This window comes from Phaeobacter sp. B1627 (assembly GCF_006265095.1).
Taxonomy (GTDB): domain Bacteria; phylum Pseudomonadota; class Alphaproteobacteria; order Rhodobacterales; family Rhodobacteraceae; genus Epibacterium.
Genome location: NZ_VCNK01000018.1, coordinates 1 through 115343 on the forward strand (window position 1 = coordinate 1; position 115343 = coordinate 115343).

Consider the following 115343-nt stretch of genomic DNA (forward strand, 5'->3'; position numbering starts at 1 on the left):
GTAAGAAAGTCTGTCACGCTACACACACGCTACAGTCAGCCACCCAACAGCTCGGCATTCATGAGACATATTCAAGGGTATGGGAAATCATGGTCCATGGATGGCGCTTCATGGAACGAATCACCTTGTCGCGTTCTGGCAGGGGTTTTTTGCAGATATGATGCCCATGTTTTGGAACAAAAGCAAAACAAAATGTGGCGAAGTTCGCGTCTGAGGCTGGCCGTCGGAATAAAATGGGAAAATATGGGCAAAAGATCAAAAGCTCACCTGTTCATACATTTGGGGCACTGATCAAAATATGACACAATATGCAGTAATTTTGAAATTGTTGTCTTGAGATTTTCCTCAATATCGGTCTCGTTCTGCCGATTCTTGCTTAATGTGGTGTGAAAGTGGGTTGCATGGACCATGCTTTCCCATGTATTCCTATGACATCGGATGAACACGAAGAGCATCGGGGCGCAAAACGACCCCAACCTTACAAAACGGCAGGTTTCATACAGGCCTTCGCTTTCATCAGGCAAGAGATCCGGCGCGCGGGCGAGCAGACATCCCCCCAGGTGGCGCGCGCAGTCGGACACCCCGCATGGCGGGTCAAGGTGGCGGGTTGATCGGTGGCAGCGGATCAGCTCGCCCCTTTTGGTTTTAAGGCCCCGGTGCGGGGTCAGGGCAATGGCGCAAGGGGCGCGGAAGGAACGGCGCAGTGGGCCGCAGGTTCAGAGGCGAAAGCCATCACAAGGTCGATAGCAAGGGGCGGGTGTCTATTCCGGCCTCTTTTCGCCGTGTGCTGGAAGCCTCTGATCCGAACTGGCAGCCCGGTGACAACCCGGAGCTGGTGATCGTCTACGGAGATCACCGCCGACAGTATCTTGAATGTTTCACGATGGAGGCCATCGAAGAAGTCGATGCCAAGATTGCCGCTTTGCCGCGGGGCTCGAAGGGGCGTAAAATTCTGGAACGCATGTTCAATGGCCAATCCTTGCCGACAACCGTGGATGAGACCGGACGTCTTGTGTTGCCTGCAAAGCTGCGGCAGAAGGTCGGCCTTCAGGGTGAGGCCTTTTTCATCGCATCTGGCGACACCTTTCAGATCTGGAAGCCTGAGACCTATGATGAGGTCGAGATGGCCGAAGCAGAGAAACTGATGGAAGAGCTGCCGGATGACTTCGATCCGATGGAATTCCTGGATGGCGCCGGAGGCGCGTAAGAGATGACGGACCGCACGCCCAGACACTCCGGTCCCCATGTTCCCGTGTTGCTGAAGCCGCTGCTTGCTGCGGTGGCGCCGGTGACGGGGCGGTGGCTTGACGGGACCTTCGGGGCGGGGGGCTACACCAAAGGCCTGCTGGCGGCGGGCGCGGATCAGGTGATCGGTGTCGACCGTGATCCTCTTGCGTTTGAAATGGCCAGGGCTTGGGCCGCGGAATACGGGGATCGGCTGGTTCTGCAGCAGGGTGTTTTCTCGCAGATGGATGAGTACGCCAGCGATCTGGATGGCGTGGTTCTGGATCTCGGCGTGTCCTCGATGCAGCTCGATCTGGCGGAGCGGGGATTTTCCTTCATGAAGGACGGCCCGCTTGATATGCGGATGAGCCAGGAGGGCCCGTCGGCTGCGGATCTGGTGGCCGAGCTCACGGATGTGCAGATCGCCGATATTCTGTACCACTTTGGCGAGGAGCGGGCCAGTCGCCGCATCGCCAAGGCAATCGTCGCCGCGCGGGCCGAGGCGCCGATCACCACGACCCTGCGTCTTGCCCAGATCGTAGAAAGCTGTCTGCCGCGGGCAAAGCCGGGGCAGTCCCATCCTGCGACCCGCAGCTTTCAGGCGCTGCGGATTGCGGTCAACGGCGAATATGAAGAGCTGATGGGCGGGCTTTTGGCCGCAGAGCGGGCGCTGAAGCCCGGTGGCCTGCTGGCGGTCGTGACCTTTCACTCGGTCGAGGACCGGATGGTCAAGCGGTTCTTCCAGCACCGCGCCAACAAGACCGGCAACGCCAATCGATATGCGCCTGAAATCGCCGAAACGCCGAGCCAGTTCGAATTGGTCACCCGCAAGGCGGTGGGGCCGGACGACGAAGAACTGGCGCAGAACCCTCGGTCGCGGTCAGCGCGGCTGCGCGTGGGCCGGCGCACGGAGGCCGCCCCGGTGGATATTTCCGCCAAAGACCTGAGCATGCCGCAGTTGAAAGAAACCCGTTGATGCGCACACTGGCCTATCTTCTGACAATCCTTGCGGTCTTTGGTCTGGCGTTCTGGGCCTATCGCGAGAATTACGCGACCCAGCAGGTGTTGAAGGAAACCCGGGCCCTGCGCAGCCAGATCGCCGCCTCTCAGGTCCGGCTGAGTGTGTTGCGTGCCGAATGGGCCTATCTCAACCGGCCGGACCGGCTGCGGGAGCTGGCAGAGATCAATTTTGACCGGCTTGGCCTGTTGCCCTTGCGCCCGGATCAGTTCGGTCGCGTGGATGAGGTCTCCTACCCATCCTCCGGTCTGGTGATCGAAGAGGGCGTCGAGGTTTCGGCCTATGGCCGGGAGGACGACCAATGATCCGTACACCGCTGCGCCCGCTGGCCCGCGTCCTGCCTGCACGGGCGCGGGGAGAAAATCCGGATCTGATCGAGCGTGAGAACCTTGCCCAACGCCACCGGGACATGGAAGCGCAGGCCCGCACCCGCGCCGAAGGGCGGCTTCTGGTGCTGGCGGCGTTTTTTGTCTGCGCCTATGTCGCGATCGGCGGCCGGATGGCGTTTATGGCGACATCGGAGCCGTCCGAGCCGGTCGCGGCCACCGGTGGCAGTGTCATCGCCAACCAGCGCGCAGATATTGTGGATCGGTCGGGGCGCATACTGGCAACCAATTTCGAGACCCATTCGCTCTATGCGCAGCCGCCGCAGATGGTCGATCCGGTCGCATCGGCTGACAAGCTGGCGGCGATCTTTCCTGATCTGGACCGCGACCGCCTGCTTCAGGATTTCACCGGAAAGCGCAAGTTCCTGTGGATAAAGAAGAAAATCAGCCCCGAGCAAATGCAGGCGGTGCATGACATCGGCGATCCCGGGCTCATGTTCGGCCCGCGCGAGATGCGGCTCTATCCGAATGGCCGACTGGCCTCGCATGTTCTTGGCGGCGCCTCCTTTGGCAAAGAGGGGGTGAACGCGGCCGAAGTGATCGGTGTGGCCGGGGTGGAGAAGCAGTTTGACGAAGTCCTGCGCGACCCTGCCAATGCGGGCAAGCCGTTGACGCTCAGCCTGGATCTGTCGGTTCAGGACGCCGCCGAAGAGGTGCTCTACGGTGGCATGAAGCTGATGAATGCCAAGGGTGCGACGTCGATCCTGATGGATGTGCACACCGGCGAGGTGGTTTCGGTCGTCTCCTTGCCGGATTTCGATCCAAATGAACGTCCACGCCCCCCGACCAGCGGGTTTGATCCCTCGCAAAGCCCGCTGTTCAACCGGTCTGTTCAGGGGGTCTATGAACTGGGCTCGACCTTCAAGATTTTTGCGGCCGCACAGGCGATGGAGCTGGGGCTGGTTTCGCCGGAGAGCGTCGTGGATATTCGCGGCCCCCTGCGCTGGGGCAAATTCTCCATTCGCGATTTCCACAACTACGGTAAAGAGTTGACGGTTTCCAAGATCATCGAGAAGTCCTCCAACATCGGCACCGCGCGGTTGGCGCAACAGATCGGCGCCGAGCGCCAGCGCAGTTTCCTCAAAGATCTCGGAATGCTGGAGCCGACCCCGTTCGAGATTGTCGAAGCCACCGGCGGACAGCCGCTGCTGCCCAAGAACTGGTCGGAGTTGTCGGCCATGACGATTTCCTACGGTCACGGGATCTCCACGACGCCGATGCACCTTGCGGCCGGCTATGCGGCGATTGCGAACGGCGGCAACTACGTGGCGCCGACGCTGCTGAAACAGAGCGGGCCGCAGTATGGTCCCCGTGTGATGCGGCGCGAGGTGGCAGAGGCCTCTCTTGCCATGCTGCGCCGCGTGGTGAGCGAAGGCACCGCATCCTTTGCCGAGGTCAAGGGCTATGAGGTGGGCGGCAAGACCGGAACCGCCGACAAACCCAAACCGATGGGCGGGTATTATGAGGACAAGGTGATCGCCACATTCGCGTCGGTGTTCCCGGTCAGCAACCCGAAATATGTCCTTGTCGTAACGCTCGATGAGCCGGAAGTGGTTGCCTATGGCGAAGAGCGCCGCACCGCCGGCTGGACCGCCGCACCGGTGGCCGCTGAAATGATCGCCCGGCTCGCGCCTTTGCTTGGCCTCAGACCACAGATTGAACCTGCACGTGTCTCTGGTGTAACTCTCACCTCAAACTAACCGGTGGGACCCTCATGACAGACAGACAACCGCTCAAGCTCAGCCAGTTGGGACTGACCGCCCGCGGGGGCGTCGATCCTGTTATATCGGGGTTGGCCGTGGACAGCCGCGAGGTGCGCAAGGGCTTTGTCTTTGCGGCGTTGCCGGGATCGCGGGTGCATGGTGCGGAATTCGTGGCACAGGTCCTCGGGCTGGGGGCCTGCGCCGTTTTGACCGACGCGCGGGGCGCGGAGATCGCGGGAGAGGCCATTGCGGCTGCCGGGGCAGCTCTGGTGATCGCGGAGGATCCGCGCCAGGCGCTGTCCGGTGCGGCGGCCCTGTGGTTCGGCGGACAGCCGCCGACGATGGCGGCGGTCACCGGCACCAATGGCAAGACCTCAGTGGCGACATTCCTGCGGATGATCTGGACGGAGCTGGGACACAGCGCCGTCAACCTCGGGACAACCGGAATTGAAGGCGCGTGGAGCCACCCCTTGGCCCATACCACGCCGGAGCCGATCACGCTGCACCGGGCTTTGGCTGCGGCGGCTGCGGCCGGCGTGACCCATGCCGCGATGGAGGCCTCCTCTCACGGGTTGGACCAGCGCCGGTTGGACGGCGTGCACCTGCAGGCTGCGGGGTTCACCAATTTCACCCAGGATCACCTGGATTATCACGAGACCTTCGAGGCCTATTTCGCCGCCAAGGCGGGCTTGTTTCGGCGGGTGCTCTCCGAGGATGGCGTGGCGGTCATCAACATGTCGGATCCGCGCGGTACGGAAATGCGGGCAATCGCTGCCGCGCGGGGGCAGGAGGTCATCACCGTCGGGCGCGGTCTCGGCGATCTGGCGCTGCAGGGGGTGCGGGTGGATGCCACCGGGCAGGATATCCGCTTTGCCTGGCACGACCGCCCCTTTGGCGTGCGGCTCAATCTCATTGGGGGGTTTCAGGCGGAAAACGTTCTGGTGGCTGCCGGTCTGGCGATTGCCAGTGGCGAGGTGCCCGAGCAGGTTTTTGAGACACTTCCCCATCTGACCACCGTGCGCGGCCGGATGCAGTTGGCCGCAACGCGCAACAATGGCGCGACCGTGTTTGTTGACTATGCCCATACGCCCGACGCTGTCGCCACCGCGATCAAGGCGCTGCGGCCCCATGTGTTGGGGAGGTTGGTGGCTATTGTCGGTGCCGGCGGGGATCGGGACGCGGGCAAGCGCCCGTTGATGGGCCAGGCGGCGCATGAGGCCGCCGACGCGGTGATCGTGACCGATGACAACCCGCGCAGCGAGGATCCGGACGCGATCCGGGCCGCCGTGATGGGGGGGGCGCCGGGGGCGATGAATGTGGGCGACCGCGCCGAGGCCATCCTGCGCGGTGTCGATATGCTGGCGCCGGGCGATGCGCTTTTGATTTGTGGCAAGGGCCATGAGACCGGTCAGATCGTCGGCACCGATGTGCTGCCCTTTGATGACGTGGAGCAGGCCAGCATGGCGGTCGCCGCGCTGGACGGGAGAATGGTATGAGCCTCTGGACCGCAAAAGACGCCGCAGCCGCAACCGGAGGACGGGCCGTCGGTGACTGGGCTGTCGACGGGATTTCCATCGACACGCGCAGTCTGGAGCCGGGCGATCTGTTTGTGGCGTTGACTGCGGCACGGGATGGCCATGATTTTGTGGCGCAGGCCCTGGAAAAGGGCGCAGGCGCTGCGCTGGTGTCGCGCGTGCCCGCAGGGCTGCCCGCGACGGCGCCGTTGCTGATCGTCGATGATGTACAGCGTGGCCTTGAGGCTCTGGGCCGTGCCGGGCGGGCGCGGACAGCGGCCCGGGTGGTCGCGGTCACCGGCTCGGTCGGAAAGACCTCGACCAAGGAAATGCTGTCCGCGATGCTGGCGCCGCAGGGGCGGACCCATGCGGCGGTGGCCAGCTACAACAACCATTGGGGCGTGCCGCTGACCTTGGCGCGGATGCCCGCAGACACTGAATTCGCGGTGATCGAGATCGGCATGAATCACCCGGGCGAGATTGCGCCGCTGGCGCGCCAGGCCCGTCCTCACGTGGCGATGGTGACGACTGTTGCGGCGGTTCATCTGGAAGCGTTTGACGATGTTGCGGGAATTGCCCGTGAAAAGGCCGCAATCCTCGACGGGCTGGAGCCGGGCGGCACAGCGGTGCTGAACGCAGATCTGGATGTCAGCGCGATTCTGGGCGACGCAGCCGCGACGACGGGCTGTGCGCTGCGCTGGTTCGGACGATCGGCCGAGACGTATAAATTGCGGTCGGTCGATCTGACGGAGACCGCCACCCGGGCGGGGTTTGAGTTTGAAGGGCAGAGCGTCACCGCCGAGATCCGCTCCCTTGGCGCGCATTTTGCGATGAACGCAATTGGGGCATTGGCCGCTGTCACCGCGCTCGGTGGGGATCTGGATCTGGCGTTGGCGGGATTGGCCGAGTGGGCGCCGGTTCAGGGGCGCGGCGCGCGGTTCACTGTCGATCTGCCAGGCGGGCCGGTGACGGTGCTGGACGATGCCTATAACGCCAACCCGACCTCGGTTGCGGCGGCGCTGGAGGTGCTGGCGGCGACGCCGAGCGACGGGCGCCGCATCGCGTTTCTGGGGGATATGGGGGAACTTGGTCCTGATACTGCGGATCTTCACCGGGCCCTGTCTGAGCTGCCTGCTCTGGAGAAGATCGACAGGGTTCATTGCATCGGCCCTCTAATGCAGAGCCTCCATGCCGCCTTGCCGGAAGACAAGCGCGGGCCGTCTGTGGAGACCAGTCAGCAGATTGCCGATGAAATCCACACTCACATCCGGGGCGGCGATGTCGTTCTCGCCAAGGGGTCGCTCTATATGCAGATGCGACGTGTGGTTGACGCGATCCGTGAAATCGGTCAAGGCAGGTCACCTTCATGACACTCATATTCAGTTCACTTAAAACAGGGGCCGCATCGGAATGCTCTACTGGTTGACCGCTCTGTCGGATGGGGGGGATTTCTTCAATCTCTTCCGCTACATCACCTTCCGCGCAGGCGGAGCGTTCCTGACGGCGCTGGTTTTCGGCTTTGTGTTTGGCAGGCCGTTGATCAACGTGTTGCGCAAACGGCAAGGTAAGGGTCAACCGATCCGCGACGACGGACCTGAGGGCCATCTGGCCAAAGCGGGGACGCCGACGATGGGGGGGCTTTTGATCGTTGGTGCTCTGGTATTCTCGACGCTGGTCTGGGCGCGCTGGGACAATCCGTTTGTCTGGCTGGTTCTGTTTGTCACCCTGTCCTTTGGTCTCATCGGGTTTGCCGATGACTATGCCAAAGTGTCCAAGCAGAACACCAAGGGCGTGCCGGGAAAGGTGCGTTTGGGACTGGGTTTCGCCATCGCGATCATCGCTGCGCTCTGGGCCAGTTGGAGCCATCCCGCGGGGCTGCAAAATCAGTTGGCCCTGCCGGTTTTCAAGGACACACTCGTGAATCTTGGCTTGTTGTATGTGCCGTTTTGCATCTGTGTCATTGTGGGCGCGGCCAATGCGGTCAACCTGACGGATGGGCTCGATGGTCTGGCGATCATGCCGGTGATGATTGCGGCAGGGGCGCTCGGGATTATCGCCTATGCGGTAGGACGGGTCGATTTCACCGAATACCTCGACGTGCATTATGTGCCGGGCACGGGAGAGATTCTGATCTTTTCCGCGGCCTTGTTCGGGGGCGGCTTGGGCTTTTTGTGGTACAATGCACCTCCGGCAGCGGTTTTCATGGGCGACACAGGGTCGCTTGCGCTCGGCGGCGCGTTGGGGGCAATTGCGGTCGCCACCAAACATGAGCTGGTGCTGGCGATTGTCGGCGGGTTGTTCGTGGTCGAGGCGCTCTCGGTCATCATTCAGGTGCTGTATTTCAAGCGGACCGGCAAGCGCGTGTTCCTGATGGCGCCGATCCATCATCACTATGAGAAAAAGGGCTGGGCAGAACCAACGATCGTGATCCGGTTCTGGATCATCTCCTTGATCCTGGCGATGATCGGCCTGGCCACTTTGAAAGTTCGCTGACCGCGAATGAAAGTCTGAAATACAGATGAAAACGTCCGGGACCCAGATGTCACCGGACGGTTTTGCCACCAAGGGGGGCGCGCTCCCGCCCCTTTGCGCCGCATCTGACGATACGGAGCAAAGCGTTGGGCCGGGCGCGCTGCGCGCGCCGGTGCAGGATGCGGGCGGTCCGCAGCACATCAGCGCGGTTTGGGACGGCGCAGGGATGCCGGGTGCACACCGGGCAAGCGATCCAGGCGGGAGGCGCTTGCAAATCGCGGACACTCAGGTGCAAGGTCCCCGGCATATCACAGACGACAGGCGAGGTAGAGCATGATCCCGGTAAGAGGTGTCACCGGTCACAAGGTGGCGGTGCTGGGGCTGGGACGCTCCGGGTTGGCAACGGCGCGGGCGCTGGCCGCAGGAGAGGCGGAGGCGATCTGCTGGGATGACAACCCGGCTGCAAGGGCGCGCGCCGAAGCCGAGGGTTTTGCCTGTCGCGACCTGATGAAAGCGGATGCGTTCGATGACATTTCTGCCCTGATTGTGTCGCCCGGCATTCCGCATCTCTATCCGAAACCAAATCCGGTGGTGAAGCGCGCCTTGGCGGCGGGCGTGCCGGTGGACAATGACATCGGCTTGTTCTTCCGCTCCGTCGCGACCTCGGAATGGGAGGAGTTCGATACCGCGCCCAAGGTGGTCGCGATCACCGGCTCCAATGGCAAATCCACCACGGTTGCGCTGTTGCATCATATCCTCGAACATGTTGGTCGCGACAGCCAGATGGCCGGGAATATCGGCCGCGGCGTGCTGGACATTGACCCGCCCCTTGACGGAGGCGTCGTGGTGCTGGAGCTGTCCTCCTACCAGACCGACCTGGCCCGGGCGCTGACCCCGGATGTCGCTGTCTTCACCAATCTGACCCCGGATCATCTGGACCGGCATGCGGGCATGGGCGGGTATTTCGCGGCCAAGCGCCGGTTGTTCGCCGAAGGTGGCCCGGACCGGGCGATCATTGGCGTCGACGAGGACGAGGGCCTGTTTCTCGCCGGTCAGCTGAGCGAGGGGCCGTCTGACGACCGGGTGATCCGGATTTCGTCCGGTCAGAAGCTCAGCGGTGATGCGGGCTGGACTGTATTCGCGCGCAAAGGCTTCCTGTCGGAATACCGCAAAGGCCGCCAGGCGGGGTCAATCGACCTGCGCGCGATCCCCGGCTTGCCCGGCGCGCATAACCACCAGAACGCCTGCGCGGCCTATGCTGCCGCCCGCACGCTCGGCCTCGCGCCGCGGGTGATCGAGGCGGCAATGAAAACCTATCCGGGCCTGCCGCATCGCAGCCAGCGCGTCGCTGAGGCGGCGGGTGTGGCCTATGTCAACGACAGCAAGGCGACCAATGTGGACAGCGCAGCCAAGGCGCTGAGTGCGTTCAAGAAAATCCGATGGATATGTGGCGGTCTGGAAAAAGAGGGTGGGCTGGAGGCGCTGAAGGGCGCGACGGGCGAAGTGATCCGTGCATATGTCATCGGGCGGGAGGCGGCGCAATTTGCCATGCAACTGAACGTGGAGGCCGAGGTCTGCACCACGATGGAGCAGGCCGTCGCCCGGGCGATGGAGGATGCAGGCGCGGGTGAAACGGTGTTGCTGGCACCGGCTGCGGCCAGTTTCGATCAATATGACAGCTTCGAGGGCCGGGGAGATGATTTCATTGCCCACGTGCAGGCCCGGCTGGCGCAATAGCGCGTGCCGTTTGGTCGGGCCATATCTGCTCAGATCGTCGCAGGGTCATCGTGAGATCATAGCGAGATCATCGCCGGATCATCACCGCAGCTTGAGATGGGGCGCCCGCTCATGGTGTCTGGCGGCAAGCCCCCGTCGTAGGTTTCCATCGCGGGCCCCGTCTTGGGGCTCAGCCACGGATTGCGGTGCCGGCGGCATGACCCGAGGCCCAGGCCCATTGAAAATTGTATCCCCCCAGCCAGCCTGTGACATCGACGGCCTCGCCAATGGCATAGAGGCCCGGTACCGATTGCGCTTCCATCGACCGCGATGACAAGGCATCGGTGTCGATCCCGCCCAAGGTGACCTCCGCAGTGCGGTAGCCCTCGGTGCCGGTGGGTTTCAGCGGCCAGTTGTGCAGTCGCTCGCAGAGCTGTTGCAACGCAGCGTCGGATTGGTCGGCAAGCCGGCCCTGCAGCGACCAGTCTTGCGCCAATGCGTCGACCAGCCGGGCCGGCAGGTGGCGCGCCAGTTCCGTGGTCAGATCCTTGCGGCCGCTGTCCTGACGCTGCGCGCGCAGGGCGGCAAACAGATCAAGCTCAGGCAGCAGATGAACGCGGATCTCCTCGCCCTCCTGCCAGTAACTGGAGAGCTGCAGAACCGAGGGGCCGGACAGGCCGCGATGGGTGAACAGCAAGGCTTCGTCGAAACTTGCCCGTGCATTCGAGAGCCGGGCAGGCACGGCAAGCCCGGCCAATGGTCTGAACCTGTCTTCGGCAAATGTGAAAGGGACAAGTCCGGGCCGGGTGTCCGTAACGGGCAGGCCAAATTGCCGTGCCAGATCATAGGCAAGGCCGGTGGCGCCCATCTTGGGGATCGATTTGCCACCCGTCGCAAGGACCAGATTTCGGGCGGATATGGTGACCGGCTTGCCCTCGCGCTCCAGCTTGACCACGAATCCCTCCGGCGAGCGGGTGACACCAGACACCGAGGTTTGCAACCAAAGGTCGGCGCCCGCCGCGCGCAGTTCGCTCACCAGCATCGCCACGATCTGTTTCGCCGAGGCATCACAAAACAGCTGGCCCAGGGTTTTCTCGTGCCAGTCGATGCCGTGCCGGTCCACCAGTGAAATGAAGTCCCATTGCGTGTAGCGCGCCAGCGCCGACTTGCAGAAATGGGGGTTTGCGGAAATGTAATTCTCGGCACTGGCATAGAGGTTGGTGAAATTGCAGCGGCCGCCCCCCGAAATGCGGATCTTCTCACCCGGGGTCCTGGCGTGATCGATCACGAGGCAATCGCCCCCTGCATGGGCCGCGCACATCATGCCAGCCGCGCCAGCGCCGAGAATCAAGGTTCGTATCTGCATGGGCTGCATCGAACACGAAAGCCCAAACGGCGCAACCCGCGCGTGCCGGGGGGGCGCTCTCGCATGAAACGCTGCGCTCTGCCTCATTGACAGGGATTTTACGCCCGGCACCGCAGGAAGAGACTGGCCTGTGCCGGCTAACCGGGTTAGGGTTTGGCTAATAAATCCCGAAAACGGGGTATACTCGAGGCAAAATTGGCACAACCCAAGGCAGTGAAACCATGACTGAGATGGTCTATGGCGCGCTTCCCGCGCAAGAGGGGGAGCCGATCCTCCCGAAATGGTGGCGGACGCTAGATAAGTGGACGATGACCTTTATCATCACGCTCTTCGTGGTGGGGTTGCTTTTGGGGCTTGCGGCGTCGGTGCCGCTCGCCGCGCGCAACGGGTTTGACAATTTCCATTACGTGCAGCGGCAGGCCGTGTTTGGGTCGACGGCTCTGGTGGCCATGGTGCTGACCTCGATGATGTCACCGACGCTGGTCCGTCGGCTTGCTGTGGTCGGTTTCGCCTGTGCCTTTGTGGCCCTGGCGCTGTTGCCGATCTTTGGCACCGACTTTGGCAAGGGCGCGGTGCGCTGGTACAGCCTCGGTTTTGCCTCCATGCAGCCGTCGGAGTTCCTGAAGCCGGGGTTCATCGTGCTGGCGGCCTGGATGATCGCGGCCAGCCAACAGATCTATGGCCCGCCGGGGACGTTGCTGTCCTTCGGGCTCTGCCTCTCGGTGGTCATGCTTTTGGTGATGCAGCCTGATTTCGGTCAGGCCTGTCTGATCCTGTTCGGGTGGGGCGTGATGTATTTTGTCGCCGGCGCGCCGATGCTGCTGCTGGTGGCCATGGCAGCGGTGGTGATCTTTGGCGGCACCATCGCCTATTCCAGTTCCGAACATTTCGCGCGCCGGATTGACGGGTTCCTCAATCCTGATCTCGATCCGACCACGCAGCTGGGCTATGCCACCAACGCCATCAGGGAAGGCGGTCTATTCGGTGTCGGCGTCGGCGAGGGGCAGGTGAAATGGTCGCTGCCGGATGCGCATACCGATTTCATCATTGCGGTTGCCGCCGAAGAATACGGTCTCGTGCTCGTGTCCATCATCATCCTGCTCTACGCCATGATCGTGGTGCGGTCGCTGTTCCGCCTGATGCGGGAGCGCGATACTTTCATTCGTCTCGCAGGCGCCGGTCTGGCCTGTACCTTCGGCGTTCAGGCGATGATCAACATGGGGGTTGCGGTGCGGCTGCTGCCGGCGAAAGGCATGACTTTGCCGTTCGTCAGCTACGGCGGGTCGTCCCTCATTGCAGGCGGCATCGCGATGGGTATGCTGCTGGCGTTCACCCGGTCACGGCCTCAGGGCGAAATCGCGGATGCGCTGCGGGGCCGTGGCCGCGGCTGAGCGGGTGAACAGGACACCGGCATAACGAGAAGAAGTGCGAAGGCAGGCAAGATATGACACAGAAACTGCTCCTGATGGCAGCGGGCGGCACCGGAGGCCATATGTTCCCGGCGCAGGCGCTGGCCGAGGAGATGCTGCGGCGCGGGTGGCGGGTGAAACTGTCCACCGACGCGCGCGGCGCCCGCTACACCGGCGGCTTTCCGCATATGACAGAGATCACGCAGGTCTCCTCGGGCACCTTCGCGCGGGGCGGTCTGCTTGCCAAAGCGCTGGTGGCGCCGAAAATAGCCGGCGGTGTTGCATCGATGGCGATGGCGATGCGGCGCGACAGACCGGATGTGGTGATCGGCTTTGGCGGCTACCCGTCAATTCCGGCGCTGGGGGCGGCGACGCTTTTGGGGCTGCCGCGCATGCTCCACGAACAAAATGGCGTGCTGGGGCGCGTGAACCAGCTTTTTGCCACGCGGGTGCATCATGTGGCCTGCGGTGTCTGGCCGACCGAGCTGCCGGAGGGGGCCAATGGCATACATGTGGGCAACCCGGTACGCGCAGCGGTGCGGGAGCGCGCGGCCGCAGCCTATATTCCCCCCGGTGACTATCCGATGTCGGTGCTTGTGATGGGCGGCAGCCAGGGTGCGCGGATCCTGTCGGATGTGGTGCCGGGCGCGATTGCCGCCTTGCCGCCGGAAATCCGCGGCCACCTGCGCGTCTCGCATCAGGCACGCGACGAAGACAGCGCGCGGGTCTCGGAATTCTATGCCGCACAGGGCATCACCGCCGATGTTCAGCCCTTTTTCCACGATGTGCCCGCCCGGATGAGCGAGGCGCAGCTGGTGATCTCGCGCGCAGGCGCCTCGTCGGTCGCGGATATATCGGTCATTGGCCGCCCGTCGATCCTGATCCCCCTGGCCGCTGCCATCCGGGATGAGCAAACCGCCAATGCACGTGGGCTGGTGGAGGCCGGCGCTGCGGTCCTGATCCCCGAAAGCGCCCTTGACACCGCATCGCTGTCAGAGCAAATCGCCTCGGTCCTGAGCCAGGCGCAGGGGGCCACGCAGATGGCGCATGCGGCGCTTGATGCGGGCGTGCCCAATGCCACCGATCGTCTCGTGGCGCTTGTCGAACATCTGGCAGAGGAAGAAACAGAATGACCCCAGCCACCAAATTGCCCGGCGATGTCGGTCCGATCCACTTTGTCGGCATTGGCGGCATTGGCATGTCCGGTATTGCCGAAGTCCTGTTGAACCTCGGCTATGTGGTGCAGGGGTCGGATCTGAAATCCTCAAAGATCACCCAGCGGCTCGAAGGGCTTGGGGCGAGGATCTTTGAAGGTCAGCGGGCGGACAATCTGGAAAACGCCGAGGTTGTGGTGATCTCCTCCGCTATCAAACCCGGAAATGCGGAACTGGACGAGGCCCGCCTGCGGGGGCTGCCGGTGGTGCGCCGTGCCGAGATGCTGGGGGAGCTGATGCGGCTCAAATCCAACATCGCGATCGCCGGGACGCATGGCAAGACCACGACCACCACGATGATGGCAGAGCTGATGGTCGCCGGTGGGTTTGACCCGACAGTGGTGAACGGCGGTATCATCCACGCCTATGGCTCCAACGCGCGCATGGGGCAGGGCGAATGGATGGTGGTGGAGGCCGACGAATCCGATGGCACTTTCAACCGTCTGCCCGCGACGATTGCCGTCGTCACCAATATCGACCCGGAACATATGGAGCATTGGGGCGATTTCGACCGGCTGCGGGACGGGTTCTACGAATTCGTATCGAACATACCGTTCTATGGGCTTGCGATCTGCTGCACCGATCACGCCGAGGTACAGGCCCTGGTGGGCCGGATTTCTGACCGGCGGGTGGTGACCTACGGGTTCAACGCGCAGGCCGATGTGCGCGCAACCAATCTGACCTACAAGGCGGGGATCGCCCATTTCGACATCCACCTGCAGGCCGAAGGGCAGGTGATCGAGGGCTGCAGCCTGCCCATGCCGGGCGATCACAATGTGTCCAACGCCCTGTCGGCGGTGGCGGCGGCGCGCCATCTCGGCATGAAAATGGACGAGATCCGGACTGCGTTGGCGGCCTTTGGCGGTGTCAACCGCCGCTTCACCAAGGTGGGCGAGGTCGCAGGTGTCACCATTATCGACGACTATGGCCATCACCCTGTCGAAATTGCCGCCGTGCTGAAGGCCGCGCGGCAGGCCACCGAAGGGCGCGTCATTGCAGTTCACCAGCCACATCGCTATTCACGGCTGTCCAATCTGTTCGAGGACTTCTGCGCCTGTTTCAACGAGGCCGATGTCGTCGCGATTTCCGAGGTCTTCGCCGCGGGAGAAGACCCGATCGCCGGCGCCGGGCGTGATGATCTGGTGGCGGGTCTGATCCGCCATGGCCATCGCCATGCCCGCGCAATCCTGAATGAGGATGATCTCGAACGGCTGGTGCGCGAACAGGCCCGCCCCGGAGACATGGTCGTCTGCCTTGGCGCGGGCACGATTTCCGCCTGGGCCAATGGCTTGCCTGACAGGTTGGGCGGATGAGGGCGACTGCGGTCGCGATCCTGCCGATCCTGGCGATCCTGGCGATCCTGCCAGTGCGACCGCAACAGGAACCCGGAGGGGCGGTGATGTCTGTGGCGTCGGTTCTGATCTGCTCCCTCTGCCGGGATCTCCGACTGACCGAGGCGAGGTCTGGCTTGCTTGCGCCGCTCTCGACTTTGCGCAGGGCGCTGTTCCCTGCGGACATCCGCCGCTGCCCGCGCCCCGATGGAAAGGTGCTGCAGTCATGACGCTCTCTCTCATTCTGGCCTGTCTCTGGGTGGTTGTGGCCAATGTGCTGGCGATGCTTCCCAGCCGGGACAATCACTGGACCCAGGCCTATGCGCTCATCGGCGTCGGAATTCCGTTGCTGGGCTATGTCACCTATCAAAATGGCCCCTGGTGGGGGCTGGCGCTCCTGGTTGCGGGGATGTCGATCCTGCGCTGGCCGCTTGTCCACCTGTTCCGCTGGTTGCGCGGCGTTGTCAGCAGCAGTTGACGCCCCTCGCCGCCGCTGGGCGGTGTCTCGGTCGCATCGACTTGGGGCCTGTGCTGCGGCGTCTGATAAAGCGGCGGGGTTCCCCCTTTTCTCTTCGTGCGGGTTCCATTAAACCCATCGCGCAACTCTGACGGAACACGCCACCATGACCGACCTTCCTGCCGTGCGCGGGCGTTTGACGCCGAACCGCCCTCTTTCGGATCTGACGTGGCTGCGTGTGGGCGGGCCTGCCGACCATCTGTTTCAGCCTGCGGACCTGAATGACCTGCAGGACTTCCTGCGGGATCTGCCGCCGGAGGTCGCGGTGTTTCCCATGGGCGTCGGGTCCAACCTGATCGTGCGGGACGGGGGGATGCGCGCGGTTGTTATCCGGCTCGGGCGCGGATTCAACGAGATCGCCGTTGACGGCGGCACAGTGGTCGCGGGCGCAGCCGCACTTGACGCCCATGTGGCCAAGCGCGCAGCCGAGGCGGGGACGGATCTGACCTTCCTGCGCACGATCCCCGGCAGCATCGGCGGCGCGGTGCGGATGAATGCAGGCTGCTATGGCAGCTATGTGGCGGATGTGTTGGTCTCTGCTCAGGTGGTGCTTCGGGACGGCACCCTGACCTCGCTGACGGCGGAGGACCTGCAATTTCAATACCGGCAGAGCCAATTGCCGGAGGGGGCGGTGCTGGTGTCGGCAACCTTCAAGGCTCCGACAGCCGATCCCGAAACCCTGCTGGAGCGCATGGACGCGCAGCTCAGGAAGCGGAACGACAGCCAGCCCACGAAAGAGCGTTCGGCAGGCTCGACGTTTCGCAATCCGTCGGGGTTTTCCTCCACGGGCAAGGCGGATGACGTGATGGATCTGAAGGCCTGGAAGGTGATCGACGATGCCGGCCTGCGGGGCGCGCGGCTTGGGGGCGCTCAGATGAGCGAGAAACATTCCAATTTCATGATCAATGCCGGTGGCGCAACAGCAGCAGACCTTGAGAACCTGGGCGAGAATGTGCGAAAAAAGGTTTACGCGGACTCTGGCATTTGGCTAGAATGGGAAATCATGCGCGTCGGTGATCCGGAATGATCATGACCCTGAAAAAGCTGGTAAATACAATAAACTAACCGTTTCAGGGGTGTTTCGTGAATTCCGAATAGCTGATATGTTCGGTGTGATCGAACGGTGACATCGTAACTTTGGTTAATGAAACCGTAAGGTTTTAGTCATTATCTGGGCGCGCGTGAATAAGATGCGGATGAGGATACGCCGAAAAGGGATGCAGATCTGATCGGCTGATTTCGGTTCGACTGACAGGTGATGCGAGGGCCGGACAACGGCTCCGCTCCATATAAAGGGCGCAAGCGCCCGCCAATAAGAGGGCGAAAACGCCCGGATATGATTGAGGCAGTGATCGTGGGTGGAGCGAGTAGAACACTCCCGAAGGTTGCGATGTTGATGGGTGGCCCCTCTGCTGAACGCGAGGTGTCGCTGTCCACGGGGCGTGAATGCGCCGTCGCACTGAGGGGCGAAGGCTACGAGGTGGTCGAGGTCGACGCGGGCCCGGATCTCGTGGAGCAATTGCAGGAAATTGAACCGGATGTGGTCTTCAACGCCCTGCACGGGCGCTGGGGCGAAGATGGCTGCGTGCAGGGTATCCTTGAGTGGCTGCGCCTGCCCTATACGCATTCGGGGGTGCTCGCCTCGGCGCTTGCAATGGACAAGGATCGCTCAAAGGCGGCTTATCGCGCCGCGGGCTTGCCGGTTGTGGACAGTGTGATTGCCGACAAGGCGGAGGTGATGGCGCGGCATGTGATCGCTCCACCCTATGTGGTGAAACCCAACAATGAGGGCTCCAGCGTCGGGATTTACATCGTCCGTGACGCCGCCAACACGCCTCCGCAGCTCTCGGATGCGATGCCCGCGCAGGTGATGGTCGAGACCTATGCACCGGGACGGGAGATGACCGTCACCGTCATGGGCGACCGCGCCCTCTGTGTGACCGATATCCTCACTGACGGGTGGTACGACTACGAAGCGAAATACGCCCAAGGGGGGTCACGTCATGTGCTCCCGGCGGATATTCCCGAGGACATCACCGCCCTCTGTCTGGACTATGCAGTCAGAGCGCATGCTGTGCTGGGCTGCCGGGGCGTGTCCCGGACGGATTTCCGCTGGGATGAGACACGCGGCGCGGAGGGGTTGGTGCTGCTGGAAACCAACACCCAGCCGGGCATGACGCCGACCTCGCTGACGCCGGAGCAGGCGGAATATTGCGGCATGACCTTTGGTCAGGTCTGCGCCTGGTTGGTGGAGGACGCCTCATGCGAGCGCTGACCTCCCGTCTGGGGGCCGGACGGGCGGAGACCAGGGCAGATCCGGCGCCGTCGCGACTGAAGTACCGGATCCAGCGTTGGATGCTGACGCCGGGGATACGCACCGGGCTCCGGTTTGGTCTGCCCGTCTGTGCCATGCTCGCAGCCGCAGGTGGCTATCTGGCGAGTGAGACGCGCAGGGATCATCTGACGGGGCTCTACACCGAAGCCCGGGCCGCCTTCGAGACGCGGCCGGAATTCATGGTCAACGTGATGGCCATCGACGGGGCCGGGCCCAGCGTTGCGGCAGACATCCGCGAGGTGACCGCGCTTGACCTGCCGCTCAGCTCCTTTGATCTCGACCTTGCGGGTATTCGCGACCGGATCGTCGATCTCGATCCGGTGAAAACCGCAGCTGTCCGGATCCGCCCCGGCGGGATTCTGCAGGTGGATGTGGTGGAGCGTGAGCCGGCCATCGTCTGGCGCAGCCGCGACGGGTTGGCGCTGCTGGATGAGACGGGCGCATTTGTTGCGGAACTGGGACAGCGCAGCCTGCATCCGGATTTGCCTTTGATCGCAGGGCGCGGGGCGGACAAGCGCGCCGCCGAGGCACTGCGCCTGTTTGCCACCGCGCGTCCGCTCGGGGATCGCCTGCGGGGCTTCATCCGCGTTGGTGAACGGCGTTGGGACGTGGTTCTGGACCGCGGCCAGCGCATTCAGCTGCCGGTGGACAGCCCGGTGGCCGCGCTGGAACGGGTGATCGCCGTGAGCGAGGTCAAGGACCTGCTGGAACGCGACGTGGCCGTTGTCGACCTGCGGTTGCCCAGCCGCCTGACTGTACGCATGAATGCCCCCGCCGTCGAAGACTGGTGGCGGATCCGCCAATTGAACGAGAGCGCCTATTGATATGACGGACCTGTATCAATCCCAACGAGCCATGCGCCAGATGCGCCGGGTTGCCATGCAACGCGGCGTCGTCGCCATTCTGGACATCGGGAGTTCCAAGATCTCCTGTTTGGTGCTGCGGTTCGATGGCAGCGGCCGGTTGAGCGAGGACAATTCCATCGGCTCGCTGGCAGGGCAATCCGGGTTTCGGGTGATCGGCGCCGCAACGACCCGCTCGCGCGGGGTGCAGTTCGGCGAGATTTCCGCCATGCAGGAAACCGAACGCGCCATCAGGACGGCGGTACAGGCGGCGCAGAAGATGGCGGAGGTCCGGGTTGACCACGTGATCGCCTGTTTTTCCGGGGCGATGCCGCGCTCCTACGGGTTGGAATCGACGGTAGAGCTGGAGGGGCAAGAGGTCACCGAGAATGAGATCGCCCGGGTTCTTGCCTCCTGCGAGGTGCCGGAATACGGGGCAGGGCGCGAGGTGTTGCACGCGCAACCGGTGAATTTCGCACTCGACAACCGCTCCGGCCTCGAGGATCCGCGTGGGCAGATGGGACAGGCGCTGTCGGTCGACATGCATATGCTGACGATTGATGCCACCGCGATCCAGAACCTGGTGCGCTGTGTCCAGCGCTGCGATCTTGAACTCGCAGGGATCGCATCCTCTGCCTATGTGTCCGGAATTTCGGCGCTGGTTGAGGATGAACAGGAATTGGGGGCCGCCTGTATCGATATGGGCGGCGGCACCACCTCTGTGTCGATCTTCATGAAGAAACACATGATCTACGCGGATGCTGTCCGCATGGGCGGCGATCACATCACCAGCGATATTTCCATGGGGCTGGGGGTGCCGACGGCCACGGCAGAGCGGATCAAGACGATGTCGGGCGGGGTCCACGCGACCGGTGCCGATGACCGTGACATGATCGATATTGGTGGTGAGACCGGCGATTGGGAGCGGGATCGCCGCACGGTCAGCCGGGCCGAGCTGATCGGCATCATGCGTCCCCGGGTCGAAGAGATCCTCGAAGAGGTCCGGGTCCGGTTGGATGCGGCCGGGTTTGAGCATTTGCCAAGTCAGCAGATTGTCCTCACCGGCGGGTCCAGCCAGATCCTCGGGTTGGATGGTCTGGCGAGCCGCATTCTCGGGCAGCAGGTGCGGCTAGGGCGACCGATGCGGGTCCACGGGCTGCCTCAGGCGGTCACCGGTCCTGGGTTTGCCTCGGCGGTCGGGCTGTGCCTGTTCGCGGCCCATCCTCAGGATGAGTGGTGGGATTTCGAAGCCCCGGTTGACCGGATGTCCGGCGGCTCCATGCGTCGGGTCGTGCGCTGGTTCAAAGACAACTGGTAGTGGCGGAACCGATCGGCAGGGTTTTGCCGATCAGGCGGAGGGCAGCAGAGGTTGCCCACAGTTTTTCCACAGGCGGGTCACATTGCCCGTGACAGTCGCTTTGGGCTGCGCTAAAATTGCTCTCAATACGCTGAAATCAGCGATGTGCGAGGCCGAGCAGGGGTTCGCCACCATAATAGAACGAGATCTGGCATGCTTGCAGTTGCGGGTGTGGTCTGGCCTCGTTTGTGTGTGAGGTCCCTGTTGCCCGCTACATTTCGCCAAAATGGCGATATCCGGCATAAATTCCCACTCAATTGGCCCATATTTTGTGGGTCCGGGCGATTTTGGGGATGACGCGTCTGGTCGGTCGCGATAGGATTGAGGCAGAATATTGACAACTGACGCCCTTGCGGGAGGGCTAGAACACAGGCGGAAAGAGCATGACCCTGAACCTTTCGATGCCCGGACAGGATGAACTGAGGCCAAAGATCACAGTCTTTGGGGTTGGTGGTGCTGGCGGCAATGCTGTCAACAACATGATCGCCAAGGAGCTGGAAGGCGTCGACTTCGTCGTGGCCAACACCGATGCGCAAGCGTTGCAGCAAAATGCGGCAAAGAACCGTGTTCAGCTCGGGGTGAAAGTCACCGAAGGTCTGGGTGCCGGCGCGCGCCCCTCTGTGGGCTCTGCAGCGGCGGAAGAAAGCATCGAGCAGATCGTGGACCATCTGGCAGGCGCGCATATGTGCTTTATCACCGCCGGTATGGGCGGCGGCACCGGGACCGGGGCTGCACCGATCATTGCTCAGGCGGCCCGCGAGCTTGGCGTTCTGACGGTTGGTGTCGTGACCAAGCCGTTTCAGTTCGAAGGCGGTAAGCGGATGCGTCAGGCCGAAGAAGGTGTCGAAAGCCTTCAGAAGGTCGTGGACACGCTGATCATCATTCCGAACCAGAACCTGTTCCGTCTCGCGAATGAAAAAACCACCTTTACCGAAGCCTTCTCCATGGCGGACGATGTTCTTTACCAGGGGGTAAAGGGTGTGACCGACCTGATGGTAAGGCCCGGCTTGATCAACCTCGACTTTGCCGATGTCCGCGCAGTCATGGACGAAATGGGCAAGGCGATGATGGGCACGGGCGAGGCCGAGGGCGAAGATCGCGCCATTCAAGCCGCCGAAAAGGCAATCGCCAACCCGCTGCTGGATGAAATCAGCCTGCGCGGTGCGAAGGGTGTTCTGATCAACATCACCGGCGCGCATGACCTGACCCTGTTTGAGCTGGACGAAGCGGCTAACCGGATCCGCGAAGAAGTCGACCCGGATGCAAATATCATCGTGGGCTCGACGCTTGACACGGCGATGGAAGGCAAGATCCGGGTATCTGTGGTGGCGACCGGTATCGATGCCTCCGAGATGGTGCATGACGTACCGGTTCCGCGCCGTCCGATGTCGGCGCCGTTGAAAAAGACCGTCAGCGTGGAAGAAAACCGCGCCGCGCCGCTCGAATTGAAAGAGCCGGTGGCCGCAACCGCGCTTGCTGCCGAAGCGGCCGAAGTGGCTCCGGGTCAGGAGCCGTCGTTGTTCTCCGAGTTCAACGGGGACCAGGCGGCGTCGCAACCAGGCGACGATGTCTTTGAAGAGGTCGTCGAAAGCAACAGCGACGATGGTTTGCCACGGCCCGCCTACCAGCCGCAGGTGCAGCCGCAGCCAGAGCCTGCGGCCCCTCAGGCCGAGAGCTTTGTCGCGCCGCGCGCTCCGGCTCCGGGCACGCCGTCCCAGGATGCAATCGTGCGTCTGCGTGAAGCGGCACAGCGCCATCAGGGTGTCCCGCAGCCTGCGCCGCAGCAACCGGTGGCCGTCCAGCAGGCACCACAGCAACGGCGTACGGCCGAAGCTCAGGAGCAGCGCCGCTTTGGTCTGAATTCTCTGATCAACCGGATGACAAGCCAGCCGCAGGACACATCGCAGAACCGCCCTCAAGCCGCGCAGCGGGTGCAGCCGAGCGTCCAGACCGCCCAGCCGAAACAGGCCGAACAGCCCTACGACGAGGATCAGGAACGGATCGAAATCCCTGCATTTCTGCGCCGTCAAGCGAACTGATCGCTCACTATCCAGCATAAAAAGGTCGCCAAATGGCGGCCTTTTTTCTTTTTGTTCCAACATCTTGCATCTACCTGAGCGAGGCTCTGCCGACCGGTTTCAGGGATGTTTCATTCGGTTACAAAGATTGAATTGTAGCTCGGCGGCGGACTCCTTAGGTGTAGCGGCGAGACGGATCTATATCCGAAAAGCAACCCATGAGGCACTACGTGCAAAATACGCTCAAAGCAGCTGTCACATTTGAAGGCATCGGCCTGCACTCCGGCACATCGGCCAAAATGGTCGTGCTTCCTGCCGCAGCGCAACATGGCATTTCCTTCAAGCGGACGGATATCGCACTGGGTGATACCGTGATCCCCGCCCGTTGGGACATGGTAGAGCGCACAGCGCTGTGCACCCGCCTCGTGAATGCGGCCGGCGTCTCCGTGTCGACGGTCGAGCACATCATGGCGGCCCTGGCGGGCTGTGGCGTTCACAACGCCCGGGTTGAGATCGACGGTCCCGAAGTGCCGATCATGGACGGCTCCTCCGCGCAGTTCGTGCGTGGCATCATGGCCACCGGCATTCAGCGTCTCGGCGCACCGGTTCGCGCCTGGGAAGTCCTGAAGCCGGTTCTGGTGGAAACCCGCGAAGCCCGCGCAATGCTGCTGCCCTGCGATCGCCTGAAGATGACGTTCAACATTGATTTCGCAGAACAGGGCATTGGCAATCAGAGCCGGGAACTGGATCTGCGCAATGGTGCCTTCGCGCGCGAACTCTGTGACAGCCGGACATTCTGTCGTCGCGTTGACGTCGAAGCGATGCAATCCAATGGCCTGGCCCTCGGCGGCGTACCTGGTGAAAACGCGGTGGTTTTTGATGGTCCCGTCGTGCATGCAGGCCCGGGTCTGCGCCATTCGGACGAGCCTGTGCGCCACAAGATGCTGGATGCGCTTGGGGATCTCGCCCTCGCAGGCCTGCCGCTATTTGGGCACTATATTGGTGACAAGGCGGGGCACTCTCTGACCAATACGCTGCTGCGCGCGCTCTTTGCAGAGCCGGGTGCGGTGCGCGAGGTGACCTGTGATCCGATCCGGACCGCGCGCCTGCCCGGTCAGGGGCTGGTCTGGTCAGAAATCCCCGAGCAGGTGCGCAAGGCCGCCTGATTTCAAGCGGCCTCGGCCCCAAGTAACGTGAATTATAGCAAACGGTCGGCACCCGCTGGCCGTTTTCCATTTCAGAAGCGTCCATCTGCAACCGGGCCGTCATTTTTCCCACGACTGGAGCCGGTCGGGAACTGGATGCAGACTTGACCCTCCGGGGCTTTCTCTGCCAATTGAACAGCAGCGGTATGAAAGGCGTTTTGCACATCATATGAATGTGCTAGACCGTGGCAACGCCGGGTGTCATGTGACCCATGACCCACCTGGGCTGCGCCACCGCGCAGACGAATGAGACGGTTGAAGTGAGGCAGGAATGATCGGCATCAGGGCAGCAGCCAAAGGGATCGGAGCGGTCGTTCTGATGGCGACCCTCGCCGCATGTGGCGGCGCGGATGGTGATGCGCGCAGGGCGGCACAGGACCTCGAGGTGTTCTCTCCTGCTCAGATCTATGAGCGCGGAGAGTTCGAACTGGCGCGAAATCGCGCGGATGATGCGGCTTTCTTTTTCTCTGAGGTGGAACGGCTATATCCCTACTCCGAGTGGGCGAAGCAGGCTCTGATCATGCAGGCCTTCACCTTTCATCAGAGCAAGGACTACGAAAACAGCCGATCCTCGGCGCAGCGCTATATCGACTTCTATCCGACGGATGAGGATGCGGCCTATGCGCAATATCTGCTGGCGCTCAGCTACTATGATCAGATTGACGAGGTCGGTCGAGATCAGGGGCTGACCTTTCAGGCCCTGCAGGCGCTGCGGACGGTGATCGAGGTCTATCCCGATAGCGAATATGCGACCTCGGCAATCCTGAAATTCGACCTGGCCTTCAACCACCTGGCGGGCAAGGAAATGGAAATCGGTCGGTACTACCTGAAAAAACAGCACTACACAGCGGCAATCAACCGGTTCCGCGTCGTGGTGGAGGATTTCCAGACCACGTCTCATACAGCCGAAGCCCTGCATCGTCTGGTCGAGGCCTATCTGTCGCTCGGTCTGACCGACGAAGCGCAATCCGCCGGCGCCATCCTGGGTCACAACTTCCAATCGACCGATTGGTACGAGGACAGCTACAGGCTCCTGACCTCTCAGGGGCTGAAGCTCAAGGACCGGGGCAACAACTGGCTGGCCACAATTTATCGTCAGTCGATCAAGGGCGCATGGCTCTGACGGCAACAACAGGGCATCTCGATGCTGCGCGCTCTTGATATTCGTGACCTTCTGATCATTGACCATCTGGAACTGACGTTCCAGCCGGGTCTGAATGTGCTGACCGGTGAAACCGGGGCAGGCAAATCCATTCTTCTGGACTCTTTGGGGTTTGTGCTCGGATGGCGCGGCCGGGCGGCGCTTGTGCGTCAAGGGGCAGCGCAAGGCGAGGTCATGGCGGAGTTTGAGCTGGCCGAGGGGCACGCCGCGCGCGCCGTTCTGGAAGAAGCGGGCCTGCCAGTCAGCGACACGCTCATTCTGCGGCGGGTCAATACTGCGGATGGCCGGAAAACGGCATGGGTGAACGATCGCCGCTGCTCGGGCGAGGTGCTGCGGGCGCTGTCGGAAACGCTGCTGGAGTTGCATGGCCAGCATGATGATCGCGGATTGCTGAACCCCCGGGGCCACCGGGCGATGCTGGATGAATTTTCCGCAGCGGGTGAGATGCTGGCGGAGGTGCGCGCAGCCTGGTCTGCCAGCGCCAAGGCCCGCAAGCAGGTTGAGGTCACCCGCAGCGCCCTTGAGGCCGTGCGCGCCGAAGAGGAATTCCTGCGCCATTCCGTCTCCGAGCTGGATCAGCTCGATCCGCAACCGGGCGAAGATGAAACACTCGATGCGCGCCGTCGGCAGATGCAGGCGGCCCAGCGTATTCGCGGGGATATTGCCCGTGCCTACAGCCTCTTGTCCGAAGGCGCCGAAGGGGCAATGGGCGAGGCGCAGCGCTGGCTCGAAGCGGTGGCGGGTGATGCAGGCGACGGGCTTGATGCGCCCCTGGCCGCGCTTGGCCGGTCGATGATCGAACTGGGCGAGGCGCAGGATGGTGTCGAGCGGTTTCTGGAGGGGCTGGAGTTCAACACCGGCGAGCTGGAGGATTGCGAGGAGCGGTTGTTTGCAATCCGGGCGCTGGCCCGTAAGCACAATGTGCAGCCCGATGAGCTGGCGCTCCATGCAGAGGCTCTGCGCGAGAAACTGCAGGCGCTGGACGCAGGGGACCAAAACCTTGCCGATCAGGAAAAGGCGCTGAAGGCCGCCGAGGCCGCCTACGCGGCCGCCGCAGAACGACTATCCGCCCGGCGTCGGAGCAGTGGCGCCACGCTGGATGCTGCCGTCATGGCGGAGCTGGCGCCGCTGAAAATGGAGCGTGCGGTTTTTGAAACCCGGGTGACTGCGGCAGAGGCCGGGCCGGACGGGATCGACGCCGTCGCCTTTACCGTCGCGACCAATCCGGGCGCTCCGGCGGGTCCGTTGAACAAGATCGCATCGGGGGGCGAGCTCAGCCGTTTCCTGCTGGCGCTGAAAGTCTGTCTGCGCGGCGAGGATGATGCCAAGACGTTGATTTTCGACGAAATTGACCGAGGGGTCGGAGGGGCGACCGCGGATGCCGTGGGCCGTCGGCTCAAGGCGCTGGCGGACGGCAGTCAGGTCCTGGTGGTGACCCACTCGCCGCAGGTGGCCGCCCAGGGTGCCTATCACTGGCGTGTGCAGAAATCTGTGAAGGGTGGCACAACCCTGTCTGAGGTGGTGCCGCTTGATCGCGAAGAGCGCATCGATGAAATCGCCAGGATGGTGTCCGGGGACCGCATTACGCCAGAGGCCCGCGCCGCAGCCCGTGCCCTGCTTCTGGACGAGTGACGGTTTACCCCCGCGAAAGATCTCTCCGATATGCCTCTTGGTCACAGTGATAAGCTGATTTATCAAGGGATTGATCGGAGACCATTGATGGCGCGTCTGAACCGTTCTTCTGTACTGGCTTCTGTGGTCGCCCGTTCCTGGGCGGCTCTCAAGGGCGCACGCCGCCTCTTGCTGGAGCAGGGGCCCAGTCAGTTTCAGTTCTGGCTGATTGCCATGGTGATCGGCGTCCTGGCGGGCTTTGCCGCGTTGCTGTTCCGCAAAGGCATCACACTCTTGCAAGGGGCGGTTTACGGTGCGGAGGATGTCGATTACCTCCATTCCTTCGCCGCTACCCTGCCGTGGTATGTGCTCCTGATCGTGCCGGTGCTGGGTGGGTTGATCGTCGGCGTGATCCTGAACCGCTTTACGCGCGACGCGCGGGTCCGATCCGTGGCCGATGTGATCGAGGGCGCTGCCCTGCGCGAGGGCCGGGTCGAGATCCGCGAGGGGCTGGCTTCTGCCGTCGCGTCCTTTCTGACCCTGTCCACCGGTGGCTCCTCTGGCCGGGAAGGGCCGGTCGTGCATCTGGCTGGCGTCATATCCAGTTGGGTCAGCGACCGGATAAAGGCCGACGGGGTGACGGGGCGGGATCTGTTGGGGTGCGCCGTGGCGGCCGCCGTCTCAGCGAGCTTCAACGCGCCCATCGCGGGCGCCTTGTTCGCCATGGAGGTGGTTCTGCGCCATTTCTCGGTCAATGCCTTTGCGCCGATTGTGATTGCCTCCGTGGCCGGGACCGTCATCAATCGGCTGGAATACGGCGATGTCACCGAATTTGTGCTCAACACCCCCGGCGCGCTTCAGTTTTACGTCGAACTCCCGGCCTTCCTGTTGCTGGGCCTGATCTCGGGCGTGGTCGCCGTTCTGCTGATGCATTCGATCTTTCTCGCGGATAAATTCGGATCCTGGGCCCAGATCGCGCTGAACATTCCGCGCTGGTTGCGACCGGCCGGCGCGGGGCTCCTGCTGGGCCTGATTGCGATCTGGTTCCCGCATATTATCGGCGTGGGCTATGAAACCACCGTTCTGGCGCTGTCCGGCCAGCTGTTGCTCAGTCAGGCGATCATCTTCGCCCTCGTCAAGGCCGCCGCTGTCTCTGTCACGATGGGCGGCCGCATGGGGGGAGGGGTGTTTTCACCTTCGCTGATGATCGGGGCCCTGACGGGGCTGGCATTCGGGCTGATTGCGACTGCGACCCTGCCGGATGTGTCGGGCACCCATACTTTATATGCTTTTGCCGGTATGGGGGCGGTCGCGGCCGCCGTGCTCGGGGCGCCTATTTCCACCACGCTGATCGTTTTTGAATTGACCGGCGACTGGCAGATTGGCCTGGCGGTCATGGTCTCGATCTCGATGTCGACCGCGCTGGCCTCCCGATTGGTGGACCGGTCGTTCTTTTTGACCCAGCTGGAAAAGCGAAACCTGCGCTGTGCTGCGGGCCCGCAATCCTATCTTCTGGGCACGCTGCTGGTCGACAAGGTGATGCGGCCTGCGTCCGACATCGATCCGGCGCGGGCGGCCGCGCAGGTGGCAGAGGGCATTTCGGTCATCTCCGGCGTGACCCTTGAAGCGGCCTTGCCGATCTTTGACCGCGCGGAGGTCGAGTGTATTCCTGTGGTCGCCCCCTCTGCCACGACCTCGGAGGCCGAGGCGGCAGAGCCCGAGATCCTGGGGATGCTGTATCATCTTGATGCGCTGAAAGCCTACAATCGCGCCTTGGTCGCCGTATCGGCAGAAGAGCATCGCTAGCTGCCCGAAGCTCCTGCGGGTAGGTCGAGCTGCGCACCGGGAGGGATGGGCTGTGCTCAATGTCTGCTCTGCTGTCCAATCTGCACGCGCCGGACCCATTTTTTGACGCATTTTTTGGCACTCAGTGTCGCGCGGCAGAGCCGAGCTTTTGCCCTGAATTGCGGGAAATCGATTCTATCTTCAGGCCCAGAACCATTTTAGACTTGATAACAATGGTTAATCCGGGCACTTCTATAAAAAAAGGTTAACGATACCAGGCACCGGGTGGACAATAAAAATGCGTGCTTTAGCAGCTGGCCTCGCTGAGGTCTCGTCCTTGAGGGCGAAAAATGAGCAGGAAAACGAGCGGGCCGCTTTGACGGCCCTCATAGACTATGTCGTTGAAACCACATGCAATTCTCAGAATGCTCTGGGCCGGGACGGGGCCGATAAAATTCGCCGCAGCCTCAGCGATGTGGTTTTGCCGAGCTAAGACTTGTCGCTCAGACCAGCCAGACCAGCTGTGCGGGGCGACGTCTCTTCATGCATGAATTCAGATTTTTTCGAAACCAATCGTACATTGGTGCGGCTTTGGGTTTCACGATTTTGAAATTTGGGAGCGGCCTCCCGACGTTCTCTCTCCGACTGTTGCAAAAAAGCCAATCCCGTCAAAACCAGGCCCACTGGACCCGGCTTTGATCGTGTTGCGCCATGTTGGGCGTGTGGCTGGTTTCGACCGGGGTGTCAGAAACCCCGAAGGTCCGTAGTCTGCACCAAGGCCTGGTCCGTAGTCTGGCCAGAGGCTCAGACCTGCTCCACCTTGACCGACTCCTGTACTTTGAACGCGAGATGGCCCTTGATCTCTTTTGCGCCTTCAAGCGGTGTCTCGTAGCTCCAGGCCGCGTTTTCGGCCACAGATGACTTGTTGGCGATTGAGTAGTAGCTGGCGTCGCCTTTCAGCGGGCACTGGCTGGTCTTTTCCGTCTTGTCGAGAAAGGCCATGGCGATGTCTTCGCGCGGGAAGTAAATCACTGGCGCCAGATCTCCTTCGCAGAGTTCCAGTGCTTTCGTGCTCTCGCCCAGAACGGCGCCCCCCGAGCGAACAACCCATGTGCCTTCGGCCTTGCGGATCGTGATCTTGGTCATCGGGTTCCCCCTCCTTCTGATTTTGGTAAGGCTTCTGCCCGGTTATTGTAACATTCGCATATCAGAGCGGCGCACAGGCGGTCTCCAGCCATTTGGCCGCCGTCGCACTGACGCGGGACGCGACGTTGCGTAATACGTCTGCATGATACGTGTTGAGCCAATCCCGTTCCCCGGCAGACAACAATCCAGGTACCACAAGACGGCGATCAATGGGCGCATAGGTCAATGTGCGCCACGACAGCATGTTGCGGTCCGCGTCGCCGGAGTCAAGAGCTGTAGCGTCCTCAACCACCAGCAGGTTCTCGATACGGATGCCAAAAGCGCCTTCGCGGTAGTAGCCGGGTTCGTTTGACAGGATCATTCCGGGCTCAAGCGGGACAGTGTTGAGGCGGGACAGGCCCTGTGGTCCTTCATGCACGCTGAGGTAGGCGCCGACGCCATGGCCCAGCCCGTGGTTGAAGTCCTGCCCGGCTTGCCACAATGGGACGCGGCCGATCGCTTCGAGGTCACGTCCGGCGCGCCCAGCAGGCCAGCGCAGCTGCGATACCGCGATCATCCCTTGCAGGACCCGAGTAAAGGCCTCTGATTCCTCCCGTCCCGGTGAACCGATTGAAATGGTCCGGGTGATGTCAGTGGTCCCGTCGAGGTACTGTCCACCACTGTCGAGGACAAGCAGGTGGCCGTCCTGCAGCACACTGTTGGTCTCGTGGGTCACCCGGTAGTGAATGATCGCGCCATTGGGGCCGGTGCCTGCGATGGTGTCGAAACTGATATCGCGCAGGGCAGGGTCAGCGGCGCGGAACTGTTCCAGCCGCGTCACGACGTCAATTTCGGTGACGGTGCCCGGGGCTTGGGCGTCCAGCCAGGCGAGGGTTTCCACCACGGCGGCTCCGTCCCGCAGATGGGCCGCTGCGCTGCCACTGATCTCGGCTCCGGATTTCCGGGCCTTGGGCAGGGCGCAGGGATCGCCGGCGGTGGCCATGCGGTCGCCAAGCGCCACGGCGACCGCATGTGGCACGCTGCCCTCGTCCACTGCGATCTGGCCTGTGAGCTCTGCAACGGCGGCGTGGAACATCTCGGGGTCGTGACAGCTCACGCCGGGACCGAGATCGAGCGTGCCGAGCTTTTCCGGAGCCATGAACAGATCCACGCCTGCGTCATCGTGCAGGATGGCAAAGCAATGTGCCACCGGGTTGCGCGGGATATCTGTGCCGCGAATGTTCAGGAGCCACATGATACTGTCGGGCAGGGTGATAACGGCCGCCGCATGTCCATCCCTGCGCAGGGTTTTGGCCAGACGCGAGGCCTTTGCAGCGGCGCTCTCACCGCTGTAGATCTCCGGGTGAGGTGTGACAGGGTTCATCGGCGGTTTCGGCTGATCCTCCCAGACCCGGTCGACTAGGTTGTCCGTGGCCGTCAGGGTGATGTTGGTGCCTTTCAGATGTGCGTGCAGTTCCCGAATTTCCCGGGCAGAGTGGAGCCAGGGATCATAGGCCAGCCTGCCGCCCGCGGGGAGGTGTTCCACCAGCCATGCCCCGAGCGTGACCTCAGGCCATGGAACGGGGGTGTAGACGGCTGCGACCTGCTGTTTCACCTGTGTTCGGTAGCGCCCGTCGACGAAGACGCCCGCGATGTTCTGCAATACGGCGCAGAACCCGGCTGAGCCGGTGAAGCCCGTGAGCCAGGACAGACGATCGTCCCGTGGGGCGACGTATTCGCCCTGATGGGCATCCGCGCGGGGGACCAGGAACCCGTCGAGGCCCTCCTTCGCAAGCTCTTCGCGCAGCGCAGCGAGCCTGTCCGGGCCTTGTTCCGGCCGTGCCGTGACATCAAAGGTTTGGAACATATTTCTCTCCTGGGTTCCGGATCCGAGCCTGATGGGACCGGACGGACGGGATCTGTCGTCGATGGGGGTATGAAACAGGTTTGTCACAGATCAAACCGGAACAGACAAGACCTTTGGCAGTTCGCAGACTGGCTTTGCGCAGGGCGCAGGGGAGGGCTCCCGCCCGTCGCCGCTGCCCGGTTCGGGCAGCGGTCGCCCGTTGGGCCGCGCAGGTCTCCCCCATGTGGGGGAGACCTGCGGTCGCGCTCTTTGCAAATCTCTGCGCAACAGATGATCCATGTCACCAAGGCCGCGCGCCGCAGGCGCGCGGCCGGGCCCAAGGCGTGTCGTTGCATCTGTGATGCTGCGATCAAGGCGCGGGAGGACCCCGCCCTCGGCGGGGCATATCACAGTGCGCATCCCAGCCGGATGTCAGCTGACCCGGCGGATCCCCATGACGCGAGCCCGCGCGCGTGGATCGCTGTCAAACAGTGCGGCCAGCTGTTCGGTCATGGCACCGGCCAGCTGTTCAACATCTGTGATGGTCACAGCGCGGTCGTAGTAGCGGGTCACATCGTGGCCGATCCCGATCGCGAGCAGCTCGACTTGCTTGCGGCGTTCCACCATCGCGATCACGTCACGCAGGTGTTTCTCCAGATAGTTTGCCGGATTCACGGAGAGTGTGGAATCATCGACCGGCGCCCCGTCGGAAATCACCATGAGAATTTTGCGGGCTTCCGGGCGGCCGACCATTCGGCGATGCGCCCACTCCAGTGCCTCGCCATCGATGTTTTCCTTCAGCAGGCCTTCTTTCATCATCAGACCGAGGTTCGGACGTACCCGACGCCACGGGGCATCGGCACTTTTATAGACGATATGGCGCAGGTCGTTCAGGCGGCCCGGCAACTGTGGGCGCCCCTCGTTCAGCCAGGCCTCTCGGGCCAGTCCGCCCTTCCAGGCGCGGGTGGTGAAGCCGAGGATTTCGACCTTCACGTTGCAGCGCTCCAGCGTCCGGGCCAGAACATCGGCACAGATCGCGGCGATGGAGATCGGGCGCCCCCGCATGGAGCCTGAGTTGTCGAGTAGCAGGGTCACGACGGTATCGCGGAACTCGGTATCTTTCTCGACCTTGAACGACAGCGGCGTCGTGGGGTTCGCCACCACCCGTGCCAGACGCCCGGCATCGAGCACGCCCTCTTCCTTGTCGAATTCCCAGGACCGGTTCTGCTGCGCCTGCAGACGGCGTTGCAACTTGTTCGCAAGCCGTGAGACGGCGCCTTTCAGGGGTTCGAGCTGCTGGTCAAGATAGGCCCGCAGGCGTTCCAGTTCCTGCGGCTCGGCAAGGTCCTCGGCGGCGATTTCTTCATCATTGGCGTCAAGAAAGATCCTGTAGTCCGGATCAGCATCAGAGACGGGCGGTGGTGCGGGGGGCTCCAGCGGTGCCTCGCCGTCGGGCATCTCCGTCTCGTCGGTGATTTCCTCGTCGGCCATTTCGTCCATGGAGACCTGAGCCTGACTTTCGTCCTGCTGTTGCTCCTGGGCCTGTTCGGGCGAGGCGTCGGCCTCTTCTTCTTCGCTGTCGTCCTGACCGGAGCTGTCTGGCTGCTCCTCCTGATCGGCGCTTTCCTCCGAGTCGTCGTTCATCTCGTCGTCAAGATCGTCGGGATCGTCCCCAAGCTGGTCGCCATAGCCGAGATCGGAAATCACCCGCCGGGCGAATTTGGCGAATGCGGCCTGGTCGGAGACTGTCTCGTCCAGGTTCTCAAGGGTTTCGCCGGCCTGCGCTTCAATGAAACCGCGCCAGAGTTCCATCACATTGGCGGCGGCGTTGGGCAGCGGGCGTCCGGTGGCAAGATGGCGGATCAGATAGCCGGCGGACACGGCAAGCGGTGCCTCTGATGCGGCGGTGATCTGATCGTATCCGCGCCGCAGCGCGTCGTGCTGGATCTTGACATCGATGTTGGATGCGGTGCCTGGCATGTCGCGTGCGCCCATGGCCTCACAGCGGGCGCTTTCCATCGCGTCATACAGCTCGCGGGCCATCTCGCCTTTGGGAACGTAGCGGCCGTGGACGCCTTCGTCATGGTATTTGTGACGCAGCGCCAGAGCGTCGGCGGTCCCCCGTGCCATCAGCACTTCTTCGCGGCTCATCCGGCGCGAGACCTGCGGTAGCCGCATGGTGTCGCCGCTCATGCCCGAGGGGTCGACAGAATAGTTGACCGTCAGGTCGGCGTCGTTGGCCATCACCTTGGTGGCTTCGGCCAGTGCCTTCTTGAACGGATCGGCAGGGTTGTCGTTTGGTCTGTTCATGAGCCGGTGCTCCTGTTGCGCAAGCATTGGAGGTTTGCGCGACTCTGTCCAGTCTTTTGAAAAAGACTGTCTCGGTCCCGCCGGGGGAAGGGGTGCCGCGCCCCCCGTCGAGGGGGGCGCGGCACCGGTCCGACGGCTTTGGCCGTCGGATTCCCGCTCTTATCCCAGGCTTACATTCGCGGCGCTTTCGGGCAGTTCCTCGTCAAAGCAGCGTTGGTAGAATTCTGCGACAGTCTGGCGTTCCAGTTCGTCACATTTGTTCAGGAAGGACAGGCGGAACGCATAGCCGATATCGCGGAAGATCTCAGCGTTCTGGGCCCAGTTGATCACCGTGCGCGGCGACATCACCGTCGACAGATCGCCGTTCATGAAGGCGGTCCGGGTGAGGTCGGCGACGGTCACCATCTGGGCGATATTCTTGCGGCCCTTCTCGGTGTTGTAATGCGGTGCCTTGGACAGGACGATCGCGGATTCGGCGTCGTGGCTGAGGTAGTTGAGCGTCGCCACCAGCGACCAGCGGTCCATCTGGGCCTGGTTGATCTGCTGAGTGCCGTGATAGAGGCCGGTGGTATCCCCCAGGCCAACGGTGTTTGCGGTGGCAAACAGGCGGAAGTAGGGGTTAGGGGTGATGATCTCATTCTGGTCCAGCAGCGTCAGCTTGCCGTCATGTTCAAGCACCCGCTGGATCACGAACATCACATCCGCACGACCCGCGTCATACTCATCAAACACGATCGCGACCGGATTGCGCAGTGCCCAGGGCAGGATACCTTCGTGGAATTCGGTCACCTGCTTGCCGTCCCGCAGTTTGATCGCGTCCTTGCCGATCAGGTCGATCCGGCTGATGTGACTGTCGAGGTTCACGCGCACGGAGGGCCAGTTGAGACGTGCGGCGACCTGTTCGATATGCGTGGATTTACCCGTGCCGTGGTAACCTTGGATCATGACGCGGCGATTGTGGCTGAAGCCTGCGAGGATCGCCAGCGTGGTGTCGCGGTCAAACTTGTAGGTGGAATCTATCGCCGGGACACGCTCGGTGCCCTCGGAAAACCCCTTCACGGTCATGTCGGAGTCGATGCCAAAGACGTCCCGAACCGAGATCGTCTCGGTGGGTTTTGCATTCATGTCCAGCAGGCCGTCGGTCATAGGTGTCAGTCCTTGTCTTATCTGTCTCGGAGTCGTGTCAGTCTGTGTGGCGGCGCGGGCGGTCATCAGTTGTAGCGGCGGCCCGTCAGTCAATCTCGGGTGCATCCTGTGCACAATCGCAGGATTGGTGCCTGAAGATGCCCTGAAGGGCAAGGGAAAGTCGTGTGTTGATACGCCGCAGGTCGTCTTGTCGGGAAAAATGCAGGCAAAAACACCCCCCCCCGAGCGATCTGCGCTGAGGGGGCGGGGGCCGGCACCGGTTGCGGGTCTTGGCGGCCGGCCCGATCCTGTCCAAAGATCGGCCCGTGGGGGGCCGGTCAGAGCGCCGCGCGCAACCGCAGCAGGCTGCGCTCGTCCACAAACCGGGGGGTGGAGCGCATGTAGTCGGCAAAGGCCTGGCCATATCCTTGCAACAGCCAACGCTCCTCGTTCAGCACAAAGAGGAAGTAGAGCGCAAACAGAACCAGCGCCAGCAGCACCGTAATCCAGGAGCCGGTGGAGATACCGAGCCCGACCGTGGCCAGCACCGAGGTCACGTATTGGGGATTGCGCGAATATTCATACATGCCGCCGGTGACCAATCCGCCGCTGTCGCAATAGGTATTGTCGAGCCCGAGGAACCGGTAGCCCCGGAGGGTGATCCCGAAGGCGATACTCATGAGCGGTAAACCGACCAGATACCGCAGCCAGTGCCCCCAACCGTTCACGCCGATCTCGGCGAGGGCAAACACCACAGTCGCTCCGCAAAATACCCTGAAGAGGCCAAACGCGAGATGATGCCGCCACCCTTCTGCCGCAGGCCAGAGGCCAAGGTCGGGACGCCAGAGGCTCAGTCCCAGATGGGCGGCAAGGGCGATGGCAAACAGAATGGCTGTGCCAAGTGCACTGTCATGGAGGGTCAGGATCAGGTCGTACATGGCGTCTTCAAATCCCTTTCTGGAGCTTTGGATGACGTGTTTGACAGGGCTGTGCGTCGCCCGGATACCCCGCCCGCCTAGCAAGCCAATGTAACAGGAACACGGCTTTGACCGCTGCGGTGGCGATGCGAATGCGCGCCCCGCAGGAACGCGCAACAAGACACCCCGCCGGGCGCAGATGGCCAGACGGGGTGCGGTGTGACGGGACGCTATGATGAGCTGCCATGACGGGCAAGGCATGGTCTGCGCCCCGGCTGAGGGCGCTACAGCTCGGCGGGGACGGGGCGCGCTATTTGAAGCTGCGGCTGTCCTTGACCTGATCCCAGGCCCACATGACTTCCTGCAGCTGTTCTTCCTGGCTGCGGTCTCCCCCGTTCATATCCGGATGCAGAACCTTGATGAGCTTTTTATAGGCCTTGCGGATATCGGCCTTGGACCAATCGTCCTTGGCTTCGAGGATTTCGAGCGCGCGCCGTTCGGTTGGCGGCAGGCGACGCCCGGCGGCCTGTCCGTTCTTGCCGGGGTTCTGAGTGGCATTGGCGCCCAGAACCTGATGCGGGTCCTCAATGCCGAGGCGCGCCCAGGCCCGGGCCTCGGGATCGCCCATCGGCTTGGTTTGCCGTTCCCAGACTTTGTCCTTGGAGGCCTGGGCGTTCAGCTCCGCCTCTGTGGTGCCTTCAAAGAAATTCCATTTCTGATTGTATTCGCGCACATGTTGCTGGCAGAACCAGAAAAAATCATCAAGCACGTCCGGCGCCTTGGGCGCGCGGAACTTTCCGGCTTCTTCACAGCCGTCGTGATCGCACAGGCGAACGGAGGTGTCGGAGGCGCCAGACATGCTGCGCCGCCCCCGCGGATTCTTCTTCTTCGCGGAGCGGATCGACATATCGAAACCAAAGGGATCTGATTTGGTCATGCGGGAGCACCTTCTAGACGCATCTGTTCGACTCGGAGGCAGCAGTTTAGTCTAACAGTCGCGAGATAAAAGGGGGGCGGGCACAGTTTTATGAACAACAGGCGGAGTGATGCAGCAATGAGCATGCGGACAGAAATCGAAACAACCCTTCAGAAGGCGTTTGATCCCAGTCATCTGGAGGTTCAGGACGACAGTGACAGCCACATCGGGCATGCCGGGCACGATGGCGGCGGAGAGAGCCATTTCAACGTGGTGATCCGCTCTGAGGCGTTCAAAGGCATGAACCGGGTGGCGCAGCACCGCGCCGTGCACAAGGCATTGGGCGATATCGTGCCCCGGATTCACGCGCTGGCATTGGACATCGGCGCCTGATGGCATGAGAGCACCTGTCGTTGCGAGGCCGGTATGTTCCGCAAACTCGCAACGGCAGGCGCAGAAAGCCACAGGACTGGGCAACCATAGGGCAAGGACACTTCAGGACAGGTCAACCACAGGACTGGGACACCACAGGACTGGGGCACCACAAGGCAGGGCATCCGCAGGCACGAGGCGCGGGCGCCCTAGTCTTCTGGTTTGCCACCGCGGCTGGCGCGGGCCTTCAGGGCGGCGGTCAGCCCGGACACCGGGCTGAGCTCCTCCACACCGTCGTCGGCCACCATTCGCCGGGCACCGGGGCCGGGAACGGCCACGGCCTCGGGCGGTGCTTCCGGGTCGCCTGCGGTCGCGGTCAGCGGAGCCGGTTCGGGGGCGTGTTGGGCGTCTGGCGCGGTCACGGAGGGCGATGTGGCGATCAGCTTTGCGGACGGGTCGCTTGCCACGGCCTCGGCTGGTGCGCCCGCTGCGACTGTCGCTCCCGCCGTGGCGGCCAGGGGCTGCGCTGTGTTGCGGGCGTCGGTGTCGTGCCCGGCGAGGGCGCGGCGGAACACCAGCAGATTGCGCCAGGTGGTTTTGGTGCCCGTGAGGCCCGAGCGTTCTTCGGACGGCAGCATTTCTGCGCGCTGAAAGTCCCAGCCTTCGGCCGCCATGTCGTTCAAAACGGTCTCGATCCCGTTCGCAAACCGCGCCTCGGGCGTCTTGACGCCCCGGACCTTCTTGCCCCGGTTGGGGGCGGGGACGACTTTATACTCGTAGTTCTGCATCTGTTGATCCTGTGCGGCCCATTCGGGCAATGTAGCAGCTTGGTGGGTTTGCGAAAGAGAGCTGTGAGACCGGGGAGGCTAGAGCGATGTGGTGGCCGCGTCGGGGCGATGGTCCGCAGCGCGTGCGGCCAACTTCAGGCACATCCGGGTTGCGAGCGCCATATCCTGCACCGAAATCCACTCCAGCGGGCCGTGAATGCATTGCATGCCGGTGAAGATATTGGGCGTCGGCGTCCCGAGTTCTGTCAGCCGCGAGCCATCGGTGCCACCGCGGATCGGGACCGAAATCGGCTCAATGCCGAGATCGCGACAGGCGTCACGGGCCAGATCAACCGGTGTCATGTCGGTCTCCAGCCAGTAGCGCATGTTGCGATATTGCGGCGTGATCTCGCAGCTGATTTCCGCCCTCGGCTCCCCCGCCTGCACCGCGTCGCAGACGCTGCGCAGCAATGCGCCCTTCGCGGCCAGCCCCTCCAGTTCGAAATCCCGCAGAATGAAGCGGATCTCCATCTCGGAGGAGCCGCCGCGCATATCGGTGGCGTGCAGGAACCCCTCGCGGTCGTCTGTGACCTCTGGCGTCAATGTCGCCTGCGGCAGGGTCTGGATGATTTTCGACGCGAGGTGAATGGCGTTGACCATTTTTCCCTTGGCGAGCCCCGGATGGATCGAAACACCGGTGATCCGGACCACGGCGCGGTCGGCAGAAAAGCTCTCATACTCGATTTCGCCAAGCTCACCGCCATCCAGCGTATAGGCGAAATCGGCCGCGAGATCCTCTTTGAGACGCGGGTCGACGCCGCGCCCGATCTCCTCATCTGGGGTGAAGGCCAACCGGATCGGACCGTGACGCAGGCCGGGCGTGCGCAGCAGATGTTCGGCCATGGTCATGAGGATCGCGACACCGGCCTTGTCATCGGCCCCCAGAAGGGTCGTGCCCGAGGCGGTGATCAGGTCATGCCCGACCTTGCGCGCCAGATAGGGGTGCTCTGCCGGTGACAGGACCAGCTGGGGGTCATCGGGGAAGGAAATGTCGCCGCCATTGTAGCCTTTGATCACGCGCGGTTTGACGCCGGATGCGTTGAATTGCGGTGCCGTGTCCACATGAGCGAGAAATCCGACTGTCGGGACGTTCACCGAGCCATCCGATGCGCCATCCGATGCGCCATCCGCCGAGCCATCCACCGAGCCATTCACTGTGCTGTCAACTGTGCCGGGCAATGTGGCCAGAACCACGCCATATTCGGTCAGCTCTACCTCTTCGGCCCCCAATTCGGTCAGCTCATCGCGCAAAAGGGTCAGCATATCGAGCTGCCTGGCGGTGCTGGGGGCAGAGGCGGAATTCTCGTCGCTCTGGCTGTCGATGGCGGCATAGCGCACCAGCCGGGTTTCGAGAGCCGTGTCGAATTCTTGCGACACGTCGGGGCTGAGATCGTTGGTCATGGGGGCTCCTGATGTTGGCGGCAAGATCGCGGAGGGCTGATGGGAGGTCAAGGTGGAGAGCGCATGTTTCCTGTCGCGCCGCTGGTTTGAGAGCGCCGCATCATGAAATTGCAGCGAAGGTATCGGTCGGTTTTCTCAATCCGCCGTCCACACAGGCATAGATGCAAAAAAGGCGACCTCTCCGGCCGCCCTTTCCATGTTTGGATCTGCCGGAGGTCAGCTCAGCTTCTTGGCGATGAGTTCATTGACCGCCTTCGGGTTTGCCTTGCCGCCGGTGGCTTTCATCACCTGACCGACGAACCATCCCGCCAGTTTCGGGTTCACCTTGGCCTTTTCCACCTGCGCCGGGTTGGCGGCGATGATCTCGTCCAGAGCGGCCTCGATGGCGCCGGTGTCTGTGACCTGCTTCATGCCGCGTGCTTCGACGATCTCGGCCGGGTCGCCGCCTTCGGTATAGACGATCTCGAACAGGTCCTTGGCGATCTTGCCGGAAATCGCATCCGAAGCGATGAGGTCGATCACGCCACCCAGCTGCGCGGGCGAGACCGGGCTTTGGGTGATGTCGCACTCGTCCTTCTTCAGGCGGCCGAACAATTCGTTGATGACCCAGTTCGCGGTCAGCTTGCCATTGCGGCCCTCGGCCACGGCGTCAAAGTAATTGGCGCTTTCGACATCGGCGGTCAGCACGGAGGCATCATAGTCCGTCAGGCCGAAGTCTTTGATGAAACGCGCCTTTTTGTCATCGGGGAGTTCCGGCAGGCTGGCCTTGATGTCGTCCACCCATTCCTGTTCGATCTCCAGCGGCAGCAGATCTGGGTCGGGGAAATAGCGGTAGTCATGCGCCTCTTCCTTGGACCTCTGAGTGCGGGTTTCGCCCTTGACCGGGTCGAAGCCGCGGGTTTCCTGATCCACTTCGCCGCCTGCTTCGAGAATGGCAATCTGGCGGCGCGCCTCCACCTCGATGGCCTGCTGGATAAAGCGGGTGGAGTTCATGTTTTTGATTTCGCAGCGCGTGCCCAGATGGCCAAAGTCGCCGGTCTCGCGGTAGCGCTCGTAGGCGCCGGGGCGGCAGACCGATACGTTGACGTCGGCGCGCAGGTTGCCGTTTTGCATGTCGCCGTTGCAGGTGCCGAGATAGCGCATGATCTGGCGCAGCTTCAGAATATAGGCGGCGGCTTCTTCGGGGCTGCGGATGTCGGGCCGCGAGACGATCTCCATCAGGCAGACGCCGGCGCGGTTGAGATCAACGAAGGACATTTCGGGATCCATGTCGTGAATGGACTTGCCCGCGTCCTGTTCCATATGGATGCGTTCGACGCGCACCGGCCGCGCGGTACCGTCGCCCAGTTCGACCAGCACTTCGCCTTCGCCGACGATGGGATGGTACAACTGACTGATCTGATAGCCCGCAGGCTGATCGGGGTAGAAATAGTTCTTGCGGTCAAAGGCGGACGTCAGGTTGATTTCGGCCTTGAGGCCCAGCCCGGTGCGCACCGCCTGTTCAATGCAATATTCGTTGATCACCGGCAGCATGCCGGGCATGGCCGCGTCCACGAAGGCCACGTTGGAATTCGGCTCTGCGCCGAATTTGGTCGAGGCGCCGGAGAACAGCTTGGCGTTGGAGCTGACCTGGGCATGCACCTCCATACCGATGACCAGTTCCCAGTCATGCTTGGCGCCCGCGATCACCTTGGGCTTGGGGAGTTCGTATGTCAGGTCGAGCATCTTGAGCCCTTTTTCCGTTGATCCATCAGTTCCGGTCGGTTCTAGGCGGGTCCTGTGCAGGGGGCAAGGGGGCAAAGGGCGCAAGCGGTCTCTGCGGACCCGGGAAACCCGCAAAAAAGCCGGCGCCTGACGGGGCGGTGCCCGGACACGGCAAACCGGCAGAGACCGGCAATTCCGGGTCGGTGCCGATATCTGGCGGGGAGTGCGTCCCCGGTGCCGTCGGCCTGCACCTCGTCCAGTGCCTTGGCGGGTTCAAGGGAAAGTTACTGACCTGAAGGCCAGTAGAATGCGCCAGGTGGCTCAAATCATCTGAACACCGGTCTCTTTTGGAAGGGGATGGCTCCGATCCCCCTTGGCCTGATCGCCGAAGGCCGGTAGAACAGGCCTCCCGCCCTTGCGGCGGAGGAAAGATCAAAAACTGAGGAGCAGCCTGACGTGGACCCGACCCTTCGTATTTCCCAGACCATTGCCGCGGAAATCAACGCCAGCGCGACGCAGGTGAATGCCGCTGTGGCGTTGTTGGATGAGGGCGCGACCGTGCCATTTGTCGCGCGCTATCGCAAAGAGGCGACCGGCGGGCTCGATGATACCCAGTTGCGCACCCTCGCGGAGCGGCTGGAGTATCTGCGCGAGTTGGAAAAGCGCCGGGCGGCCATTCGGGATTCCATCCTGTCCCAGGACAAGTTGACCGATGATCTGGCGCGCTCCATCGCCAAGGCCGAGACCAAAGCCCAGCTTGAGGATATCTATCTGCCCTACAAGCCCAAGCGCCGCACCAAGGCGATGATTGCGCGGGAAAACGGGCTGGAGCCCTTGCTGGACGCGATCCTCGCCGATCGTATGGAGGATCCGGAGCAGCTGGCAGGCGGGTATCTCGGCGAAGCGGTGCCGGGCACCAAGGAAGCGTTGAACGGTGCGCGCGACATCCTGACCGAACGGTTGACAGAAAACGCGGATTTGCTGGGCCGACTGCGCGACTACCTGCAGCGCGAGGCTGTGCTGACCGCCCGCGTCATAGAAGGCAAGGAGCAGGCGGGGGCGAAATTTTCGGACTATTTCGCGCATTCCGAAGCGTGGAAAACGGTGCCCTCGCACCGGGCGCTGGCCATGCTGCGGGGCTCGAACGAGGGCATCCTGACGCTCGATATCGCACCGCCGGGGGAGGATGGGGTCGCCCGCGCGGAAGACATGGTGGCCGCGACATTGGAGGTCCGGGGGCAGGGGCCGGGCGACAAATGGCTGCGCAAGGTTGCGGGCTGGACCTGGCGGGTCAAGCTGTCCCTGTCGATGATGCTTGAGTTGATGGCGGACCTGCGCGCTAGGGCCCAGGAGGAAGCGATCAACGTTTTTGCCCGCAATCTGAAGGATTTGCTCTTTGCAGCGCCAGCCGGTGCGCGACCGACTCTCGGGCTGGACCCGGGCATTCGCACCGGCGTCAAGGCGGCGGTGGTTGATGCAACCGGGAAATTGGTCGCGACAGAAACGCTCTATCCCTTCCAGCCGAAAAACGATCTGCGAGGCGCGCAGGTGGCCATCGCCCGGCTGATCGCCGACCACGGCATCGAGCTGATCGCAATCGGCAACGGCACCGCCAGCCGTGAAACCGAGCGGATGGTCGGGGAGGTTCTGAAAGCCCTGCCGACCAAGATCAAAACTCCGACCCGCGTAGTGGTGTCCGAGGCCGGGGCCTCGGTCTATTCAGCCTCTGAACTGGCGGCGCGGGAATTTCCCGATCTCGACGTCTCGTTGCGCGGCGCTGTCTCAATCGCGCGGCGGCTGCAGGATCCTCTGGCGGAACTGGTCAAGATCGAACCGAAATCCATCGGGGTCGGCCAGTATCAGCACGATGTGGATCAGCACAAACTGTCCAAATCGCTCGAAGCCGTCATTGAGGACGTGGTGAATGCGGTCGGCGTTGATCTCAATATGGCGTCGGCGCCGCTGCTGAGCCACGTGTCGGGCCTCGGCCCGGGCCTGGCGGAGGCGGTGGTTGCGCATCGCGATCTCAACGGGGCCTTTGCCTCGCGACGGGAGCTGCTGAAGGTGGCGCGATTGGGACCGAAAGCGTTTGAGCAATGCGCCGGCTTCCTGCGGATCCAGGGCGGAAAAGAGCCGCTGGATGCCTCCGCCGTGCACCCGGAATCCTATGAGGTGGCGCGGAAAATTGTTGCGGCCTGTGGGCGCGACATCCGTCAGATCATGGGCGACGATCGCGCCCTGACCCAGCTTCGGGCCGAAGATTTCGTGTCTGCAGAGGTCGGCCTGCCCACGGTTCGCGATATATTCGCGGAACTGGAAAAGCCCGGGCGCGATCCCCGTCCGAGCTTTGTCACCGCCTCGTTTACCGACGGGGTGGAGGACATCTCGGATCTGAAACCGGGCATGGTGCTGGAAGGGACAGTGACGAACGTGGCCGCATTCGGGGCCTTCGTGGATGTCGGTGTGCATCAGGACGGGTTGGTTCACGTCAGCCAGCTGGCCGATCGCTTCGTCAAAGATCCGCATGAGGTGGTGAAGACCGGTCAGGTGGTCAAGGTCACCGTTGTCGAGGTCGATGCCGCCCGCAAACGCATCGGGCTGACAATGAAGAAAGACGGCGGTGCCTCGGCCAGAGAGGACCGCAGCGCAGGCGGACCCTCGCGGGATGCCCCCCGCAGCACGGGCAACCGGGGCGGCAAGGGAGGCGGGGCGTCGCGGGGCCAGATGTCCGCAGCGCCGAAAGGGGGCGGCGGCGGCAAGGATACTGGCGCCTTGGGGGCTGCGTTGATGGACGCGTTCAAGAAAAAATGAGCTAGGGCCAGACTGAATGGCGCCAGACTGAACTGGGAAGGCTGAGTTCAGCTTGGCCACGCCGGGTCTGGCCTAGCCGGGTCCGGTGGCCCGGCCCTCCTCCTGTCTGGGAGAGCCGGTGGAGGCGTCAGTCAGACATCACCCGCGGGCCATCAGGGGTGAAGACCACCCTGTGGCCGGCTTCGATGTCCTCTCGGAACAGACCGGCAATGGCGCGCAAGGCCTCATTGCGGCCCCGTTCGGCAAACTTGCGCGCCGAGCTCACCTGCGCGTCATTGTCAAACCCTGCGTCAGCATGGGCCCAGATCAACGGGTTCAGTTCGCGCAGATGGTTGCGGATCAACCAGTTGGCGGCCTCTGCGATTTCGGACCGCACACGACGGGCGGCGGGATCGGCTTCGGGTTCGGGCTTCACTACAATGCTGCAGTAGGCCGACAGCAGGTTCACCCGGTCCTGATCCGGCGCCCGGGCCACGATATCGGCCACACCGTCGAGGAAAAACCCCACATCCACCGTTCTGCACGCCGCGTCGCTGCGCGCCAGAGCGTCGAAATAGACCCATGTGTAGCCGGCCGCGCCCCATTGGGGTTCAACCAGAGCCGCGACGCGGCGCGCCTCCAGTTCCAGCACCGACAGCCCCTCAGGACCCTGTTCCACGAGATGGGTGCCAAGGGCGCGCAGGTGGCGCGGGTTGCCGGGGGTCAGGCGGATCAGGTCGCTATAGTCATCGGCGATCTGGCGCGGCGCGGCGGCGCCACCACCGCTATAGAGGGCACAGCGTGCTGCCTGATGAAACGGATGCGCTTTGCAGCTGTCGGGGAGCGTTGACAGGATTTCACCAGCCCGCGTGTGATGGGCCATCGCCCGGGTTCCGGGGGCGCCCTTGCCATGCGACGCCCTGCGGGTGGTGTTGCGGCGGCAGGCCCAGGCAATGTCGAGATGGGCGAGGGCGACCACGGTCGACATCACCGGCGTGCGACCGGTTTCCAGTCGGACCCGCTCCAGCGACATGATCCCCTCCAGAGTGACCCGATCCGTCAGGGGCAGTCCTGCGCTCAGCGCATGATCCACGGCATTGATCACATCTGCGCGCGCGCCAAAGGCAATCAGATCGGCAATCGACGTGCCGCCGGGGGTCGCCGCGCCTGCGAGATCCACCTCGGCGATACGCGCCTCCAGCCGGTCCCAACGGTCTTGCCGGGCGAGGAACTGGCCCTCGGCAATTGCCCGATCTGTCGCGTCATTTTCGGCATTGGTCTCCGGCACGGGAATGCTCAGCACATCTTCGAGCTGCAGTAGGGGCGCAGGCGCGTGGTCCGGCCCGGTCCTGCGAGTCCACCCGGTCGCAGCCGACAGGGGCAGGACCGATGGCAGGACCGGGGGCATGGAAAGCCTGCCGGATGGTCCAAGTGAAGCTACGCGGCCTGAAATCAGGCGCAGCGCTTTTTTCAAGCCGTCTTTGGCCGGCAATGCGGAAATCGGCATCAGTTTTCCCCAAGTCTTGTGCAGCAGGTCTGTCACTCTGGGCAAGATTCGGGGCGCAATCATGGCAGGTCAGAGGAGTTTGCCGGTTCAATTGCGGCTGTGGTCGCAGCAAAGGCGGCGAGAGCGGGGCATTGTTCCGTCCGGCCCAGCAAATGCCCTGTGTGATGCGGAACTGATGCCGGTCAGAGAACAGTAAAATGCTGTGTTTTTACTGGAATATCGTGGGCCGCCAGCGCCGATTGCAGCGCAGGCGCTTTTGGGGTGACCTCAGGGGGGATGCGATGATGGGTCCCCAGCCGGGTGTGGATGGTCGCGCGGATCGAGAAATCCCAGCGCGTGACGAGGGCCATATGATCGATCTCGGCCAGAGCGATCTCTGCGTGGCTGCGGGCGCTGTGCCACCGACAGGCGTGATCGTCGATCTCCAGCCAGGCGGCGGGATTGCGCCACAGCTCCCACAGGGCAGGGCCGACGGGCAGCGCCAGCAGCAGCACGATCCAGCCGGCCGCGTCGAACAGGACCCAGAGGGCAAAAAGCACGCAGAGCCAGACCGCCGTCACCCGCAGGGTGCTGCCCGAGCGCGCGTCCCGGTGAAACCGGAACGCGTCTTGTGACGGGAGGTGCGCCCCCGGATCAGGCATCCAGAATCCGGCTCACCATTTCGTTGGTGTCGCGGCTGAGGCCGGGGGCGGCCTTGATCCGCTCCAGGTCGGCGCGGATTTTGTCTTGGCGCTCAGCGTCATAGCGCTTCCATGTCTGAAAGGCGGTACACATGCGGGCCGTCGTCTGCGGGTTCAGCGCATCCAGCGCGATCAGCTGATCCGCCAGCAGCCGATAGCCGGAGCCATCCGCCTGGTGAAAGCCTGCGTGATTCATCGACAAGGCGCCCATAACCGCGCGGAAGCGGTTCGGGTTCTTGATCGTGAACAGCGGATGGCGGGTCAGATCCCCGGCGACAGCGACGGCATGCGACGGCCGGGCGGTGATCACCTGCAGGGCAAACCACTTGTCCATCACCAGACGGTCTGCCTGCCATTGCTCGAAAAACGCCAGGTTCTGCTCTGCGCCTTTTTCCGCCTTCAGCAGGCAGGCCAGCGCGGTGTTCTGCACGGTCATATTGTCGGCCCCGGCGAACTGTCTGGCTGCGGCCTCACCACCGTCGAGACGGGTCAGCAGCCCCAGCAACCGCCCGTTCAAGGCCCTGAGGCCGGTGCCCGTGGCGTCGGGCTGGTAGGGGCCGTCGACCAAGGTTGCGGCAAACAGGCGCGGCAGGCTGTCCGCAAGGCTCTGGGCGAGCGTCTGGGCAAAGGTTTCGCTGGCATCGTGGATCGCATCCGGATCGGGTGTCACGCCCTGATCGCTCAGCGCCTGCGCGATCTCGGTCTCGCCGGGCGGTGACAGCACCAGGGCGCGGAACGCCGGATCAAGGCTGTCATCGCGGACCAGGACCTTCAGCGCCTCCAGGTAGCCCGCATCGGGGCTGGCTCCTTCGGTCACCATGGCAATGCGCGAGGCCTTTGCCAGCTCGCGTCCCGCGTCCCACCGGTTGAAGGGATCGCTGTCATGGGCCAGTAGAAAGGCGCGTTCCTCTGCGCTGGTGTCGCGTTCCAGAATGACCGGAGCAGAGAAATCCCGCAGGATCGAGGGAACCGGCCGGGCGCTCAGCCCCTCAAAGGCAAAGCTTTGTTCCGCCTCGGTCATTTCCAGCACCGTAGTCGGCACCACCTCATCGCCGTTCGGGTTGAGCAGGCCGACGGCAATCGGAATGACCTTCGGGTCTTTATGTGGCTGACCGGGGGTCGGCGGCGTGGATTGGCGGAAGGTCAGCGTATAGGTGCCGTCGTCATAGGCCTCGGTGACCTGCAGACGGGGCGTGCCGGCCTGGCTGTACCAATTGCTGAACTGCGCCAGATCGCGGCCGGTGGCGTCTTCAAACACCGTCAGCCAGTCCTCGATGGTGCAGGCCTGCCCGTCATGGCGGGCAAAGTAGAGATCCAGCGCCTTGTAGTAGTCCGCATCCCCAACCAGCCGTTTCAGCATGCCGATGACCTCGGCGCCTTTTTCATAGACCGTTGCGGTGTAGAAATTATTGATCTCCTGAAAGGCCTCGGGGCGAACCGGATGGGCGAGGGGGCCGCCATCCTCGGGGAATTGCCGCCCGCGCAGGTCGATCACATCCTCGATCCGCTTGACCGGTGCGGATCGCATGTCAGCGGTGAACTGCGCATCGCGAAACACCGTCAGACCCTCTTTGAGGCAGAGCTGAAACCAATCCCGGCAGGTGATCCGGTTGCCGGTCCAGTTGTGGAAATACTCATGGGCAATGATTGCCTCAATACGTTCGAAATTTGCATCTGTGGAGGTTTCAGGGCTCGCCAGGACGCAGGATGAGTTGAAAATGTTCAACCCCTTGTTTTCCATTGCGCCCATGTTGAAGTCATCGACCGCCACAATATTGAACACATCCAGGTCGTATTCGCGGCCATAGACCTGCTCATCCCAGGCCATGGATTTTTTCAGCGCCTCCATGCCGAATGCGCATTTGGTCTCGTCGCCGGGACGCACCCAGATGTTCAGTTGCACCTCCTTGCCGGAGCGCGTGGTGAACCGGTCCGGATGGGCCAGCAGATCGCCGGCGACCAAGGCAAACAGATAGGCCGGTTTGGGCCAGGGGTCGTGCCATTCGGCAAAGCCGTCGCCCGCCCGCACCGGGTTGCCATTCGACAAGAGTACCTGCTCCGTGCCTTCGATGCGCACGGTGAAGACGCTCATCACATCGGGACGGTCGGGATAGTAGGTGATCTTGCGAAATCCCTCGGCCTCGCATTGGGTGCAATACATGCCATTGGACATATAAAGCCCCTCCAGCGCAGTATTTGCGCCGGGATTGATCTCAACCTCGCTCTCCCAGATGAACGGGCGATCCGGGACATCACAGCTGAGGCCGGTCGGGGTGATCTCCGGCGTGACCTCAAGGCCGTCGATGCGGGCGGAGATCAGCGACAGTTGCTCGCCATGCAGGAAAAACCGCCGGTCCGTGGCCTGGGCCTTTGGCACGAAGCGGATCCGGGCGCGCACACGTGTCGCTGCCGGGGCCAGTCGAAACGTCAGCTCCACCGTTTCCACATCAAATCCGAAGGGCGTGTAGTCCTTCAGGTAGACTGTCTCGGGCTGCGTGGCGGGGCTTGCGTCTTTCATCGGAGCATCCTTCGAGAAATTTGGGAACCTGCGCGGGGGCGGGTGCGTATACCCTATAGACGTATGAAACCCAGGGCGGGCGGGCAAGCGCCCTTCGCGCTCACAATCCAAAAGGAGCGGCTCATGGCTGAATCTGAAACTCCGATGACCTCCCGCAAAGAGGTGCGCCAGCGCAATCGTGGCCTGTACTGGCTGGTGGCCCTGATTGCACTCGCCGTGATTGGCGTGGCGTTGCTTGGCTATACCGACGACCGGGTCGACGAAAACCGGTCGGTGCTGGATGAAGGCGCAGTTGCGCCGCTCATTGACGGCATTGAGGTCGGCGGCAGCGGTGGTGGCGGGAACTGATCTGGCAAGTCCTCAGAGACGCCCACGGAGGCCATCCGCACAGCCCAGCCCCACAGTCCAGCCCCAAAGCCCAACCCCAAAGCTCAGACCCAATAGCGCAGCCCGAGCGACTGTGCCGTCTCATGTACCGACCCGGTGAGGCTTGGCTCCGTGACATCAGGCACCGCGCCAATTCGCTTGGCATTCTTGAAGCACTTCTGTCTTGATTGGTAAAATGATTTGACCAGTCTTGTTGCCGATAGGAAACTTTTGTTGTATCCGGTGGCAAAGACCAAGCTGTTCAGGAGGTGCGCCATGCGCAAGATTGAGGGGATGCAGGTCGCATCCGAATTGGCCGACTTTATCGAGACCAAGGCTCTGCCGGGGACCGGCGTCAGCGCGGAGGCTTTCTGGACAGGGTTGTCTGGTCTGGTGAACGGCATGGGCGATGAAAACCGCGCCCTGCTGGCCAAGCGCGAGGCGATCCAGAGCAAGATCGACGCCTGGCACCTGGGCCGCCGTGGCCAGCCCCATGATGCGGCCGCCTACAAGAGCTTTCTGGAAGAGATCGGCTATCTGGTGCCCGAAGCTGGGGCATTCGAAATCGAGACTGCCGGCGTCGATCCCGAGATCGCCCATATTCCCGGACCTCAGTTGGTGGTTCCGATCACCAACGCCCGATTTGCCCTGAACGCTGCAAATGCGCGCTGGGGCAGCCTGTATGACGCGCTTTATGGCACCGATGCGATGGGCGATCTGCCAACCGGCAAGGGCTATGACGCGGAGCGCGGCGCGCGGGTGATCGCCTGGGGGCGCGCCTTCCTGAACGAGATCTTCCCGCTTGCCGAAGGCTCCTGGAGCGACGTCGATTCGCTCAGCGTCAGTGACGGCCGGCTGACCCCTGCGCTGGCCGATGGCGCCCAGTTCGCAGGCTATGTGGGCGACGCTTCTTCCCCCTCGCGGGTTCTTCTGAAAAACAACGGCTTGCACGTGGTTCTGGACGTCGACCGGACTGGTAAGATCGGGGCCGCCGACCGCGCTGGCCTGAATGACATCACGATGGAAAGCGCGCTGTCGACCATCATGGACTGCGAAGATTCCGTGGCCTGCGTCGATGCTGCGGACAAAGTCACGGCCTATGCCAACTGGTTGGGCCTGATGAAGCGTGATCTCGCCGAAGAGGTCACCAAAGGTGGCCGCAGTTTCACCCGGGTTCTGAACGACGATGTGTCCTACAACGCCCCGGATGGCGCAGCGGCGGTGCTCAAGGGGCGGTCCTTGCTGCTGATCCGCAACGTCGGTCACCTGATGACCAACCCGGCCGTTCTGGACAGTGCCGGTCGTGAGGCGGGCGAGGGCTTTCTTGACGCGATGATCACGGTGATGATTGCGATGCATGATCTGCAGGCGGATGGCGGCAACTCGCTGCAGGGATCTGTCTATGTTGTGAAGCCAAAGATGCACGGCCCGGAGGAGGTCGCCTTTGCGGTGAAGATTTTCGATCATGTCGAGGACGCGCTGGGCCTGCCGCGCAACACGGTGAAAATCGGTATCATGGATGAGGAACGCCGTACGTCGGTGAACCTCAAGGAATGCATCCGCGCCGCGAAATCCCGGGTTGCCTTCATCAATACCGGCTTCCTTGACCGCACCGGGGACGAGATCCACACTTCGATGGAAGCGGGGCCAATGCTGCGCAAGGGCGAGATGAAGGGCACTGCCTGGATTGCCTCCTACGAGGATCGCAACGTGGATATCGGTCTCGCCTGTGGCCTGAAGGGGCGCGCGCAGATCGGCAAGGGGATGTGGGCGATGCCGGACCGCATGGGCGAGATGCTGGAGGCCAAGATCGGCCACCCGAACGCGGGCGCGACCTGCGCCTGGGTGCCGTCCCCGACCGCAGCAACCCTGCATGCGACCCATTATCACAAGGTGGACGTGCTGGCGCGCCAGGATGCGCTCAAGGCTGCGGGGGCGCGGGGGACGCTGGATGATCTTCTGACCATTCCGGTGATGGTCGGGCAGAACCTGTCGGACGCGGAAATCGCCAACGAGATCGAGAACAACGCGCAGGGTATCCTCGGTTACGTGGTGCGCTGGGTCGATCAGGGGGTCGGCTGCTCCAAGGTGCCCGACATCAACGATGTCGGCCTGATGGAGGATCGCGCGACCTGCCGGATCTCCTCGCAGGCTCTGGCCAACTGGCTGCACCACGGCGTGGTGACGGAAGAGCAGGTGATGACGGCGATGCGGAAAATGGCCGCAGTGGTTGACGCACAAAACGCCGCTGATCCGATGTATCGTGCGATGGCACCGGGATTTGACGGTGTCGCCTTCCAGGCGGCCTGTGACCTTGTGTTCAAGGGGCGGGTGCAGCCCTCGGGCTATACCGAGCCGGTTCTGCATGCCCGTCGCCTCGAAGCGAAGGCGCGGGGCTGAAACCTATATGGGGCCGGGGGAAAACCCGGCCTCCTGCAATCCGAAACAGGGACTTTCCAGCATGACCATCACCCTTGATCAAGCCCGCACCATCATCAAAACCGCCCGCGCCAAAGGGCGGGACATGTCGCTGAAGCCGCTCTCGGTGGTGGTGCTGGATGTCGGCGGCCATGTGCTGGCATTCGAACGGGAAGACGGCGCCTCTCCCGGCCGTTTCGGGATCGCGCAGGGCAAGGCCTATGGTGCGGTGATGCTGGGAATGGCGGGCACCGCACAGATGGCCCGCGCAGAGCAGCAGGCGTTTTTCATGGCGGCGGTGAACGGGGTATACGGCGGTCAGGTTGTGCCGGTGCCCGGGGGCGTGCTGGTGCGGGATGCCGCAGGTCAGGTGATCGGCGCCGTTGGCGTGACAGGCGACAGTTCGGACAATGATGCAGAAGCCGCAAAGGCGGGCATCGAGGCCTGTGGCCTGAACGCGGAGATCTGAGCGCCGCCGCTTCGCCCGCAGGGCAAAACCCGCAAGCACACCCGCCGCAAAATCGCGATCTGTCAGAGTTCTGCCAGGACTCTGACAGGGCTCTGACAGGACAGGAGGGGTGCGCGCCGGGTGCACTCCGGCTGCGCTCGGGAAACACCTCAGGACGTGCTCCGTGCCAAGGGCGCAGGATCGAGGACCCGGGCCGCGCGCCGATCACTACACAGCGGCCAACCTGCTCAGGAAAACGGCAGGCGCGGAGGAATGGGCGCTGTGCGCATGTGAACAGGTGCTTGCGCCGCAGCTATGAATTGCGCGCATGTGGAGGATCCCCATAATGGGTCTCACCACCCATGCCCTGTAGATCCAGTATGACCGGAGACCTGAAACGTGCGCCCCAAAGTCGGCATTATCGGCAATTCTCACCTGATGAACGATCAATATCCAACCCATGCGGGCGGGACGATGAACTCCGAGGCGGTGTCTGTGGTATCCGGCTGCCTGCCGCTGCTGATCCCCACCGATCCACGATTTGTCACGGTCGAGGAGTTGCTTGAGAGCTTTGATGGGTTTCTGCTGACCGGGGGGCGTCCGAATGTGCACCCGGAGGAATATGGCGAGGACCCCACCGATGCGCATGGGGATTTTGACCGCGCCCGGGATGCAATCACCCTGCCGCTGGTACGGGCCTGCGTTGAGCGAGGGCAGCCCTTTCTCGGTATTTGTCGCGGCTTTCAGGAGGTAAATGTCGCTATGGGCGGCACGCTCTACCCGGAGATCCGCGATCTTCCGGGCCGCATGAACCACCGCATGCCACCGGATGGCTCGATCGAGGAGAAATTTGCCCTGCGCCACCCGGTCAGCCTCACCAAGGGCGGGGTCTTTCATCAGCTCTTTGGGGCCACCGAGGTGATGACCAACACGCTGCATGGGCAGGGGATCAAGACCCCCGGTGCACGTATCGAAATCGAGGGTCACGCGCCGGACGGCACGCCCGAAGCGATTTACGTGCGGGACGCGCCCGGCTTTACGCTGGCGGTGCAATGGCATCCGGAATACTGCGCCGCCGAAGACCCGGTGTCGCGGCCTCTGTTCGAGGGCTTCGGCGCTGCTGCGCGCAGTTGGTGCAAAGGAACGCGCCCGGCGTCGCTGCAGCTCTCCGCCTGACGACTATTCCCGCGTCCCGCGCCCTATACCGATCCCGGCTGGCGCGGGCTGAGGCGGCGGCCCCTGTCAGATCACACCTGTCCGCCTGCGATCTCGATGGTCTGGCCGTTGATGGAGTGTGATCCCGGCCCGCACAGCCAGAGCGCGGCAGCCGCGATTTCCTCTGGTTCAAGCAGTCGTTTGTGCCGGTTCGACCTCACCATGGTCTGCAGCGCGGGCTGTGCGTCAATACCCGCGCGCTCCGAGATCGAGACCGTGTTGCGCTCCACAATCGGCGTGTCGACATAGCCGGGGCAGATCGCGTTGAAGGTGAAGGCGCTGCCGAGATAGTCCTCGCTGAGGGAGCGTGTCAGCCCGATCAGGCCGTGCTTGCTGGCGGTATAGCAGGGTGCCCCTTTCAGACCGCGCACCCCCGCGACCGAGGATACGGTCAGCACCCGCCCCCAATCCGTGTCGTGCATGGATTTCATGCATTCGCGGATGGTCAGAAAGGCACCGTCGAGATTGGTCGCCATCATATTGCGCCAGAACTCCAGGCTCATCTTGTGCAGCGACTTGCCCTCGGCGATGCCTGCATTGGCGACACAGATCTGCACCGGCCCGCGCGCCTCGACCGCGGCTGCAATCGTGGCACATACATCCGCCTCGTCGCGCACATCCATCGCCGCCGGATAAAGCCCCTCTGTTGCGACCTCCTCCAGAACCGCCTGACGCCGCCCGGTGATGGTGACCTTGGCCCCTTCTGCGGCCAGAGCCCGGGCAATCGCCAGCCCGATCCCGGTGCCTCCGCCGGTGACAATGGCGTGTTTTTCTGAAATGCTCATGGTGAAATCCTCCCTCCCGGCAAAGCCTACCGAGGCGGCAATCAGGCGCAAGCACGCCGTCCCGTCATTTCACGCTCCGCAGTTTTTCCACTGGGTTTTACGTCGAAATTCTGCGCAGGTGGCGGGAACAGAGGTTGAAATGCCGCATTTGGCAGAAAATCCTGTGATCCGTGCTTTTCTTTACTCAAAACTTCTGTTGCTTTGAGGCGCGCGACGCAGGCGGCAGAGTGGCGTTCGGTCTGCCCGGAGGCATCCGGACACTCCTACGGGCTGCCGCGACGCAGCGAAACTTATTGCGCAATATTCTTGCGCGCCCTATTCAGGGTATTTGCAAAACGTGCGCGCCTTTCCATTTTGGCAGGTGCAGACAGGGGGAAGACTGGTGAAGATAGGGACACCGAAAGAGATAGCCGACGGCGAAGCCCGCGTTGCGATGACGCCGGCCTCGGCCCGGGATCTTCAGAAGCTGGGGTTCGAGTGCTGTGTCGAGAGTGGCGCAGGCGAGAAGGCCGGGTTCTCTGATGCGGCCTACGAAGAGGCAGGCGTCGAGATCCTCAAGACGGCAGCAGCACTGTGGAAAGCGGCAGACGTGATCGCCAAGGTCCGTCAACCCACGGACACCGAGCTGAAGCGGCTGACAAAATCCAAAACGCTGATCTCCTTTTTCAATCCGGGCGGTAACGAGGATGGGCTGGAACTGGCCAAATCCAAAGGCGCAACCGTCATCGCCATGGAAATGGTGCCGCGGATCAGCCGCGCCCAGAAAATGGATGCGCTATCGTCGATGGCCAATATCGCGGGCTACCGCGCGGTCATTGAGGCGGGCAACAACTTTGGCCGTTTCTTCACCGGCCAGATTACCGCTGCGGGTAAAGTGCCCCCGGCCAAGGTTCTGGTGGTCGGCGCGGGCGTTGCCGGTCTGGCAGCCATCGGCACCTCGACCTCTCTGGGTGCGGTGACCTATGCCTTCGACGTGCGGCCAGAGGTGGCCGAACAGGTCGAATCGATGGGCGCCGAATTCGTCTATCTCGATTTTGAGGAAGAACAGCAGGACGGGGCGGCAACCGGTGGTTATGCGGCCGTCTCCAGCCCGGAATTCCGCGAGGCCCAATTGGCCAAGTTCCGGGAACTGGCGCCCGAGGTGGATATCGTCATCACCACGGCGCTGATCCCCAACCGCGAGGCGCCAAAGCTGTGGCTGGCCGATATGGTCGCTGCGATGAAACCCGGCTCTGTGATCATCGATCTCGCGGCTGAACGCGGCGGCAACGTTGAAGGCACGGTGATGGACGAGAAAGTGGTGACCGACAACGGCGTCACCATCATCGGCTACACAGATTTCCCCAGCCGGATGGCGGCGCAGTCCTCCACGCTCTATGCGACCAATATCCGCCACATGATGACCGATCTGACGCCTGAGAAGGACGGTCAGATCGTGCATGACATGGAAGACGACGTGATCCGTGGCTCCACCGTCACCCATGCAGGCGAAATCACCTTCCCGCCTCCGCCCCCGAAAATCCAGGCGATTGCGGCGCAAAAGAAACCCGACGCGCCCAAAGAGCTGACCGCCGAGGAAAAGCGGGCACAGGAAGTCGCAGCCTTCAAGCAGCAGACCAAGAATCAAGTGACATTGCTGGCCGTCGGCGGTGCGCTGCTGCTCGCGGTGGGCCTTGTCGCTCCTGCCAGCTTCATGCAGCATTTCATCGTTTTTGTGCTGGCGGTTTTTGTCGGCTTCCAGGTGATCTGGGGCGTTTCGCATTCGCTGCACACGCCGTTGATGGCGGTGACCAATGCGATCTCGTCGATCATCATCCTGGGCGCGCTGATGCAGATCGGATCCGGATCCTTCCTGGTCATTCTGCTGTCGGCATTGTCCGTGTTCATGGCCGGGATCAACATCTTCGGTGGCTTCCTCGTGACACGGCGCATGCTCGCCATGTTCCAGAAATCGTAGGGCGGGAGAGAGATTATGGATTTCGGTTTCACAACGGCGGCCTATGTGGTCGCGGCTGTTCTCTTCATCCTCAGCCTTGGCGGTCTGTCGGGTCAGGAAAGCGCCAAACGCGCGGTCTGGTACGGTATTGCCGCGATGGGGCTGGCGGTGTTTGCCACGCTGATCGGACCGGGGGCAGGCCTATGGCTGCTGTCGCTGGTGCTGATCGCTGCCGGCGGGGCGATCGGCTATATGCTGGCGACAAAGGTCGAAATGACCCAGATGCCGGAGCTGGTTGCCGGCATGCATGCCCTGGTGGGTCTGGCGGCGGTTCTGGTGGGGTTCAACGCTCATATCGAACTGGGCCGCGTCCTGATGATGGACGAGGCCACACGGGCAGGGCTGACCGGTTTTGCCGAGCTGCTGGCGCATAAAACACAGGTGGAGATCAATATCCTCCGGGTCGAGGTCTTCCTCGGTGTCTTCATCGGTGCCGTGACCTTCACCGGCTCGGTTGTGGCCTATGGTAAACTCTCGGGTCGCGTGACCTCCTCGGCGACCGAGCTGCCGGGTGGCCATATGCTGAACCTTGCGGCGGCGGTGTTCTCACTGTTGTGCCTGTTCTGGTATCTCGGATCGGGGGGCGCTGTTCCATTGTTCCTCATGACGCTGGCGGCGCTGTTCATCGGCTATCACCTGATCATGGGCATCGGCGGGGCCGATATGCCGGTGGTCGTGTCGATGCTGAACAGCTATTCCGGCTGGGCTGCGGCGGCGATCGGCTTCTCGCTGGGCAATGACCTTCTGATCGTCATCGGCGCATTGGTCGGCTCGTCCGGTGCGATCCTCAGCTACATCATGTGCAAGGCCATGAACCGGTCTTTCGTGTCCGTGATCCTCGGCGGCTTTGGCGGCGCGACAGGCCCCGCCATGGCGGTCGAAGGCGAACAGATCGCCATCGACGCCGACGGAGTGGCCGCGGCGCTGGACGATGCAGACAGTGTGATCATCATCCCCGGCTACGGCATGGCGGTGGCGCAGGCGCAGGCCAATGTGGCGGAACTCACCCGTCGGCTGCGCGCCAAAGGCAAGACCGTGCGCTTCGCCATCCACCCGGTGGCCGGTCGTCTTCCGGGCCACATGAACGTGCTCCTCGCAGAGGCCAAGGTGCCCTATGACATCGTGATGGAGATGGACGAGATCAACGATGACTTCCCGGACACGGATGTGGCCATTGTGATCGGGTCCAATGACATCGTGAACCCCGCCGCGCAGGAGGATCCGAATTCGCCAATCGCGGGCATGCCGGTCCTTGAATGCTGGAAAGCGAAACAGGTCTTCGTCTCTAAACGGGGGCAGGGCACAGGCTACTCGGGGATCGAAAACCCCCTGTTTTTCAAGGATAACACGCGGATGTTCTACGGTGACGCCAAACAATCCCTGGCCACCCTCCTGAACCTGATTGACTGAATCTGATTGCTTGGGCCGACCAGAACAGGGCTCACAAGGGGGCGCTCCGTAAACGGGCGCCCTCTGCCATTTCATCTTTTCGAAAATACCTCGGGGGAGGACCCGCAGGGGCCGGGGGCAGCGCCCCTTGATGTGGCCTGCGCCGCGCAACACCCCCAAAAGTTGGTTCTACACCTCCGACCTATTGCTGCGACCTGGACTGCTCAACTCAAACCCAATGGCGCTCTGCCGCCCAAGGCAAAATCGGGTCCGCTGCCAAGGCGTCTCGCGGTATACGATGGCATCCATCTAACGCGTTGATTAAGATGTAAAACTTTACAAACGACAGGCCTTCTGACTACCCTTGGGGGACCCAGTCGGAAGGTGACCATGGCCGCGATCGAAGACCACCCATTGCGATATCAGCTCACCAATGAGCTGCACGCCCGCCCGTTTCCCACCATTCAGTTGCCCGCGACCGTGGCCTATCTGGCCGTGAAGCAACCAAAGGAAGCGGTGCATCGCGACCGAAGCGCCGATCTGCAGCATCTGATCGACCTGCTGGACCGGCATGGCGCGCCGCATCCACAGCCCGGCGCGACCCATCACACGGCGCAGCTTGGCCGCCATACGCTGAAGTGGGAACAACATACGGAGTTCGTCTCCTATACGCTGCACGGCGAAGGGATCAGCGACCGGGCCTATGATCCTCGCGATTTCGATTTCTTTCCGGCGGATTGGCTCGCAGAGGCTCCGGGGCAGCGGGTGACCTCAGCCCTGATCCGCATTCTGCCGCGTCCCGCCGCGGATCGTCTCAAGGCGGAGGTACAGGACTGGTTCGTACCCGAAAGCCTGGCGATGGCCTCGGTCCTTGATGACAACGCAGTGGTGGCAGGGGATTTCCGCATCGACCCGGCCGGGCATGTGCGATTTGCGCTTTTCGCCAATGCACAAACCGGGCCGCAGCGGGTCGGCCGCGTGGTGCAGCGGCTCTGCGAGATCGAGACCTATCGCGCCATGTCCATGTTGGGCTTTGCCCGGGCGCGTGAACTGTCACCCACCATCGGGGCCATGGATGCCTCCCTGTCGCAGATGATGGGAGAAATGACCCGCGGCAGCGCCCCATCGGACCAGACCCTCGGTCAGCTTCTGGCGATTTCGGCCGAACTGGAGGCGCTGGCGGCGCAGTCCGCCTTTCGCTTTGGCGCGACCGGCGCATATGAGGCCCTGGTGAGCCAGCGGATTTCGCTCCTGCGGGAGGACCGCTTTGAAGGCTTCCAGACAATGGCGGAATTCATGCTGCGCCGGTTTGAACCTGCGATGCGCACAGTCCAGTCCACGGAAAAAAGACTGGCCGTCCTGGCCGATCGCGCCCGCCGTGCAGGCGAGCTGCTGCGCACGCGGGTCGACGTCGAACGCTCGGCGCAGAATCAGGCGCTCTTGGAAAGCATGGACCGGCGCGCGGACCTGCAGCTTCGGTTGCAACACACGGTCGAGGGCCTGTCTGTTGTGGCAATCAGCTATTACGCGGTCTCGCTGGTGGCCTATGCACTCTATCCGCTGGGGGATGCACTGGACCTGAGCAAGAGCATGCTGACGGCGATCTTGACCCCTGTGGTGATCGCTGGCGTTTTCTTCATGGTGCGGCGGATTCGCAAGAAACTGCACTGACGCCCCCGGCGGCCGCGCGTTTTCTGTCCCGAACGCGGCCGGGGTGCGAAATATGAAACGGCCACCCCAGGAGGTGGCCGTCGTGGTCTCAGCGGTTTCACGGGCGCCTCAGGCGAGGCATCAGCGCCCCCGGATGCGCGGATCAAGCGCATCGCGCAACCCGTCCCCGAGGTAGTTCACCGACAGCACGGTCAGCGAAATCAGGATGCCGGGCCAGACCACACGTTCCGGGAACAGGGTCATCCGGTCCACGGCGTCGTTCAGCAACCGTCCCCAGGTCGGAAAGTCGGGCGGGAAGCCAAAGCCGAGGAACGACAGGGCCGATTCGGTGATGATGGCGGTGGCGATGCCCAAAGTGGCCGACACCATGATCGGCGACATCACATTCGGCAGGATGTGCCGGGTGATGATATTGCCGGGCTTGGTGCCGATAGAGCGGGCCGCCAGTACGAACTCGCGTTCCTTGATCGCCAGGACGTCGCCACGCACGATCCGCGCGGTCGGCATCCATGAGGTGATGCCAATGAGGCAGACGATCAGCACAAAGACCCCGCCTTCGGGGCCGATGGCCTTGGAGAGCGCCTCGCGGAACAGGACGGCGGCCACCAGAATCATCGGCAGCAGCGGCAGCGCCAGAAACAGGTCGGTCATCCGCATCAAAAGCCCGTCGAGCTTCCTGAAATAGCCGGCCAGGACGCCGATCAGGCTGCCGAGGAGCAGCGCCAGAATCATCGCCGCCAGACCGACCGCCAGCGACACCCGGCCGCCGAACATCAGCCGCGCCAGCGTGTCGCGTCCGAGGTTGTCGGTGCCGAGCGGATAGGCCCAGTTCATCTTTGCTGAACCATCCCAGAGGGCATGGTAGATCGGGCGCATGTCCCGCAGCTTGATGAAATCGCGGCCCGTGGGCACGAAGGTGGCGTCGTTCCAATAGACAAACGGGCCAACCACCACACCCAGCACGATGATGAAGAACAGGCAGCTGCCAAACAGCGCGCCGCGGTGGGATTTGAACTGGTCCCAGATGTCCCGCCACTGGCTGCGTGGGGGCGCGGCGAGTTCGGTTTGCGCGCTGGAATGCTGCAGCTTGGTGTCTTTTGCAGCGTCAGTCATAGCGGATCCTCGGGTCGAGAATGCCGTAGAGCACATCGGCGATCAGGTTGAACAGCACGATGAGCACGGCAAAGATAAAGGTCAGGGTCTGCACCATCGGCAGGTCATTGGCCTGAATGGCGCCGATCAGCAGCTGGCCGATGCCGTTCACCTTGAAGACCTGCTCGGTGATGATGGCACCGCCGAAGATGGAGGGAATTCCGAGCGCAATGACGGTTACCACCGGGATCATCGAGTTGCGCAACACATGCACCATGACCACGGTATATTCACCGATGCCCTTGGCGCGGGCGGTGCGCACATAATCCTGGTTGAGGTTGTCGAGCATGGAGGCCCGCATGAACCGGCTCAGCTGCGCGGTGATCTGGAGGGCCAGGACCATCACCGGCATCACCATCTGTTGCAGCTGTTTGACGAAGCTGTCCCAGTCGGTGACCTTCAGCGTGGTGTCATAGATCGACGGGAACCAGCCGAGCTGCACCGAGAAGATCACGATCACCAGCACGCCGGAAAAGAATGGCGGCACGGAGAAGCCCACCATCGACACGAATGTGCCGAGCTGGTCGAACCAGCTGTACTGACGGTAGGCGGAGTAGATGCCGATCGGCAGGGCAATCAGAATCGCCACGATATAGGCGGTGCCCACGACCGAGAGCGTCTGCGGCAGGCGCTGGACGACGATGTCCATCACCGGCGAGCGGGTCTGCCAGGAGATCACGCGCAGGTCGCCTTCGGAAAAAGAGGTGCCAAAGACGTGATCGACCAGAACCTGGGGCTCGATCCAGAAGAACTGCACCAGCCACTTCCAGAACCGGATCGGGGCGGGCTCGCCCAGGCCAAGAGCCAGGCGCATCTTTTCTTTGACTTCGGGGGGAACGGTGAGGGGGACCTGCGCCATGGGATCGCCGGGGGCGAGCTCCAGCAGCAGGAAGATCACGAGACTGATGAACAGCAGCGTTGGCACTGCGAGGATCAGCCGTCGGACGGTAAAAGTCAGCATCAGCCGGGCGCCTTTGCAAATGAGGTGTCGTGAGGTCGCTGGAGCCTGCGTTCCTCCGGAGGAGGGGCAGGGGCCGCGTCGTCCGGGTCTCTTAGGATATGTCGGGCGTTACGACAACGCCGGATTTCCGAAGACGCGGGACCATGAAAACCAGCAGGCCCCGGAACGTGTCCGGGGCCCCTGTTGAATGTGGTCTGGCGCTTACTCGGCGCGGTACCAGTCGGCTGCGTTCCACAGCTCGCTGTCCCACACGTTCAGCTCGACACCACCCAGGGTGTTGGCATGTGCGGACAGACGGCCACGGTGCACCAGCGGGATCATGCCGCCTTTTTCGAACACGATGGTGTTCAGCTTCTGACCGATTTCGATGCGCTTGGCCATGTCGGCAGTCTGCGACAGCTCGGCATGCAGGGCGTCGAATTCTTCGTCACAGAAACGGGAGATGTTCTCACCCTGCCACTGGGACGCAGGTGTCGGAGCCTTGTCGCACAGACCGTTGCCGAAGTAGGACTGCGGGTCGGTGCCGTTGAAGGTGTTGGCGTACATTTCCACGTCTGCGTAGAACTTCTGGAAGGTATCCGGGGAGCCGGGGTCGCCACCGAAGAACACAGAAGAGTTGATGTTGCGCAGTTCGGATTCGATGCCGATTTCGCTCCACCACTGTTTGATCAGCGCCTGAAAGTCCTGACGCACGGCGTTGGTCGAGGTCTGGTAAAGGATTTTCAGCGGGGTGCCGTCTTTTTCGCGCACGCCGTCCCCATCGGTGTCAACGATGCCAGCTGCGTCGAGCATGGCGTTCGCACCGGCGATATCCTGTACGTCACAGCCTTCGGGGTTGATCGCGAAGGCTTCGGGCGCGGGCACCCAGGAGCAGGACACGCGGCCCGCTTTGCCATAGCCGATTTCAACCAGCAGCTCGCGGTCGATGGCCATGGACATGGCTTTGTAGACGGCCGGATCGGACAGGAACGGGTGCGGACGGATCACCGAGCGCTCTTCCGGGCCGAGATCGGCAGAGGGGTTGGTGTTGTTCAGCATGATGCGCTCGAGCAGCGGACCAAAGCCTGCAACGGCCTTGCCCTTGCCGCCGGCTTCCATCTGCGCGATGACGTCGGGTGCCAGCTGCAGGTTCCAGGCGTAGTCGAATTCGCCTGTCTCCATGACGGCACGACCGGCTGCGGTTGCGTCGCCGCCCCCTTTGAACAGGACCTTCGCAAAGGCGGGCTTGGCCGGATCACGGTAGTTCGGGTTCGCCGACAGGGTGATCACGTCATTGGGTTTGAATTCGTCGACCACAAACGGGCCGGTGCCGATGGGGGCAAAGTTCGCTTCGGTGCACTCAGGTGCCTTGGCGCCCATGCAGTCTGCGAATTGTGTGGCCTGCAGGATCGGGCTCTCGCCGCCGACAAAGGGGCCGTAGGGGAAGGGCGTGGCGGAGGCAAACGTCACCACTACGGTGGTCGCATCCGGGGTCTCGACCGAGGTCACGCCTTCGAATTTGGTCACCTGGGCACAGCCGCCTTCGGGGTCGCTGCAGTAGTCATAGGTGAATTTCACATCCGCAGAGGTGAAGTCGGAGCCATCGGACCATTTCAGGCCGGGTGTGATTTTCCAGGTGATCTGGGTCAGGTCTTCGGACACGCCGCCGTTTTCGACGGTGGGGATTTCCTCAACCAGCCAAGGCACCATTTCGCCGGACGCATTGTAGCGTGCCAGAGGCTCGATCACCAGCGAGGCGGCCTCGATATCCTTGGTGCCGCCGGACAGGAACGGGTTCATGATGGATGGGGCCTGCCAATAGATGACGTTGACCTGGCCATCTGCGCCACGCTCGGCGAAGGCCACCGGGGCAAATGCTGTTGCAGCAACAGCCCCCAGCAAAAGCGTTTTCAGTTTCATTGCACTCTCCTTGTCGGAACCGACGTAGTGTTTTTGTTTTTCAGGCCGCACCCGTTGACGTGGCGCAACCCAGGGCCGCAGCTGCGGCGATGGATAACGATGACCGCACAGGCGGCGACTTGCAAGGGTGACCGCGGGTGCGCCATCATTTGGCGAACCGCAGATACGGATCCCTGATGCGTCCACCCTGGACTTCCGGATGTCAGAAAGGTCCGATGCGAATCGCACCGGATGCATGGGTCCGGTTTGCCGGACCTGTTTTCATAACCCCCTGTCGCCTTTGGCGTTCACTGCCTTTATCGAAGCAGAGTTTTCAAAAAATGCAAGAGCCGTCGCACAGGAGTCGCACAGGAAAAGAGCGCGGGGGTTTGACGGGTCCGGCTGCTTCGGCTTAGATCGCGCATCAAAGGGCGCCCGGAGTGCCGCCAGAAAACAGACAGGATAGACGGATGCTGGACCAGCCCATTGCACAGATCAAAGGCCTTCGGGTTGAATTTCAGACCAAGGACGGTCCGGTCGTCGGTGTAGAGAATGTTTCGTTTGAGATACAGGCTGGTGAAACATTGTGCATCGTAGGGGAGTCGGGATCGGGCAAATCGGTCTCTTCGCTCTCTTTGATGCGTCTGGTCGAATACGGTGGCGGCACCATTGCGGCAGGCGAATTGCTGTTTGATGCCGGGGACGGCGCGCCGGTGGATCTGGCCAAGGCCGAGTCGGATCTGATGCGGCAGATTCGCGGAAACCAGATCGGGATGATCTTTCAGGAGCCGATGACGGCGCTCAATCCGGTCTTCACGGTCGGCCGGCAGCTGACAGAAGGCCTGCGTATTCACAAAGGACTGACTAAAAAAGAGGCAACCGAGCGCGCGATCGAGATTCTGCGCGAGGTCCGCATCCCCGAGGCAGAGCGCCGGATGACGCAATATCCGCATGAACTGTCCGGTGGCATGCGGCAGCGAGTCGTGATCGCAATGGCGATGGCCTGCGAACCGCGTCTGCTGATCGCCGACGAGCCGACGACGGCGCTCGATGTGACCATCCAGGCCGAGATTTTGGCCCTGATGGACCGTCTGAAGCGCGAGACCGGAACGGCGGTCATGTTCATCACTCATGACATGGCCGTGGTGGCGCAGATGGCTGACCGTGTCGTCGTGATGTATCGCGGCAACAAGGTCGAAGAGGGCAGCGTCCACGAGATCTTTGAGGCGCCGCAACATGACTACACAAAGGCGCTGCTGGCGGCGGTGCCGAAACTGGGCGAAATGCGGGGCAAGGCCTACCCGGAGCCGATGAAGCTGCTGGGGGTCGAGCAGGGCGAGATCAAGCCGATCATCGGCTCTGACGAGGTGTTGCTGAACGTCGAGAACCTGGTGACCCGCTTTCCCGTCAAGGGCGGGTTGCTGCGCCGCACGGTGGCGCAGGTGCACGCGGTCGAGGATGTGTCCTTCAAGGTCTACAAGGGGCAGACGCTCAGCCTTGTTGGGGAATCGGGCTGCGGCAAATCCACCTGCGGGCGGTCGCTGCTGCGACTGGTGGAGCCGAACGAGGGCAGGATCGAATTCGAAGGTCGCGATATCCGCGCCCTGAATCAGCGCGACCTGCACAAGGCGCGGCTGGATATGCAGATGATCTTTCAGGATCCCTTTGCCTCGTTGAACCCGCAGATGCAGCTGCAGGATCAGGTGGCCGAGCCGATGAAGAACTACGGCATCGCATCGGGGTCTGAATTGCAGGATAGGGTCGCCGCTCTGTTTGACCGGGTGCATCTGCCGCGCAGCTTCATGCGCCGCTTCCCGCATGAGATGTCCGGCGGTCAGCGGCAACGGATCGCGATTGCCCGGGCGCTGGCCCTGAACCCGAAGCTGATCGTCGCAGATGAGGCGGTCTCGGCGCTGGATGTGTCGGTGCAGGCGCAGGTCCTGAACCTGATGATGGAGCTGCAGGCGGATCTGGGCCTGTCCTTCCTGTTCATCAGCCACGACATGGCGGTGGTCGAGCGGGTCAGCCATCAGGTCGGGGTGATGTATCTGGGCCGCCTGGTCGAGATCGGACCGCGTGCGCGGGTGTTCGAGAACCCGGCCCATGCCTATACGCAGTCCCTGATGAAGGCGGTGCCCATTGCCGACCCCAAGCAGCGCAAAAGCGAAAAGGATCTGAACTTCAAACCGATCCCGTCGCCGATCCACGATCTGTCCTACAAGCCCGAGCCCTCGCAATATATCGAGGTCGAACCCGGCCATTTCGTGCTGACCACCGATTCGGGCTATTGAGCATGGCCGCCGAACGCCTGACGCCGCTGGAGATCATGACCCGTCTGGTCTCCTTTCCGACCGTGAGCCGCGACACCAATCTGCCGCTGATCGAATGGGTGGCCGACTATCTCACCGGTCACGGCATCACGCCCCATATCTGGATCGATCCGGACCAGCCTGAAAAGGCAGGACTTTATGCCCATGTGGGCCCCGAGATCGAGGGCGGCGTTCTGTTGTCGGGCCATACGGATGTGGTGCCGGTCGACGGTCAGGACTGGACCAGCGATCCGTTTGTGGTCGAGGAGCGCGACGGCAGATACTACGGTCGTGGCTGCGCTGACATGAAGGGCTTTGATGCGCTGGCGCTTTGGGCGCTGGTCGAGGGGCACTATGGCGCTCTCTCGCGGCCCTTGCAGCTGGCCTATACATTTGACGAGGAAATCGGCTGTACCGGCGCGCCGCCTCTGATTGTGGAAATGCAAAAGCACCTGCCCCGGGCCGAATCCGTGATTGTGGGCGAACCCTCGATGCTGCGGGCCGTGACCGGCCACAAGGGCGGCACAGGTTTTGCCACCCGGGTGATCGGCCATGAGGTCCACAGCTCGCTGATGCACCAGGGGGTCAGCGCCATCATGGAAGGCGCGCGGCTGATCGAATGGGCGAACCGGCGCAATGCGGACAACCGGGCGAAGCCGCCGACCGAGCTTGCGGCGATGTTCACACCGCCATGGACCACATGCCATGTCGGGATGATTTCTGGCGGCACGGCGCATAATATCACTGCCGGAGAATGCCGCTTCTGGATGGATTTTCGGGTTGTCCCGGGCGAGACACCGGCGCAATGGGAAGCCGCCTACCGGGCCGAGGCCGACCGGGTGCAGGCCGAGATGCAGGCGGTGGCTCCGGACACCCGCATCGAGGTGGAGCCGGTCTTCCGTGTGCCGGGGCTGGTCCCAGAACCGGACGGCGCGGCAGAATCGCTGGTGCGCAGCCTGACCGGTGACAACGGCACCCATGTGGTCAGCTACGGAACCGAAGCAGGCCAGTATCAGGAGGCGGGGTATTCCGCCGTGATCTGTGGCCCCGGCGATATCGCGCAGGCCCATCAGGCAGATGAATTCATCACCGTTGCGCAATTCGAGGCGGGGCATCAGCTGATGCGTGATCTGCTGGCGCGACTGGCCGCCTGAAGTGGCCTGAGCTGGGCTGAATCGGCTTGAGCGAGAACGGGCGGGACATGCGGCGCAACAGGGTGTACAGCCGCCAGCCGTGCTTGATGAAAGGGCGGGCAGTGGGGGTGTCGCTCTGTGGTTCACTTGTGCAGTTGCACTTGCGTTCGACCCGGCCTTGAGGCACAGATTTCGGTAACACGTTAAGGAAGGTGCCCTATGCCTGTCAGGAATCGCTTTGCCGAGCTGTTGCCCGAAATCACCGAGTGGCGACATGATTTCCACCAACACCCCGAGTTGATGTATGATGTTCACCGCACCGCCGGTCTGGTCGAAGAGCGGTTGAAATCCTTCGGATGTGACGAGGTGGTGCCGGGGATTGGCAAGACCGGCGTTGTGGGCATCATCAGGGGCCGGAGCACCGACTCGGGCCGGGTGATCGGGCTGCGGGCGGATATGGATGCGCTGCCTATTCACGAAGAGACCGGGCTGGACTATGCCTCGCGCACACCGGGCAAGATGCATGCCTGCGGACATGACGGCCATACGGCGATATTGCTCGGCGCGGCGAAATACCTCGCTGAGACGCGCAATTTCAACGGCACCGTGGTGCTGCTGTTTCAGCCCGCCGAAGAAGGCGGAGCGGGCGGCAAGGCGATGGTCGACGATGGGGTAATGGAGCGCTGGGGCGTGCAGGAGGTCTATGGGCTGCATAATACGCCGGGGCTTCCGGTGGGCCATTTTGCCACCCGCGTCGGGGGGCTTCTGGCGTCCTCGGATGAATTCGAAATCGAGGTCACCGGCAAAGGGGGCCATGCTGCTGCCCCTCATGAGACGATCGACACCACATTGGTGGCGGCGCAGATCGTGGTGTCGCTGCACAGTATCGTGTCACGCAATGTCGATCCCATTCACCGGGTCGTATTGACCGTGGGCACATTCGAGACCGACAGCACCGCATCCAACGTGATCGCTCATCGGGCGAAACTGAAGGGCACGGTCCGCACGCTGGATGCCGAGAACCGCAAACTCGCCGAGGAGCGTGTCCGTCGGGTGGCCGAGGATACCGCCTCGGCTTTTGGTGCCACTGCGACGGTGACATGGGATCCGGGCTATCCGGTGACCGAGAATACCGCGGAGGAGGTCGCCCACGCGGTGGAAGCCGCCCGCGCGGTCAGCGACAACGTCGACAGCGACACCGCGCCGATCATGCCGTCCGAGGATTTTGCCTACATGCTCGAATCGCGCCCTGGCGCCTATATCTTTCTGGGCAACGGCGACACCGCCATGTGTCACCACCCGGCCTATCAATTCGACGACAGCGCGATGCCGTTCGGCTGCAGCTGGTTTGTCGAACTCTGCGAACGCCGGATGCCTGGCGCCTGACCCCGGATTGTCCCGCGTCCGGGGTGCCCCGTGCATCCGGTCGCGGATTTTGATTGAACCAAGGAGAAGACCAATGCCCGTCAAGAACCGTTTTGCCGAACTGCAGGCAGAAATCACCGAATGGCGACGAGACATTCACGAGAACCCGGAAATCCTGTTTGACACCCACCGCACCAGTGCGTTGGTGGCGGAAAAGCTGACCGGTTTCGGCTGCGACGAGGTGGTCACGGGCATTGGCCGCACGGGCGTTGTGGCGGTGATCAAGGGCAAATCCGACACCTCCGGCAAGGTCATTGGCCTGCGCGCCGATATGGACGCGCTGCCGATCCATGAGGAAACCGGTCTGGACTATGCCTCCAAGACCGCCAATGCGATGCATGCCTGTGGCCACGACGGCCATACGGCGATGTTGCTGGGGGCGGCGAAATACCTGTCCGAGACGCGCAATTTCAACGGCACCGTGGTGCTGATCTTCCAACCCGCCGAGGAGGGCGGCGGCGGCGGCAAGGAAATGTGCGATGACGGCATGATGGATCGCTGGAACATCCAGGAAGTCTACGGCATGCACAATTGGCCGGGCCGCCCCGTCGGCAGCTTTTCCATTCGCCCGGGCGCATTCTTTGCGGCGACGGATCAGTTCGATATCACCTTTGCCGGCCGGGGTGGCCATGCGGCGAAACCGCATGAAACCATCGACACCACCGTGATGGCCGCGCAGGCTGTGATGGCGTTGCAGAGCATCGCCTCGCGCAATGCGGATCCGGTGCATCAGATCGTGGTGTCGGTCACCTCCTTCGAGACCTCCTCCAAGGCCTTCAACGTGATCCCCGCACGGGTCCAGATCAAAGGCACCGTCCGCACCATGGCGGCCGAAATCCGTGATCTCGCCGAAAAGCGGATCAAGGAGATCTGTGCCGGTGTTGCAGCGACCTTTGGCGGTGAGGCCGATGTGACCTATCACCGGGGTTATCCGGTGATGGTGAACCACGAAGAGCAGACCGATTTTGCGGCCAAAGTGGCGCGCGACGTCTCCGGCAGTTGCGACGAGGCACCGCTGGTCATGGGCGGCGAGGATTTCGCCTTCATGCTGGAGGAACGTCCCGGCGCCTATATTCTGGTGGGCAATGGCGATACCGCCGCAGTGCATCACCCGAAATACAATTTCACCGATGAGGCGATCCCGGCGGGTTGCAGCTGGTGGGCGGAAATCGTCGAGCAGCGGATGCCTGCGGCCTGATATCAGCGCCACGCCCGGCAGGCTGAAGATATGCCGGATATGAGAAAGCCGGTTATGAGAAAACCGGATATGAGAAAACAGGGGGCCATGGCGGCCCCCTGTTCAATTTGATATTTTTTGCTGTCACGCGGACCTGTGGGTCAGGGACACATTATTTTTTGGTGAAGGTCTGGCCAACCAGGGCGCAGCGTTCAAAACCATCGGGCAGGTTTGCCTCGCACTGGCTCATCGCGGCAATATCAGCGGCTTTCTGGTCATCAAAGCCCCAGGACTGGCCCACGGGCAGGACGGCAGCCGGTTCGGCGCAATCCAGGGTCACGCTGGCGGGATAGACCGGAACCGCATAGGCACCGTGGCCGTCGATGGTGCCAGCCCAGGACGCCATGTCCTGTTTGGCGCTGTCACAGATGCTGGCATCAACGCGCAGTACGCGGATGTCCTTGTCGACCATCGGATTGCTGTTCTGTGCGAAGGCGGGGGCGGTGAGGGCAACAGTGGAACCCAGGGTCACAGCGGCGAGTGTCAGTGTCTTAAACATTGGAACCTCCTTGTCATGGGTGTCCATGACTTCAGTACGTTGAAATCGGCGTCGACTGGCGCCGTCTGAGTGAACAACGTGGAGATGTGGCAAAAGGTTCCGAAAATTTTATGTGATCAGGAAGGTGATTTTTTAGAGTTTGTGTTTGTTGTTTTGAATCAGCATCTTGCCTTTCCCGTCATCGGGAAAGGAGCCCGCGATAGATGGCGATGATTGCCTGTGCTTCCCCTTCCAGACGGAAATTTGCGGTGACATGGTCGCGCGCCGCTTGTGCCATTTCATGAAGCTTTGCCTCATCTGACAGGCAGCTGATGATATCGGCCGTGATCTGGCTGAGATCGCCGATCTCGCAGAGGGTTCCGGTTTGCCCGGGACGAACAAGCTCCTCAAATGCGCCGACGCGGGTGGCCACGGCCGGAGCCCCGCAGGCCATCGCCTCCAGCGGGGTGAGGCCAAAGCCCTCCCAGCGTTGCGGTGCCACATAAAGGTCCAGCGCCTGAAAGTGACGCGGCACCTCTGCCACCGGGACCTCATCCCGAAAGAGAATGCGGTCCGCGAGCCCTGCAGCGGTGACCTCATCCCGGAGCCCCTGGAGGAATTCGGCGTTGTCTGCGGTGGCACGCCCCATCATCAGCGCATGCACCTTTGGATTGGCGCGACAGGCGGCGATCATGGCTTTGACAAAGAGGTCATTGCCCTTTTGGGGACGGATGCGCCCGAAGCAGCCAACCAGCAGCCCGTCCGGCGGCAGGTCAAGCTCGGCCCGCAGGGCAGCGCGGTCCGCGACGGGGCAGAACAGCTCGCAATCGATGCCATGGCGGATCACGGTGGCCTCGCGTTCCAGGTAGCTGGCGGATTTGGCCGAGGTGGCGATCAGCGCATCCATGCGCCGGATCAGCCAGCGTGTGAACCCGGTGTGGCGCCGCTGGGCGGCCGAGGTGAACAGCAGCTTGAGTTTCTTGCCGAGGATGTATTTCAGCGCCAGCCCCGCGACCATTTCGTTGTTGCGGCGCGCGTGCCAGACGCGGGCGCCGGATGGGCCGCTGCGGGACATGGTCCAAAGCGCGCTCGGTTTGACCTGTGGCACTTCGGGGGGCAGATCGGGGGCGGCGGCGCATATCGCGATATGGCGGGCCTGCAGCGGCACCAGCCGGATCACGGTCGAGGTGACCCCGGAGTAGCGTTTCTTGAAATTCGGGGCGATCACTTCGATCTGCCGGAGGTCAGTGGTGTGCATGGTGCGCATCTCTATCGGGTGTGCGGCAGGTGCGAGAGCAGGGCCGCAATGGTTTTGTCCATCTGGTCGGACTGCCGGGCCAGGAACGCGCGTCCCTGGGCCCGCGCTGCCGCCAGCGTGTCGGGCTGCCGGAGCCACCTGTCGATGGCCGCCGGCAGCGTGTCGGCGCCGGTGATCTCGATGGCGGCGCCAAGGGCCGTCAGCTCGGCAAAGGATTCGGCAAAGTTGTAGGCCCCGGGGCCAGTCAGCACCGCGCCCCCGGCCTGCATCACCTCGAACGGATTGTGACCGCCGATTTCGCGCAGAGAGCCGCCGAGGAACACCAGCGGACAGAGCGCATACCAAGTGCCGACCTCGCCCAATGTGTCGGCCAGATAGACCTGTGTCGAGGCCTCGGGCAGGGGGGTGCCGGAGGCGGGCTGGAGACTGCGGCGGGCAGCGGTGAGACCGGCCTCCGCCACCAGAGCCGCGACCGCATCGCCGCGGTTGGGGTGACGCGGGGCCAGCAGCAACAGGAGGTCAGGGTGGTCGGCCAGCAGAGCCTTGTGGGCATCGAGAACGATGGCTTCCTCCCCCTCATGGGTCGAGGACGCGATCCAGACCGGGCGCCCCTGCAGCACCTCCTGCATCAGGCGGAGCGTGCCCTGATCGACCGGCAACGGGTCAGAGACGGCCTTGAGATTGCTGCCTTCCTGCACCCGTTCGGGCGCTGCGCCGATGCTGCGAAGGTTGGCGGCGGTCTGGGCGTTCTGGGTCAGCATCAGCGCGAACTGGTCCAAAAGGAACCGCGCGGTCTTGGGGCGTTTTTGCCAGCGGGCGACGGATTTTGGCGACAGGCGGGCATTCAGCAGGATCAGCGGGACAGCCGCCGCCCGGGCCCGCACCAGCATATGCGGCCAGAGTTCGCTCTCGACGAAAATGCCCAGATCCGGCTGCCAATGAGCCAGGAACCGGTCCACTGCGGCGACGGAATCGAGGGGCGGGAACTGATGTCGGGTGCGGGGAGGCAGGCGTCTGGCGATCAGCTCTGCCGAGGTCGGGGTCCCGGAGGTCACCAGAAATTCGAGATCCGGCGCGGCCTCGCCCAAACGGTGGATCAGGGTCAGAACAGACAGGCTCTCGCCGACGCTGGCGGCATGGAACCAGACCAGCCGTCCCGCCGGGCGCGACAGCGATGCATGGCCGAGACGTTCGCGCACGCGTTCCTCGGGCAGGCCATAGTCCCGCAGTTTGCCCGCGACCCTCGACCAGGCCAGAGGGGCGATCAGCGCGGTCGCGCCGCGATAGAGATGATAGAGCAGGGTGGGGCGGACCTGCTGCGGTGATCGGGACATCACGACTTTGCGCCTCAGCCGCCGGTGTGGCTCATGTGGCGGGTCATCTGACCGTCCACCGACTGGCGGGAATAGTCAAAGTCGTGCCCCTTGGGTTTGAGCGAAATCGCGGCGCGGATCGCGTCCTGGAGCGGCGCTTCGGTATCCGGGTGATCGCGCAGGGGGGCGCGCAGATCGGCCATATCTTCCTGTCCGAGACACATATAGAGCTCGCCCGTGCAGGTCAGGCGCACGCGGTTGCAGCTTTCGCAAAAGTTGTGGCTGAGCGGCGTGATGAATCCGATCTGCTGGCCGGTGTCTTCCAGCCGCACATAGCGGGCCGGGCCGCCTGTCCGTTCCGCCAGATCGGTGACCTGATAGCCGCCTTCATAGGCCTTGCGCACATCCTTCAGCGACCAATATTGACCGAGCCGGTTCTCATTGCCAATATCGCCCATGGGCATGACCTCGATCCAGGTCAGGTCAATCCCGCGCGCGGCGCACCATTGTGTCATGGAGAACAGCTCGTCCTCGTTGAAGTCCTTCAGGGCGACGGCGTTGATCTTGACCCGCAAGCCCGCAGCCTGTGCCGCGTCGATGCCACGCAGCACCTGCGGCAGCCGGCCCCATCGTGTGACCTCGGCGAATTTGGCCTCATCCAGCGTATCAAGGGAAACATTGACCCGCCGCACCCCCGCATCAAATAGAGCCTGCGCGTGTTTCTCCAACTGGCTGCCATTGGTGGTGAGGGTGAGCTCCTTCAGCGCCCCGCTGTCGAGATGGCGGGTCATGCCGCGAAAGAACGTCATGATGTCCCGGCGCACCAAGGGTTCGCCCCCGGTGATGCGCAGCTTTTGAACGCCGAGGCCGATGAAGGTGGAGCACATGCGGTCCAGCTCCTCCAGCGTCAGCAGCTCCTTCTTTGGCAGGAAGGTCATATTTTCGGACATGCAGTAAACGCAGCGAAAATCGCAGCGGTCGGTGACCGAGACCCGAAGGTATGTGATAGCGCGCGCGAAGGGATCGATAAGAGGTGCTGTCATGGAACCATAGGTAAGGGGGTAATGCCATTAGGACAATAGAGTTGCGCCCTTCAAATGGTGCCATTGTGTCAGAGGGCAGCGCAGAGACGGGGGCGGCTCAGTGCGCTGCATTGTGTCTGGCGTCCCCGGCATCTGGCCGCTAGGGTCGCCGCATGACACGATATCTGACTCGACGCGCCTTCAAATACCTGTCTTTCGCGGCTTTGGTGGCGGGCGGCGTATCCGCCTGCAACGGGCTGGGGGGGGTGCATCTGAATTCCCAGGTTCTGCAGGGGCTTGGCACCGGGCTGCAGCTGGAGCCGATGACGCCGGTTTCCCCGGAGGCGCCGCCTGCAGTCGAGTCGGAACCGCTGGACGCCACTGCGGCAAAGCCGTGGTCCTCGCCGCCGTCGACGCTGGGTGCGACTGCGGCGAGTGGGGCAAGTGGGGCTTCGGCACCCTTGGGGTCGACTGGTGCGGCTGGGTCGGCGGGGGCGTCGCAAGCAAATGTCGCGCGCACGTCGGAGATCGCCACACCGCGGGCGGGTGCGGAGGCGGCGTCGGCCTCCCCTGCTGCTCCGCAAACGTCTGGGGCTGGCGCTTCTGCTCCGGTTGTGGCCTCGGCCCCGTCTTTTGTCGGGCAAAAGACGACGGTGGTGGGATTGGGCGACCCAGGACGTGACGGGTTATGGATGGAAACACCGCTGGTTTCGGCCCGGCGCAACGCACGGCTGCTGGCCCCAAATGGCAAGAGCGTGGTGGTCACGCTGGAGCCGATCGCAGGCGACGCGGGGCAGGGCAGTCGCCTCTCCATCGGAGGCATGCGGGCGCTGGGCCTGCCGCTGACGGAACTGGTCGAAATCCGCGTCGGGCCAGTCTGATCCAGGCTGATACGGCCTGTCCCGGCATGACCCGGCCCCATGTGACCTGATGCGACCCGAGGGCCGCGTTTCCCGCCTGATCGGATCAGCTGCCCAGATGCTTGGCGGCTTCCTTGCGGGCGAAGACTTTCATCTGATCGCCATAGGTCGCGAGAAAGGCGCGGGTGCCGTCGGGGTCGTGTTTTGACAGATCGCGCAGCCACCAGCCGATGGATTTCTGAATGAACCACGCGCGATCGGGCACATAGGTCGCAGCCCAGCCCAAAATCCGCGTCCGCGCGTCCCGTTCGGTCGGTTTCGGGTTGGCCAGCTTGGCCCATGGCAGGGTCGCCACGAGCGCCGCGCGCCGGGTCCACATATGCTCGGAAGTGGTCCAGACCTCGACCGAATCCAGCCGGGCGGGGTCCGCCTGCAGGCGTTTCGAGATTGCCGATGCAGCCTGGTCCGCGATGGCCCAACTGTCGAAATCGGGCACCCAGCTTTGCAACAGCTCCCAGATCGCGTCATCCGGTTTGATCCGCGCCTGCGTCAGCAGCTTGGCGGCGAGAATGCGCGCCTCGAAGACGTCACTGGCCCAGAGCTCTGACGCGAGGTCGACGCGCGCCTCAAGATCCAGCGCCTGCCTCAGGTCGCGCGACAGGGTGTTGAGACTGTCGTTGCCGATGCCCAGAACCGGACGGGTTTGTTTGTGATAGGCGGCCATCTGCGCGGCGCGATCGGGATCTGCGGCACTGCGCAGAGTGGCGAGTACCTCGTCGGGTGTGTGCGGCATCATTCGACGGTCACGGATTTGGCGAGGTTGCGCGGCTGGTCCACATCGGTCCCTTTGGCAATGGCGGTGAAATAGGCGATCTGCTGTGCCGGGACCGCATAGAGGATCGGTGCCAGCGCGTCCGGAACCTGTGGCATGATGATGACCTCGGCGGTGCCTTCCGATGCGGTGCGCGCGCCGTCGGCATCCGTCACCAGCACCACCCGGCCGCCCCGCGCCATCACCTCCTGCATGTTGGAGATGGTCTTTTCAAACAGCGCGTCGCGCGGCGCCATGACGATCACCGGCACGCTCTCGTCGATCAGGGCGATGGGTCCGTGTTTCAGCTCGCCCGAGGCATAGCCCTCTGCGTGGATGTAGCTGAGTTCCTTGAGCTTCAGCGCCCCCTCGAGTGCCAGCGGATAGAGCTGGCCGCGCCCGAGGAAGATAATGTCGCGGGCCGTGGCCAGATCACGGGCAGCACGGGCGATCTGGGCCTCGGAGGCCAGCGATTGATGGATCAGGCCGGGCAGGGCGCGCAGGTCTTCGGGCATGCCCTCCGGCAGCGGCAGGCCGCGTACCTGTGCCGCCTTCAGGGCGAGCATCAGCAAGACGGTCAGCTGACAGGTGAAGGCCTTGGTCGAGGCGACGGAGATTTCGGGGCCTGCGTGGATCGGCAGTACCACGTCGCTTTCGCGCGCGATGGTGCTTTCGGGGACATTGACCAGCGCCGCGATCACATCGGCCTTGTCCTGCATGTACTTGAGCGCCGCGAGCGTGTCGGCGGTTTCGCCGGATTGGGAGACGAACATGGCCAGTGTGCCGGGGGCGACGGGGGGCTCCCGGTAGCGGAATTCCGAGGCCACATCGACCTCGACCGGCAGGCGTGCAATGGTCTCGAACCAATATTTCGCCACCATACACGCATAGTAGGCAGTGCCGCAGGCGACCAGTGTCAGCCGTTCAACGCCGCTGAAGTCGAGACCGTCGGGCAGGGTGATGGTGCCGGTGTCATCCAGATAGGCCCTGAGCGCCTTGTCCACGGCGACGGGCTGTTCGGCGATCTCCTTGGCCATGAAATGCTTGTGGCCGTCTTTGTTGATGCGGGTGTTCTCCAGCGTGATCTGACGCATCTCGCGGTTGGCAAGATTGCCCCTGGCGTCCCAGATCGTGAGGCTCTGACGGGTGAGGACGGCAAAATCGCCCTCGTCCAGATAGGTGATCCGGTCGGTCATCGGCGCCAGCGCAATGGCATCGGAGCCGACAAACATCTCTCCATCGCCGTGCCCGATGGCCAGCGGTGACCCCTTGCGGGCGGCGACAATCAGATCTTCCTCGCCGTCAAACAGGAAGGCCAGCGCGAAGGCGCCGTCGAGCTGCGCCACGGTCTTGCGCGCGGCCTCTGCGGCGCTGGTGCCATCGCGCATGTGATACTCGCACAGCAATGCCACCGTTTCGGTATCCGTCTGGGTCACAAAGGTGATCCCATGGGCGGCCAGCTCGGTGCGCAGCTCCTTGAAATTTTCGATGATGCCGTTGTGGACCACGGCGACGCGGCCCGCCTGATGGGGATGCGCGTTGCTGACGGTCGGAGCGCCATGGGTGGCCCAGCGGGTATGGCCGATGCCGGATTTGCCCGGCAGCGGATTGTGCACCAGCTCGTCCGACAGGTTGATCAGCTTGCCCACGGCGCGACGGCGGTCGAGATGGCCGTCGTTGACGGTGGCAATGCCCGCGCTGTCATAGCCGCGGTATTCGAGCCGTTTCAGCGCCTCCACCAGAATGGGGGACACCTCGTGGCTGCCCAGAACTCCAACGATACCACACATGGTCAGCTTCCCTTGTTCTGGCGGGCTTTGCGGGCGCGCAGCATATCCATCAGCTTTTCCGCACGGCCCGTTTTGTTGATCTGCGGCGTCCGCGCGATGGCAAGGTCGCCGTCGCCGACGTCTTTCGTGATCACCGCCCCCGAGGCGGTCATCGCCTCATGGCCGACCCGGACCGGGGCCACCAGCATGGTGTTGGAGCCGATGAAGGCCCGGGCTCCGATCTCGGTGCGGTGCTTCATGACGCCATCATAGTTGCAGGTGATGGTGCCCGCGCCGATATTGGTCGCCTTGCCGACCGAAGCATCGCCGATATAGCTCAGATGGTTGACCTTGGCGCCTTCGCCGATTTCGGCGTTCTTGATCTCGACGAAATTGCCGATGTGGGTGTCCTCTGCCAGTTCGGCGCCGGGGCGCAGGCGGGCATAGGGGCCGACTTTGGCGCCGCGCGAGACATGGCAGCCCTCGAGATGCGAAAACGCCCGGATCAGCACACCGCTTTCCACGGTGACGCCGGGGCCGAAAACCACGTTCGGTTCTACCACCGTGTCGCGGCCGATATAGGTATCAAAGGCGAGGTAGACCGTCTCGGGCGCCATCAGGGTGACGCCGATATCCAGCAGCTCGGCGCGGGCGCGGGTCTGAAATACCGCATCCGCCGCCGCCAGATCCGCGCGGGAATTGATGCCGAGGGTTTCCTCTTCTGGACAGGCCACCGCAGTCACCGCGAGACCTTCGGCGCGGGCCAGCTCTGCCAGATCGGTGAGGTAGTATTCACCAGCCGCATTGTCGTTGCCGACCTTCTCCAGCAGACGGAACATCACCGCCGCATCCGCCGCCATCAGGCCGGAATTGCAGAAGCTGATGGCGCGTTCCTCCTCGGTTGCGTCCTTGTATTCGACAATGCGTTCGAGGGTCTCGCCCTGCATCACCAGACGGCCGTAGCGGGCGGGATCGGCGGCCTCGAAGCCGAGGATCACCAGATCGGCGCGACTGCGGGCCTCGATCATGCGCTCCAGCGTCTGTTGGGACACGAAGGGGGTATCACCATAGAGCACGACCACATCGCCCTCAAACCCCCGGAGCGCGTCGCGGGCCTGCAGAACCGCATGGCCGGTGCCGAGCTGTTCGCTCTGCAGCACGACCTGCGCCTCCTCGTCGATCTCGGCGACGGCGGCGCGGACCCTCTCGGCCTCGTGGCCGGCCACCACGACGGTGCGCGCCGGATCGAGCCCGCGGCCTGCCGCCATGGCGTGTTCCAGCATGGGCGCCTGGGCGATCGGATGCAGAACCTTCGGCAGATCGGAGTTCATCCTGCTGCCTTTGCCTGCGGCGAGGATGACGAGGGCGATGCTCATGGGGTGTTTTCTCTTTGAGTTTTTGCTGCCCCCGTTTTATCCGCTATCGGGGGGCGCGCAAGGTGTGAGCCCGTAAACTTCGGTTGCGACTTGCAATATGTGACGGCGAATTCACGCCGAACGGGAGAATTTACATGCGCACGGTGATCTTTGACCTCGACGGCACGCTGGCCGATACCTCGCGCGATCTGCTGGCGGCGGCGAACCATTGCTTCCGGGCGATGGGGCTGGGGGATATGCTGACCCACGCCAGTGACGCAAAGGTCGCCCTGCGCGGCGGCAAAAGGATGCTGACCGAGGGGCTGACGCGGGCCGGGCAATACAGGGACGCCACGGTGGAGGAATACTATCCGGTGCTGCTGGAGGCCTATCGCGGAGCAATCGCGACCCATACGGTGATCTACCCCGGCGCAATGGAGGCCATCGAGGCCCTGAAGGCGGCGGGATACGGCGTCGGTATCTGCACCAACAAACCCGAGGCCCTGGCGGAGCAGTTGATGCAGCAGCTTGGCGTGCGCGATGTCTTTGCCTCGCTGGTGGGGGCCGATACGCTGCCGGTGCGAAAACCCGACCCTGCGCCTTTGTTCGAGGCGGCGCGCCGGGCAGGGGGGGCGCCGGACATGTGCGTGTTGATCGGTGACAGCGACACCGACCGCCGGACTTCTGCCAATGCGGGGGTGCCGTCGGTTCTGGTGACATTCGGGCCCGCCGGAGAGGATATGGCTGCGTTGAAGCCGGAGGCGTTGTTGCATGACTATGCCGATCTGCCCGACGTCGTCGCCGCGCTGATCGGTCGCAATCCACTGGCCTGATCGTCCTTGGCGGCGGGCCGCTACAGGGGCTCTGCGGGCGCCTCTGCAGGGACTGTGCAGGGTTTGTGCAGGGGCAGACGGTGCGCAGGGGGCTGTCGCCCCTGACATGGGCGCCCCTTCGGGTCTGATTTCGCGCCGGACGTGCGACGCCTGCTCTTGACGTCTGTGTAGGGGCGGATCATGACTTTGCCTATGGCAGAGCATTCGACAGAGCATTTCACCGGCAGTTTCACCCAGCAGGAACCGATCCCGGAGGACGCCATCGAGGCGGCCGTCGCAGTCCTGCGGCATGGGCGTCTTCACCGCTACAACCTCGTGGAGGAGGAGGCGGGCGAAGTGGCGCTTCTGGAGCAGGAGTTTGCTGCCATGACGGGGGCGAAATACTGCCTCGCCGTGGCGTCGGGCGGCTATGCCATGGCAACCGCGTTGCGGGCGCTTGGGGTCGGGCAGGGCGAGGCCGTGCTGACCAACGCCTTCACGCTGGCACCGGTGCCGGGGGCGATCGCGTCGGTGGGTGCGGTGCCGGTCTTCGTCGGGGTGACCGAGGATCTGACCATCGATCTGGAGGATCTCGCGGCAAAGGCGGGGCAGGCCAGTGTTCTGATGCTCAGTCACATGCGGGGCCATCTGTGCGACATGGACCGGTTGATGGCGATCTGCGCCGAGGCCGGTATCCGGGTGATCGAAGACTGTGCCCATACAATGGGGGCAAGTTGGAACGGTGTCGCGTCGGGGCGTCATGGACTGGTGGGCTGTTATTCCTGTCAGACATACAAACATGTGAATTCGGGTGAGGGGGGGCTGCTGATCACCGATGACGCTGAGGTCGCGGCGCGGGCGATCCTGTTGTCGGGGTCCTATATGCTCTATCCCCGTCACCTCGCGGCGCCGGGTGCCGAGGTGTTTGAACGGGTGAAATATGACACCCCCAATATATCGGGCCGGATGGACAATCTGCGGGCAGCGATTCTGAGACCGCAACTGCGTGATCTGGACCGGCAGGTCCGGCGTTGGAATGAGCGCTATCACGTGCTGGAGGACGGCCTGCGGCGGACGCCGGGGCTGACGGTGGTGGAGCGTCCCGAGGCCGAGGTCTTTGTGGGGTCTTCGATCCAGTTCCTTTTGCTGGATTGGTCGGCGGCGGCGGTCGGGGCCGTGTTGTCCCGCTGTGCTGCGCGCGGGGTGGAACTGAAATGGTTCGGCGTGGCGGAACCTGTCGCCTTTACCTCGAGGTATGACAGCTGGCGCTATGCGCCGACGCAACCCCTGCCCAAAAGCGACCGTATCCTTGCGGGCATTATCGATATGCGTGTCCCGCTGACGTTCTCTCTGGATGATTGTGCGCTGATCGCGCGGATCATCCGCGCGGAGGTCAGCGCCGTGTGGCAAGGCGGCGTCTGAGCTGCGTCGGAATAGTCTGTCGATCATTGGTTTTGCCAAGCGGTGTCGCACCCCGATGGGGCGCGACGCTGTATCTGGTGATTTGCAGCTGCAAATCCCCGGGGTGAGGGATTGCGCTTTGCTCTGCAAATCGCGGTGGCAGGCTGCGCCTCCGGCGCGGCCTGCCCGGCCCAAGGGCCACGTAGGCATTTCAATGCAGGCGGGGTGCGCGGGAGAGCCCGGCCCTTGGCGGCGCTGTGACCTGCCGGGAGGGGGCTTTGGGAGCTGCAGCACCGGCTGGGGGCTTGACGGATCGCCTTTGATCGGCTCATAAATGAACAAGTGTTCAATAACGGGTGAGACTCGACCGCTGGGGTTGGAAACGGCCACCTGAACATGGGCTCTCGGGAGGAGATACGCAGATGTTCAACGCAAGCATGACATTCGATCTGGGTGAAGACGTGAACGCGCTGCGCGATATGGTGCACCGCTGGGCGCAGGATCGCGTCAAGCCGATGGCGCAGGAGATTGACCAGACCAACGAATTCCCAGCCGAGCTCTGGCAGGAAATGGGCGAGTTGGGGCTCCTGGGCATAACCGTGGATGAGGAATTCGGCGGTGCGGGCATGAGTTACCTTGCCCATACTGTCGCGGTGGAGGAAATCGCGCGGGCCTCGGCCTCGGTGGCGCTGTCCTACGGGGCCCACTCCAACCTCTGCGTCAATCAGATCAAGCTCAATGGCACTGCGGAGCAGAAGGCGAAATATCTGCCGCGACTTATCTCCGGCGAGCATGTGGGCGCCTTGGCGATGTCAGAGGCCGGGGCGGGATCTGACGTTGTTTCTATGGCGTTGCGGGCTGAAAAGCGAAATGATCGCTATGTGTTGAACGGTACCAAATACTGGATCACCAATGGTCCGGATGCGGACACGCTGGTGGTCTATGCCAAGACCGACCCGGAGGCCGGTTCCAAGGGTATGACGGCGTTTCTGATCGAGAAGGCTTTCAAGGGATTTTCCACCTCGGCCCATTTCGACAAGCTGGGGATGCGGGGATCGAACACGGCTGAACTGGTGTTCGAGGATGTCGAGGTCCCATTTGAGAACGTGCTGGGCGAGGAAGGCAAGGGCGTGCGGGTGCTGATGTCGGGTCTCGACTACGAGCGGGTGGTGCTGGCGGGGATCGGCACTGGTATCATGGCCTCCTGCATGGATGAGATGATGCCCTATATGGCTGAGCGTCGGCAATTCGGCCAGCCGATCGGGAATTTTCAGCTGATGCAGGGCAAGATCGCGGATATGTATACGGCGATGAACTCTGCCCGGGCCTATGTTTATGAGGTCGCGAAGGCCTGTGACACGGGAACGGTGACCCGTCAGGATGCCGCGGCCTGCTGTCTCTACGCGTCGGAAGTGGCGATGACGCAGGCGCATCAGGCCGTGCAGGCCTTCGGTGGGGCTGGCTATCTGAGCGACAATCCGGTTGGCCGCATCTTCCGCGATGCCAAGTTGATGGAGATCGGAGCGGGCACGTCGGAAATCCGGCGCATGTTGATCGGGCGCGAACTGATGACGCATATGGGCTGATCTGGCCGGGCCCGCAGGCGCCGCGCCGGGGGCACCATTCCCCTACGCCGCGCCGGGAGGGCCTGCGGAGCGAGGGGACCGATCTGATCTGAAGGAATGGCGTCCGGCGGTGCACGGCTGGTGCAAATGGAGCCTGGAGCGTGGAGGGGCGGAGATATGACCGAGAGACAGGCGAGCCCTGGGCTGACGGAGGCGGGCGCGTGGATCCTGCCGGAGCGTTTGAACATGTCGGCGCAAGTGCTGGACCACCCACGCCACGATCTGGCGGTGATTGACCTCACCGGCAGCGTGCGACGGGATGTCAGCTTTGGCGAACTGAGCGATATGGTCGATGGCCTTGCCCGGATGCTGCAGACCAAAGTCCTGCCCGGAGATCGTGTCGGGGTGTTGCTCAGCCAGTCGCCATGGTGCGCGGCGGCGCATCTTGCCATATGGAAGATAGGCGCGGTGTCGGTGCCCTTGTTCAAATTGTTCAAGCACGATGCCCTGGCCAGCCGGATCGGGGATGCCGGTGCGGAATATGTGCTGACCGACCGGGAGGGCGCGGTGCAGCTCGGTGATCTGGCGCGGCCGCTGCTTGCGGCTGAGGTCGGGATCGCGGGAGAGGCCGCGCCCTTTGCGCAGACCGGTCCCGACGATCCGGCCGTACTGATCTACACCTCCGGCACGACCGGCACACCCAAGGGGGCCCTGCATGGCCATCGGGTGCTGACCGGGCATCTGCCGGGTGTTTCGATGAGCCATGATCATCTCGGCCAGCCAGGAGACTGTCTGTGGACGCCTGCGGATTGGGCCTGGATCGGGGGGCTGTTCGACGTCGCCATGCCGGGGCTTGCGCTGGGCGTGCCGGTGGTGGCGGCGCGGCTCGACAAGTTCACGGCGGACACCTGCGCCGACGTGATTGCAGCGGCGGGCGTCCGCAACGTGTTTTTTCCGCCCACAGCCCTGCGCATGCTGAAAGCGGCGGGGCAGGGGCTTCACGGTCTACGTTCTGTTGCCTCCGGCGGAGAGCCCCTGGGCGCGGAGATGCTCGCTTGGGGCCGGCAGGCGCTGGGCGTGACCATCAACGAATTCTATGGCCAGACCGAATGCAATATGACCGTCTCTTCCTGCGCGGCGGCGTTTCCGGTGCGGCCTGGCTGTATTGGCCAGCCGGTGCCGGGACATGTGGTGGAGGTGATCGACGATGCGGGACACCCGACCCGGGCCGAGGGCGACGTGGCCGTGCTGCGCGGCTCTGCCGCGATGATGCTGGCCTATTGGAACCGGCCCGAAGCCACCGCCGAAAAGTTTCGTGGCGACTGGATGGTGACCGGCGACCGTGGGATCTGGGAGGATGGCTATCTGCGCTTTGTCGGGCGCGAGGATGACGTGATCACCTCGGCCGGATATCGCATCGGCCCCTCTGAAATCGAGGACTGCCTGATGACCCACCCCGCCGTCGCGACGGTTGGTGTGGTGGGCAAACCCGACCCTCTCCGGACGGAGATCGTCAAGGCCTATGTGGTGCTGAAACCCGGTGCCGAGGCCAGCAGCCAGGCGCTGCAGGACTATGTGAAAACCCGTCTTGCCACCTATTCCTACCCGCGTGAGATCGCATTTCTCGATGCATTGCCGATGACCGTCACGGGCAAGGTGATCCGCAGGGAGCTGAAGCTGCGGGCTACGGCAGAGGTGCCGACATGACCGGATTGCCCGCCCTGCGACCCTGCGCCCAAACACCGCTGACACTGCCTGCCAACTCCAAAAGGATGCCGCACTCATGATACTTCACTCCAAGGCGATGCCGTCCTCCGAGGGCTTCAAACAGAACGTCACTTCCCATCTCGAAGCGCTGGCGGAGGTTTCGGCCGTCGCAGAGGCGGCGCGGATGGGCGGCGGCGAAGCCTCGCGCGCGCGTCACGAAAGCCGGGGCAAGATGCTGCCGAGACGGCGCGTGGCCAACCTGTTGGATGCGGGCTCGCCCTTCCTTGAAATCGGCGCGACTGCGGCATTCGGGATGTATGATGACGCCGCTCCGGCGGCCGGGGTGATCGCGGGCATCGGCCGGGTGGAAGGGCAGGAGGTCATGGTGGTCTGCAACGATGCCACTGTGAAGGGCGGCACTTATTTCCCGATGACGGTGAAGAAACACCTCCGGGCGCAGGAAATCGCGGCGGAGAACAATCTCCCCTGCGTCTATCTCGTGGATTCAGGCGGCGCGAACCTGCCGCAACAGGATGAGGTCTTTCCGGACCGGGATCACTTTGGCCGCATCTTCTATAATCAGGCGCGGATGTCGGCCCGGGGCATCCCGCAGATCGCCGTGGTCATGGGCTCCTGCACGGCAGGCGGCGCATATGTGCCCGCGATGTCGGATGTCACCATCATCGTCAAGGACCAGGGCACGATCTTCCTCGCGGGCCCGCCGCTGGTCAAGGCGGCCACCGGCGAGGTGGTCTCGGCCGAGGATCTGGGCGGCGGCGATGTGCACACGCGGCTCTCGGGGGTGGCGGATTATCTGGCCGAGGACGACGCCCATGCGCTGGCCCTGGCACGCCGCGCGGTCAGCCATCTCAATCGCCGCAAACCCGACGGCGTCAACTGGCAAAGCCCGGAAGACCCGGCCTACGACCCCGAAGAGATCCTCGGCGTGGTGCCGGGTGACCTGCGCACCCCCTATGACATCCGCGAAGTCATCGCGCGGCTGGTGGACGGGTCCCGCTTCGACGAGTTCAAACCGAGGTTCGGCGAAACGCTGGTCACCGGCTTTGCCCATGTCAAAGGCTGCCCCGTCGGGATCGTCGCCAACAATGGCGTGTTGTTTTCCGAGGCCGCCCAGAAAGGCGCGCATTTCGTCGAACTGTGTTCCCAGCGCAAAATCCCGCTGGTGTTCCTGCAGAATATCACGGGCTTCATGGTCGGCCGCAAATACGAAAACGAAGGCATCGCCCGCCATGGAGCGAAAATGGTGACGGCGGTGGCCTCCACCAATGTGCCCAAAATCACGATGCTGGTGGGCGGCTCCTTCGGAGCGGGAAACTACGGCATGGCCGGGCGCGCCTACAGCCCCCGGTTCCTCTGGACCTGGCCCAATTCCCGGATTTCGGTCATGGGGGGCGAGCAGGCGGCCGGGGTGCTCGCGACGGTCAAACGCGACGCCATCGAACGCCAGGGCGGCGAGTGGAGCGCCGAGGCGGAGGCGAAATTCAAACAACCCACCATCGATATGTTCGCCGAACAGAGCCACCCGCTCTATGCCTCCGCCCGGCTCTGGGACGATGGCATCATCGACCCGCGCAAATCCCGGGACGTGCTGTCGCTGTCGCTCTCGGCGGCTCTCAATGCACCGATCGAGGATACCCGCTTTGGCGTTTTCCGGATGTGACCTCGCGGGTTTCATCTTTTTGAAAATATCTCGGGGGTCCGGGGGCAGAGCCCCCGGTCCGACGTTCCAGACAAAGGACCAGCCCCATGTTCCACAAGATCCTGATTGCAAATCGCGGCGAAATCGCGTGCCGTGTCATTGAAACCGCGCGACGTCTCGGCGTGCGCACGGTGGCGGTATATTCCGATGCCGACCGAAATGCGAAACACGTCGCCATGGCGGACGAAGCAGTGCAGATCGGCCATGGCCCGGCGCCGGCCGACAGCTACCTGCTGGCGGATGAAATTCTGGCGGCGGCAAAACTGACCGGGGCCGAAGGGATCCACCCCGGCTACGGGTTTCTCTCTGAAAACCCCGATTTCGTCGACAAGGTCGAGGCCGCTGGTCTGGCCTTCATCGGCCCTTCCGCCGCGGCGATCCGGGCCATGGGGCTCAAGGATGCCGCCAAGGCCCTGATGGAGGAGGCGGGCGTGCCGGTGGTGCCGGGCTATCATGGTCGCAGGCAGGATGCAGACTTCCTCGCCGAAGAGGCCGGGCGCATCGGCTACCCCGTTCTGATCAAGGCGGTGGCGGGCGGAGGCGGTAAGGGCATGCGCCTCGTCGAAGACGCGGCGCAATTCGCCGATGCGCTGGCCAGCGCGCAGGGCGAGGCGACAACCGCCTTCGGAAATCCGGCGGTTCTGATCGAGAAATACATTCAGAAACCCCGCCATATCGAGGTGCAGGTCTTTGGCGACGGCACTTCGGCGGTTCATCTTTTCGAACGGGATTGTTCCCTGCAGCGCCGCCATCAGAAGGTGATCGAGGAAGCCCCGGCCCCGGGCATGACCCGCGAGATGCGCTCTGCCATGGGGGACGCGGCGGTGCGCGCGGCCGAGGCCATCGGATATGCCGGCGCAGGCACCGTGGAATTCATCGTCGACGGAGCAGACGGCCTGCGCACCGATGGCTTCTGGTTCATGGAAATGAACACCCGGCTGCAGGTCGAACATCCGGTGACCGAAGCAATCACCGGTGTCGATCTGGTGGAATGGCAGCTTCGGGTGGCCGCGGGCGAGGGGCTGCCCTCGCGGCAGGAGGATCTGCATATCACGGGGCACGCCTTCGAGGCCCGTCTCTATGCCGAGGACGTGCCAAAAGGGTTCCTGCCTGCAACCGGAACCCTGTCGCACCTGACCTTTCCCGACGGGGTGCGCGCCGACAGTGGCGTCCGCGCCGGAGATACCATCAGCCCCTGGTACGATCCGATGATCGCAAAGGTGATCGTGCATGGCCCCACGCGCGGGGCGGCGCTGCGACAGCTCGATGATGCGCTGGCGCGCACCCAGGTGGCGGGCACGGTGACAAATCTGGCCTTCCTGGGCGCGCTGGCCCGGCACCGGGGCTTTGCGGCGGGAAACGTGGATACCGGCCTGATTGCGCGCGACCTCGACAGTCTTGCCGCCGCGCCTGAACCTGCGGTCGCGCATAAAGTGGCCGCCGCCATGGTGGCGCTTGATCTGGTCACGCCGCATCCGGAAACGGGCTTCACCCTCTGGGCGGATCTGCAGCGGTCGGTCACCCTTGCCTGGCAGGGCACGCCCTTTGAGGCCATGGTGGCGGTCAACGGGCCGCACGCGCAGACCTGGACCATCGGCGAGGATCGCGTCCGCGCGGTTCGGCTCGCCCATGGCTGGCAGATCGGCGACCTCGGCATGCCTGCTGTGGCGCGGGCGGGCGATCAGATCACGGTCTTTGACCGCTACGGCCTGACATTCACCGTTGCCGATCCGCTGGACCGCGATGCCGGTGCCTTGGGCGATGGCAACCTGATCGAGGCGCCGATGCCCGGTCTGGTCAAGGCGATCTTTGCCACTGTCGGGCAGGAGGTGAAGGAGGGCGACCGTCTGGCCATATTGGAAGCCATGAAGATGGAGCACTCTCTTTTGGCTGCGCGTGATGGCACCGTTGCGGAAATCCTTGCGCAAACGGGCGATCAGGTGGAGGCTGGGGCAGCGCTGGTGCGGCTTGAGGAGGCCGGGACCGGCGCCTAACGGGAGGAGTGTGAACATGAAAGACTGCGTCGAGATTTATGAAGTGGGCCCGCGCGACGGGCTGCAGAATGAAAAGCGCGACATTTCAGTGGCGCAGAAGGTGGCGCTGGTGGATTGCCTGAGCCGCGCCGGGTTCTCGCGCATCGAAGTGGCGAGCTTTGTCTCTCCCAAATGGGTGCCGCAGATGGCAGGCAGCCGCGACGTGCTGCAGGGTATCACCAAGGCCAAGGGCGTGCGCTACGCGGCGCTGACGCCGAACATGCGCGGATATGAGGATGCGCGCGCTGCGGGTGCTGATGAGATCGCCATCTTTGCCTCCGCGTCGGAAGGATTTTCCCAAGCCAACATAAATGCCTCCATCGAGGAGAGCATCGACCGGTTTGCGCCGATTCTGGAAGCCGCCCGTCATATCGATCTGCCGGTGCGCGGCTATGTGTCCTGCGTGACCGACTGTCCCTATGACGGCGCAACCGCACCAGAGCGCGTGGCCAGCGTCGCGGACCGGCTGTTTTCCATGGGCTGCTATGAAATCTCATTGGGCGACACCCTGGGCAAGGCTACGCCCGACAGCACCGCGCGGATGCTGATGGCGGTCAAGGAAGCGGTGCCGGTGACCCGGCTTGCGGGACATTTTCATGATACCAACGGGCGCGCGCTGGACAATATCGATGCTGCGCTTGCGCTTGGGGTGCGGGTGTTCGATGCGGCGGTTGGCGGCCTTGGTGGCTGCCCGTTCGCACCCGGAGCCGCCGGAAACGTCGCCACCGAGGCTGTGCATGCACATCTGACCCGGCTTGGCTATGAAACGGGGCTTGATGCGGCGGTACTGCAGGAGGCTGCCGCGATGGCGCAGGCCCTGAGGCCGGTCTCTGCGGACGCCTGAACCCGATCTGTCACGAAGGACATTCCCCATGTACGACACCCTCGATCTGACCTGCGATGACCGCGGTGTCGCGACCCTGACGCTCAACCGTCCCGACAAGCACAACGCGATGTCGGGGCAGATGCTGCAGGAGCTGCAGGCGGCCGCCCGTGCGCTGGCGGCGGACAGATCCGTGCGGGTGGTGGTTCTGACCGGCGCGGGCAAGAGCTTCTGCGCCGGGGGGGACCTGACCTGGATGCAGGCACAGATGCAGGCCGACGCCGAGACACGTGCGCGCGAGGCGCGGGTACTGGCCGAGATGCTGAACCTTCTCAATCTGTTGCCACAGCCGCTCATCGGGCGGTTGCAGGGCAATGCGTTCGGCGGCGGTGTCGGCATGGCCTCGGTCTGTGATGTGGCGATCGGCGCGGATCATCTGAAGATGGGGCTGACAGAGACCCGGCTGGGGCTGATCCCGGCCACCATCGGCCCCTATGTGATCGCCCGCATGGGCGAGGCCCGGGCGCGGCGGGTTTTCATGTCGGCGCGGCTTTTCGGGGCGGGCGAAGCGGTGGATCTGGGGCTGCTGGCGCGGGCGGTTCCCGCCGACTCACTTGATGCCGAAGTCGAAGCAGAGGTGCGTCCGTACCTTGATTGCGCGCCCGGCGCGGTCGCAGAAGCCAAGGCTCTGGCCCGCGCGCTGGGGCCAAAGATCGATAAATCCGTAATCGATTTAACCATTTCTGCTTTGGTTACCAGATGGGAAAGCCCCGAGGCGGAAGAGGGCATCGGCGCCTTCTTTGAAAAACGGCGCCCGTTCTGGCAAGGTAAATAAGGGCTTTTCAGCCCCCTGGGCACAGCACGTTTACGCTCGTTTTTTGCGCATATAAATCCGACAAAAATCATAGGTTTTAAAGGTGTTGTTGCGTATCTGCGAGACAGTTGAACAAAGCGTTTCCCATTAACTCTGCCTTGGTTGACGGTGGTGGGGGACGGGAGTAGTAACGGCCCAAGTCAACACGCCAATTGACGGCGCGCGTGCAGGACATGCCGTGTGCGCGGAAAGGAGCCACTCGTGGAAGAGATGTTGCGGGAGTACCTCCCGATCCTGGTGTTTTTGGCCGTCGCAATCGGTCTTGGGCTAGTTCTTGTTCTGGCCGCAGTGATTGTAGCGGTGCGCAACCCCGACCCCGAAAAAGTCAGCGCCTATGAATGTGGCTTCAACGCATTTGACGATGCGCGAATGAAGTTCGACGTGCGCTTTTATCTGGTGTCTATCCTGTTCATCATTTTCGATCTGGAGATCGCCTTCCTGTTTCCCTGGGCCGTCGGCTTCAAGGATATCAGCGATGCGGGGTTCTGGTCGATGATGGTGTTCCTCGGAGTGCTGACCATCGGCTTTGCCTATGAGTGGAAGAAGGGGGCGCTGGAATGGGAATGATGACCGGGAGCAATACGGCGGGTGTCGACAAAGAGGTCGTCACCCAGGCGCTGAATGCGGAGCTGCAGGACAAAGGCTTCCTGCTGACCTCTGCCGAGGACATCATCAACTGGGCCCGGACCGGGTCGCTGCACTGGATGACATTCGGTCTGGCCTGCTGCGCCGTCGAGATGATGCATACCTCGATGCCGCGCTATGATGCGGAACGTTTTGGCATCGCGCCGCGCGCGTCGCCGCGCCAGTCTGACGTCATGATTGTTGCGGGGACGCTGACTAACAAGATGGCGCCGGCCCTGCGCAAGGTCTATGATCAGATGCCGGAGCCGCGCTATGTGATCTCGATGGGATCCTGCGCCAATGGGGGCGGCTATTACCACTACAGCTATTCGGTTGTGCGCGGCTGCGACCGGATCGTGCCGGTCGACATCTACGTTCCCGGCTGCCCACCGACGGCCGAGGCGTTGCTGTATGGTCTGATGCAGTTGCAGCGCAAGATCCGCCGCACCGGCACTCTGGTACGCTAAGGGGCAGGAGAGACAGATGAGCGAAGCATTGCAAGAGCTGGGACACCAGATCGAAGCCAAGCGCCCGGAATGCGTCCTGTCCTGGGAAATTGCCCAGGGCGAGCTGAATGTTGACGTCAAGGCCAGCAATATTGCCGGGCTGATGGAATTTCTGCGCACCGACCGCGCGTGCAAATTCTCCACTCTGGTGGACATCACGGCGGTGGATTACCCGGAACGGGCGAAACGGTTCGACGTGGTCTATCATCTGCTGTCGATGTATCAGAACCAGCGCATCCGCCTGCGGGTTGCGATACGCGAAGAGGACATGGTGCCCTCGATCGTGGATGTGCACCCCTGCGCCAACTGGTTCGAACGCGAAGTCTTTGACATGTTTGGCATCCTCTTCACCGGCCACCCGGATCTGCGCCGTCTGCTGACGGATTATGGCTTTCGTGGCCACCCGCTGCGCAAGGATTTCCCGACCACCGGCTATACCGAGGTCCGCTATGACGAGGCGCAGAAACGCGTCGTCTATGAGCCGGTCTCGCTGGTGCAGGAATACCGCCAGTTTGACTTCATGAGCCCGTGGGAGGGTGCCGACTACATCCTGCCCGGCGACGAGAAGGAGGGGGCGCAGTGATGGACGGCTCCAAAGGTTTCGACGACGCTCAGACGGGCGAACAGAAGATCCGCAATTTCAACATCAACTTCGGCCCGCAACACCCGGCGGCGCACGGGGTGCTGCGTCTGGTGCTGGAGCTGGACGGCGAGATCGTGGAGCGCTGCGATCCCCATATCGGCCTGCTCCATCGCGGCACCGAAAAGCTGATGGAAAGCCGCACCTACCTGCAGAACCTGCCGTATTTCGACCGCCTCGACTATGTGGCGCCGATGAACCAGGAACATGCCTGGTGCCTGGCGATCGAAAAGCTCTGTGGCGTCGAAGTGCCGCGCCGGGCCTCTCTGATCCGGGTGCTCTATTCCGAGATTGGCCGCATTCTGAACCACCTGCTGAACGTGACGACGCAGGCCATGGACGTAGGCGCGCTGACGCCGCCGCTCTGGGGCTTTGAGGAACGCGAAAAGCTGATGATCTTCTACGAACGGGCCTGTGGCGCCCGTCTGCACGCGGCCTATTTCCGCCCCGGCGGTGTGCATCAGGATCTGCCGGATGAGTTGCTCGATGATATCGAGGAATGGGCGATTGAATTCCCGAATGTCATGGCCGACATCGACGGCCTGCTGACTGAAAACCGCATCTTCAAACAGCGCAACGCTGATATTGGCGTGGTGACCGAAGACGACATCCAGAAATATGGCTTTTCCGGTGTGATGGTGCGCGGCTCCGGTCTGGCCTGGGATCTGCGCCGGGCGCAGCCCTATGAATGCTATGACGAGTTCGACTTCCAGATCCCTGTCGGCAAGAACGGCGATTGCTATGATCGCTATCTGGTCCGCATGGAGGAAATGCGTCAGTCCCTGTCGATCATCCGGCAGGCCATCCACAAGCTGCGCGAGGCCACCGGCGATGTCATGGCGCGCGGCAAGCTGACGCCGCCGAAACGCGGTGACATGAAAACCTCGATGGAGAGCCTGATCCACCACTTCAAGCTCTATACCGAGGGCTTCCACGTGCCCGCTGGTGAGGTTTATGCCGCAGTCGAGGCGCCGAAGGGTGAATTTGGCGTCTATCTCGTCGCGGACGGAACCAACAAACCCTATCGCGCCAAGCTGCGCGCCCCCGGGTTCCCGCATTTGCAGGCCATGGACTATGTCGCCAAGGGCCATCAGCTCGCGGATGTCGCCGCCATCATCGGCACCATGGATATCGTTTTTGGAGAGATTGACCGCTAATGCTCCGTCGTCTGCATTCAGAACAACCCGCAAGCTTTGCGTTCACGCCCGCCAATCAGGCCTGGGCCGAAGCGCAAATGACCAAATACCCCGAAGGTCGTCAGGCCTCGGCCGTGATCCCGTTGTTGTGGCGGGCGCAGGAGCAGGAGGGCTGGGTCACCAAGCCGGCGATTGAATATATCGCCGACATGCTGAGCATGGCCTACATTCGCGTCCTCGAAGTCGCCTCCTTCTATTTCATGTTCCAGCTGCAGCCGACCGGATCTGTCGCGCATATTCAGGTCTGCGGCACCACGTCCTGCATGATCTGCGGCGCAGAGGATCTGATCGCGGTCTGCAAGGAAAAGATCGCCCCCAAGCCGCATGTGGTCTCGGCCGATGGCAAGTTCTCCTGGGAAGAGGTCGAATGTCTCGGCTCCTGCACCAATGCGCCGATGGCGCAGATCGGCAAGGACTACTACGAGGATCTGACCACCGAGAGCTTTACCAAGCTGCTGGATGATCTCGGCGCCGGTGTTGCGGTGGTGCCCGGACCGAAGAATGGCCGCTATGCGGCAGAGCCGAAATCGGGCCTGACCTCGCTGAAGGACTATGAAGCCGGCAAGCCGCAGTATAATGCCTCTGCCGAGCTGGCGACTGAGATCGGGGATGGTGTGAAGCGCATTCAGGGCGACGAAGTGCCGCTGCTGACGCCGTGGATCGGCAAAGATGGTCTGGTTGCCGGTCGCACGGCCGCAGATCCGACGCCACCCGCACCGGAGCGCCCGATGCCCGCAGTGAAGCAGGCCGCCGAGAAGAAGGCGCCCGCAAAGAAATCCTCCGCCGCGACCCCGGCCCAGCCCGAAGCCGCCGCTGCTGCTGTGACCGTGGACGAAGCGCCGGAAACGCTCACGGCCGCGCGCGATGGCACGCCGGACAACCTGAAGTTGCTGAAGGGCGTCGGCCCCAAGCTGGAAGCGACCCTCAACGAGTTGGGCTTTTTCCACTTTGACCAGATCGCCAAATGGACCGATGCCGAAGTGGCCTGGGTCGATGCGCGCCTGAAATTCAAAGGCCGGATCGAACGCGACGGCTGGATCGAACAGGCCAAGCTGCTGGCCTCGGGCGAGGAAACAGAATTTGCGAAGTCGGCCAAAAAGGACGGCCGCTACAGCGATAAGTAACCGGCGTATGCTCTGGTCCGCCGGGGCGGGCATGGGCTGTGGCGGAGAGGATGGACAGGAACCTGATGAGCAGGGACGCAGGAGACAGGACCGCGCAGGACAGGGCCATCGCGGCCAAGGGGCGGCACGTGGCCCTCGTCATTGCCGGAACCATGGTCACATGGTTGATCCTGTCGCTGTTTGTCGGCCCGGCGATCGGGCTGCCCGGGCGCTACGCGCTGTTGTTTGATTTTGCCGCGCTTGCGGGCATGGTCTATGCAGCGATCAATATTTTTCAACTCTGGCGCCTGCGTCAGGCCACTGAACAAGAGAACCAAAGGTAGGCAGACATGCTGAAAGACCAGGATCGGATCTTTACCAACCTTTACGGGATGCATGAGCGCACGCTGGCGGGCGCCCAAAAGCGCGGCCATTGGGACGGGACGTCGGATCTCATCGGCAAGGGACGCGACTGGATCATCCAGACGATGAAGGATTCCGGCCTGCGGGGGCGCGGTGGCGCGGGCTTTCCCACCGGTCTGAAGTGGTCCTTCATGCCAAAGGAAAGCGACGGGCGTCCGTCCTATCTGGTGATCAATGCCGATGAATCGGAGCCCGGCACCTGCAAAGACCGCGAAATCATGCGTCACGATCCGCATACGCTGATCGAGGGGGCGCTGATTGCCAGCTTCGCGATGCAGGCGCATACCTGCTATATCTATCTGCGCGGTGAGTATATCCGCGAGCGCGAGGCGCTGCAGGCGGCCATCGACGAGGCCTATGACAAGCGGCTCCTGGGCCGCAATGCCGCCGGATCGGGCTGGGATTTCGATGTCTTCCTGCACCATGGCGCCGGGGCCTATATCTGCGGCGAGGAAACAGCCCTGATCGAGAGCCTCGAAGGCAAGAAGGGCATGCCGCGGATGAAGCCGCCGTTCCCGGCGGGCGCGGGGCTGTATGGCTGCCCGACCACCGTGAACAATGTCGAATCCATCGCGGTGGTGCCGACCATCCTGCGCCGTGGCGCCGAATGGTTCGCAGGCTTTGGGCGTCCCAACAACGCGGGAACAAAGCTGTTCGCGATCTCGGGCCACGTCAACAACCCCTGTGTGGTTGAAGAATCCATGTCGATCCCCTTTGACGAGCTGATCGAGACCCACTGTGGCGGTATTCGCGGCGGCTGGGACAACCTTCTGGCGGTGATCCCGGGGGGCTCCTCGGTGCCCTGCGTGCGCGGCGAGAAGATGAAAGACGCGATCATGGATTTTGACTATCTGCGCGGCGAGCTGGGCTCGGGCCTTGGCACTGCGGCGGTGATCGTGATGGACAAACAGACCGACATCGTCAAAGCGATCTGGCGCCTGTCGAAGTTCTACAAACACGAAAGCTGCGGCCAGTGCACCCCATGTCGCGAAGGCACCGGCTGGATGATGCGGGTGATGGACCGTCTGGTCCGTGGCGAGGCGGAAATCGAGGAAATCGATATGCTGTGGGATGTGACCAAGCAGGTCGAAGGCCACACCATCTGTGCCCTCGGCGACGCGGCGGCCTGGCCAATCCAGGGTCTCATCCGCAACTTCCGCGAGGAAATCGAAGATCGTATCAAAGCGCAGAAATCGGGCCGTATGGGCGCGATGGCGGCGGAATGACCGGAAGATGAAGATGCACGCTGGTTTCACCCTGTCCCTGATTGTCGCGGCTGGCCTTGGCCTGACCGCCTGTGGTTCGCTGAAAGAAGACCGACGCCCGAAATTCAACGGCGTCCCCTTCAAGGCGACCGTCAAGGCGATCGACAAGCGCGCCACCCTTGCGGATTTCCGTGTTGAGGTCGGGGATGCCACCCGCTCTCAGCTGGGGGCGTTGCAGGCCGCGGATCACGAGGCGAAACGCTACTGCATCGAGAATTTCGGCACCTCGCGCTTTGACTGGACAAATATCACCGTCGATGCCGAGGGGGCATACAGCCTGCAACTGGATCGCGGCGACGGGATCTTCACGGGGACCTGCAAACCGTGATCGCAGCGGCGACATACCCACGCCCGACTGGCGCATCTGCAGCACTGCTATTGCAGGACAGAGCAGTCTCTTCTGGCCGGGGTTCCCAAGGAACCGCGCAGCAGAGAGCCGTGATGCGATTTGTGAACGAGCGATCCGCCCTGATGCTGACGGCGCTGTGGGTGGTGACCGTACTGCTGGTCATGAGCGCGAGTATTGCGGGTGCGACCGCCGGGGAGGCGCGGCCCTCGTTGCGGGACGTGCCGGAAATCGAAATCCCGCTCTTTGCGGTGGCGGTGGCCAGCGAGGTTGCCGAGACCTGTGACCAGCTGGCGCCCCGGACGTTGAAAGGGCTGAACCAGCTCTATCAGATCCGCGCGCGGGCCAATGCGCTTGGCTACAGCGATGACGAGATCAAGGCCTATGTCAAATCGGACCAGGAAAAGGCCCGCATGCGGGCCAAGGGCGCGCGCCTGCTGACGCAGGAAGGGGTCAAACTGGACCAACCGGAAACCTTCTGCGCCTACGGGTTGGCAGAGATTGAGAAAAACAGCGCGATCGGCGTGTTACTGAGGGCGAAATAGACCATGTCTGACCTCCGCAAGATCAACATTGACGGAAACGAGATCGAAGTGGACGGGGCCATGACCCTGATCCAGGCCTGCGAGCAGGCGGGTATCGAAATCCCGCGCTTTTGCTATCACGAGCGTCTGTCGATTGCCGGCAACTGCCGTATGTGCCTGGTCGAAGTAGTCGGCGGCCCGCCGAAACCTGCGGCCTCCTGCGCGATGCAGGTGCGCGATCTGCGTCCCGGCCCCGAAGGCCAGGCCCCTCAGGTCAAGACCAACTCGCCCATGGTGAAAAAGGCGCGCGAAGGGGTGATGGAATTCCTGCTGATCAACCACCCGCTGGATTGCCCGATCTGCGACCAGGGCGGAGAATGCGACCTGCAGGATCAGGCAATGGCCTATGGTGTTGATTTCTCGCGCTTCCGCGAGGCCAAACGGGCAGTTGACGATCTGAACCTCGGCCCGCTTGTGGGCACCGCAATGACCCGCTGCATTTCCTGCACCCGCTGCGTGCGCTTCACCTCAGAGGTCGCAGGCATCACCCAGATGGGACAGACCGGCCGGGGCGAGGACGCGGAGATCACCTCCTATCTGAACGAGACATTGGATTCGAACCTGCAGGGCAACATCATCGACCTGTGCCCGGTGGGGGCGCTGACCTCGAAGCCCTATGCGTTTTCCGCCCGCCCCTGGGAGCTGACCAAGACCGAAACCATCGACGTGATGGATGCGCTCGGGTCGAATATCCGCGTCGACACAAAGGGCCGCGAAGTGATGCGGATCCTGCCGCGCAACCATGACGGCGTGAACGAGGAATGGATTTCAGACAAGTCCCGCTTCGTCTGGGACGGGCTGCGACGCCAGCGTCTGGACCGGCCCTATGTGCGTGTCGATGGCAAGCTGAAGCCCGCCACTTGGCCCGAGGCGCTGGACGCCGTCGCGGCTGCGATGAACGGCAAAAAGGTGGCTGGTCTGATCGGGGATCTGGTTCCTGTCGAGGCGGCCTATGCGCTGAAACAACTGATCGAAAGCCTCGGCGGCAAGGTCGAAGCGCGCACCGACAATGCCCGCCTGCCGATTGGCAACCGCGCTGGATATGTCGGAACCGCCGCCATCGAGGATATCGACACCGCGAAGGAGATCATCCTGATCGGGACCAACCCGCGCGATGAGGCTCCGGTGCTGAATGCCCGCATCCGCAAGGCCTGGCTCAATGGCGCGACGGTAAAGCTCGTGGGGCCCTCGGTTGATCTGACCTATGACTACGACCACATCGGCACTGACCGCGCGGCACTGGCTGAGCTGACCGCCGGAGAGGGGGCTCTTGTCATCGTGGGGCAGGGGGCCCTGCGTGAGGCGGATGGTCTGGCGGTTCTGGCGAAGGCACAGAGCCTTGGCGCATTGCTGGTTCTGCACAGTGCCGCCGCGCGCGTCGGGGCGATGGATATCGGCGCCGTGACCGAAGGCGGAATGGCCGCTGCCATCGACGGGGCCGAGGTGATCTACAACCTTGGCGCCGATGAGGTCGACATCGATGCCGGTGCTTTCGTGATCTATCAGGGCTCGCACGGCGATCGCGGCGCACATCGCGCCGATGTGATCCTGCCGGGCGCTGCTTATACCGAAGAAAACGGTCTGTTCGTGAACACCGAAGGCCGCCCTCAGCTTGCCATGCGGGCCAGTTTTGCTCCGGGTGAGGCCAAGGAAAACTGGGCCGTGCTGCGGGCGTTGTCGGCGGAACTGGGTGCAAAACTGCCCTATGACAGCCTGGCGCAGCTGCGGAGCGCCCTGATCCGGGAGGTGCCGCATCTGGCCCAGGTCGACAGGGTCGTCGAAAACGATGGCGAGCCGCTTCCTGCGGAGCCCTTGGGCAAGGCCGACTTCCTGCCTGCGGTGCAGGATTTCTACCTGACCAACCCGATCGCCCGCGCCTCCCAGTTGATGGCGGAGCTTTCGGCCCAGGCGTTGGCGCGCCGTGACACGAAGATCGCGGCCGAGTGATCCGCGCTCTGCTCATATTCTGTCTCGGCTTCGGCCTTGGCGCCTGTGGCGATGCCACCGGCAACAAGGTCAGCCGTGCCGCGCCGGAATATCTGGGTGTGGGGACCAGTCTGCTGGAGGGGGATCTGGTTCAGTTCCACCTGTCCATGGATCGGCTGCGCAGCCCGGATGAGCTGAACGACTACGCGGATTGCGCGGCGGCACAATATGCGCTGATCCGCGGCTACGGATTTGCGCGTCACCTGCGCACAAAAACGAAACAAGAGGCTGGCATTTGGGAGGCAGATGCTGTCTACACCATCTCGCCAGCTCTCCCGCGCGGTTTGCGCACCATCGACGCCGAAGTCGTGGTCGCCAACTGCGAGGCAAACGGAATACCTACGGTGTGAGGACCAATGGCTGATTTCTTTAACACCCCCGGCGGCATTGCTGTCATTATTCTGGCACAGACCCTTGCGGTTGTTGCCTTTGTGATGATTTCACTGCTTTTCCTGGTCTATGGCGACCGCAAGATCTGGGCCGCGGTCCAGATGCGGCGCGGTCCCAACGTTGTCGGTCTCTTTGGCCTGCTGCAAACCGTTGCGGACGCATTGAAATATGTCGTCAAGGAGGTTGTCATCCCGGCCGGTTCCGACCGGACGGTGTTCATCATGGCGCCGATCACCTCCTTTGTTCTGGCGATGATCGCCTGGGCGGTGATCCCGTTCAATGACACCTGGGTGCTGAGCGATATCAACGTCGCGATCCTCTATGTTTTTGCGGTCTCCTCGCTTGAGGTCTACGGCGTGATCATGGGGGGCTGGGCGTCCAACTCAAAGTACCCCTTCCTCGGCAGTCTCCGCTCTGCCGCCCAGATGATCTCCTACGAGGTCTCGATCGGATTGATCATCATCGGTGTCATCCTGTCGACCGGCTCGATGAACTTCGGCGACATCGTTCGCGCACAGGATGGCAGCGCGGGCCTCTTCAACTGGTATTGGCTGCCGCATTTCCCGATGGTTTTCCTTTTCTTCATCTCGGCGCTGGCAGAGACCAACAGACCACCGTTCGACCTGCCGGAAGCGGAGTCGGAACTGGTGGCGGGCTATCAGGTGGAATATTCCTCGACACCGTTCCTGTTGTTCATGGCGGGCGAATACATCGCCATCTTCCTGATGTGCGCGCTGACCTCGCTGTTGTTCTTTGGCGGTTGGCTGTCGCCGATCCCGTTCCTGCCGGACAGCCCGTTGTGGATGGTCGCCAAAATGGCCTTCTTCTTCTTCCTCTTCGCCATGGTCAAGGCGATCACCCCGCGGTACCGCTACGACCAGCTGATGCGTCTTGGCTGGAAAGTCTTCCTGCCGTTCTCGCTGGTTTGGGTGGTGTTCGTGGCCTTTGCCGCACGTTTCGATTGGTTCTGGGGGGCATTCGCCCGCTGGAGCACAGGAGGCTGATATGACGCAGATCGACTATACCCGCGCCGCCAAATACTTCCTGCTGCAGGACTTCTGGGTCGGCATGAAACTGGGGCTCAAGTATTTCTTCGCGCCGAAGGCGACGCTGAACTACCCGCATGAAAAAGGCCCCCTCTCGCCGCGGTTCCGGGGCGAGCACGCGCTGCGCCGCTATCCCAACGGCGAGGAACGCTGCATTGCCTGCAAGCTCTGCGAGGCAATCTGCCCGGCGCAGGCCATCACCATCGATGCCGAACCGCGCGAGGATGGCAGCCGCCGGACCACGCGCTACGACATCGACATGACCAAATGCATCTACTGTGGTTTCTGTCAGGAAGCCTGCCCGGTGGATGCCATTGTCGAGGGCCCGAACTTCGAATTCGCCACCGAAACCCGCGAGGAGCTGTTCTATAACAAGGACAAGCTGCTGGCGAATGGCGAACGTTGGGAGGCCGAGATTGCCCGCAACCTCGAACTGGACGCACCGTACCGATGACAGAAGCGCCGAAAAACCCCTTTGAGACGATGATGGCCCAGGCGCAGGAGATGGCAAAGGCTCTGAACCCGGCGCTGGAGAGCTTCTCGCCCAAAGGGTTCGAGGCGCTTTGGCCGACCATGCCCAAAGAGGTCATGGAAATGATGTTCGGCAATGCCGTCAACAAGGACGGTCTCGATGCCAAGACCCGGCTGCTGCTGACATTGGCCGGGCTGACCATGCAGGGCGCGCAGGCCGACAGTGCCGTGCGCCAGACCGTGCGCCACGCACTTGAGGCGGGCGCGAAGAAACAAGAGATCGTTGAGACGATCGGACAGATGTCGGTCTTTGCCGGCATCCCGGCCATGACCAAGGCGCTGGAACTGGCGCAGGACGTCATGGACGCCAAAGGGGACGATGAGACATGAGCGTTTTTGCCTTTTACCTCTTTGCCATCAGCGCCATCACCGGCGGGCTGTTCACCGTGGTGAGCCGCCAGCCGGTGCATTCGGTGCTGTGGCTGATCCTGGCCTTCATATCCTCGGCCGGGTTGTTTGTGCTCTTGGGGGCGGAATTCGTCGCCATGCTGCTGGTCATCGTCTACGTGGGCGCGGTCGCGGTGCTGTTCCTCTTTGTGGTGATGATGCTCGACGTGGACTTTGCCGAGCTGAAGGCGGAAATGGCGCGCTACATGCCGCTGGCCTTGCTCATCGGGCTGGTGATCCTGATGCAGTTCGTGATCGCCTTCGGCTCCTGGGAAAGTGCTGCGACGGTGGCCCAGAACCTGAGCCAACCGGTGCCCGAGGGGCGCCACAACACCGAGGCGCTTGGCCTCATAATCTATGACCAATATTTCCTTTTGTTCCAGCTTGCGGGTCTGATCCTTCTGGTGGCCATGATCGGCGCCATCGTTCTGACCCTGCGCCATCGCCAGGACGTGAAACGCCAGAACATTCTGGCGCAGATCTATCGCGATCCGGCCACGGCGATGGAGCTGAAGGACATCAAACCGGGGCAGGGGCTTTGATACGGCAATGATCGGAATTGAACATTATCTGACCGTCGCGGCGACGCTGTTCGTCATCGGCATCTTCGGGCTCTTTCTGAACCGCAAGAACGTGATCATCCTGCTGATGAGCATCGAATTGATGTTGCTGGCGGTGAACATCAATCTGGTGGCCTTTTCATCCTTTCTGGGTGATCTGGTCGGGCAGGTCTTCACCCTCTTCGTGCTGACCGTCGCCGCCGCCGAGGCCGCCATCGGTCTTGCGATCCTCGTCTGCTTCTTCCGCAACCGTGGCACCATCGCTGTCGAAGACATCAACGTGATGAAGGGCTGAAGAACCATGGAAACCATCCTCCTCTTTGCCCCGCTCGTGGGGGCGGTGATCTGCGGTTTCGGCCACAAGATCATTGGCGAAAAAGCGGCCATGTGGACCGCCACCGGCCTCTTGTTCCTGACGGCGCTTCTGTCCTGGATCACCTTCCTGACCTTTGGCGGCAAGACCGAAGTCATCGAGATCTTCCGCTGGATCGAAAGCGGCAGCCTGTCGACCTCCTGGGCGATCCGGCTCGACCGCCTGACCGCGATCATGCTGATCGTGATCTCGACGGTCTCCGCGCTGGTTCACCTCTATTCCTTTGGCTACATGGATCATGATCCGCAGTGGAAAGAGGGCGAGAGCTACAAGCCGCGTTTCTTTGCCTATCTGTCGTTCTTCACCTTTGCGATGCTGATGCTGGTGACCTCGGACAATCTGGTCCAGATGTTCTTCGGCTGGGAGGGCGTCGGCGTTGCCTCCTATCTTCTGATCGGGTTCTACTACCGCAAGCCCTCGGCAGGCGCGGCCGCAATGAAGGCGTTTATCGTCAACCGCGTCGGCGACTTTGGATTTGCGCTCGGCATCTTCGGCCTGTTCCTGCTGACCGACAGCATCAACCTGTCGGACATCTTCGCAGCCACGCCGCAATTGGCGGAAACGACGATTTCCTTCCTCTGGACCGACTGGAATGCTGCGAATCTCCTGGCGTTCCTGCTGTTTGTGGGCGCGATGGGGAAATCTGCGCAGCTTTTCCTGCACACCTGGCTTCCGGATGCCATGGAAGGCCCGACCCCGGTGTCGGCGCTGATCCACGCGGCGACCATGGTGACCGCTGGTGTGTTCCTCGTGTGCCGCATGTCACCGCTGATGGAAGTCGCCCCCGAGGCAACCGCCTTTATCACCATCATCGGCGCCACCACTGCCTTCTTTGCCGCAACCGTGGGTTTGGTGCAGACCGACATCAAACGCGTCATCGCCTACTCCACCTGTTCGCAGCTGGGCTATATGTTCGTGGCAGCAGGCGTCGGCATGTATTCGGCAGCGATGTTTCACCTGTTCACCCATGCCTTCTTCAAGGCGATGCTGTTTCTCGGCGCTGGTTCGGTCATCCATGCCATGCATCACGAGCAGGACATGATGAATTATGGCGGGTTGCGCAAAAAGATCCCCTATACATTCGCGGCGATGATGATCGGCACATTGGCGATCACCGGTGTTGGCATTCCCCTGACCCAGATCGGTTTCGCAGGCTTCCTGTCCAAGGACGCGATCATCGAGAGCGCCTATGCGGGCGGGTCGATGTATGGCTTCTGGATGCTGGTGATCGCGGCGGCGATGACCTCCTTCTATAGCTGGCGGCTGATCTTCCTGACCTTCTACGGCAAGCCGCGGGGTGACAAACACACCCATGATCACGCGCATGAAAGCCCGATGGTCATGTTGATCCCGCTTGGCGTGCTTGCGCTCGGGGCGGTGTTCTCGGGCATGCTCTGGTACGGCAGTTTCTTCGGTCACGCGGATAAAGTCGGCAAATTCTACGGCATTCCGGTTGCCGAAGCCTCGGCTGGAGATCACGCCTCAGATCACGGTGGAGATCACGGTGCGACCGATGCTGACGGGCACGGCGATGGCGGCCATACGGGCGACGCAGTGGTTGCCGACACAGGCCACGGCGACGATACCGGCCACGCCACTGACCACGCCGAGGCAGGGGATCACCACTATGTGTTTGCAGGCGCTCCCGGCGAAGGTGCACTCTATATGGCGCCGGACAATCACGTGCTGGATGATGCCCATGCCACCCATTGGCTGGTGAAAACGGCTCCGTTCTTTGCGATGTTGTTTGGTCTGGTGCTGGCGGTTCTGTTCTATATCGTCAATCCGGAGCTGCCGAAACGCCTCGCCCAACAGCAGCGGCCGCTCTATCTGTTCCTGAAGAACAAGTGGTACTTTGACGAACTGTACAACGCGGTTTTTGTCAAACCGGCGCTGGCGATCGGTAAATTCCTGTGGAAGAAGGGCGACGGCAATGCCATCGACGGCTTCCTGAACTGGCTTGCCCTTGGTGTGGTGCCCTTCTTCACACGTCTCGCTGGCCGGGCCCAGTCTGGCTACATCTTTACATACGCGTTCTACATGGTGCTGGGCATTGCGGCCCTGGTCACCTGGATGTCGATCGGCGGAGGATCGCACTGATGGACAATATCCTTTCCATCGTCACCTTTATCCCTGCGCTGGCGGCGGCTGTCATGGCCCTGCTGATGCGTGGCGAGGATGAGGCGGCCCAACGCAACGCCAAATACGTGGCGTTGCTGGCGACAACGATCACCTTTCTGGTGAGCCTGTTCATCTACTTCGGCTTTGACGCCGCCAACACCGGTTTTCAGTTCGTCGAAGAGGCCGAGTGGATCTTTGGTCTGAAATACAAGATGGGCGTCGACGGTATTTCCGTCCTGTTCGTCATGCTCACCACCTTTGTGATGCCGTTGACGATCCTGGCGAGCTGGACCGTGTCGAGCCGCGTCAAGGAGTACATGATTGCCTTCCTGGTGCTGGAGACGCTTATGCTTGGCGTCTTCATGGCCCTTGATCTGGTGCTGTTTTACATGTTCTTCGAAGCAGGCCTGATCCCGATGTTCCTGATTATCGGCATCTGGGGCGGCAAGGACCGCATCTACGCATCGTTCAAGTTCTTCCTCTACACCTTTTTCGGCTCGGTGCTGATGCTGGTGGCGATGGTGGCGATGTACTTCGATGCGGGCTCCACCGATATCGTGAAGCTTCTGGCGCATGAATTCTCCTACACCAGTTTCGACGTGCTTGGGGTCCATGTGCTGGGCGGTATGCAGACGCTGCTGTTTTTGGCCTTCTTTGCGTCGTTTGCAGTCAAGATGCCGATGTGGCCTGTGCATACCTGGCTGCCGGATGCGCACGTGCAGGCGCCGACGGCCGGCTCTGTTGTGCTGGCGGCAATCCTGTTGAAGATGGGCGGCTACGGCTTCCTGCGCTTCAGCCTGCCGATGTTCCCCGTCGGCTCCGAGGTCATGTCCGATCTGATCCTTTGGATGTCCGCCATCGCCATCGTCTATACCTCGCTGGTGGCGATGGTGCAGGAAGACATGAAAAAGCTGATCGCCTATTCTTCGGTCGCGCATATGGGGTTTGTCACCATGGGGATCTTTGCTGCGAACCAGCAGGGGATCGACGGCGCGATCTTCCAGATGCTGAGCCACGGTTTCATCTCGGCGGCGCTGTTCCTCTGTGTGGGCGTGATCTACGACCGTATGCACACCCGTGACATCGAGGCCTACGGCGGTCTGGTGATCCGGATGCCTGCCTATGCGCTGGTCTTCATGTTCTTCACCATGGGCAATGTGGGCTTGCCGGGGACTTCCGGGTTCATCGGCGAATTCCTGACCCTGATGGGCACCTTCCAGAAAAACACCTGGGTGGCCTTTGTCGCCACCTCCGGGGTGATTTTCTCGGCCGCCTATGCGCTGTGGCTCTATCGCCGCGTGGTGTTCGGGGATCTGATCAAGGAAAGCCTGAAGGCGATCAAGGACATGAATGCCCGCGAGAAATGGATCTTCGCACCGCTGGTTGTGATGACCCTGCTGCTCGGGATCTATCCTTCCGTTGTCACCGATGTGATCGGCCCCTCGACCGAAGCACTGGTGTCCTCCGTCAATACGGCCGTTGCCAACGCCGACTTCCTCGTGGAAGCGGCCGAGGTTGACGTCGCCACCACAAATTCCCACTAAGGAGCCGCTCAGATGCAAGCTGATCTCTCCGTGATCCTGCCCGAGATCGTCCTCGCCATCTATGTGATGGTGGCGCTGATCGGAGCGGTTTACACTTCCAAGGACAAGCTCGCGCCGCTGCTCGTGTGGGTCACCGCCGCGCTGATGGCGGTGCTGGGGATCTGGATCGGAACCTCCGGCTCCGGCTCCACAGAGGCCTTCGGCGGTATGATCGTCGACGATGCGTTCTCGCGCTTTGCCAAGGTCGCGATCCTGTTGTCCGCCGCCGCCGTCATGGTGATGGGGCAGGACTATATGTCCAAACGTGGCATGCTGCGGTTCGAATACCCGCTGCTGGTGGCGCTTTCGACCATCGGGATGATGGTCATGGTCTCCGCCGGGGATTTGATGGCGCTCTATATGGGGCTCGAACTGCAGTCTCTGGCGCTCTATGTTGTGGCCTCTCTGCGCCGCGACAGCGCCAAATCGACCGAGGCGGGCCTGAAGTACTTTGTGCTCGGGGCGCTGTCGTCCGGACTGCTGCTCTATGGTGCCTCGCTGGTCTATGGCTTCGCCGGCACCACGCTGTTCTCCGGTATCATCGAGGTGGCCCAGCATGGTCACGTGACCATCGGTCTGCTGTTCGGCATCGTCTTCCTGATCTCCGGCCTTGCGTTCAAGGTTTCGGCGGTGCCCTTCCACATGTGGACACCGGACGTCTACGAGGGCGCGCCGACGCCGGTGACGGCCTTCTTTGCCTCCGCGCCCAAAGTGGCGGCGATGGGCCTGTTTGCCCGTGTCATGCATGACGCCTTTGGCCATGCGGTTCAGGACTGGAGCCAGATTGTCGCGCTGCTGGCGCTGCTGTCGATGTTCCTCGGTGCGGTCGCTGCGATCGGCCAGACGGATATCAAACGTCTGATGGCCTATTCCTCCATCGCCCACATGGGCTATGCGCTGATCGGTCTGGCGGCGGGAACCGAGCTCGGTATTCAGGCTCTGCTGATCTACATGTCGATCTACGTTGCCATGAATATCGGCACCTTTGCCTTTATCATGATGCTGCATCGCGACGGCAAGCCGGTGACGGATATCCGCGCCCTGAACCAATATGCCAAGCGGGAGCCGGGTCGCGCTCTGGGCATGCTGGTCCTGTTGTTCTCGCTGGCGGGCGTGCCGCCGATGCTGGGCTTCTTCGGCAAGTTCTTCGTGCTGCGTGCGGCGGTTGAGGCTGACATGGCCTGGCTGGCAATCGCCGGGGTGATCGCATCTGTGATCGGGGCCTACTATTATCTGCGGATCGTGTTCTTCATGTACTTCGGTTCCGAGGGTGTCGAGGTGGAGACCTCGCGCTCGCCAGTGCTTCTGGCCTTCTTCTCGGCCGGAGCGGCGCTGATGTTGATCGGAGTGATCTCGACTTTCGGTCTGGAAGGCGCGGCCTCAGCGGCGGCGGCGATGTTGGTCCACTGAAACGGTTCGTCAATAAATTTGCAAAAGGCCTGGTCCGATGCGACCAGGCCTTTTGCCTTTTGCAGGAACGGGTGATACAGGGGCGCCTATGACAGATTGGCCAACCGGATATGGACGTCGGGTGCTGGACGAAGTGGACAGCACGCTGGACGAAGCAGCCCGTATTGCACCGACCCTCACCGGGCCGGAGTGGATACTTGCGCGCCGCCAGACCAAAGGCCGCGGTCGTCGGGGCCGGGCCTGGACCGATCCCAGCGGCAATTTCGCCGGCACATTGGTCTACCGTCCCGAAGGGCGCCCCGACCAGATCGCCCTGCGCAGCTTTATCGCGGCGCTGGCCCTGTATGACGCGGTGGAAACCGTGACCGGGCGGAGCCGGGGGCTGGCGCTCAAATGGCCCAATGACGTGCTGCTGAACGGGGGCAAACTCGCCGGGATCCTGTTGGAGAGCGCGAGCAGCAAGGACGGTGTGGCCTATCTTTCCATCGGCATCGGTGTGAACCTGTGCGAAACGCCGATGAAGGAGTGGTTGGAGCCGGGGGCTGTCTGGCCGGTCTCATTGCTGTCTGAAATGGGCATGAAGGTGGAGCCGGAGACGTTTCTGGAGGCCTTGGCCACCGCCTTTGCAACCTATGAGGATCAGTTCACCACCTACGGGTTCGACCCCATCCGCACCGCCTGGCTGTCCCGCGCGGCAAAGCTGGGCGAGGTGATAACCGCCCGCACCGCCCGGGAAGAGATATCCGGCACGTTCGAGACCATAGACGGATCGGGCAATCTGGTTCTGACGACCGCCCAAGGGGCCGTGACGATCCCGGCCGCGGATATATTCTTTTGACGGAGGCTCGGATCCCATGCTTCTGGCAGTAGACTGCGGCAACACCAATACGGTGTTTGCGATCTGGGACGGTGATAAAATCATCGGACACTGGCGCACCTCGACCGAATGGCAGCGCACGGCGGACCAATATTATGTCTGGCTCTCGACGCTGATGAACCTGCAAGGAATCAAGGCGAAGATCACTGATGTGATCATCTCCTCGACGGTGCCGCGGGTGGTATTCAACCTGCGGGTTCTGTCGGACCGCTATTTCAACACCCGCCCTCTGGTGGTGGGCAAACCGGAATGCGCGCTGCCGGTTGCGGTGCGCGTCGATGCAGGCACCACGGTGGGGCCTGACCGGTTGGTCAATACGGTTGCCGGATTTCACAAATACGGCGGCGATCTGATCGTCGTGGATTTCGGCACCGCGACGACCTTTGACGTGGTTGCCGCAGATGGGGCCTATGTCGGCGGTGTCATCGCTCCGGGTGTCAATCTCAGCCTCGAGGCGCTGCACCACGCGGCGGCGGCGCTGCCGCATGTGGACATCTCGAAACCACAGAAAGTCATCGGCACCAATACGGTGGCCTGCATGCAATCCGGCGTGTTCTGGGGCTATGTCGGCCTGGTTCGCGAAATCTGCGATCGCATCAGGGCCGAGGCCGACGTGCCGATGAAAGTAATCTCGACTGGCGGGCTGGCGCCGCTCTTCCAGCAAACAGCAGACCTATTCGACGCATTTGAGGATGACCTGACCATGCAAGGTCTCAGGCTCATTCACGAACATAACAAGGAAATCGGTACGTAATCATGAGCAGTGAACGTTTGATCTATCTGCCCCTCGGCGGGGCAGGTGAAATTGGTATGAACGCCTATGTCTATGGCTATGGGAAACCGGGCAAGGAACGCCTGATTCTCGTGGATCTGGGCGTGGCCTTCCCCGACATGGACACGACGCCCGGCGTCGACCTCATCATGCCGGACATCACCTGGCTGGCCGATCGTGCGGACCAGCTTGAGGGCATCTTCATCACCCATGCCCACGAAGACCACATCGGCGCCGTCGCGCATCTCTATTCGCGTTTGAACGTGCCGGTCTATGCCCGTGCCTTCACCGCCAATATCGCGCGCCGCAAGATGGACGAGCATGGTCTGGATCCGGAGGTGGTGAACACCATCTCTGCCTGGCCTGCGGTCACAAAGCTTGGCCCCTTCACCGTCGGTGCGGTGCCGATTTCGCATTCCATTCCGGAAAGCGGTGGTCTGGTGATCGATTCTCCTGCGGGGCGGGTCGTGCACACTGGCGATTTCAAACTGGATGAAAATCCGATCGTGGGCGAGGCTTTCGATCCCGAGCTTTGGGCAGATATCTCAAAGGACGGGGTGCAGGCGCTGGTTTGCGATTCGACCAATGTGTTCTCGCTCAATCCGGGCCGCTCGGAGAGCGATCTTGGCGACAATATCACCAAGCTGATCTCCGAGGCGTCGGGGATGGTGGCGGCGACGACCTTTGCCTCCAACGTGGCGCGGGTGAAAACGCTGGCCGAAGCGGGCGAGCGGGCAGGGCGGTCCATCGTCCTTCTCGGGCGCGCGATGAACCGGATGATCGAAGCTTCGGTCGAGACGGGGGTGCTGAAGAATTTTCCCGCCGTGATCCGCCCGGAAGAGGCAGGGGATATCCCGCGCGAAAATCTGATGTTGATCACCACCGGCAGTCAGGGCGAACGTCGCGCTGCCTCGGCACAGTTGGCGCGGGGCAAGTTTCGCGGTCTGGAGTTGAAGGAGGGCGATTTGTTCCTGTTCTCCTCCAAGACGATTCCCGGCAACGAAAAGGGTGTCATCTGGATCATCAACCAGTTCTCGGAGCGCGGTGTGGATGTGGTGGACGACAGCTCCGGCCTGTATCACGTGTCAGGCCACGCCAATCGCCCCGATCTGCAACGGATGCATGAAATCGTGAAGCCGAAGATGCTGATTCCAATGCATGGCGAGCATCGCCACCTGCGCCAGCATGCCCGTCTGGGCGAGGAAAAAGGCATCGCCTCCACCATTGCCGTCAATGGCATGATGGTCGATCTGACCGGGGACCGCCCGACCGTGGCTGAGTATATCGACACCGGACGGACCTATCTCGACGGGTCGGTCAAGGTCGGCGCCATGGACGGCATCGTGCGCGACCGGATCCGGATGGCGCTGAATGGCCATGTGGTTGTCACCGCGATTCTGGACGAACAGGACGAGCCGCTGGGCGAGCCTTGGGTTGATCTCAAGGGGCTGGCTGAAACCGGGAAGTCGAATGCCGCGCTGGTCGAGATCATGGAAGAGGATTTGAACCAATTCCTGATGCGGGCTGGAAAGAAGACGCTGAAGGATGACGACAAGCTGGAGCAGGAGCTGAAACGGATTGCGCGCCAGTCGGCCCAGTCCGAGATCGGCAAAAAGCCAGAGGTCACGGTGGTCGTCAGCCGCATGCGCTGATCCGCTTTGCGGGCGCGTGGCACCGATGGTGTTGTGACGCCTGCAGCAGTTGAACGAAAAGCGCCCGGATCTCAAAGGTCCGGGCGCTTTTCATTCTGCGGGTCATTTTGCGCGATCACTTCAGATCCGATTCTGCGCAGCCCTGGTTTGCGCAGCCTTGGCTTGTTTGCGCAAACCAGGGCGGTTTTCAGGCCACGCGTGGGCGGGAAAGCACCAGCGCGGAGCGTTTCGCCAAACGCAAAAGCGTTGAGCCGGCGCCAGAAAGAAGCGCGGCAATGGCCTGTGCACGCATCTGCCGGGCGCGCAGTTCGATCTCTTTCATTTCATCGCTGAGCAGCGCGACAGGGGGGGGGCTTCATAACATCACCTAATGGGTACCAACATTTCGATCTCTGTCATCTAGGCCATGGGCTGTGGTGTGACATCGTATAGCTTGGCATTGCCGCTATGCCGCCGCCGCAAGACATGATGAGGCGCGGACAAAGAAAAACCGCCCGTGCCGGATGGCGGGCGGTTTCTAATTTTTATGCGATGGTTTCAACGGATGGTTTCAAACGATGGGAGAGGGGCTCTCTTTGCAGAGGCGCCCCCCAGTGCTGTCAGCCCATCAGCGGCATCAGCCCGCGCGCCGCTCCGCAAAGCTCAGGGCGATGAAGCTGGGCATATGGTCGCCCATTCCAACGACGGTCCTGTCGTCCCGGCGGTCGTCCTTGCGGCCGCGCGAGCGGGATTTGGTGGACTTGCTGCCGCTCTCTTGCCGTTCTCCGGATTTTGGTGCGCCCGCTTTTTCGTCCGCTGTCCTTTGACCCTCTGGGTTTTGAACTTCTGACTTTTGACCTGCGTGGCTTTGAACCGCTGCAGCAGGTGCCTCTGCGGGAGCAGTCGCGGGTGTCGCCGCCGTGTCCGCCGCAGGAGCCGTCGCGGAGGCGGTGCGGCTGCGTATGCGGCGGGTCGGGCGGGCCGACTTGGTCTCGGGTTTGGTCTCTGGCGTGTCGCCTGCGGCCTCTGTTTTGCGGGCAGTGGCCGGCTTGACCGGGTTCTCCAGACGGGTGATTTCCTTCTGGACCAGCCCTTCGACCGCGCTCAGGTTCTTTTCATCGCGCAGACTGCAGATCGTGATCGCCTTGCCGGAGCGGCCAGCCCGGCCGGTGCGGCCAATCCGGTGCACATAGTCCTCGGCGTGGCCCGGCACATCGAAATTGAACACATGGCTCACCGAGGGCACATCGAGGCCACGGGCGGCCACATCGGAGGCCACCAGGATCTTGAGGTTGCCATCGCGGAACCCATCGAGCGTCTTGGTCCGCTGGCTCTGATCCAGATCACCGTGAATGGGCGCCGCATCATAGCCGTATTTCTTCAGCGATTTGGCCACGGCATCCACATCGGTCTTGCGGTTGCAGAAGATGATCGCATTGGACATGGCATCGCCTTCCTGATCGATCAATTCGCGCAGAACCCGGCGCTTTTCGGTCGATTCGCGATCCTTGCGCGAGGCCTTGAACATCACAACGGCCTGTTCGATCGTCTCGGATGTGGTGGCCTGCCGCGCGATCTCGACCCGCTCGGGCGCGGAGAGGAACGTGTTGGTGATCCGCTCGATTTCGGAAGCCATTGTGGCCGAGAAGAACAGCGTCTGGCGCGTGAAGGGCGTCAGGGAGAAGATGCGCTCGATATCGGGAATGAAGCCCATGTCGAGCATCCGGTCCGCCTCGTCAACAACCATGATCTCGATGCCGGTCAACAGCAGCTTGCCGCGCTCGAAATGGTCCAGCAACCGGCCGGGGGTCGCGATCAGAACGTCAACACCACGATCGATCAGCGCGTCCTGTTCCTTGAACGAAACACCGCCAATCAGCAGTGCTTTGGTCAGTTTTACGTGTTTTGCGTAGGTATCAAAGTTCTCGGCCACCTGTGCCGCAAGCTCGCGAGTCGGGCAGAGCACCAGAGAACGCGGCATCCGGGCACGGGCGCGTCCGCGTGCCAGACGGGTGATCATGGGCAGTGTGAAGGAGGCGGTTTTGCCGGTGCCCGTCTGAGCGATCCCGAGGACATCCCGCCCTTCGAGTGCGGCAGGAATAGCGCCCGCCTGAATCGGTGTAGGGGTTTCGTATCCTGCTTCCTCAATTGCTTTGAGGACCTTGGGATTCAAGTTCAGATCGGAAAATTTTGTCATATGCGTCCGTTTTTGCGGACACTGACCTGGCCCGCGCGTGTGTGTTTATGCCGGTATCAGTCGAACATCTGCGTCTGCAGATCGTCCCCGGATGCCGCGGCACATAGCAAAAATGCGTGATATGGTCAAATGATCGCGAATTTTCCCCGGAGTTCCGGCTTGTTTGCAGTTTTTGGGAAACAGTTTATCCGAATTTCGGGAATTGCCGTTGCCGAGCCTGGAGTTTCGCAAGAGTACGGCGTCGAAACAACCCCTCCTTGGTCAGCCGGTTCCGCAAATCCGGGCTGTCGGCGCAGATCTCGTCGAAAAACGACCGCAGACCGGATTCGCCCGACTCGGCCTCAAGGCTTGAGAGCAATTGATGAAGCGTCACGCCGCCGGCCTCGCGGCTCTGCGCCGGTTTCAGCTCTGCACGGTAGGACCCTTTTGCAAGCCGGTATCGGTAGTGCGCCAACCACGTGGTCCATGTCGCGGCATGCAGATGACACAGGTCAACCTGCGGCAATTCCTGCTGGCCGGGATTTTCCACCCCGCCGACAAACGCGTTGTGGATGCGAAAGTCCACGTCATTCTGTCCGGTCCGCACGAACAGTTTGCCCTGGACGTGGCTGACAAACCCGCCTCTCAGGTAGCTGGCGAACCGGGGATAGAGGTGGGCGGCAATGCGGTCCTGCTCGGGGCCGGGTGGGATCGGCGCCTTGAACCCGTCAGAGCCATCCGCCAGCGCTTCGAGAGGGCGCGCGCGTGCACAGAGAACCTGCTCTGGCAAGGTCGCGAGCGTTGCCGCCAGATCGTCCTCTGACCAGAGGAATTCGTCAACGTCCAGATGGATCAGCCAGTCCAGATCTGCGGACTGACGGCGATAGGCACGGGTGGCGTTCAACGACTGGCGGACCTGATGTTTCTGCGGCATGCCGCCCCGGCGCTTTTGCCAATGGGCGCGGTCGGTCTCAATCACCCGGATCCTGGGATGCGCTTTCAGATGGGGCAGCGCGTCGGGGCAGGGGGCATCGAGATAGAGAAGCAGCCGGTGCGCGCCGCGCTCCAGATGCCAGGCCGCAAAGTCGAGAATATCCGGCGCATCGGCCTTGATGGTCGAGACAAGTCCCCAGGTTGATGGTCTGACGGCCCCCTGCATCGCTACTCGCTTCCTCCGTGGTGGTCTGCGCATGTAGAACGGGCGCCCGTTCAACCGGGCGCCCGCTTTGCTATACCATCATTTCCTTGGTCGCGGAGAGATGCAGATCCGGATAGTCCCGCTCGACCCGGTCGATATCCCATTGCAGCCGCGTCAGATAAACCACATCGCCGTCGTTGTCGTAGGCGATGTGCTGCTTGTTGGCGTTGACGAATTTGTCGAGCGCGCCCCGTTCCCCATGCACCCAGCGGGCCGAGGTGAACTGCGACGCTTCGAACCGAACCGGCAGGCCGTATTCCATTTCGATTCGCGAGGCGAGCACTTCGAATTGCAACTGGCCGACCACGCCGACGATGAAACCGGAGCCGATGGAGGGTTTGAAGACCTTGGCCGCGCCCTCTTCGGCGAATTGCATCAGGGCCTTTTCCAGGTGCTTGGCTTTCATCGGATCGCCCGCGCGCACCCCTTGCAGCAGTTCCGGAGCAAAGGAAGGAATGCCGGTCACCCGCAAGGCCTCGCCTTCGGTCAGCGTGTCCCCGATCCGCAGCTGGCCGTGGTTGGGGATGCCGATGATGTCACCGCCCCAGGCCTCTTCCGCCAGTTCCCGGTCAGACGCGAGGAAAAGCACCGGGCTGGAGATCGCCATCGGTTTTTTCGTGCGCACATGGGTGAGTTTCATGCCGCGTTTGAAATGGCCGGACGCCAGGCGCACAAAGGCCACGCGATCGCGGTGTTTGGGGTCCATATTGGCCTGCACCTTGAAAACAAAGCCTGCGACTTTGGTCTCTTCGGGCGCGATATTGCGAGGTTCTGCCGATTGGATCTGCGGTTTCGGGCCATAGGTGCCGATGCCGTCCATCAGCTCTTTTACGCCGAAAGAGTTGATCGCGGAGCCGAACCAGATCGGCGTCATATGTCCCTCAAGCACCGATTGCGGATCGAGCCGGGGCAGCAGCTCGCGCGCCATTTCGACCTCTTCGAGGAATTTTTCAAGCAGATGCGCCGGGACGTGTTCGGCCAGTTTCGGATCATCCAGACCTTCGATTGCGATGCTCTCGGCAATCTTGTTGCGGTCGGCCCGGTCCATCAGTTCCAACCGATCGCGCAGCAGGTCGTAGCAGCCGATAAAGTCGCGCCCGACCCCGATGGGCCAGCTGGCAGGCGTCACGTCGATCGCCAGCATCTCCTGGATCTCGTCGATGATCTCAAAGGTATCGCGGCTTTCGCGGTCCATCTTGTTGCAGAACGTCAGGATCGGCAGATCGCGCAGGCGACAGACTTCGAATAGTTTTTGTGTCTGGCTCTCTACGCCCTTGGCACCGTCAATCACCATGATTGCCGCATCCACGGCCGTCAGGGTCCGGTAGGTGTCTTCGGAAAAATCAGAGTGACCCGGCGTGTCGACAAGGTTGAACCGCAGGTTCTGGTAGTCGAACGACATCGCGGATGCGGAGACGGAAATGCCGCGATCCTTTTCCATCTGCATGAAATCGGATCGGGTGCGGCGGGCCTCACCCTTTGCGCGCACCTGACCGGCCATCTGGATGGCACCACCGTAGAGCAGGAATTTTTCCGTCAATGTGGTCTTGCCGGCATCCGGGTGCGAAATGATCGCAAAGGTGCGGCGCCGCGCGATTTCCGGCGGCAATTCTGGGCGGGTCTGAGTGGTGTCCAACATGACGCTGGCCTTAGCCAGAAACGACGGGGGAGGCAAGGAAAAGCCGGTGCGGCGGCGCTGCGGCTCATACCCCCGGTAGATCCGTTCGGTTGATGTGTCCGGCTCGCCTGCCCAGTCGGTTTGCTCTAACAGTTGGCCCCGTCAAGTTGTCCCGTGGTGCTCCCGCCCACCCGATCCCGCGCCCTATCGGGTCGCGGGGCGGTCGGTTGGGCCGGGCGCCGGGCCTTTCAGGCCCGGCGCCGCCCTCTGCCCCCATTGGGGGCAGAGGGCCATGCCCAACTCCGGGTGTGCCTTGTCGCCAGACAAGGTCACACGCGGAGGCGGGAGAGAAGCCTGGCCCTGAAGTTGTGGTGCCTGCTGGGATGGCAGGAACGCGGGACCGAAGAATGCGGGCGCGGAACATACGATTTCGTCGAGATTTCGCGGAACAAATTCCGATTGGGCACGTTGTACATGTGAACTTGAACAGAACCCAAAGGAGCTGTCCCATGCCCAAAGACCAAACTGCCCCCACCGCCGAAGATATTGCAACTCAGATGGAAATTCTGCGCGCCGACATGTCGGCCCTGACCAACGCTGTATCCGATCTGGCCAAGGACCGCGCGAGTGTTGCGAAGGATCGCGCCATTCAGGTGGGCGAGGCCGCGCGTGAGTCCGCACGCCAGCAAACGCAGGCGCTTGCCGATGGGGCGGCGCAGATGACGCGTCAGGCCGAAGACGCGGTGCGGGCCCAACCTCTGGCGGCGACCGCTGTGGCCGCCGGTCTCGGCTTCGCGCTGGGTTACCTCAGCAATCGTCGTTGATCCGATGTTGCGGAGCCTCAAAACAAAAGCCCGGCGCGGCGCGCGCCGGGTCCTGTTCACCGGTCTGTGTGCCGCGAGTGCCGCTGTCGGCGCGGGCTTTGCCTCCGCCGCCCTCTATGCCGCGCTGCAGGAGACAGGGCAGACGCCCGCGATGGCAGGCCTGATCCTCGCAGCTCTCTGGTTCGGACTTTCGGGGCTGTTCCTGCTGCTTAAATCGGTGACAGATGCCGGAGCTGATACCGCGCCCAATGATGAGGGGTACGCGTCGCACTCTGCCGCTGAACATGCATCGCGCGTCAATGGACGCTCATCGAACGCACCCTCCATGGCCGAAGCTTTTGCGGCTGGGGTGAGTGAAGGCGCGGGATTCGCCCGCAGTCAACAGCGGTGAACGGCTGCTGCGTGCGCCCCTGCGCGTCTCCCGGCCGGGCCGTCGGACCATAGCCACAGCGCCACAGGTTGGGAAACGACGGCGCCGGTCAGCATCGCAGCGAGGCGCGTTTCAACACGCCGACGACATCGGAGCGATCGAGGATTGCCGGTGAGATATCAAGGCCGTGTTCCGCCCTTGCGCGATGGCGCGGACGGGCTTGGAACTGGTCAACCAAAGCCTCTGGCAGGCTGGTCTGTGTCACAGCGTCCAGCAGCAGCGATTCTGCCGCTATGCCCTCTGCGTAGATGATGTAATGCCGGTCAAAGAGGATCTGGAAATAGTCGACAAATCCGCCGTCCTGAACCACTACGCTGTGGCCATTCACCAGATCGC

General features: G+C 62.6%; 97 protein-coding genes (1 of these 97 running past the window's edge). 68 read left to right on the forward strand and 29 right to left on the reverse strand.

The features are described from left to right. Positions 1 to 703 precede the first annotated feature (703 nt). The 8 genes from mraZ to murD all read left to right on the forward strand — a co-directional run bounded on the left by mraZ (position 704) and on the right by murD (position 10054). Positions 704 to 1207: a division/cell wall cluster transcriptional repressor MraZ gene (gene mraZ, locus FGE21_RS10090; RefSeq protein ID WP_139663168.1), complete on the forward strand. Its 504-nt coding sequence runs from the start codon at positions 704 to 706 to the stop codon at positions 1205 to 1207. Positions 1208 to 1210: 3 nt separating this feature from the next. Then, entirely contained in the window at positions 1211 to 2200 is a 990-nt protein-coding gene (gene rsmH, locus FGE21_RS10095; RefSeq protein WP_139663169.1) for a 16S rRNA (cytosine(1402)-N(4))-methyltransferase RsmH, read from the forward strand. Further along, positions 2200 to 2547, forward strand: coding sequence for a cell division protein FtsL (locus tag FGE21_RS10100; protein WP_139663170.1), 348 nt, complete (start codon positions 2200 to 2202; stop codon positions 2545 to 2547). The genes rsmH and FGE21_RS10100 overlap by 1 nt, the downstream gene beginning before the upstream one ends. Beyond that, complete coding sequence (locus tag FGE21_RS10105; protein ID WP_139663171.1) at positions 2544 to 4328, forward strand: penicillin-binding protein 2; 1785 nt, start codon at positions 2544 to 2546, stop codon at positions 4326 to 4328. The genes FGE21_RS10100 and FGE21_RS10105 overlap by 4 nt, the downstream gene beginning before the upstream one ends. Positions 4329 to 4342: 14 nt before the next feature. Beyond that, on the forward strand, positions 4343 to 5827 hold the full coding sequence (locus tag FGE21_RS10110; protein ID WP_139663172.1) for a UDP-N-acetylmuramoyl-L-alanyl-D-glutamate--2,6-diaminopimelate ligase: 1485 nt from the start codon (positions 4343 to 4345) through the stop codon (positions 5825 to 5827). Next, positions 5824 to 7215, forward strand: a complete 1392-nt coding sequence (gene murF, locus FGE21_RS10115) for a UDP-N-acetylmuramoyl-tripeptide--D-alanyl-D-alanine ligase (protein WP_139663173.1) — start codon at positions 5824 to 5826, stop codon at positions 7213 to 7215. Before FGE21_RS10110 ends, murF begins: the two co-directional genes overlap by 4 nt. Positions 7216 to 7255: 40 nt before the next feature. Continuing rightward, complete coding sequence (gene mraY / locus FGE21_RS10120) at positions 7256 to 8338, forward strand: phospho-N-acetylmuramoyl-pentapeptide-transferase (RefSeq protein ID WP_139663174.1); 1083 nt, start codon at positions 7256 to 7258, stop codon at positions 8336 to 8338. A 312-nt stretch (positions 8339 to 8650) separates the two neighbouring features. Then, the gene (gene murD, locus FGE21_RS10125) at positions 8651 to 10054 is read left to right on the forward strand and encodes a UDP-N-acetylmuramoyl-L-alanine--D-glutamate ligase (protein WP_139663175.1); all 1404 of its coding nucleotides are present in this window, start codon (positions 8651 to 8653) and stop codon (positions 10052 to 10054) included. Between the two features lie 169 nt (positions 10055 to 10223). Here murD and FGE21_RS10130 read toward each other — a convergent pair whose 3' ends face one another. Continuing rightward, a complete protein-coding gene (locus FGE21_RS10130) occupies positions 10224 to 11399 on the reverse strand; it encodes an NAD(P)/FAD-dependent oxidoreductase (protein WP_139663176.1) in 1176 nt (391 codons plus the stop codon). 221 nt (positions 11400 to 11620) lie between these two features. Between FGE21_RS10130 and ftsW the strand changes: the two genes are divergently transcribed. The 14 genes from ftsW (at position 11621) to FGE21_RS10200 (ending at position 28206) form a co-directional block, all read left to right on the forward strand. Further along, on the forward strand, positions 11621 to 12790 hold the full coding sequence (gene ftsW, locus FGE21_RS10135) for a putative lipid II flippase FtsW (protein ID WP_139663177.1): 1170 nt from the start codon (positions 11621 to 11623) through the stop codon (positions 12788 to 12790). 53 nt (positions 12791 to 12843) lie between these two features. Continuing rightward, positions 12844 to 13941: a UDP-N-acetylglucosamine--N-acetylmuramyl-(pentapeptide) pyrophosphoryl-undecaprenol N-acetylglucosamine transferase gene (locus tag FGE21_RS10140; protein WP_139663178.1), complete on the forward strand. Its 1098-nt coding sequence runs from the start codon at positions 12844 to 12846 to the stop codon at positions 13939 to 13941. Continuing rightward, positions 13938 to 15335 carry a UDP-N-acetylmuramate--L-alanine ligase gene (gene murC / locus FGE21_RS10145; protein WP_139663179.1) on the forward strand — a complete coding sequence of 466 codons (1398 nt, stop codon included), beginning with the start codon at positions 13938 to 13940 and terminating at the stop codon, positions 15333 to 15335. The genes FGE21_RS10140 and murC overlap by 4 nt, the downstream gene beginning before the upstream one ends. Beyond that, entirely contained in the window at positions 15332 to 15583 is a 252-nt protein-coding gene (locus FGE21_RS10150; protein WP_139663180.1) for a UDP-N-acetylmuramate--alanine ligase, read from the forward strand. Before murC ends, FGE21_RS10150 begins: the two co-directional genes overlap by 4 nt. Beyond that, a complete protein-coding gene (locus FGE21_RS10155; protein ID WP_139663181.1) occupies positions 15580 to 15831 on the forward strand; it encodes a DUF2484 family protein in 252 nt (83 codons plus the stop codon). Before FGE21_RS10150 ends, FGE21_RS10155 begins: the two co-directional genes overlap by 4 nt. A gap of 145 nt (positions 15832 to 15976) precedes the next feature. Next, positions 15977 to 16897 (forward strand): UDP-N-acetylmuramate dehydrogenase, encoded by a 921-nt coding sequence (gene murB, locus FGE21_RS10160; protein WP_139663182.1) that lies wholly within the window; start codon positions 15977 to 15979, stop codon positions 16895 to 16897. Positions 16898 to 17260: 363 nt separating this feature from the next. Beyond that, a complete protein-coding gene (locus tag FGE21_RS10165) occupies positions 17261 to 18145 on the forward strand; it encodes a D-alanine--D-alanine ligase (RefSeq protein ID WP_255731514.1) in 885 nt (294 codons plus the stop codon). Next, the gene (locus tag FGE21_RS10170) at positions 18133 to 19029 is read left to right on the forward strand and encodes a cell division protein FtsQ/DivIB (protein ID WP_139663183.1); all 897 of its coding nucleotides are present in this window, start codon (positions 18133 to 18135) and stop codon (positions 19027 to 19029) included. Before FGE21_RS10165 ends, FGE21_RS10170 begins: the two co-directional genes overlap by 13 nt. Before the next feature lies 1 nt (position 19030). After that, on the forward strand, positions 19031 to 20365 hold the full coding sequence (gene ftsA / locus FGE21_RS10175) for a cell division protein FtsA (protein WP_139663184.1): 1335 nt from the start codon (positions 19031 to 19033) through the stop codon (positions 20363 to 20365). Between the two features lie 422 nt (positions 20366 to 20787). Beyond that, complete coding sequence (ftsZ, locus tag FGE21_RS10180; RefSeq protein ID WP_139663185.1) at positions 20788 to 22443, forward strand: cell division protein FtsZ; 1656 nt, start codon at positions 20788 to 20790, stop codon at positions 22441 to 22443. A 197-nt stretch (positions 22444 to 22640) separates the two neighbouring features. Beyond that, positions 22641 to 23588 (forward strand): UDP-3-O-acyl-N-acetylglucosamine deacetylase, encoded by a 948-nt coding sequence (gene lpxC / locus FGE21_RS10185; protein WP_139663186.1) that lies wholly within the window; start codon positions 22641 to 22643, stop codon positions 23586 to 23588. Between the two features lie 310 nt (positions 23589 to 23898). Continuing rightward, positions 23899 to 24750, forward strand: coding sequence for an outer membrane protein assembly factor BamD (locus FGE21_RS10190; RefSeq protein WP_139663187.1), 852 nt, complete (start codon positions 23899 to 23901; stop codon positions 24748 to 24750). A gap of 21 nt (positions 24751 to 24771) precedes the next feature. Further along, positions 24772 to 26421 carry a DNA repair protein RecN gene (gene recN / locus FGE21_RS10195; protein ID WP_139663188.1) on the forward strand — a complete coding sequence of 550 codons (1650 nt, stop codon included), beginning with the start codon at positions 24772 to 24774 and terminating at the stop codon, positions 26419 to 26421. An 87-nt stretch (positions 26422 to 26508) separates the two neighbouring features. Continuing rightward, the gene (locus FGE21_RS10200) at positions 26509 to 28206 is read left to right on the forward strand and encodes a chloride channel protein (RefSeq protein ID WP_139663189.1); all 1698 of its coding nucleotides are present in this window, start codon (positions 26509 to 26511) and stop codon (positions 28204 to 28206) included. A 783-nt stretch (positions 28207 to 28989) separates the two neighbouring features. On the opposite strand, the gene FGE21_RS10205 is transcribed toward FGE21_RS10200, so the two are convergent. The 6 genes from FGE21_RS10205 to FGE21_RS10230 all read right to left on the reverse strand — a co-directional run bounded on the left by FGE21_RS10205 (position 28990) and on the right by FGE21_RS10230 (position 36445). Then, positions 28990 to 29331 (reverse strand): DUF427 domain-containing protein, encoded by a 342-nt coding sequence (locus tag FGE21_RS10205; RefSeq protein WP_139663190.1) that lies wholly within the window; start codon positions 29329 to 29331, stop codon positions 28990 to 28992. Positions 29332 to 29392: 61 nt separating this feature from the next. Continuing rightward, positions 29393 to 31177: an aminopeptidase P family protein gene (locus tag FGE21_RS10210; protein ID WP_139663191.1), complete on the reverse strand. Its 1785-nt coding sequence runs from the start codon at positions 31175 to 31177 to the stop codon at positions 29393 to 29395. Between the two features lie 411 nt (positions 31178 to 31588). Continuing rightward, the gene (gene cobT / locus FGE21_RS10215) at positions 31589 to 33466 is read right to left on the reverse strand and encodes a cobaltochelatase subunit CobT (protein ID WP_139663192.1); all 1878 of its coding nucleotides are present in this window, start codon (positions 33464 to 33466) and stop codon (positions 31589 to 31591) included. Between the two features lie 159 nt (positions 33467 to 33625). Beyond that, the gene (gene cobS, locus FGE21_RS10220; RefSeq protein ID WP_139663193.1) at positions 33626 to 34612 is read right to left on the reverse strand and encodes a cobaltochelatase subunit CobS; all 987 of its coding nucleotides are present in this window, start codon (positions 34610 to 34612) and stop codon (positions 33626 to 33628) included. Between the two features lie 317 nt (positions 34613 to 34929). Beyond that, positions 34930 to 35529 (reverse strand): isoprenylcysteine carboxylmethyltransferase family protein, encoded by a 600-nt coding sequence (locus FGE21_RS10225; RefSeq protein WP_139663194.1) that lies wholly within the window; start codon positions 35527 to 35529, stop codon positions 34930 to 34932. Between the two features lie 289 nt (positions 35530 to 35818). Beyond that, complete coding sequence (locus tag FGE21_RS10230; RefSeq protein ID WP_139663195.1) at positions 35819 to 36445, reverse strand: DnaJ domain-containing protein; 627 nt, start codon at positions 36443 to 36445, stop codon at positions 35819 to 35821. 117 nt (positions 36446 to 36562) lie between these two features. Between FGE21_RS10230 and FGE21_RS10235 the strand changes: the two genes are divergently transcribed. Continuing rightward, positions 36563 to 36817, forward strand: a complete 255-nt coding sequence (locus tag FGE21_RS10235) for a BolA family transcriptional regulator (protein ID WP_139663196.1) — start codon at positions 36563 to 36565, stop codon at positions 36815 to 36817. A gap of 188 nt (positions 36818 to 37005) precedes the next feature. On the opposite strand, the gene FGE21_RS10240 is transcribed toward FGE21_RS10235, so the two are convergent. From FGE21_RS10240 to gatB, 3 genes are all read right to left on the reverse strand, one after another. Beyond that, a complete protein-coding gene (locus tag FGE21_RS10240; protein WP_139663197.1) occupies positions 37006 to 37584 on the reverse strand; it encodes a DUF4177 domain-containing protein in 579 nt (192 codons plus the stop codon). Between the two features lie 78 nt (positions 37585 to 37662). Continuing rightward, on the reverse strand, positions 37663 to 39024 hold the full coding sequence (pepT, locus tag FGE21_RS10245; protein ID WP_370285619.1) for a peptidase T: 1362 nt from the start codon (positions 39022 to 39024) through the stop codon (positions 37663 to 37665). Positions 39025 to 39240: 216 nt separating this feature from the next. Then, positions 39241 to 40749, reverse strand: a complete 1509-nt coding sequence (gene gatB, locus FGE21_RS10250; protein ID WP_139663198.1) for an Asp-tRNA(Asn)/Glu-tRNA(Gln) amidotransferase subunit GatB — start codon at positions 40747 to 40749, stop codon at positions 39241 to 39243. A gap of 435 nt (positions 40750 to 41184) precedes the next feature. Between gatB and FGE21_RS10255 the strand changes: the two genes are divergently transcribed. Next, on the forward strand, positions 41185 to 43539 hold the full coding sequence (locus FGE21_RS10255; RefSeq protein WP_139663199.1) for a Tex family protein: 2355 nt from the start codon (positions 41185 to 41187) through the stop codon (positions 43537 to 43539). A gap of 127 nt (positions 43540 to 43666) precedes the next feature. On the opposite strand, the gene FGE21_RS10260 is transcribed toward FGE21_RS10255, so the two are convergent. From FGE21_RS10260 to pepN, 3 genes are all read right to left on the reverse strand, one after another. Beyond that, positions 43667 to 45025, reverse strand: a complete 1359-nt coding sequence (locus tag FGE21_RS10260; RefSeq protein ID WP_139663200.1) for a hypothetical protein — start codon at positions 45023 to 45025, stop codon at positions 43667 to 43669. Positions 45026 to 45207: 182 nt separating this feature from the next. Beyond that, positions 45208 to 45666, reverse strand: a complete 459-nt coding sequence (locus FGE21_RS10265) for a hypothetical protein (protein WP_176695412.1) — start codon at positions 45664 to 45666, stop codon at positions 45208 to 45210. After that, on the reverse strand, positions 45659 to 48223 hold the full coding sequence (gene pepN / locus FGE21_RS10270; protein WP_139663201.1) for an aminopeptidase N: 2565 nt from the start codon (positions 48221 to 48223) through the stop codon (positions 45659 to 45661). Before pepN ends, FGE21_RS10265 begins: the two co-directional genes overlap by 8 nt. A 123-nt stretch (positions 48224 to 48346) precedes the next feature. On the opposite strand from pepN, the gene FGE21_RS10275 reads away from it, so the two are divergent. From FGE21_RS10275 to FGE21_RS10290, 4 genes are all read left to right on the forward strand, one after another. Next, positions 48347 to 48571: a hypothetical protein gene (locus tag FGE21_RS10275; protein ID WP_139663202.1), complete on the forward strand. Its 225-nt coding sequence runs from the start codon at positions 48347 to 48349 to the stop codon at positions 48569 to 48571. Positions 48572 to 48865: 294 nt separating this feature from the next. After that, positions 48866 to 50989 carry a malate synthase G gene (locus FGE21_RS10280; RefSeq protein WP_139663203.1) on the forward strand — a complete coding sequence of 708 codons (2124 nt, stop codon included), beginning with the start codon at positions 48866 to 48868 and terminating at the stop codon, positions 50987 to 50989. Between the two features lie 61 nt (positions 50990 to 51050). Then, complete coding sequence (locus FGE21_RS10285; protein ID WP_139663204.1) at positions 51051 to 51476, forward strand: heme-binding protein; 426 nt, start codon at positions 51051 to 51053, stop codon at positions 51474 to 51476. A 378-nt stretch (positions 51477 to 51854) separates the two neighbouring features. Then, positions 51855 to 52631 carry a gamma-glutamyl-gamma-aminobutyrate hydrolase family protein gene (locus FGE21_RS10290; RefSeq protein ID WP_139663205.1) on the forward strand — a complete coding sequence of 259 codons (777 nt, stop codon included), beginning with the start codon at positions 51855 to 51857 and terminating at the stop codon, positions 52629 to 52631. 71 nt (positions 52632 to 52702) lie between these two features. On the opposite strand, the gene FGE21_RS10295 is transcribed toward FGE21_RS10290, so the two are convergent. Continuing rightward, positions 52703 to 53455, reverse strand: coding sequence for an SDR family NAD(P)-dependent oxidoreductase (locus tag FGE21_RS10295; RefSeq protein WP_139663206.1), 753 nt, complete (start codon positions 53453 to 53455; stop codon positions 52703 to 52705). Positions 53456 to 53837: 382 nt separating this feature from the next. Here FGE21_RS10295 and FGE21_RS10300 point away from each other — a divergent pair, with 382 nt between their 5' ends. The 3 genes from FGE21_RS10300 to FGE21_RS10310 all read left to right on the forward strand — a co-directional run bounded on the left by FGE21_RS10300 (position 53838) and on the right by FGE21_RS10310 (position 58511). Further along, positions 53838 to 55412 (forward strand): Re/Si-specific NAD(P)(+) transhydrogenase subunit alpha, encoded by a 1575-nt coding sequence (locus FGE21_RS10300; protein WP_139663207.1) that lies wholly within the window; start codon positions 53838 to 53840, stop codon positions 55410 to 55412. Positions 55413 to 55427: 15 nt separating this feature from the next. After that, entirely contained in the window at positions 55428 to 56861 is a 1434-nt protein-coding gene (locus tag FGE21_RS10305; RefSeq protein WP_139663208.1) for an NAD(P)(+) transhydrogenase (Re/Si-specific) subunit beta, read from the forward strand. A 369-nt stretch (positions 56862 to 57230) separates the two neighbouring features. Next, complete coding sequence (locus tag FGE21_RS10310) at positions 57231 to 58511, forward strand: DUF3422 family protein (RefSeq protein WP_139663209.1); 1281 nt, start codon at positions 57231 to 57233, stop codon at positions 58509 to 58511. A gap of 120 nt (positions 58512 to 58631) precedes the next feature. Here FGE21_RS10310 and FGE21_RS10315 read toward each other — a convergent pair whose 3' ends face one another. The 3 genes from FGE21_RS10315 to FGE21_RS10325 all read right to left on the reverse strand — a co-directional run bounded on the left by FGE21_RS10315 (position 58632) and on the right by FGE21_RS10325 (position 62523). After that, entirely contained in the window at positions 58632 to 59624 is a 993-nt protein-coding gene (locus FGE21_RS10315) for an ABC transporter permease (RefSeq protein WP_139663210.1), read from the reverse strand. Further along, positions 59617 to 60624, reverse strand: coding sequence for an ABC transporter permease (locus tag FGE21_RS10320; protein WP_139663211.1), 1008 nt, complete (start codon positions 60622 to 60624; stop codon positions 59617 to 59619). Before FGE21_RS10320 ends, FGE21_RS10315 begins: the two co-directional genes overlap by 8 nt. Positions 60625 to 60825: 201 nt before the next feature. Beyond that, positions 60826 to 62523 carry a peptide ABC transporter substrate-binding protein gene (locus FGE21_RS10325; RefSeq protein WP_139663212.1) on the reverse strand — a complete coding sequence of 566 codons (1698 nt, stop codon included), beginning with the start codon at positions 62521 to 62523 and terminating at the stop codon, positions 60826 to 60828. 449 nt (positions 62524 to 62972) lie between these two features. On the opposite strand from FGE21_RS10325, the gene FGE21_RS10330 reads away from it, so the two are divergent. The 4 genes from FGE21_RS10330 (at position 62973) to FGE21_RS10345 (ending at position 68567) form a co-directional block, all read left to right on the forward strand. Beyond that, positions 62973 to 64793: an ABC transporter ATP-binding protein gene (locus FGE21_RS10330; RefSeq protein WP_139663213.1), complete on the forward strand. Its 1821-nt coding sequence runs from the start codon at positions 62973 to 62975 to the stop codon at positions 64791 to 64793. Positions 64794 to 64795: 2 nt separating this feature from the next. Continuing rightward, on the forward strand, positions 64796 to 65965 hold the full coding sequence (argE, locus tag FGE21_RS10335; protein ID WP_139663214.1) for an acetylornithine deacetylase: 1170 nt from the start codon (positions 64796 to 64798) through the stop codon (positions 65963 to 65965). 198 nt (positions 65966 to 66163) lie between these two features. Then, positions 66164 to 67330 (forward strand): M20 aminoacylase family protein, encoded by a 1167-nt coding sequence (locus tag FGE21_RS10340; protein ID WP_139663215.1) that lies wholly within the window; start codon positions 66164 to 66166, stop codon positions 67328 to 67330. Positions 67331 to 67403: 73 nt separating this feature from the next. After that, positions 67404 to 68567, forward strand: coding sequence for a M20 aminoacylase family protein (locus FGE21_RS10345; protein WP_139663216.1), 1164 nt, complete (start codon positions 67404 to 67406; stop codon positions 68565 to 68567). Positions 68568 to 68718: 151 nt separating this feature from the next. Here the strand turns inward: FGE21_RS10345 and FGE21_RS10350 are convergent, their stop codons facing one another. The 4 genes from FGE21_RS10350 to moaA all read right to left on the reverse strand — a co-directional run bounded on the left by FGE21_RS10350 (position 68719) and on the right by moaA (position 72698). Continuing rightward, a complete protein-coding gene (locus FGE21_RS10350; RefSeq protein ID WP_139663217.1) occupies positions 68719 to 69105 on the reverse strand; it encodes a hypothetical protein in 387 nt (128 codons plus the stop codon). 178 nt (positions 69106 to 69283) lie between these two features. Further along, positions 69284 to 70342 (reverse strand): glycosyltransferase family 4 protein, encoded by a 1059-nt coding sequence (locus tag FGE21_RS10355; RefSeq protein WP_139663218.1) that lies wholly within the window; start codon positions 70340 to 70342, stop codon positions 69284 to 69286. An 11-nt stretch (positions 70343 to 70353) separates the two neighbouring features. Next, positions 70354 to 71676 (reverse strand): 3-deoxy-D-manno-octulosonic acid transferase, encoded by a 1323-nt coding sequence (locus FGE21_RS10360; protein ID WP_139663219.1) that lies wholly within the window; start codon positions 71674 to 71676, stop codon positions 70354 to 70356. 14 nt (positions 71677 to 71690) lie between these two features. Then, entirely contained in the window at positions 71691 to 72698 is a 1008-nt protein-coding gene (moaA, locus tag FGE21_RS10365) for a GTP 3',8-cyclase MoaA (RefSeq protein ID WP_139663220.1), read from the reverse strand. A gap of 152 nt (positions 72699 to 72850) precedes the next feature. On the opposite strand from moaA, the gene FGE21_RS10370 reads away from it, so the two are divergent. Further along, a complete protein-coding gene (locus tag FGE21_RS10370; protein WP_139663221.1) occupies positions 72851 to 73558 on the forward strand; it encodes a hypothetical protein in 708 nt (235 codons plus the stop codon). Between the two features lie 85 nt (positions 73559 to 73643). Here the strand turns inward: FGE21_RS10370 and FGE21_RS10375 are convergent, their stop codons facing one another. The 3 genes from FGE21_RS10375 to glmU are packed head-to-tail and all read right to left on the reverse strand — an operon-like array spanning position 73644 to position 77493. Beyond that, the gene (locus FGE21_RS10375) at positions 73644 to 74333 is read right to left on the reverse strand and encodes a DNA alkylation repair protein (protein ID WP_255731497.1); all 690 of its coding nucleotides are present in this window, start codon (positions 74331 to 74333) and stop codon (positions 73644 to 73646) included. Next, on the reverse strand, positions 74330 to 76138 hold the full coding sequence (gene glmS, locus FGE21_RS10380) for a glutamine--fructose-6-phosphate transaminase (isomerizing) (protein ID WP_139663222.1): 1809 nt from the start codon (positions 76136 to 76138) through the stop codon (positions 74330 to 74332). The genes FGE21_RS10375 and glmS overlap by 4 nt, the downstream gene beginning before the upstream one ends. A gap of 2 nt (positions 76139 to 76140) precedes the next feature. Beyond that, positions 76141 to 77493 carry a bifunctional UDP-N-acetylglucosamine diphosphorylase/glucosamine-1-phosphate N-acetyltransferase GlmU gene (gene glmU, locus FGE21_RS10385; protein WP_139663223.1) on the reverse strand — a complete coding sequence of 451 codons (1353 nt, stop codon included), beginning with the start codon at positions 77491 to 77493 and terminating at the stop codon, positions 76141 to 76143. Between the two features lie 134 nt (positions 77494 to 77627). Here glmU and FGE21_RS10390 point away from each other — a divergent pair, with 134 nt between their 5' ends. From FGE21_RS10390 to FGE21_RS10535, 30 genes are all read left to right on the forward strand, one after another. Continuing rightward, positions 77628 to 78305 (forward strand): HAD-IA family hydrolase, encoded by a 678-nt coding sequence (locus FGE21_RS10390; RefSeq protein WP_139663224.1) that lies wholly within the window; start codon positions 77628 to 77630, stop codon positions 78303 to 78305. Between the two features lie 180 nt (positions 78306 to 78485). Next, positions 78486 to 79706 carry a DegT/DnrJ/EryC1/StrS aminotransferase family protein gene (locus tag FGE21_RS10395; RefSeq protein ID WP_139663225.1) on the forward strand — a complete coding sequence of 407 codons (1221 nt, stop codon included), beginning with the start codon at positions 78486 to 78488 and terminating at the stop codon, positions 79704 to 79706. A 401-nt stretch (positions 79707 to 80107) separates the two neighbouring features. Then, positions 80108 to 81271 carry an isovaleryl-CoA dehydrogenase gene (locus tag FGE21_RS10400; RefSeq protein ID WP_139663226.1) on the forward strand — a complete coding sequence of 388 codons (1164 nt, stop codon included), beginning with the start codon at positions 80108 to 80110 and terminating at the stop codon, positions 81269 to 81271. A 156-nt stretch (positions 81272 to 81427) separates the two neighbouring features. Next, positions 81428 to 82957 carry an AMP-binding protein gene (locus FGE21_RS10405; protein ID WP_139663227.1) on the forward strand — a complete coding sequence of 510 codons (1530 nt, stop codon included), beginning with the start codon at positions 81428 to 81430 and terminating at the stop codon, positions 82955 to 82957. 76 nt (positions 82958 to 83033) lie between these two features. Further along, positions 83034 to 84638 (forward strand): carboxyl transferase domain-containing protein, encoded by a 1605-nt coding sequence (locus tag FGE21_RS10410; RefSeq protein WP_139663228.1) that lies wholly within the window; start codon positions 83034 to 83036, stop codon positions 84636 to 84638. A gap of 86 nt (positions 84639 to 84724) precedes the next feature. Beyond that, complete coding sequence (locus FGE21_RS10415) at positions 84725 to 86671, forward strand: acetyl/propionyl/methylcrotonyl-CoA carboxylase subunit alpha (protein ID WP_139663229.1); 1947 nt, start codon at positions 84725 to 84727, stop codon at positions 86669 to 86671. 16 nt (positions 86672 to 86687) lie between these two features. Continuing rightward, positions 86688 to 87554 (forward strand): hydroxymethylglutaryl-CoA lyase, encoded by an 867-nt coding sequence (locus tag FGE21_RS10420; protein ID WP_139663230.1) that lies wholly within the window; start codon positions 86688 to 86690, stop codon positions 87552 to 87554. A 28-nt stretch (positions 87555 to 87582) separates the two neighbouring features. Beyond that, positions 87583 to 88368, forward strand: a complete 786-nt coding sequence (locus FGE21_RS10425; protein WP_139663231.1) for a crotonase/enoyl-CoA hydratase family protein — start codon at positions 87583 to 87585, stop codon at positions 88366 to 88368. A gap of 240 nt (positions 88369 to 88608) precedes the next feature. Beyond that, the gene (locus FGE21_RS10430; protein WP_139663232.1) at positions 88609 to 88974 is read left to right on the forward strand and encodes an NADH-quinone oxidoreductase subunit A; all 366 of its coding nucleotides are present in this window, start codon (positions 88609 to 88611) and stop codon (positions 88972 to 88974) included. Continuing rightward, entirely contained in the window at positions 88965 to 89498 is a 534-nt protein-coding gene (locus tag FGE21_RS10435) for an NADH-quinone oxidoreductase subunit B family protein (protein WP_139663233.1), read from the forward strand. Before FGE21_RS10430 ends, FGE21_RS10435 begins: the two co-directional genes overlap by 10 nt. A 16-nt stretch (positions 89499 to 89514) precedes the next feature. Then, positions 89515 to 90120, forward strand: a complete 606-nt coding sequence (locus FGE21_RS10440) for an NADH-quinone oxidoreductase subunit C (RefSeq protein ID WP_139663234.1) — start codon at positions 89515 to 89517, stop codon at positions 90118 to 90120. Continuing rightward, positions 90120 to 91334: an NADH-quinone oxidoreductase subunit D gene (locus FGE21_RS10445; RefSeq protein WP_139663235.1), complete on the forward strand. Its 1215-nt coding sequence runs from the start codon at positions 90120 to 90122 to the stop codon at positions 91332 to 91334. The genes FGE21_RS10440 and FGE21_RS10445 overlap by 1 nt, the downstream gene beginning before the upstream one ends. Continuing rightward, on the forward strand, positions 91334 to 92497 hold the full coding sequence (locus tag FGE21_RS10450; protein ID WP_139663236.1) for an NADH-quinone oxidoreductase subunit E: 1164 nt from the start codon (positions 91334 to 91336) through the stop codon (positions 92495 to 92497). The genes FGE21_RS10445 and FGE21_RS10450 overlap by 1 nt, the downstream gene beginning before the upstream one ends. A 65-nt stretch (positions 92498 to 92562) precedes the next feature. After that, the gene (locus FGE21_RS10455; protein WP_139663237.1) at positions 92563 to 92820 is read left to right on the forward strand and encodes a DUF5337 domain-containing protein; all 258 of its coding nucleotides are present in this window, start codon (positions 92563 to 92565) and stop codon (positions 92818 to 92820) included. Between the two features lie 6 nt (positions 92821 to 92826). Then, complete coding sequence (gene nuoF, locus FGE21_RS10460; protein WP_139663238.1) at positions 92827 to 94125, forward strand: NADH-quinone oxidoreductase subunit NuoF; 1299 nt, start codon at positions 92827 to 92829, stop codon at positions 94123 to 94125. 7 nt (positions 94126 to 94132) lie between these two features. Next, positions 94133 to 94492, forward strand: coding sequence for a hypothetical protein (locus tag FGE21_RS10465; protein ID WP_255731499.1), 360 nt, complete (start codon positions 94133 to 94135; stop codon positions 94490 to 94492). Between the two features lie 182 nt (positions 94493 to 94674). Further along, on the forward strand, positions 94675 to 95055 hold the full coding sequence (locus tag FGE21_RS10470; RefSeq protein ID WP_139663330.1) for a DUF5333 domain-containing protein: 381 nt from the start codon (positions 94675 to 94677) through the stop codon (positions 95053 to 95055). 3 nt (positions 95056 to 95058) lie between these two features. Continuing rightward, on the forward strand, positions 95059 to 97041 hold the full coding sequence (gene nuoG / locus FGE21_RS10475; RefSeq protein WP_139663239.1) for an NADH-quinone oxidoreductase subunit NuoG: 1983 nt from the start codon (positions 95059 to 95061) through the stop codon (positions 97039 to 97041). Next, positions 97038 to 97430 carry a hypothetical protein gene (locus FGE21_RS10480; RefSeq protein WP_139663240.1) on the forward strand — a complete coding sequence of 131 codons (393 nt, stop codon included), beginning with the start codon at positions 97038 to 97040 and terminating at the stop codon, positions 97428 to 97430. Before nuoG ends, FGE21_RS10480 begins: the two co-directional genes overlap by 4 nt. Before the next feature lie 6 nt (positions 97431 to 97436). Beyond that, positions 97437 to 98474 (forward strand): NADH-quinone oxidoreductase subunit NuoH, encoded by a 1038-nt coding sequence (nuoH, locus tag FGE21_RS10485; protein WP_139663241.1) that lies wholly within the window; start codon positions 97437 to 97439, stop codon positions 98472 to 98474. A gap of 1 nt (position 98475) precedes the next feature. Further along, the gene (gene nuoI, locus FGE21_RS10490; RefSeq protein ID WP_139663242.1) at positions 98476 to 98970 is read left to right on the forward strand and encodes an NADH-quinone oxidoreductase subunit NuoI; all 495 of its coding nucleotides are present in this window, start codon (positions 98476 to 98478) and stop codon (positions 98968 to 98970) included. Continuing rightward, entirely contained in the window at positions 98967 to 99377 is a 411-nt protein-coding gene (locus FGE21_RS10495) for a carboxymuconolactone decarboxylase family protein (protein ID WP_139663243.1), read from the forward strand. The genes nuoI and FGE21_RS10495 overlap by 4 nt, the downstream gene beginning before the upstream one ends. Continuing rightward, positions 99374 to 99976, forward strand: coding sequence for an NADH-quinone oxidoreductase subunit J (locus tag FGE21_RS10500; protein WP_139663244.1), 603 nt, complete (start codon positions 99374 to 99376; stop codon positions 99974 to 99976). The genes FGE21_RS10495 and FGE21_RS10500 overlap by 4 nt, the downstream gene beginning before the upstream one ends. A gap of 7 nt (positions 99977 to 99983) precedes the next feature. Continuing rightward, entirely contained in the window at positions 99984 to 100289 is a 306-nt protein-coding gene (gene nuoK, locus FGE21_RS10505; protein ID WP_011538102.1) for an NADH-quinone oxidoreductase subunit NuoK, read from the forward strand. A 6-nt stretch (positions 100290 to 100295) separates the two neighbouring features. Further along, the gene (gene nuoL, locus FGE21_RS10510) at positions 100296 to 102467 is read left to right on the forward strand and encodes an NADH-quinone oxidoreductase subunit L (protein WP_139663245.1); all 2172 of its coding nucleotides are present in this window, start codon (positions 100296 to 100298) and stop codon (positions 102465 to 102467) included. Beyond that, on the forward strand, positions 102467 to 104032 hold the full coding sequence (locus FGE21_RS10515) for an NADH-quinone oxidoreductase subunit M (protein ID WP_139663246.1): 1566 nt from the start codon (positions 102467 to 102469) through the stop codon (positions 104030 to 104032). Before nuoL ends, FGE21_RS10515 begins: the two co-directional genes overlap by 1 nt. A gap of 12 nt (positions 104033 to 104044) precedes the next feature. Beyond that, positions 104045 to 105481 (forward strand): NADH-quinone oxidoreductase subunit NuoN, encoded by a 1437-nt coding sequence (gene nuoN / locus FGE21_RS10520; RefSeq protein WP_139663247.1) that lies wholly within the window; start codon positions 104045 to 104047, stop codon positions 105479 to 105481. An 88-nt stretch (positions 105482 to 105569) separates the two neighbouring features. Beyond that, the gene (locus FGE21_RS10525; RefSeq protein ID WP_139663248.1) at positions 105570 to 106319 is read left to right on the forward strand and encodes a biotin--[acetyl-CoA-carboxylase] ligase; all 750 of its coding nucleotides are present in this window, start codon (positions 105570 to 105572) and stop codon (positions 106317 to 106319) included. A 16-nt stretch (positions 106320 to 106335) separates the two neighbouring features. After that, positions 106336 to 107112, forward strand: coding sequence for a type III pantothenate kinase (locus FGE21_RS10530; RefSeq protein WP_139663249.1), 777 nt, complete (start codon positions 106336 to 106338; stop codon positions 107110 to 107112). A gap of 2 nt (positions 107113 to 107114) precedes the next feature. Continuing rightward, a complete protein-coding gene (locus tag FGE21_RS10535) occupies positions 107115 to 108782 on the forward strand; it encodes a ribonuclease J (RefSeq protein ID WP_139663250.1) in 1668 nt (555 codons plus the stop codon). Positions 108783 to 108969: 187 nt separating this feature from the next. Here FGE21_RS10535 and FGE21_RS20380 read toward each other — a convergent pair whose 3' ends face one another. The 4 genes from FGE21_RS20380 to FGE21_RS10550 all read right to left on the reverse strand — a co-directional run bounded on the left by FGE21_RS20380 (position 108970) and on the right by FGE21_RS10550 (position 113774). Next, positions 108970 to 109104 carry an RSP_7527 family protein gene (locus FGE21_RS20380; protein WP_255731500.1) on the reverse strand — a complete coding sequence of 45 codons (135 nt, stop codon included), beginning with the start codon at positions 109102 to 109104 and terminating at the stop codon, positions 108970 to 108972. Positions 109105 to 109398: 294 nt separating this feature from the next. After that, positions 109399 to 110958: a DEAD/DEAH box helicase gene (locus tag FGE21_RS10540; protein ID WP_139663251.1), complete on the reverse strand. Its 1560-nt coding sequence runs from the start codon at positions 110956 to 110958 to the stop codon at positions 109399 to 109401. A gap of 184 nt (positions 110959 to 111142) precedes the next feature. Next, positions 111143 to 112096 carry a glycosyltransferase family 2 protein gene (locus tag FGE21_RS10545; RefSeq protein WP_139663252.1) on the reverse strand — a complete coding sequence of 318 codons (954 nt, stop codon included), beginning with the start codon at positions 112094 to 112096 and terminating at the stop codon, positions 111143 to 111145. Positions 112097 to 112166: 70 nt separating this feature from the next. Beyond that, positions 112167 to 113774 (reverse strand): peptide chain release factor 3, encoded by a 1608-nt coding sequence (locus tag FGE21_RS10550; protein WP_139663253.1) that lies wholly within the window; start codon positions 113772 to 113774, stop codon positions 112167 to 112169. Positions 113775 to 114262: 488 nt separating this feature from the next. Between FGE21_RS10550 and FGE21_RS10555 the strand changes: the two genes are divergently transcribed. Together FGE21_RS10555 and FGE21_RS10560 are read left to right on the forward strand one after the other, a co-directional pair. Then, positions 114263 to 114577: a YqjD family protein gene (locus FGE21_RS10555; RefSeq protein ID WP_139663254.1), complete on the forward strand. Its 315-nt coding sequence runs from the start codon at positions 114263 to 114265 to the stop codon at positions 114575 to 114577. Positions 114578 to 114581: 4 nt separating this feature from the next. Further along, the gene (locus tag FGE21_RS10560; RefSeq protein WP_139663255.1) at positions 114582 to 114968 is read left to right on the forward strand and encodes a hypothetical protein; all 387 of its coding nucleotides are present in this window, start codon (positions 114582 to 114584) and stop codon (positions 114966 to 114968) included. Between the two features lie 88 nt (positions 114969 to 115056). Here FGE21_RS10560 and FGE21_RS10565 read toward each other — a convergent pair whose 3' ends face one another. After that, positions 115057 to 115343: the 3' end of a Hint domain-containing protein gene (locus tag FGE21_RS10565; RefSeq protein ID WP_255731501.1), read on the reverse strand. The gene runs 736 nt beyond the window's last position; only the last 287 of its 1023 coding nucleotides appear in the window; its start codon lies beyond the right edge, outside the window — the gene reads right to left on this strand; the stop codon is at positions 115057 to 115059.

Coding starts and splice junctions, on each gene's coding strand:
- murF (WP_139663173.1), top strand. CDS start 5,824: ATGAGCCTCTGGACCGCAAAAGACGCCGCAGCCGCAACCGGAGGACGG.
- rsmH (WP_139663169.1), top strand. CDS start 1,211: ATGACGGACCGCACGCCCAGACACTCCGGTCCCCATGTTCCCGTGTTG.
- FGE21_RS10515 (WP_139663246.1), top strand. CDS start 102,467: ATGGACAATATCCTTTCCATCGTCACCTTTATCCCTGCGCTGGCGGCG.
- FGE21_RS10280 (WP_139663203.1), top strand. CDS start 48,866: ATGCGCAAGATTGAGGGGATGCAGGTCGCATCCGAATTGGCCGACTTT.
- FGE21_RS10260 (WP_139663200.1), bottom strand. CDS start 45,025: ATGCCGATTTCCGCATTGCCGGCCAAAGACGGCTTGAAAAAAGCGCTG.
- FGE21_RS10275 (WP_139663202.1), top strand. CDS start 48,347: ATGGCTGAATCTGAAACTCCGATGACCTCCCGCAAAGAGGTGCGCCAG.
- FGE21_RS10100 (WP_139663170.1), top strand. CDS start 2,200: ATGCGCACACTGGCCTATCTTCTGACAATCCTTGCGGTCTTTGGTCTG.
- FGE21_RS10415 (WP_139663229.1), top strand. CDS start 84,725: ATGTTCCACAAGATCCTGATTGCAAATCGCGGCGAAATCGCGTGCCGT.
- FGE21_RS10405 (WP_139663227.1), top strand. CDS start 81,428: ATGACCGAGAGACAGGCGAGCCCTGGGCTGACGGAGGCGGGCGCGTGG.
- FGE21_RS10560 (WP_139663255.1), top strand. CDS start 114,582: ATGTTGCGGAGCCTCAAAACAAAAGCCCGGCGCGGCGCGCGCCGGGTC.
- argE (WP_139663214.1), top strand. CDS start 64,796: ATGGCCGCCGAACGCCTGACGCCGCTGGAGATCATGACCCGTCTGGTC.
- FGE21_RS10345 (WP_139663216.1), top strand. CDS start 67,404: ATGCCCGTCAAGAACCGTTTTGCCGAACTGCAGGCAGAAATCACCGAA.
- pepT (WP_370285619.1), bottom strand. CDS start 39,024: ATGACCAACGATCTCAGCCCCGACGTGTCGCAAGAATTCGACACGGCT.
- FGE21_RS10445 (WP_139663235.1), top strand. CDS start 90,120: ATGGACGGCTCCAAAGGTTTCGACGACGCTCAGACGGGCGAACAGAAG.
- FGE21_RS10350 (WP_139663217.1), bottom strand. CDS start 69,105: ATGTTTAAGACACTGACACTCGCCGCTGTGACCCTGGGTTCCACTGTT.
- nuoK (WP_011538102.1), top strand. CDS start 99,984: ATGATCGGAATTGAACATTATCTGACCGTCGCGGCGACGCTGTTCGTC.
- FGE21_RS10370 (WP_139663221.1), top strand. CDS start 72,851: ATGACACGATATCTGACTCGACGCGCCTTCAAATACCTGTCTTTCGCG.
- FGE21_RS10320 (WP_139663211.1), bottom strand. CDS start 60,624: ATGCTGACTTTTACCGTCCGACGGCTGATCCTCGCAGTGCCAACGCTG.
- FGE21_RS10285 (WP_139663204.1), top strand. CDS start 51,051: ATGACCATCACCCTTGATCAAGCCCGCACCATCATCAAAACCGCCCGC.
- FGE21_RS10375 (WP_255731497.1), bottom strand. CDS start 74,333: ATGATGCCGCACACACCCGACGAGGTACTCGCCACTCTGCGCAGTGCC.
- recN (WP_139663188.1), top strand. CDS start 24,772: ATGCTGCGCGCTCTTGATATTCGTGACCTTCTGATCATTGACCATCTG.
- FGE21_RS10150 (WP_139663180.1), top strand. CDS start 15,332: ATGAGGGCGACTGCGGTCGCGATCCTGCCGATCCTGGCGATCCTGGCG.
- FGE21_RS10410 (WP_139663228.1), top strand. CDS start 83,034: ATGATACTTCACTCCAAGGCGATGCCGTCCTCCGAGGGCTTCAAACAG.
- cobT (WP_139663192.1), bottom strand. CDS start 33,466: ATGAACAGACCAAACGACAACCCTGCCGATCCGTTCAAGAAGGCACTG.
- FGE21_RS10545 (WP_139663252.1), bottom strand. CDS start 112,096: ATGCAGGGGGCCGTCAGACCATCAACCTGGGGACTTGTCTCGACCATC.
- FGE21_RS10355 (WP_139663218.1), bottom strand. CDS start 70,342: ATGCACACCACTGACCTCCGGCAGATCGAAGTGATCGCCCCGAATTTC.
- FGE21_RS10265 (WP_176695412.1), bottom strand. CDS start 45,666: ATGCCTGATCCGGGGGCGCACCTCCCGTCACAAGACGCGTTCCGGTTT.
- FGE21_RS10525 (WP_139663248.1), top strand. CDS start 105,570: ATGACAGATTGGCCAACCGGATATGGACGTCGGGTGCTGGACGAAGTG.
- FGE21_RS10130 (WP_139663176.1), bottom strand. CDS start 11,399: ATGCAGATACGAACCTTGATTCTCGGCGCTGGCGCGGCTGGCATGATG.
- FGE21_RS10235 (WP_139663196.1), top strand. CDS start 36,563: ATGAGCATGCGGACAGAAATCGAAACAACCCTTCAGAAGGCGTTTGAT.
- FGE21_RS10315 (WP_139663210.1), bottom strand. CDS start 59,624: ATGACTGACGCTGCAAAAGACACCAAGCTGCAGCATTCCAGCGCGCAA.
- FGE21_RS10295 (WP_139663206.1), bottom strand. CDS start 53,455: ATGAGCATTTCAGAAAAACACGCCATTGTCACCGGCGGAGGCACCGGG.
- mraY (WP_139663174.1), top strand. CDS start 7,256: ATGCTCTACTGGTTGACCGCTCTGTCGGATGGGGGGGATTTCTTCAAT.
- FGE21_RS10390 (WP_139663224.1), top strand. CDS start 77,628: ATGCGCACGGTGATCTTTGACCTCGACGGCACGCTGGCCGATACCTCG.
- murC (WP_139663179.1), top strand. CDS start 13,938: ATGACCCCAGCCACCAAATTGCCCGGCGATGTCGGTCCGATCCACTTT.
- FGE21_RS10500 (WP_139663244.1), top strand. CDS start 99,374: ATGAGCGTTTTTGCCTTTTACCTCTTTGCCATCAGCGCCATCACCGGC.
- FGE21_RS10440 (WP_139663234.1), top strand. CDS start 89,515: ATGAGCGAAGCATTGCAAGAGCTGGGACACCAGATCGAAGCCAAGCGC.
- FGE21_RS10140 (WP_139663178.1), top strand. CDS start 12,844: ATGACACAGAAACTGCTCCTGATGGCAGCGGGCGGCACCGGAGGCCAT.
- FGE21_RS10230 (WP_139663195.1), bottom strand. CDS start 36,445: ATGACCAAATCAGATCCCTTTGGTTTCGATATGTCGATCCGCTCCGCG.
- FGE21_RS10550 (WP_139663253.1), bottom strand. CDS start 113,774: ATGTTGGACACCACTCAGACCCGCCCAGAATTGCCGCCGGAAATCGCG.
- FGE21_RS10190 (WP_139663187.1), top strand. CDS start 23,899: ATGATCGGCATCAGGGCAGCAGCCAAAGGGATCGGAGCGGTCGTTCTG.
- FGE21_RS10450 (WP_139663236.1), top strand. CDS start 91,334: ATGCTCCGTCGTCTGCATTCAGAACAACCCGCAAGCTTTGCGTTCACG.
- moaA (WP_139663220.1), bottom strand. CDS start 72,698: ATGACAGCACCTCTTATCGATCCCTTCGCGCGCGCTATCACATACCTT.
- glmS (WP_139663222.1), bottom strand. CDS start 76,138: ATGTGTGGTATCGTTGGAGTTCTGGGCAGCCACGAGGTGTCCCCCATT.
- FGE21_RS10360 (WP_139663219.1), bottom strand. CDS start 71,676: ATGTCCCGATCACCGCAGCAGGTCCGCCCCACCCTGCTCTATCATCTC.
- FGE21_RS10200 (WP_139663189.1), top strand. CDS start 26,509: ATGGCGCGTCTGAACCGTTCTTCTGTACTGGCTTCTGTGGTCGCCCGT.
- FGE21_RS10420 (WP_139663230.1), top strand. CDS start 86,688: ATGAAAGACTGCGTCGAGATTTATGAAGTGGGCCCGCGCGACGGGCTG.
- ftsW (WP_139663177.1), top strand. CDS start 11,621: ATGACTGAGATGGTCTATGGCGCGCTTCCCGCGCAAGAGGGGGAGCCG.
- FGE21_RS10205 (WP_139663190.1), bottom strand. CDS start 29,331: ATGACCAAGATCACGATCCGCAAGGCCGAAGGCACATGGGTTGTTCGC.
- pepN (WP_139663201.1), bottom strand. CDS start 48,223: ATGAAAGACGCAAGCCCCGCCACGCAGCCCGAGACAGTCTACCTGAAG.
- cobS (WP_139663193.1), bottom strand. CDS start 34,612: ATGACCGACGGCCTGCTGGACATGAATGCAAAACCCACCGAGACGATC.
- ftsA (WP_139663184.1), top strand. CDS start 19,031: ATGACGGACCTGTATCAATCCCAACGAGCCATGCGCCAGATGCGCCGG.
- FGE21_RS10330 (WP_139663213.1), top strand. CDS start 62,973: ATGCTGGACCAGCCCATTGCACAGATCAAAGGCCTTCGGGTTGAATTT.
- FGE21_RS10240 (WP_139663197.1), bottom strand. CDS start 37,584: ATGCAGAACTACGAGTATAAAGTCGTCCCCGCCCCCAACCGGGGCAAG.
- FGE21_RS10465 (WP_255731499.1), top strand. CDS start 94,133: ATGAAGATGCACGCTGGTTTCACCCTGTCCCTGATTGTCGCGGCTGGC.
- murB (WP_139663182.1), top strand. CDS start 15,977: ATGACCGACCTTCCTGCCGTGCGCGGGCGTTTGACGCCGAACCGCCCT.
- FGE21_RS10435 (WP_139663233.1), top strand. CDS start 88,965: ATGGGAATGATGACCGGGAGCAATACGGCGGGTGTCGACAAAGAGGTC.
- FGE21_RS10540 (WP_139663251.1), bottom strand. CDS start 110,958: ATGACAAAATTTTCCGATCTGAACTTGAATCCCAAGGTCCTCAAAGCA.
- FGE21_RS10425 (WP_139663231.1), top strand. CDS start 87,583: ATGTACGACACCCTCGATCTGACCTGCGATGACCGCGGTGTCGCGACC.
- nuoG (WP_139663239.1), top strand. CDS start 95,059: ATGTCTGACCTCCGCAAGATCAACATTGACGGAAACGAGATCGAAGTG.
- FGE21_RS10310 (WP_139663209.1), top strand. CDS start 57,231: ATGGCCGCGATCGAAGACCACCCATTGCGATATCAGCTCACCAATGAG.
- FGE21_RS10555 (WP_139663254.1), top strand. CDS start 114,263: ATGCCCAAAGACCAAACTGCCCCCACCGCCGAAGATATTGCAACTCAG.
- FGE21_RS10470 (WP_139663330.1), top strand. CDS start 94,675: ATGAGCGCGAGTATTGCGGGTGCGACCGCCGGGGAGGCGCGGCCCTCG.
- FGE21_RS10325 (WP_139663212.1), bottom strand. CDS start 62,523: ATGAAACTGAAAACGCTTTTGCTGGGGGCTGTTGCTGCAACAGCATTT.
- FGE21_RS10495 (WP_139663243.1), top strand. CDS start 98,967: ATGACAGAAGCGCCGAAAAACCCCTTTGAGACGATGATGGCCCAGGCG.
- nuoF (WP_139663238.1), top strand. CDS start 92,827: ATGCTGAAAGACCAGGATCGGATCTTTACCAACCTTTACGGGATGCAT.
- ftsZ (WP_139663185.1), top strand. CDS start 20,788: ATGACCCTGAACCTTTCGATGCCCGGACAGGATGAACTGAGGCCAAAG.
- nuoI (WP_139663242.1), top strand. CDS start 98,476: ATGACGCAGATCGACTATACCCGCGCCGCCAAATACTTCCTGCTGCAG.
- FGE21_RS10165 (WP_255731514.1), top strand. CDS start 17,261: ATGTTGATGGGTGGCCCCTCTGCTGAACGCGAGGTGTCGCTGTCCACG.
- nuoN (WP_139663247.1), top strand. CDS start 104,045: ATGCAAGCTGATCTCTCCGTGATCCTGCCCGAGATCGTCCTCGCCATC.
- FGE21_RS10395 (WP_139663225.1), top strand. CDS start 78,486: ATGACTTTGCCTATGGCAGAGCATTCGACAGAGCATTTCACCGGCAGT.
- glmU (WP_139663223.1), bottom strand. CDS start 77,493: ATGAGCATCGCCCTCGTCATCCTCGCCGCAGGCAAAGGCAGCAGGATG.
- nuoH (WP_139663241.1), top strand. CDS start 97,437: ATGGCTGATTTCTTTAACACCCCCGGCGGCATTGCTGTCATTATTCTG.
- nuoL (WP_139663245.1), top strand. CDS start 100,296: ATGGAAACCATCCTCCTCTTTGCCCCGCTCGTGGGGGCGGTGATCTGC.
- FGE21_RS10105 (WP_139663171.1), top strand. CDS start 2,544: ATGATCCGTACACCGCTGCGCCCGCTGGCCCGCGTCCTGCCTGCACGG.
- FGE21_RS10400 (WP_139663226.1), top strand. CDS start 80,108: ATGTTCAACGCAAGCATGACATTCGATCTGGGTGAAGACGTGAACGCG.
- FGE21_RS10210 (WP_139663191.1), bottom strand. CDS start 31,177: ATGTTCCAAACCTTTGATGTCACGGCACGGCCGGAACAAGGCCCGGAC.
- FGE21_RS10535 (WP_139663250.1), top strand. CDS start 107,115: ATGAGCAGTGAACGTTTGATCTATCTGCCCCTCGGCGGGGCAGGTGAA.
- FGE21_RS10305 (WP_139663208.1), top strand. CDS start 55,428: ATGGATTTCGGTTTCACAACGGCGGCCTATGTGGTCGCGGCTGTTCTC.
- FGE21_RS20380 (WP_255731500.1), bottom strand. CDS start 109,104: ATGAAAGAGATCGAACTGCGCGCCCGGCAGATGCGTGCACAGGCCATT.
- FGE21_RS10530 (WP_139663249.1), top strand. CDS start 106,336: ATGCTTCTGGCAGTAGACTGCGGCAACACCAATACGGTGTTTGCGATC.
- FGE21_RS10170 (WP_139663183.1), top strand. CDS start 18,133: ATGCGAGCGCTGACCTCCCGTCTGGGGGCCGGACGGGCGGAGACCAGG.
- gatB (WP_139663198.1), bottom strand. CDS start 40,749: ATGCTCGACCTGACATACGAACTCCCCAAGCCCAAGGTGATCGCGGGC.
- FGE21_RS10155 (WP_139663181.1), top strand. CDS start 15,580: ATGACGCTCTCTCTCATTCTGGCCTGTCTCTGGGTGGTTGTGGCCAAT.
- murD (WP_139663175.1), top strand. CDS start 8,651: ATGATCCCGGTAAGAGGTGTCACCGGTCACAAGGTGGCGGTGCTGGGG.
- FGE21_RS10110 (WP_139663172.1), top strand. CDS start 4,343: ATGACAGACAGACAACCGCTCAAGCTCAGCCAGTTGGGACTGACCGCC.
- FGE21_RS10455 (WP_139663237.1), top strand. CDS start 92,563: ATGAGCAGGGACGCAGGAGACAGGACCGCGCAGGACAGGGCCATCGCG.
- FGE21_RS10225 (WP_139663194.1), bottom strand. CDS start 35,529: ATGTACGACCTGATCCTGACCCTCCATGACAGTGCACTTGGCACAGCC.
- lpxC (WP_139663186.1), top strand. CDS start 22,641: ATGAGGCACTACGTGCAAAATACGCTCAAAGCAGCTGTCACATTTGAA.
- FGE21_RS10340 (WP_139663215.1), top strand. CDS start 66,164: ATGCCTGTCAGGAATCGCTTTGCCGAGCTGTTGCCCGAAATCACCGAG.